This is a genomic window from Roseomonas populi (assembly GCF_024594815.1).
Classification (GTDB): Bacteria; Pseudomonadota; Alphaproteobacteria; order Acetobacterales; family Acetobacteraceae; genus Roseomonas; species Roseomonas populi.
In genome coordinates this window covers 110,484-224,061 of record NZ_JANJOU010000007.1, presented here as the reverse complement: position 1 = coordinate 224,061, position 113,578 = coordinate 110,484, and the positions used below count along the sequence as shown (strand labels likewise).

Here is a 113,578-nt window from a genome sequence, read left to right as displayed (position 1 = left end):
AAGGACTTCCCGGCGAACAACCTGGCGGAGCTGGTGAAGGTGCTGAAGGAGCGCGGGCATGGCGTGAACCTCGCCAATGCCGGCGTCGGCGCCGCTTCCCACATCTGCGGCCTGCTGTTCCAGTCCGCGATCCAGACGCAGCTCACCACCGTGCCCTATCGCGGCACGGCCCCGGCCATGACGGACCTGATGGGCGGCACGGTGGACGTGATGTGTGACCAGACCACCAACACCACCCAGGCGATCCAGGCGGGCTCGGTGAAGGCATTCGCCGTCACCACCTCCACCCGCAACGCCGCCCTGCCGAGCCTGCCCACGGCCGCCGAGGCCGGGCTGCCGGGCTTCGAGGTCTCCGTCTGGCACGGGCTCTACGCGCCGAAGGGCACGGACGCCGCGATCACCAGCCGGCTCTCCAAGGCTCTGCAGGTGGCGCTCGCCGATGACCGGCTCAAGACCCGCTTCGCGGAGCTGGGCACCGCCCCCGTTTCCGCCGATCAGGCGACTCCGGAGTTTCATCGTCGCTACTGGCAGGCGGACATCGCCAAGTGGCGCCCGATCATCCAGGCGGCCGGCCAGTACGCCGACTGAGGCGCGCGCCCACAACCAGGGCGTGCTACGTGCCGTAATAAAAATCCGCCACCCTTGACAGGGTGGCGGGGCGGCGTCACCCCGGCATGATCGGGGACTGTGCCGCGCGCCGCGCGGGCGAGTGGGAGAGTTCGCATGGCAAGCCTGGCCGGGCGGCGCGTTCTGGTGGTCGAGGACGAAACCCTCGTGGCGATGCTGGTCGAGGACACACTCGCCGATGCCGGCGCCGTGGTGCTGGGCCCCGTTGCGACGGTGACGGAGGCCCTCACCCTCCTCGCCTCGGAGCGGCCTGACGTCGCCGTGCTGGACCTCAACCTGGCCGGCGAGACTTCCGAGCCGGTGGCCGACCGCCTGGCCGCCATGTCCGTTCCCTTCGTCGTCGCGTCCGGCTACGGCGCGGCCGGGCTGCCGCAGCGCCTGTCCGGCGTGCCCGTGCTGGCCAAGCCCTACGCGCCCGAGGACCTGACCGCCGCCCTGGCGAAGCTGCCGGCCGCCTGATCCGCAGCGGTGGCCGGCCGGTAGGCACAGGGCGGGCAAGCACGGGCGTTCTGCCCCGGCCCGGCGCTTGCTAACCTACCCCGCATGACCGCTGGCTCCATTGCCTTCACGCTGAACGGCACCCCCCGCACCCTGCCCCCGGGCACCTCGCCCACCCTGACGCTGCTGGACTGGCTGCGCGGCCCCGCCGGCCTGACCGGGACGAAGGAGGGCTGCGCCGAGGGCGATTGCGGCGCCTGCACCGTGGTGATCGAGGAGGCCGACGGCGCCCGCGTGCCCGTCAATTCCTGTCTCGCCCTGCTCGGTCAGGTGCATGGCCGCAGCATCCGCACCGTGGAGGGGCTGCGCGGCGACGGGGGCGCCCCCCACCCCGTGCAGCGGGCCCTGGCCGAGGCCGACGCCACGCAGTGCGGCTTCTGCACCCCGGGCATCGTGATGACCGCCTGGGCCCATGCCCGGGAGGGGGGCGACGTGCACGAGGCGCTGGCGGGGAATCTCTGCCGCTGCACAGGCTACCGTCCAATCGTCGAGGCATTCGGGGCGCTTCACGACGATCCCGCTTGCCCCGCTCCCCCGCCGCCCTCCCCGGCCACGCGGCTGGAGGCGCCGGGACAGGTCTTCCACCGCCCCGCCACGCTGGACGCCCTGCTCGCCCTTCGGACGGCCCTTCCCGGTGCCTGGCTGCTGGCCGGCGGCACCGATCTCGGCCTGCGCGTCTCGGAGCGGCGCGAGGCACCGGCGGAGGTGATCTGCATCTCCGACGTGCCGGAACTGCGGGGATTGGAGGCAGGACCGGCGGGCATCCGCATCGGCGCGGCCGAGAGCTACCGGCTCCTACTGGCAGCATGTGCGGCCGATCCCGCCTTCCTGCCCCTGGCGGGCCTGCTGCGGCGCCTCGGCTCCCGCCAGATCCGGGGGATGGGGACGCTCGGGGGCAATCTCGGCACGGCCTCGCCGATCGGGGACGCGCTGCCGCCGCTGATCGCGCTCAACGCCACGGTCCGGGTCGCCGGGCCGGATGGTGAGCGGGAGATGGCGGTGGAGGACTTCCTCACGGGATACCGGACGAACGCGCTCCTGCCCGGAGAGGTGATCCGGGACGTGCTCATCCCCCGCCCGCCGGAGGGTGCCATCTTCGCCGCCGAGAAGCTCTCGAAGCGGCCGGACCAGGACATCAGCACCGTCGGCCTCTCCGCCCTGATCGCGCTGGAAGGCGGGCGCGTGGCCTGGGCCCGCATCGCGCTCGGCGGCACCGGCCCGCGCGCCGCCCGCTGCGCCCGCGCCGAGGAAGCCCTGGCCGGCCGCCCCTGGAACCGCGAGACGGTGGATGCTGCCGCCGCAGCGCTGGAGGAGGCCATCGCGCCGCTCTCGGACTGGCGGGGCACCGCGGAGTACCGGCGCATCGCCACAGGGAACCTGCTGCGAAGGCTTTGGCACCGTCAGGCGGAGGCGGCGTGATGGACGCGCTCACCCGCCACACCGGCCCTGGCGCCTCGCTGCGGCAGGACAGTGCCCTGAAGCACGCGACCGGCGAGGCCCGCTTCGCCGACGACCTGCCCATGCCGCCCGCCCTTCTGCACGCGGCCCTCGTTCTCTCCCCCGTCGCCCACGGGCGCCTGGCCCCGATCGACCTCTCCCCTGCCCTCGCCGTTCCCGGCGTCGTGGCGGCGATTGGTCCGGGTGACATTCCCGGGCGCAACGACATCGCCCAGCCGAAGCGCGCCCAGGAGCACATGCTGGCCGAGGGGCTGGTGGAGTACTGGGGCCAGCCACTCGCCATCGTGGTAGCCGAGACACGCGACGCCGCCCTGGCCGCTGCCGCCGCCGTGCGGCCGCAGATCGAGCCTCTGCGGCCCGTGCTGTCCGTGGAGGAGGCGCTGGACGCCGGCTCCTTCCTCTTCCCGCCCATGGTCATGGCGCGCGGCGACGCGGCCTCCGCCCTTGCCGCCGCCCCGCGCCGCCTCTCCGGCACCTTCCACGCGGGCGGGCAGGAGCACTTCTACCTGGAGGGCCAGATCGCCCTGGCCGTGCCGGGCGAGGACGGGGATCTCACGATCCACTCCTCCACCCAGAACCCGACCGAGGTGCAGGTGATGGTCGCCCGCGTGCTGGGCTGCGACCACAACCGCGTCTCCGTGCAGGTGCGGCGCATGGGCGGGGGCTTCGGAGGTAAGGAGAGCAACGCGTCCTGGGTGGCGGCCTGCGCCGCACTGGCGGCGCGCTGCACCGGGCGGCCGGTGAAGCTGCGCCTGGGCCGCAAGCAAGACATCGCCGCCACCGGCAAGCGCCACCCCTTCCTCTACCGCTGGCAGGCCGGATTCGACGAGACCGGGCGCATCCTGGCGCTAGAGGCCACCATGGCCGCCGATGGCGGGCACAGCGTGGATCTCTCGGGCGGCGTGGTGTTCCGCAGCGTGACCCACGCGCCGAACGTGCTGGACGTGCCGGATGTCTCCATCACCGGCGTGGCCTGCAAGACGAACACCGTCTCCAACACCGCCTTTCGCGGCTTTGGCGGGCCGCAGGGCGTGCTGCTGATGGAGGACGTGACCCATCACGTCGCCCGCTCGCTCGGCACCACGCAGGAGGCGGTGCGCGAGCGCAACCTGGCGGGCGGCCAGAACGATGCCGTCACGCCCTATGGCCAGGCTCTGGAAGGCGATCTGCTGCGCCAGGTCTGGGCGGAGTGCCGGGACGGTGCCGAGTGGGAGCGCAGGCGCGCGGAGGTGGACGCCTTCAACGCCGGGCATGAGGTGGTGAAGCGCGGCCTGGGCAGCTTCCTCCTGGCCTTCGGCATTTCCTTCGGCATCATGTCCATGAACCAGGCCGGCGCGCTGGTGCATGTGTACGAGGACGGCTCCATCCGCCTGAACCACGGCGGCACGGAGATGGGCCAGGGCCTGTTCATCAAGGTCGCGCAGATCGTGGCCGGCGTCTTCGGCGTGCCGGTGGAGCGGGTGCGGATCACCGCGACCTCCACGGCGGAGGTGCCGAACACCGCCCCCACCGCCGCCAGCACGGGCACGGACCTGAACGGCTGGGCGGCACAGATCGCGGCCACCACCATCCGCACCCGCATGGCGGAGCAGGCCGCGGCAGACTGGGGCGTGGCGCCGGACGAGGTACGGTTCGAGGAGGACGAGGTCTTCGCGGGCAACCACCGCATGGGCTTCGGGGAGCTGGCGCATCGCTGCGTGCAGAACCGCGTCTCGCTCTCCTCCACCGGGTTCTACAAGACGCCGGGTATTCACTGGGACCCGGGCGCCATGAAGGGTGAGCCCTTCTTCTACTTCTCGTATGGCGCCGCTATCGCGGAGGTGGAGTTGGACCTGCTGACGGGCGAGCACCGGCTGCTGCGCGCGGACATGGTGCAGGATTGCGGCAGGTCCCTGAACCCGGCCGTCGATCGCGGCCAGATCGAGGGCGCCTTCGTCCAGGGCCTGGGGTGGCTGACCTGCGAGGAGCTGTGGTGGGATGCGGAGGGGCGGCTGCGGACCCTTGGCCCCTCCACCTACAAGATCCCCGGTTCCCGCGACGTGCCGCCCATATTCAACGTGCGCCTGCTGGAGGGCGCGCCGGCGCGGGCGGACACGATCTTCCGATCCAAGGCCGTGGGCGAGCCGCCGCTGATGCTGGCGACCGCCGTGTGGAACGCGCTGCGCAACGCGGCGGGGGCGGATCGGCTGGACCTGCCGGCCACGCCGGAGCGGCTGCTGATGGCGGCGCGCCGGGCCAGGGCCTAGCGCAAGGGCTTGGCTCCCCGGCGCTTGCGCCGCCCACCCCGCCCCCATACCGTTCCCCAGAGCCCGCCATGACGAGCGGGCCCGGGGAACGGCCAGGGGCAGCGCATGAGCAACAGCTTTCGCGGACTCGATTTCGGCCTCGGCGAGACGGCCGATGCGCTGCGGGAGCAGGTGGCCGCCTTCGCCGCCGACGAGATCGCCCCGCGCGCGGCCGAGATCGACCGCAGCAACGACTTTCCCATGGACCTCTGGCGCAAGTTCGGCGACCTCGGACTGCTCGGGATCACCGCGCCGGAGGAGTATGGCGGCGCGGCCATGGGCTACCTGGAGCACGTGGTGGCGATGGAGGAGTTGAGCCGCGCGAGCGCCAGCGTTGCCCTCTCCTACGGCGCCCACTCCAACCTCTGCGTGAACCAGATCACCCGCAACGGGAACGAGGAGCAGCGGCGGCGCTACCTGCCGAAGCTCATCTCCGGCGAGCATGTCGGCGCGCTGGCAATGAGCGAACCGGGTGCCGGATCGGACGTGGTGTCGATGCGCACGCGTGCGGAGCGCAAGGGCGACCGCTACGTGCTGAACGGCAGCAAGATGTGGATCACCAACGGGCCGGACGCGGACGTGCTGGTGGTCTACGCCAAGACGGATCCGCAGGCCGGGCCGCGCGGAATGACGGCCTTCCTGATCGAGAAGGGCTTCAAGGGCTTCTCCACAGCGCAGAAGCTGGACAAGCTGGGCATGCGCGGCTCCAACACCGGAGAACTCGTCTTCGAGGACTGCGAGGTGCCTGCCGAGAACGTGCTGGGCGCCGAGGGCCGCGGCGTGAACGTGCTGATGTCCGGCCTGGACTACGAGCGCGCGGTGCTGGCGGGCGGCCCCACCGGCATCATGCAGGCCTGCATGGACGTGGTGATCCCCTATGTCCACGAGCGCCAACAGTTCGGCCAGCCAATCGGCACCTTCCAGCTGATGCAGGGCAAGCTGGCGGACATGTACACGGTGATGAACGCGGCGAAGTCCTACGTCTATGCCGTAGCGAAGGCCTGCGACCGCGGGCAGACCACGCGCAAGGACGCAGCGGGCGCCATCCTCTACGCGGCGGAAAAGGCCACCTGGATGGCGCTGGAGGCCATTCAGTGCCTCGGCGGGAATGGCTACATTAACGACTACCCCACCGGCCGCCTGCTGCGCGACGCGAAGCTCTACGAGATCGGCGCCGGAACCAGCGAGATCCGCCGGATGCTGATCGGGCGCGAGCTCTTCGCCGAGACGGCCTGAGATCCGGACACCCCGGGAGCATGGGCCGCCCATCGTGAGGGCGGCTCAGCCCCGTGGTAGCATCGGCCCGGCTCCCGCGCCCTGACGCCGGCTGTCAGGCGCCCGTCTTGTGGCCCGGCCTGCCGCTCGCCGCCTTCTCGGAACCGCTGCCGCCGATGTCCCGCTGGTTGTCGTGCTTCGCGCCCTGCGACGGCGCGGTGCCGGCACCGGCGGAAGGGCCCGCCTCATTGCTCGTCCCGCCCTGGCCGGAGCCCTGCTTCTCCGCCCGCTCGTTAGCCTTCTTCTCGGTGGTCACCGGCGATCTCCTCTCGATTGGCGCGGGGTTGCGCCCCTCGCGCCGGGTTTCGGTCCAGCCCTGGCGCGGGAACGCGGGTCAGCGCGCGGAGCGGGCGGCCGGACGCCCGCCGCGCACCAGGGATTCGCACCGGTTGTCCTCGCCCGTCCCGAACTGGATCGTCGGCAGCAGGCCCGCCACCGGCGCCACCAGCGCGGCCAGCCCGCCAATGATCCCGCCGCGCGCCGCCAGTTCCGTCATGTCCGGCCCGATGTCGGGGTTTCGGAAGCTCCCGTCGATGAGGATGGAGGTGGGAACGGCGCCGATGGTGAAGGATTTGGAGTCGCTGCGCAGGCGAACGTTGAGGGCCTCACGCGCGATGTTCACGTTGCCCGTGGCGTTCACGATCACGTCCTCCGTATCGACGATGACCGTCCGCAGGTTCGCGTTGCCCCGCTGCAGCACGACGTTGCCGACGAAGCACTGCACGGTGGTGCGCCCGGGCACGCCGAGAGCGGAGAGGACGGCATTGCCGATCCGCAGGCCGGAGAGGTCCACGAGAAGGGCGGAGAGATTGCCGCCCGACATGCCCAGCGTGATCTCGCCGTTGCCGGTGCCGAGGATGTCGGCGAAGGACTTGCCCGTGCCGTCGATCCGCGCGCGCCCGTTGATGCGGCCCGCGCCCTCGAAGGTATTGGTGGCCTGCATGAGGCGGGAGACGTCCAGCCGCTGGAACTGCACGTCGGCGCGGGCGTGCAGCCGGTTCCCCTCCTGCGGGGTGAGCGCGATGTTGCCGGAGATCTGCCCGGTCCCCACCCCGACTGCCAGCGGCTGCAGGGTGATCGCGCCGTCCTTCACCTCCATCGCCGCGCGCATGTTGTCGAACGGGATGTTGCGGCCGACGATGTCGTCCGCCCGGTAGTTCAGGCGCACGTTGGCGGCGTCGATCTTGGGGAAGTTGATGGGGTCGTCCGGCAGCACGCGGCCGCGGGACTCGTTCCGCGCCACCTCGCGCCGCTGCTGCGGGCTCTGGCCGCGGGTGGAGGCGCGGCCCGGCTCCTCGCCGATGAAGCCGCCAAGATCGGCGAAGTCCACGCGGCGGGAGCGCAGGTCCGCCTCCACGAAGGGCTTCTCGTCGCCGGTAGTGACGGAGATGGTGCCGGACAGGTCGCTGTTGCCCATGCGGCCGTTGAAGTCACGGAAGCGCACGCGGCCGTCCACGTAGTCCAGCTGCCCGGCGATCTGGTAATTCGGCGTCTTCGGGATGGGCACGCCCGTCAGCGGCTGTAGCAGGCCCATGTCCGGTCCGCGCAGGTCCAGGCCGATGTTGGCGCCTTGCAGCTCCAGCGGGTTCTGGAGCGTGCCGTTCAGGCTCACCCGCGTCGGCCCGTTGGCGATCTGCATTTCGATCGGCCAGGGCTTGCCCGTTTCCTGCAGCGCCAGCACGGCGCCGCCCAGGGCCGTGCCCGTGATGGGCTGGCCGGCATAGGTGCCCTTGGCTTCCACGGCGATTCGGGGCTGCTCGGTCTCCTCGTCCCGCGTGGCGATCGCCATCTGGAAGTCGGCCTTGAGCTTCGGGATCGCCACATGGGCCTGCCCCTCCACGATCCGCAGCAGCCCGATCCGGGGCGCGGCGGAGGGGTTGGACGGCGGCGGCGCGGGCTGGCTCTCGCCGGCCGGCTTGCCTGTGTTGAAGTCGTAGTTGGTGCGGCCATCCTCCAGCGCGCGGGCTTCGACGACGGGGCGGGTCACCTCGATGGCGGGGATGACGATGGCGCGCTCATGCCAATAGGCCATCACGTCGAGCTTGGCGGAGAGCCGCTCAGCGCGGGCAAAGGGCGGGTCGTCCGGGAAGCCTTCAGGGTTCGCCACGCGCACGCCGTCGGCCGAGACCTCGGTGACCCGGCCCAGGCGGACGTGCAGGTGCTCGATGGTCACCTTCCGCCCGAGGGCCGCGGAAGCGCGGGATTCAGCGAGCGGGATGAACCAGTCCCAGGACCAGAACACCACCAGCAGCGCGACCAGGACTGCGGGAACCCCGGTCCAGATCATCCAACGCGGTATGCGTCGCGTCGCCATAAGGCCTCCCCGCTCCACCCGGCCCGTAGCCTCCCGATATAGCGCGCGAGACGGCCCAGGGTTGACCGGGAGGTGGCCGGGGAGCGGCGGAACCCCTCAGATAACCCCTGCCCGCAGCAGATCGTGCAGGTGGATGATGCCGACGGGCCGGCCGTCCTCCATGACGAACAGGCTCGTGATCTTCCAGTCCTGGAGCTTGGCCAGGGCTTCCTCCGCCATCGCGTCGCGCCCGATGACGCGGGGGGAGCGGCCCATCATGTCGATCACCCGCTCATCCTCAAAGCCCCGGGCGAAGGCGCGGCGCAGATCGCCATCCGTCACCACGCCAACGAGGATGCCGTCCCGGTCCACCACGGCCGTGACGCCGAAGTGCTTGCGCGTCATCTCCATGATCGCCTCGGATAGGGTGGCGCTGTCCGGCACCACCGGCACGGCCTCCCCGGAATGCATGAGGTCCTGCACCTTCCGCAGGCGCGACCCGAGCTTCCCGCCGGGGTGGAATTGCCGGAAATCGCTGGCCGTGAAGCCGCGCATGGAGAGCAGGGCCACCGCCAGCGCGTCCCCGATCGCCACCTGCATGGTCGTGGAGGTGGTGGGCGCGAGCCCGTTGGGGCAGGCCTCCGGCATCACCGGCAGCACCAGCGGCAGGTCGGCCGCGGCCCCCAGCGTGCCCTCGGCGCGGGAGGTGATGGCGATCAGCAGCACCCCGAAGCGGCGGGTATAGGCGACGATATCCGAGAGTTCCGGCGCCTCCCCGGACCAGGAGAGGGCGAGCACCGCGTCCTCCGGCCGGATCATACCGAGGTCGCCGTGGCTGGCCTCGCCGGGATGGACGAAGTAGGCGGAGGTTCCGGTGGAGGCGAGGGTGGCGGCGATCTTGCGGCCGACATGGCCGGACTTGCCCATCCCCGTGACCATCACCCGGCCGCCCGCATCCTGCACACGCCGGATGCCGGCCGCGGCCCGCTCGAACTGCGCGCCCAGCGGGCCGTCCAGCGCCTCCCGCAGGGCGGCGAGCCCGTTCGCCTCCAGCTCCACCGTGCAGCGGGCCGTGGCGACGATATCGCCCAGCTCGCCGCGGAGATCGGTCCGTCCGTCCATGCTCAGCCTCCTCCTCCGGCACCGCCCCGCGGGGGCGTCAGGTGCCGGCGGGCGATGGCCCGGCGAGGAGACGCCGGGCGTGTTCCAGATCCTCGGGGGTGTCCACGCCGAGCGGCACCTCCCCCACCTCCATCGCGTCGATCCGCATGCCCGCTTCCAGGGCCCGAAGCTGCTCCAGCTTCTCGCGGAGTTCCAGGGCGGAAGGCGGCAGGGCCACGAAGCGCTCCAGCGCCGCCCGGCGCCAGGCGTAGAGGCCGATGTGGTGGTAAAGCGGCCCCTCCCCCCAGGGAGCGGTGGCGCGGGTGAAGTAGAGCGCGCGGAAGCGCCCCTCCCCCAGCGGCGTGCCGACCATCTTCACCACGCTCGGCGCGCTGCGTTCCTCCTCCCGCCGGATCGGCGCGACGGCGGTGCCGATCGCCACCTCCGCATCGGCGAGCGGCAGGGCGGTGGCGCGGACGGTCTCCGGCCGGACCGTCGGCAGGTCGCCCTGGAGGTTGATGACCACGTCGCTGCGCCGGTCCGGGTCGATCCGCCCTAGCGCCTCGTGGATCCGGTCGGAGCCGGAGGGGTGGTCCTCCCCGGTCATCACCGCCTGCCCGCCGGCCGCGCGCACGGCCTCCGCGATGGCCGGCGTGTCCGTGGCGACCCAGACTGGGCCCACATCCGCCTCCATCGCGCGGCGCCACACGGCGACGATCATCGGCTCCCCGCCGAGATCGGCGAGCGGCTTGCGCGGAAGCCGGGTGGAGGCGAGGCGCGAGGGAATGAGGACGAGCGGCCTCACGCCGCGCTCGCCCGCTGCGACTTCGCGAGGCGGTCCAGAGCCACGAGGTCGCGCATCAGCCCCTCGAACTGCGACAGCGGGACCATGTTCGGCCCGTCGGAAGGCGCGTGGTCCGGATCCTCGTGCGTCTCGATGAAGAGCCCGGCGACGCCGACTGCCACTGCCGCCCGCGCCAGAACCGGCACGAACTCCCGCTGCCCACCGGAGCTGCCGCCGAGCCCGCCCGGCTGCTGCACGGAATGGGTGGCGTCGAACACCACCGGCGCGCCCATCCCCGCCATGATCGGCAGGCCGCGGAAGTCGGAGACGAGGGTGTTGTAGCCGAAGCTCGTGCCCCGGTCCGTCAGTAGCACGTTGGGGTTGCCGGCCTTGGTCAGCTTGGCCAGCACGTTCTTCATGTCCCAGGGCGCGAGGAACTGGCCCTTCTTCACGTTCACCGCCCGGCCCGTGGCGGCGGCGGCGAGCAGAAGGTCCGTCTGGCGGCAGAGGAAAGCCGGGATCTGCAGCACATCCACCGCCTCGGCCACCGGGGCGCACTGCGCGGCGTCGTGCACGTCCGTCAGCACCGCCAAGCCCAGGCTGTCCCGGATCTCGGCCAGGATGGGCAGGGACTTCTCCATCCCCAGGCCGCGCGCGGCATCGGCGCTGGTGCGGTTCGCCTTGTCGAAGGAGGTCTTGTAGACGAGGCCGAATCCCACCCGCGCCGCGATCTCCTTCAGCGCGGCGGCGGTTTCCAGCGCGTGGGCGCGGCTCTCAAGCTGGCACGGCCCGGCGATGACGGAGACCGGGAGATCGTTGCCGAAACGGGCCGAGCGGGTCTCCACGATCGGGGCGGCTTCTGACATGCGGGGGCCCTCTCGGCGGTCTGGCGGCGGGCGCGGTTTGTAGCCCAGCCCGGAACCCCCGCACAATCGAACCGCCCCGCGCGGCGGGAGGGCCTCCCCCGCGCGCCGGGCGGGCCCTGCTGGAGCCGGGTTCAGGCCCGGATCAGGCCCGGATCAGGCCAGAATAGGGCCGGACCGCCGACGTGTCCGGGAAGACCCGCGTGATCGCGGCGGGCGGGAGCTGAAGGTGCTCTACCATCACCCCTGCCAGGACGGCGCGCAGGTCGGTGGTGGGGCGCAGGTCCCGTCCCTCGTTCAGCTGCTCCGGCGCCAGGCCCGGCCAGTCAGCCAGCACGCGGCCGCCCTTCAGCCGCCCGCCCAGCAGCAGCGCGGCGGTGGCCATGCCGTGGTCCGTGCCGCCCGTGCCGTTCAGCCGGGCCGTGCGGCCGAATTCCGTCACCACGGCCACGATCGTATCGGCCCAGACTGGGCCGAGGCCCGTTCGCAGCGCGCCCAGCGCGTCGTCCAGCGCGCCCAGCCGGTTCGCCAGGCCGCCGCGGGCAGTGCCCTGGGCCGCGTGCGTGTCCCAGCCGTTCAATCCCAGGGCGGCCACGCGCGGGCCATCCGGCTGGGCCATGATCCGGGCGGCCGCCGCAGCCTCGGTCACGAAGTCCGGGCGGCCGGGCACCCGCACCGTGCCGGGCTGGCCGGGCGGTGTCTCCTGCATCATGTTGTCCAGCATGGCGCCGGAGCGCAGGGCCTCTGCCAGCCGCGGGTCGCGGGCCTCGTAGAGGTCCAGCAGCCGCGCCACGAGGTCCTCGTTGGCGTAGCGGAACTGCTGCAGCTGCCAGGTCTCGACCGGCGCCGGGCCCTGCATGATCACCGGCACGACCGGCGCCACGGCCAGCCCCTTGGGCGGCGCCACCCGCCCACCGCGCGGCAGAGCGACCAGGGCGCGGTTGAGCCACCCCGTGCGCTCCCCCGTCGTCACGCGCGGCAGGCCGCTCTCAAGCACGTCCTGGCCGTCGAAGTGGGAGCGGCCGCGATAGGGGGTGTGGGCGGCGTGCAGGGCCAGCGCCTCGCTCTCCCGGAACATGGCCAGGAGCTTCGGCATGTTGGCGTGGAGCGCGAACATGTTGTCCAGCCGCACGGACTCGCCGGCATCCGCCCCGCGCAGGGCGGCGAAGGCCGGATCGCCCACGGGCTGCAGCATGGAAATGCCGTCCAGCCCCCCGCGCAGGATCACCACCAGCAGGCGCGGGTCCCGGCCAGCCGCATGGGCCAGGCGCGGCACGTAGGGCCAGGCGAAGAGGGAGCCGAGGCCGCCGAGGACGGCGCGGCGCATCACGGGGTGGCTCATGGCCTCGGAACCTCCGGGGATGGCGGCGCGGCGCCGGGCCACCCGCCTGGGGCACCGGAGCAGCGCATGAGTAGATGCGGCCCGCCCCCGGCCGGTTGCAAGCACTGCCCGCCGCCGGATGCAGTTTGCAATCCCGATCCGGGCCTGGAGGGCGGCTTGGCGTCGTCTATCTGGCGTCGTCTAGATGAATTGGCCGCGCAGGAAGCCGAGGGCCGGTAGCGGCCGCCAGCTGCGCGGCAGGTCCGCACGGCGGATCGCCGAGACGCTGTAGTTGGGCAGCGGCATCCCCGAGCCACGCAGGAAGGAGGCATAGGCCCTCACCTGCTGCTCCCGCCAGCTGCGATCGGCGTCGGCGGCGGCGCGGCTGGCGTGGATCTCGGCGATCCGGGTCTTGCGGCCGATGGCGGCCACCACGGCCCAAAGCCTGTCCTCGCGCGCGCGGCTGAGGCTGAGGACGGGCGCGGGAGGCGCCCCTTCGGCCGCCCCGCTCATGCGCCCCCACTCATGCGCCCGGCCCTTTCCGTGAAGCGCCGGCCCAGCGGCGCCCGGTTCTCGCGTGCATCCCGGAAATCTGTGCTTCCGGTGGGCCCGGTGCAAGGGCCGGATGCGGCCCGTTCAGCCCGGCGTGACGGGCGGGGGCATGGCCGCAGGGTCCAGGATGGCACCTTGCGCCGCCAGGACCTGCCGCACGGCCGCCGCCTCCATCGTGCCCTGCGCCGCCCGCATCGCGGCCGCAACGCCGGCCGCCTGCCCGGTGGCGAAAGCCGTGCCCATCACGCGCAGGGATGCCCCGGCCTCGCGGTCTGCGTCCGCGGTGCGGCCAGCGGCGAAGAGGTTCGGCGTGTCCGCGCTGATTAGGCAGCGCAGCGGGATGTCGTAGGTGCCGCCTCCCTCCCGCTCCCGCCCCGGGGGGTAGATGAAGCTGCTCTCGTAGGTGGTGCGGTCGTGCCACTCCACGCCCCAGGCGCCGAGCGCGACGGAGTCCTCGAAGCGGCGGCCGGCGGTGATGTCCTGCCATGACAGCCCCGCCACGCTGTTGATGTGTCGGCTCTCCCGCGTGCCGAAATCGGGCCCGGTCGAGGCGAGATAGGCGCGCCCCCATCCCGGCAGGGCGCGCAGCGCTTCCAGATAGGCCCAGGCCTGGGCGCGGCCGCCCATCTCGGCGCGGCTGGCGCTGCGGGCATCGCGCGCGTCGTAGTCCTCGCTCGCCAGGTAGCAGACCACGTCGCCGGAGATGGGCAGGCGGGTGACGACGCTGCGCGTCTTCGTCAGCGGCCCGATTCCGCGCGCCCGCGCCGTCTCCACGGCGCGCATCACGGCTTCGGCCGAGACCTCGGCATCGGGCGCGATCCCGCCGAAGCGCGTGCCGAGCGTGCCGAGGTTCACCGCGCCGTTGTTGCCGTAGCGGGTGGAGGCGCCGGCGAAATGGGCCAGGTCGCAGTCCCCGCTGGCATCGACGAAGGCCTCGGCCTCCAGGCTATGCAGGCCGGAGTGATCCGCCACCTCGACCGAGCGGACGAGCCCATCCTCGCGTCGCGCCGCGGCGACGAAGGAATGCAGCAGCACCTCCACCCCGGCCTCCCGGCACAGATCGTCCAGGGCCCGCTTCACACCCTCCGGATCGAAGACGACGAAGACGCCCCGGTGACGCTGCGGCGGCGTCACGGCGCCCCAGCGCCGCAGCTTGGAGAGCACCTCCTCGGCCACGCCGGCCACCGCCTGCTGCGGCCGCTCGCCCAGCGTGTAGAGGCCGCAATAAGTGAGCACGTTCCGCATCGTCGCCGCGCCGCCGAGACAGCCGGCGGATTCGACCAGCCCTACGCGGGCGCCCTGCCGCGCCGCGCCCAGCGCCGCGCCCACTCCGGCGGAGCCGCCGCCCACCACCAGTACATCGTAGCGTTCCGCCGCGCCCATCGTTTTCTCCCCTATCTTGCCGCCGGGCTACTGCCGCAGGGCGGAACCGTCCACCGCCCCTCCGATTGCCGGGGGATCGCCAATCCTGCTAATGAGAGCCACTCGCAAGCCTGTAACCTCTCCTGAAGGCAAGACCTGCAATGCCGATCATCGAAGCAAGCCGCCACCACCCCGTCCTCTCCCGGCGCCACGTCTTCGCGCTGCTGGGCGCGGCCGGGATTGCCGCGCGGGTCGGCCCCGCGAAGGCTGCGCCGGCCGTCGAGAAGAGCGTGAAGCTGGCGCCGGGCCTCTACGAGCTCGTCGTCAGCACCACGACGAACCTCGTCCATGTGGCCAGCGCCGGTGCCCGTGGCGCCAACAACGCAAAGATCATCGGCCTGGACCCGCGCACGCTGGAGACGCGCTCGACGATCGAGCTCGGCGCGGACGGCGCCTTCGGCCTGGCGGTAAACGACACCACCGGCACGCTCTTCGGCACGGAGACGCGTGGCGGGAAGCTGGTGGCCATCGACCTGCGCAGCGGCGCCGTGAAGGCGCGCATCGCCGAGGGCGAGGGTGCCCATCCCCGGCAGGTGGTGGTGGACGAGGCGCGGAACCGCGCCTTCGTCTCCATCTTTGGCTTCCGCGACAAGCCGAGCGCGATCTGGGTGGTGGACACCGCCACCAACACGGTCTCCGCCTCCATCACCGAGGGGCTCGAGGGCGGGATCACCGGCCTTGCTTATGACCCCGCCGGCGACCGCCTCTTCGCGACGGCGCTGGAGCCCAACCAGGTCGTCGAGGTGAGCCTGTCCCGCCGCGCCGCCGTTCGCCGCTTCGCTTCGGGCGGCGAGGGCGCGGTGAACGTCGCCGTGGACGCCGCGGGTGGCCGGCTCTTCGTCACCAACCAGAAGAGCGGGCAGCTCGCCGTGCTCAACGCCGCCTCCGGCCAGCCCATCAAGGTGCTGGAGACGGGCGCGGGCGCGCTCGGCGTCACCCTCTCGGCCGATGGCGCGCTGGCCTATGTGACCAATCGCGGCGCTGGCACGGTGAGCGTGGTGGATGCGCGCACCCTGGCCGTCATGGCGAATCTGGAGACGGGCACGCACCCCAATACGGTGGCGCTGGATAAGCGCTCCGGTCTTGCCTACGTCAGCAACAAGGCCCGGATGGCGCCGCGCGGCCAGCCGCAGCCGGCGGCGGAAGACCCGAACGGGGACACGGTCAGCCTTATCCGCGTCTGACGCCGGACAGGCTGCACTACAAAGCTTGCCTTCGCATCGTTAATTGAGCGAAATGACGGCCCATGCCCTCTCCGGCGTGGGCCGTTTCCCGTTATGCGTGCTTTCAGAGATGTGACGCGATCATGATTGCAACCACAAGATGCAATCGTTAATCGAGCACACGCTCTGAAAGGGCTGCCGAACGAAGCAAGGCGAGGAGAACATCCATCATGCGGCAGCGGGACGCCTCCTCTCACGCCAGTGCCGCGACGCCTGAGGTGGCCCGTGACGTTGTCCCTCCGCCGCGCACGGCTCCTTCCTCACCGGATGCTACCGCGGGGCTTGCCGGCGATGCGATGAATGGCAGCTCCCTTCCCGGCACGGCGGACCGGACCGGGCAGGACGAGGCCGGGCTGACTGTGCGGCTCCTGGACGGGGCCGGGCAGCCCTTGGCGGCGCTGACCGTCCGCAGCGGCGCACCCTACAGCTTCACAGGGCTGCCGGCCGGCCAGTACCAACTGGAGTGCGCTTCCGCCGGCGCCGATCCGGGAGATAGGAGCGCGGGCTTCCGCAGCGCCGTCTTCACGCTCGCCTCGGGCGGTACCGTGACCCACCGCGCGGCGACCATCGATTGCCCGGGGACGGTGATCGGTTCGGCCCACCCTGACGCCGAGGACTCCGGCGAGGGGGCCGGTGCCCCTGGCGCCACCATCCGCCTGCTGAGCGCGGCGGGCGCGACCGTCGCCACCACCACCACGGGGGCGGGCGGAAGCTACGCGTTCCAGGGCATCGCGCCCGGCACCTACCAGATCGGGTTCCCCGCCGGCGATAGCAGGGACGGTGCGGCCCCCCTCCGTTCCGCTTCCTTCGCCGTTCCCCCGGCCGGGTCCGAGGCGCGCCAACCCCGGGCAGGGCGGATGGCCCGCGCGGCCGACAAATCTCAGCCCATCAGGCGCCGTAGCGCCGGGGCAATCAGGCGTGTCGCCTCAGCCCCGACCATCTCCCCGTGAAGGCAGGGTAGGTCCACCACCTCCACCCCTGCCGCATAGGGCGCCCACATCGCGGGTGACAGGGCGCGGCCGGCGTGGTCGCGGGCGGCGCGGAAGTGGGTAAGGACGCCGTCGAGGCGCCGGTGATGGTGGCCGCGGACGAGGCGGTTGTTGCCCTCCACCACGCGCACCACCCCATCCAGCACGGCCTCCGGCAGGCGTCCAAGGGGCGTTCCGCCGCGGCGCAGGAAGTCGATCACTGCGCCGCGCTCCATCGGCAGATCCGGGTGCTGGGAGGGGTCGTGGCCGGCGATGGCGATCAGGGCCCGCAGCATGGCGCCCGCATCCGGCTCCGGCTCGGCGCGCCAGGCATCGGCCGGGTAGGCGTCCAGCAGCGCCAGCGCGCCCACCTCCCGGCCCATCTCGCGCAGCCGCACCGCCACGGCGTGGGCGATGATGCCGCCGACGGACCAGCCCGCGAGGTGGACCGGGCCGGGACGGCCAGCTGCCACGACGCGCGCGGCGTAGTCGGTGGCCAGCGTGTCCAGGCTCGTGGGCGGCAGCACCTCAGCATCGAGGGAGGGTGCCTGGAGGCCGAGCACGCTCCGCTCCGGCGCCAGGGCGCGGGCGAGGTTGCCGTAGCACCAAGCGATGCCGCCCGCGGGATGAACGACGAAGAGCGGCGGGCGCGATTCGTCCCCCTGCCCCAGCCGGATGAGCGGGCGCAGCCCGTTGTCGCCCGGCGGGAGGGAGGCGGCGTCGATCACTGCGGCCAGACGCGCCACCGTGGGGTGCTCGAAGAGGGCGCCGAGGCCCGGGTCTCGGCCGAAGCTCTCTTGCACGCGTAGCATCAGCTCCACCGCCAGCAGGGAGTGGCCGCCGAGGGCGAAGAAGTCCTCCTCGGCGCCCACCTCCGGCAGGTCCAGCACCTCGGCGAAGAGGGCGGCGAGGCGGTGCTCGGTTTCCGTCTCCGGCGGGCGGCCCCTTCCCTCTCCCTTGGCCTGTCCCATCTCGGGTGTCGGGAGGGCGGCGCGGTCCAGCTTGCCGCTGGTGTTCACGGGCAGGGCGTCCAGCGCCACGAAGGCCGAGGGCACCATGTAGTCCGGCACGCGCGATGCGACATGGGCGCGCAGCGCGGCCCCATCGTAGCCCGGCGCCGGGACGAGGTAGGCGACGAGGCGCTTGTCGCCCGGCCGGTCCTCCCGCGCGATGACGCGCACCTGCTGCACGGTGGGCGAGGAGGCGACGGCCGCCTCGACCTCGCCCAGCTCAATGCGGAAGCCCCGCAGCTTCACCTGCCCGTCGGAGCGACCGAGGTAGAGGATGGCGCCATCGGCCCGGAAGCGCGCCAGGTCGCCCGTGCGGTACATGCGCTCGCCGGGATGGAAGGGATCGGGGATGAAGGCCCGCTCCGTCAGGTCCGGGCGGGCGAGGTACTCGCGGGCGAGCTGCACGCCGGCGATGAAGAGGTGGCCGGTGACGCCGGGCGGCACCGGGCGCAGGGCGTCGTCCAGCACGTAGAGGCGGGTGTTCCAGACGGGCCGGCCGATCGGGATGGGACGGCTGCGGTCGCCGGCCGAGGCGTCCCAGAAGCTCACATCCACCGCGGCCTCGGTCGGGCCGTAGAGGTTGTGCAGCTCCGACCGCATCGTGGCGTGGAAGCGGTCGCGGATATCGGCCGTCAGCTCCTCGCCGGAGCAGAAGACGCGCGCCATCTCCAGCCCGCGCGAGGCCGGGTGGGCGAGGAAGGCGGCGAGCATCGAAGGGACGAAATGCGCGGTGGTGATCCCCTCCTCCCGGATCAGCCGGGCGATGGCGGCGGGATCGCGGTGGGCGCCGGGCGGCGCGAGGACGAGGGTGGCGCCCGCGATCAGGGGCAGGAAGAACTCCCACACCGAGACGTCGAAGGTGGCGGGCGTCTTCTGCAGGATGCGGTCGTCGGCGGTGAAGCCGTAGTGCTGCCGCATCCATTCCAGGCGGTTCACGATGGCGCGGTGGCCGATGACCGCGCCCTTGGGCTCGCCGGTGGAGCCGGAGGTGTAGATGATGTAGGCGGCGTCGTCCGGTGCTGGCCCCTTGGGCGCCGTGCCCTCCTGAGGCCAGTCGGGGGGCGGCAGCAGGGCCACATCGCCTGGCAGGGCGGCGGGCGCCAACGCCAGGCGCGGCTTCGCGGAGCCGAGGATGCGGGCCAGCCGGTCCGCCGGATGGGCGGGATCCAGCGGCAGGTAAGCGGCGCCGGCGCGCATGGTGCCGAGCAGCGCGATGACGAGTTCCGGCGAGCGCTCCAGCGACACGGCGACGACGTCGCCCGGGCCGATACCGCGCGCGACGAGGGCAGCCGCAAGGGCGGCGCTGCGCCGGTCCAGGTCGCGGTAGCTGATGGACTGCCCTTCGAAGCGCAGGGCAGTCGCTTCGGGGCGGGCCCGGATCGCTGAATCGATCAGCGCGACGAGGGTGGTGTTGGGCACGGCATGCGCCGTCTCGTTCACCTCGTGGACGAGGCGACGGGCTTCCTCGGGCGTGGCGGTCGGCACCTCGGCGAGGCACCCGGCGGCAAGCGCGGCGGTGACGAACCGGGCCGCGCGCATGGCGTGGGCCTTCGCGTCTTCCGCCGAGTAGAGGTTCGGGTTCGCCTCCACGTCCAGGCGCAGGGTCGCCGCCCCGGGGTCGGTGCGGAGGTCGAAGGTGATGTCGTCTACCGGGCCCGTGCCGAGCAGGCGCAGCCCGGCCGTCAGGCCGGGAAAGGCGGGGATCTCGTGGAAGGGCTGGATATTGACGATGGCGCCGTGCAGCCGGCGGCCCGCGCCCAGGCGGCCGAGGTCGCGCCGGAGCTGCTCTCCACGGTAGCGGCCGTGCCGGCGCATGCGCGCCAGCTGCGTAACTGCGTCCTTCACCGCCTCGTGCAGCGGCAACGCCTCGTCCGGCCGGATGCGGAGCGGGAGGACGTTCATCTGGGTTGAGGGCGCGCGCGCCGCGGCGCTGCCGAAGCGGTTCATGAAGGTGACGCCGATCATGGACTCCGCCTCGCCGGTCAGGCGGCGGCAATAGGCGCCGAGCAGGGCGGTCAGCAGGTCCGGCCAGGCCATGTCGTGCGCGGCGGCGATGCGGCGCAGCGCCTCGCCGGCCTCGGGGCCGATCGCGGCCTCGGCGCGGTGGGCGGAGCGCGCGGTCATCGCCGCGCCTTCCGCGATGCCTGTCACGTCAGGGGCGCCGTCCATCGCCTTGCGCCAGTAGGCCGCGTCCGCCTCCCGCTTCGGCGAGGCGCGGTAGGTCAAGTCCTCCTGCACCGTTGCTGCGAAGGGTGCGAGGGGTTGGCCGGGATCAGCGCCCGTCAGCCGCGCGGCGTAGAGGCCGGCGACGCGGCGCACCAGCAGCTCCGTGCCGAAGCCATCCAGCACGAGGTGGTGCGCGCGCTGGTACCAGAGGTGATGTTCCGGTGAGAGGCGGTAGAGACGTTCCGCCGCCATGCGGCCGCGCGCCGGGTCCACCGCGCGGGCCATGTCGCGCGCCATCGCTTCCCGCGCCGCGCTGGGCGGGTCCGCTTCCGCGGAGACGTCCACCACCTCCAGCCAGGGGCGGAGCGCCTGGTCCAGGCGCTGCACGGCCCCGCCCGGCGCATCGTGGATGCGGAGAGCGAGGGAGTCCGCCTCCGCCACCATGCCGTCCACCGCCGCGCGGAAGGCGGGAAGGTCCAGCGGGCCGCGCAGGTCCAGGTACTGGCCAGTGTTGAAGACAGGGTTCCCGGGATCCAGCCGCTGCGCGAACCACAGGCCCTCCTGGGCCTCGGTCAGCGGCAGGTCGGGGGTGGAGGTGCCGGAGCCGTCAGCCATTCGCCTGCTTCGCGATGGCGCGTTCCGCCACGGTCCACCAGGCGTCGAGGGTCAGCTTCTCCGCCAGCTCGCCGAAATCCAGCTGCAGCCCGCCCTCGGTCCAGCGCAGCACCATGTTCATGGCGCGCATGGAGTCCAGGCCCAGGTCGTTCAGGTCGTCGTCGCCGCCGACCTCCTCGGGATCCATGCGGAGGGCGCGCGCGATGTCGGCGCGCATGCGCTCCCGCGTCATCGGCGGCTTCGTCTCGTCAGCCATTTCCGGTTCTCCTAGCCAGCGCCTTCCTCGGCCAGCAGCCGCGCGCGCAGCCGTGCGCGCAGCTCCTTCCGGCTGATCTTGCCGGCCGCCGTCGTCTCGAAACCGTCGACCAGCACTACCTGGTCTGGCACCTTGAAGTCAGCGATGCCACGCGTGCGCATCCATGCCTTCAGCGCAACCGCGCGTGGACGATCTCCTTGCGGGATGACGAAGGCGCAGATGCGCTCGCCCAGGAACTCATCGGGGATCGACACCACCGCGGCGTCGAACACGTTGGGGTGCGCGAGAAGGTGGTCCTCCACCTCCTCCGCCGAGATCTTCTCGCCCGCGCGATTGATATGATCGCCGGCACGGCCCTGCACGACGAGGTTGCCCCCCGGCGTCCGGCGCACAATGTCGCCGGTGCGGTAGAAGCCGTCCGGCGTGAAGGAGCGCGCGTTCGCCGCCTCGTCGTTGTGGTAGCCGCGGATGGTGTAGGGGCCGCGCGCGAGCAGGTAGCCCGGTTCGCCCTCCGGCACGGGCTCGCCCATGTCGTCCACGATCAGCACCTCGTCGTCCGGGCTGATGGGGCGGCCCTGGGTTTCGAGGATGACCTCCTCCGGGTCGTTCAGGCGCGTGTAGTTCACAAGCCCCTCGGCCATGCCGAAGACCTGCTGCAGGGTGCAGGGCAGCGCGGCCACGACGCGGCGCGCAGCCTCCGGCGTCAGCTTCGCGCCGCCGACCAGCAGGACCTTCAGGCTGGAGATGTCGTGCTTCGCCGTGGCCGCCGCCTGCGCCCAGAGAAGCGCGAGCGGCGGGACGAGGCCGGAGATCGTGACCCGCTCGCGCTCGATCAGCGGGAAGGCCGCGTCAGGGCTGGGAACGGGGCTGAGGACGACGCGGGCACCGGCGTAGAGCGCGCCCATGTGGCCCGGGGAACTCATGGGGAAGTTGTGCGCGGCCGGCAAGGCGCAGAGGAAGACGCTGTCCCCGGTGACGCCGCAGATCTCGTTGCTCGCGCGGAAGCTGTAGATGTAGTCGTCATGCGTGCGCGGGATGAGCTTCGACAGGCCGGTGGTGCCGCCGGATATCTGCAGGAAGGCGACGCTGGCCGGGTCCGGATCCCCGGGAAGCGCCGCGCGGCAGCCGTCCAGCGCATCGAAACCGGTGAACTCCGCGGCGTCGCCGACGATGATGACATGGCGCAGGCCGGGCGAGGCCGCGCGCAGGCCACGCGCCAGGGTGCGGTAGTCGAAGCCGTCCGTGCCGCGCTCGGCGGCCAGGTAGGCGGCCGCCTCCGACTTGGCGACGAAATGGGCGATCTCGGTCAGGCGATGGGCCGGCAGGGCATAGACGGGCACCAGCCCCGCCCGGAAAAGGCCGAAGACGGCGGAGAAGAACTCCGGGATGTTCCCGAGTTGCACCACCACGCGGTCGCCCGGGCGCAGGCCGAGGGCGAGGAAGCCGGCTGCCGCCCGCTCCGCCCGCTCATGCAGCTCCGCATAGGTCCAGCGCCGGTCGCCGCCTACGACGGCCACGGCGCCGGGCCGCTCCGCCGCGCGCTGGCGCAGGAAGGCCGGGAAGGTCTCGCCGCGCCAGTAGCCGGCCGCGCGGTAGCGTGCCGCGAACTCGGGGGGCCATTCCTGTCGGAGGGGAATCACGTCAAAGGGTCCTGGCGCTGCTGGGCCGGGCGGCATGGGACCTGACGGCCGCGATGCCCAGCACTTCTTGATAAGCATTCTCAATAGGGTCGGCGCCGCCGGTGGGCAAGGCCGGACGTTCCGGACTCACCCGGCCGCGATCTCCTCCGGCGAACGCCCGAGGGCGAGTTTCAGCGCGTTCGAGATCGAGGGAGCCATCATGGTGCCGTGGTTCTCCTCCGGCATGTCGCGGAAGCCCACGCGCAGCCCGGGAATGGCGGCCAGGGCCGCCGCGGTGTCGCGCCCGTTGGGTGGCCCCATTCGCGCCACGCTCTCCGCCCGGCCCGGCTTCCCGGAGATGGAAACCAGCACCCGGACCGGGCGGGCGGCCCGCCCGCCGGCGAGCCGCATCCCCGCCAGGAAGGCGGCCTGCTCGTCCAGGATGGACCGCCGGTTCCACCAGATGGATGGGTCGGCCAGCGCGTAGGCCTCGAACATCTCAGGCCGGGTGAAGAGGACGTGCAACCCGAACAGGCCACCCAGCGAGTGCCCGAACAGCGTCATCCGCCCGGGGTCCAGTGGCAGGCGGCGTTGCAGCTCCGGCCGCAGGACCGTGTCGAGGAAGGCGAGGAAGGCACCGCGGCCGCCCGTCTCCGGCGGGTCCTCCCTGCGCCGCTCGCCGAAGGTCTCCGGCACCGTCGGTGGGGTCAGCTCCAGGAAGCGGCGGGCATTGTCGGGGCGGCCCTCACCGGGATGGCCGATGCCGACCAGTGCCACGCCCCCTGCCCCGGCCCCGGCCTGCTGGCGGGCACGCCAGGCCATGGGGAAGGTCGCGTTCCCGTCCAGCAGCCAGAGGCAGGGATAGCCGCCGGCCGGCGGGGGTCCTTCCGGCCGGGCCAGGGTGATCCGCCACTCATGCCCCGCCCCGCTTCCCAGGTCGAAGGTCTCGATGCCCGGGCCGCTAACGGCCTCGGGCGGGGGCCCGGGCTGGGCCGTGGCGCTGCGGGCAGCGGAGAGCGCGGGCAGTGCGGCCAGCAGCGCCCGGCGGTGGACGGTCGGGCTCAATCGACCTTCACTCCGGCAGCCTTTAGCAAGGGCGACCAGCGCGCGCGCTCCTCTGCCAGGAATTTGCCGAATTCGGTGGGGCCCAGCAAGGCCGGCTCCGCCGCCTGCTCGGAGAAGCGCGCGGCCAGGGCGGGCTCGGCCATGGCCTCGGCCGCGGCGGCGTGGATGCGAGCCACGATCTCCGGCGGCGTGCCCGCGGGGGCAGCGAGGCCGAACCAATTGTCCATCTCGTAGCCCGGGACCGTCTCGGCGATGGTGGGAAGGTCGGGCACAAGGCGGGAGCGGTCCTTCGTGGCCACGCCGAGCAGGTGGATGCGCCCGGCGCGGCCGAGCGGCAGGAAGACCGGCCCGGTGCCGATGGAGGCGTCCAACTTGCCCGAGAGGAAATCCCCCATCATCGGCCCGCCGCCGCGATAGGGGACGTGCAGGAGCTGCACCTTCGCCAGGTGCTCCAGCAGGATAATCCCGAGATGGCTGCCGGAGCCGATGCCGGAGGAGGAGAAGACCACTTCGCCCGGCTTCCCCCGTGCGGCGGCCAGCAGCTCGGCAGCGGAGCGCCAGGGGCGGTCCCCCGGCACCGCGAGGATGTCCAGGATGCTGCCCAGCCGCGCGACGGGGGCGAAGCCCTTCTCCGCGTCGAAGGACAGCTTCTCATAGATGGCGGGGTTCACCGTCAGCGGGCCGGGGGTGGCGAGCAGCAGCACGTGCCCGTCCGGCGCCGCGTTTGCCACGGCTTCGGCGGCGATGTTGGAGCCGGCGCCAGCGCGGTTCTCCACCACCACGGGCTGGCCGAGGCGGGCGGAGAGCGCCGGCGCGATCAATCGCGCCACGATGTCCACCGCTCCGCCCGGCGCGAAGCCGACCAGGAGCCGGATCGGGCGGTTCGGGAAGGCGCCCTGGGCCCGCGTGGCGATGGCGGGCAGGGCCAATGCGCCGGCCGTGCCGAGAAGAGTCCTGCGCCGCATCATGCCTCCCGCTCCCCTGCCCCGGCACTCCCCAGGGCGTGGTGGACGAGGCTCACCCAGTAGGCGGCGCCGACGGGGATCAGCGCGTCGTTGAAGTCGTATTTCGGCGTGTGGACGTGGTGGAAGCTGCCATCCTCCGCCACGCCGTTGCCCACCAGCATGAAGGCGCCCGGGCACTCCTGCAGCATGTAGGCGAAGTCCTCGCCCGCCGTGATGGGCGGGAAATCCGTGTCCACCATCTCCGCGCCGGAGAGCGCCCCGGCGGCTTGCGTGGCGAGCTGGACGTGCTCCGCCGTGTTCACCAGGGCTGGATAGTCGTGGCGGTACTCCACCTCCGCCGTGCAGCCATGGGCGGCAGCCAGGGCCTGGGCGAGTTCGCGCAAGCGGCGCCCCATGATCTCCCGCACCTCCGGCTTGAAGGACCGGCCGGTGCCGGAGACCCGTGCCTCGGAAGGGATCACGTTCGGCGCGCGCGCATCGCCGGCGGCGACGTGGCCGACGCTGAGCACGCCCGTCTCCCGCGCCGGCAGGTTGCGGCCGATCACGCCCTGCAGGGCGGCGATGAAGGCGGCCAGGGGCTGCGTGGGGTCCGTCGCGCGGTGCGGCACGGCGCCGTGGCCGCCGGTGCCGCGGAAGGTCACGGACCAGGTGTCCACGTTCGCCAGCATCGGGCCGGGGCGGATTCCGAAGCGACCGAGGGCGAGGCCGGGCTCATTGTGCAAGCCGAACACCGCCTCCACGGGGAAGCGGCGGAACAGGCCCTCCTCCACCATGCGGCGGCCACCGCCCAGGCCCTCCTCGGCGGGTTGGAAGATGAAGTGGACGGTGCCCGCGAAGTCTGGGTTCTCGGCCAGCTGGCGGGCGGCGCCGAGGAGCATGGTGGTGTGCCCGTCATGCCCGCAGGCGTGCATCACGCCGGGGTTGGCGGAGGCGTAGGGCAGGTCCGTCGCCTCCTGGATCGGCAGGGCGTCCATGTCGGCCCGAAGGGCGATGGCGCGCTGGCCGGGGCGGCGCCCCTTCAGCGTGCCGACCACGCCCGTTCCCGCGATCCCTTCCTCGACCGCGATGCCCCATTCCCGCAGCTTGCCCGCGACGAGGGCGGCGGTGCGGCTCTCCTCGAAGCCCATCTCGGGATGGCGGTGCAGATCGTGGCGAATGACGGCCAGGTCCCCCTGCCGCTCCGCGAGGCGATGGATCAGGTCCTGCAAGCCGAGGGGCTCCTTCGGGCCGGGTTGGAAGGTCATTCCGGGAAGCCGGGCGCCGTCTCGGCGCGCGCGGCGCGCATCCAGACGGAGAGCGAGATCCCCAGCAGCATGAGGCCGACCAGCACGTAGGGCAGCGCCGGGGCCAGCATGTAGAGAAGGCTTCCTGCCACCGGCCCGACGACCATCCCTAGGCCCTGCGCCGCCCCGGCTGCACCGGCCGCCCCGCCTTGCTCCGCCGGGCCGACAGAGTTCGCCGCCATGGCGGTGAAGCCGGGGAAGACCCACCCCATCCCGGCTGCGGCGACAAAGTAGCAGGCGCCGAGCATCCAGGCCTGGTCGGCGAAGGCGACGGAACCGAAGCCGACCGCCGCGACGAGCGTGCCCACCCCGATCATCCGCTCCGGCGCCAGCCGGAGGCGCGAGGCGATGGACTGGGAGATCACGAGCGCGACGCCCACCAGCATCAGCGCGGTGCTGGCGGCGCGGGCGGCGGCCTCGGGCGGCAGGCCCAGGCGGTCCAGCGCGTAGAAGCCGATGCTCACCTGCGCGATGGCCACGCTGAACATGGCCGTGAAGCTCACGGCCAGCGGATGCCGCAGGCGGGTATCGAGGAGGGAGATGGCCTTGCGCGCGGGCCGCAGCTGCGGGGGCTCGGCGGGCAGGCGCCACCAGAGGAAGAGAAGGGCGAGGAAGGGCAGGAGAGCGGTGGCGATCAGCGGCGCGCTCAGCCCATAGGGCACCAGCAGCGCCGCGATGGCCGGGCCGAGGACGAGCCCCGCCCCGCTTCCCGTGCCCAGCAGGGCCATGGCGCTCGCCCGGCGATCCGGCGGGACCCGGTCCGCGACCAGCGCGCCACCGGCGGCGGGGATGGCGGCATAGGCGCCACCGACGAGCGCCCGCCCGATCACCAGCCCGATGAAGGCGGCCAGGGGCGGCACGGCGCCCTGCAGGACGGCGTGGATGAACAGGCACAGCGCCGAGTAGGTCACCGTGAAGCCGATTGCCCCGGTGAGGAGCACGGCCCGGCGGCCATGCCGGTCGCTGGCCAGGCCCCAGGGCCGGGCGCCGAGCATCCACATGATCCCGGAGGCCGTGACGGCGAGCCCGGCCTGCCAGGGCTGCAGCCCCGCGACGCGCGCGATGGGGCCGATGAGCGCCACGAAGGCCATCATCGCCAGGCTGCCCGAGAAGGTGGTGACCATGAGCGGGAGGAGGACCTTGTCGCTCCTCAGGAGAGGCGCGCCGCCTGTTCCGCCGCCGTCGCGCGCCATCGCCACACCCCCTCGTCTGCCGGGCAGCCGGCTGCCCCGGGCCGTATTGAAGCCATTGCGTGTGAATCGCAATAAGGCGGGGGAAGTCCGGCGACGCCCCTCGGGGGCGCCGCCGGCGCCGGATTATTCCGGCAGGAAGTCCGGCACGGAGAGGTAGCGCTCACCCGTGTCGTAGTTGAAGCCGAGCACCCGGGCGCCCGCGGGCAGTTCCTTCAGCTTCTGCGCGATGGCGGCCAGCGTGGCGCCGGAGGAAATGCCGACCAGCAGCCCCTCCTCCGTCGCGGAGCGGCGAGCATAGGCCTTGGCGTCGTCGGCCGAGACCTGGATCACGCCGTCCAGCAGCGACTTGTCCAGGTTGTCCGGCACGAAGCCGGCGCCGATGCCCTGGATGGGGTGCGGAGAGGGCTCCCCGCCGGAGATCACGGGCGAGGCGGCGGGCTCCACGACAAAGACCTTGAGGCCGGGCCACTCCTTCTTCAGCACCTGCGCGCAGCCCGTGATGTGGCCGCCCGTGCCGACGCCGGTGATCAGCGCGTCGATCCCTTCCGGGAAATCCGCGAGAATTTCCCGCGCGGTCGTGCGGACGTGGATGTCCACGTTGGCGGGGTTGTCGAACTGGCCGGGGATCCAGGCGCCGGGGGTGGATTCCTTCAGCTCGACCGCGCGGGCGATGGCGCCCTTCATGCCCTTCTCGCGCGGAGTCAGGTCGAAGGTCGCGCCATAGGCCAGCATCAGGCGGCGGCGCTCCACCGACATGCTCTCGGGCATGACGAGGACGAGCTTGTAGCCCTTCACCGCCGCTGCCATGGCCAGGCCGATGCCGGTGTTGCCTGAGGTCGGCTCGATGATCGTGCCGCCAGGCTTCAGCAGCCCGTCGCGCTCCGCCGCCTCGATCATGGCGATGCCGATGCGGTCCTTGATGGAGCCACCGGGATTCGCGCGCTCGGACTTCACCCAGACCTCGGCCTCCGGGAAAAGCCGGCGCAGCCGGATGTGCGGCGTGCCGCCGATCGTCTCGAGAACGCTGTCAGCGCGCATGCCACCCTCCGGCCGGTTCCTTGTCGCGCGGTGGTTTGCAGCACGGGCGGCGGCGCGGCGCAACGAGGGTAGGCTTTTGCACCGCCCCGGCGCCCGCTGCTCTGCCCGCGGCGGATCAGGGCTGTGCGGCAGGCCGGTCCGCGGAGGGGACGATGATTCCCGGCCCTGCGGCGGCGGCCAGTTCGGCCAGGAGTTGGCCTTCCATTCCGGCGTAGCGCGGCGAGAAGTGGAAGGGCTCCACCCGCCGAACCCCGGCCGCCCGCGCGATCTCCCCGGCGGCCCGTGTTGTCAGGTGGCAGCGGTCCAGCGCGATGGCGGCGTCCTCCGCCGCGAAAGTGGCCTCGATGAAAAGTGTATCGGCACCGCGGGCCAGGGCGATGGCTGCCGCACGATTCGACGGCCGGTCCGCGAGGTCGGTCAGGTAGGCCAGGCGCTGCCCGGGCGTGATGGAGACGAGGTCGCGCAGCGTGCCCAAGGGAAGCGAGGTTGCATCCATCGCTTCGGAGGGCCGGGCGAAGACCGGGATGGGGTGATCGTCGGGACGCCCTTCCATCACGGCCGCCTTCAACCCGGCCAGCCAAGGCCCGGCCGGCAGGCCGCGCTCGTCCAGCCGGTTCCGCCATACGTTCAGGTGCGCCTCCTCCTCCAGCACGAAGCCGAGGCAGGGCGTGCCGTGATCCAGCAGGGCGGCGCGCAGGCGAAGGGGGCCGCTGCGGAGCACCGTGCCGTCCGGCGCGGCCGGGATCGGGGCCAGCGGCTCTGGCTGGAAACCGCCGTGGAGGCGCAGGCGCGTCCGGGGCCAGGCCGGGCCTTCCACGATTTCCGTCACCTCGAAGACCAGATCGGCCGGGATCCGGTGCGCCAGGTTCCAGGTATATCCCTGAAGGCGGTGGAAGACCCGCTGCGCGAAGCCGGCCGGGCCGACCAAGGTCAGCCTCTTCTCCCGCCCGATCAGCGGGCGCAGCAGCGTGTCGAACCCGGCCCAGTGGTCCATGTGGGCGTGGGAGACCGCCACGATCTCCACCCGCAGCAGGTGGCGCGGCGAGAGGGCGGAGAGGTCGCCGCAGTCGATCAGCACCAGCCCGGTCCGGTGCATCGCCTCGACTAGGATGCCGGGGTCTCCGCTGCGCCCATTCAGCAGGCGCGGGTGCAGGGTGGGCCTCATCCCGCGCTCAGAGCCCGAACGGGTAGGTCTCCTCCGGACCTTCCTTCACGCGCGTGGGAAGGGGCGTCACGGCGGTGGTCTCGTCGAACCAGACATAGGCGTCGAACTGCCCGGGCAAGGTGCATTCGGTGTAGTGGCTCCAGCGCTCCGTCTCCGGCCGGTAGATCACGCCGATGAAGCGCTCCAGCCGCTCCTCCATCAGAGCATCGCGCATCGGCGGATGCACGCCCTCCCGCAGGTCCAGCAGGAAGCGCCGCACGCCGCTCTCGTGTGCGAGCCTTTCGTAGCTGTCGGGGCGCGAGGCGTTCACGCGCTTCACCTCCATCGGCTCGTCCCAGTCGGTCGCGCAGGCGACCGTTCCGGCGTGGGTGCCGAAGCCGATCAGCGCCGCGCCGGCCCCGAAGCGCTCGCGGCAGAGCTGGCCGATGTTCAGCTCCCCCCTCTCCCGGCCCATCTCCGTCATCGCGGCGTTACCGATATGGGAGTTGTGGGCCCAGACGACGGCCTTCGCGCCAGGCCCTTTCGCCTCCAGAAGAGCACAGAGGGTTTCGAACATGTGTGTGTCGCGCAGATTCCAGCTCTTTGCGCCGCCGTAGTACATGGCGCGGTAATAGGCCTCGGCGTTCTTCACCAGGCGGGCGCTGGCCGCAGCGTCCAGGAAGTCCTCGCCGCCGGCCCGTGCGTAGTCCATACTCCGATCTAGTATGTCGCGAAGCGTCCGGACAGCCGCCTCCTCGCAGGGGGCGTAACCGCGCGAGAGAGACATGCGGCCGTAGTCCTGCGGCTCCTCCATCCAGGGCATGAGGCAGCCGTAGCGCTCCCGCGCCACCTTCGCCGCCTCCGGGTCCACGCGGTCCAGGTAGCCGAGCACGGCCTCGATCGATCCCGAGAGGTTGTACAGATCGAGCCCGTAGAACCCGGCCTGGGCGCCATCCGCATGCCCGGCGTTCCAACCGCGGAGCCAGTCCAGGAAGGCGGCGACATCCGTGTTGCGCCACATCCAAGTCGGGAAGCGGCGGAAGGGCGGCTCCGCACCTTCCCGCGGCGGCCGTCCCCTCACCTGCCGGTCCAGCACGGCCGCGTCGGGCCAGTCCGCCTCCACCGCCACAATGGTGAAGCCGTGCCGTTCCACCAGGCGGCGCGTGATGGCGGCGCGTGCCCGGTAGAACTCCGACGTGCCGTGGCTGGCCTCGCCCAGCAGCACCACCCTCGCGCCCGCGAAGCGATCGAAGGGCTCGGCAAAGCCCGGTGCGCCAGGGTCCGGCAGCGGTTCGGCCGCGGCCCGGATCAGGGCGGGGATGCTGTCCGTTGTCATGCTGCCGCCTACTTCTCCCGATGCCGAACAACGCCCGGAACTGCCCGGGGTCGCAGCGGAACCGGCCGGGTTAGCCTTTGATGCCCGCGCGTGAAGCTTCGGCCAGCCGGGGAAACAGGCGCGGCCACCCGGCGTTCACCGGCCACCGGCCTTCCCAAGGAGCCGGCAACTGGGTTCCGCGCGGAAGGGTTCGGCATGGCGAAGACGGTTGGCGACCAGCTCTGGGAAAAGCTCAGCGCCTGGGGCGTGAAGCGGGTCTTCGGCTACCCCGGCGACGGCATCAACGGGCTGCTCGGCGGGCTGAACCGCCACAACAAGGACGAGGCGAAGCAGATCGCCTTCGTGCAGGCGCGGCACGAGGAGATGGCCGCCTTCATGGCCACGGCGCACGCCAAATTCACCGGAGAGCTGGGTGTCTGCATCGCCACCTCCGGCCCGGGCGCCATCCACCTGCTCAATGGCCTCTACGACGCGCGGGCCGACCATCAGCCCGTGCTGGCCATCGTCGGGCAGCAGGCGCGGGCCGCGCTGGGCGGGCACTACCAGCAGGAGGTGGACCTTGTCTCGCTCTTCAAAGACGTGTCACGCAGCTTCGTCCAGATGGCCACTGTGCCCGCCCAGGTGCCGCACCTGATCGACCGCGCCGCTCGCATCGCGATCGCGGAACGCACCATCACCACCGTGATCTTCCCCAACGACCTGCAGGAGCTGGAGGCGGTGGACGAGATGCCGCGCCAGCACGGCTACATTCCCTCAGGCCCGGGCTACGCCTTCCCGCGCGTCGTGCCGGCCGATGCCGACCTGCGGCGCGCGGCGGAGGTGCTGAATGCAGGGAAGAAGGTGGCCCTGCTCGTCGGCGCCGGTGCGCTGCAGGCGACGGACGAGGTGATCGCGGTGGCTGACAGGCTGCAGGCCGGGGCGGCGAAGGCGCTGCTCGGCAAGGCTGTGCTGCCGGACGACCTGCCCTGGGTCACGGGCTCCATCGGGCTGCTGGGCACGGAGCCGAGCTGGAAGCTGATGAACGGCTGCGACACGTTCCTGATGATCGGCTCCTCCTTTCCCTACTCCGAGTTCCTGCCGAAGGAGGGAAGTGCGCGCGGTGTCCAGATCGATCTTCAGGCGCGCAATCTCTCGATCCGCTACCCCATGGAGGTGAACCTGGAGGGCGATGCGGTTGAGACCTTGCGCGCGCTGCTGCAGCTGCTGGAACAGAAGACCGACACGAGCTGGCGCGAGGAGCTGCAGGACGACATCAAGGGCTGGTGGAAGACGCTGGAGGACCGGGCCATGCAGCCGGCGGACCCCATCAATCCCCAGCGCGCGTTCTGGGAACTCTCCTCCCGCCTGCCGGAGCGCTGCATCATCGCCGGCGACAGCGGTTCCCATACCAACTGGTACGCGCGGGACGTGAAGCTTCGGCGGGGGATGATGGCCTCGCTCTCCGGTGGCCTGGCCACCATGGGGTCCGGCATGCCCTACGCGATCGGGGCGAAGTTCGCGCATCCCGATCGCCCGGTCCTCGCCATCTGCGGCGACGGCGCCATGCAGATGAACGGGATGGCGGAGCTGATCACAGTCGCCAAGTACTGGAAGGGTTGGTCCAACCCCTCTTTCGTCTGCATGGTCCTGAATAACCGCGACCTGAACCAGGTGACCTGGGAGCAGCGGGTGATGGAGGGCGACCCGAAGTTCGAGGCCACCCAGGAGCTGCCGGACTTCCCCTATGCCCGCTATGCCGAGCTCATCGGGCTGAAGGGCATCGAGGTGCATGACCCCGAGCGCCTCGGCCCGGCCTGGGAGGAGGCCTTCGCGGCGAACCGGCCGGTGGTGCTGGAGGTGCGCGCCGATCCCAACGTGCCGCCGCTGCCGCCGCATATCACGATGAAGCAGGCGCTGGCTTTCGCGAAGTCCATGGCGGGCGAGCCCGAGCTGGGCGGCGTGCTGAAGAACACGGTCCGGCAGGTGGCGAGCGCGATCCTGCCCGGCAGTTCATGATGCGCCGCCGCCCCGCGACTTACGGCGGGGTGGCGAGTGCCGCCGCGCCGCCGCCGGCGAGGCGGCCGAGCGCCACCGCCGTGAGCAGGCCGTTGCCCGAGAGGTAGCCCGAGGCGTGCGGCCCCGAGACGCCGCAGGCCGCCCCGCCCGCGGCGAAGAGGTTGGGGAAGGCTCTCCCGTCGGACCGCGTGACCCGCGCGCCGGAGTCGACGGCGAGCCCGCCCTGCGTGTGGAAGAGCGCGCCCGTGACGCGCACCGCGCGGTAGGGAGGCGAGATCGGCGGGACGCCCGCGAAGGAGCGGCCGAAGGCATCCGTGCCGCCCGTCGCCTTGAGGTGCTCGACCTGGCCGAGCGTCTCCCTCAACGCTGCCTCCGGCAGCCGCGTCGCGGCGGCCAGGGCGGGGATGCTGTCGGCGGCGAGGATCGCGCCCGCGGCCTCCGCCTGGCGAAAATCCTCGAACTGGCGGGCAATGCCGGCGATGCGCGCGTCGAAGACCGTCCAGGCAATGCCTTCCGGCTGCTCCAGCACCTTCGCGGCCTGCTCGGAGTAGCCGTGGCCCTCGTCGGAGAAGCGGCGGCCCTCCAGGTTCACCTGCACGCCACCCTCGGTGATCGTGGCCCAGGTGATGAGGATGCCGGCGGGATGCGCAACCGATCCATGGCCCTGGTGGCCGGAAAGGTGGCGCGTGGCCGCACTCAGTGCCGCACCCCACAGGATCGCGTCCCCCTGGTTGCCGGGGTGGCCGAAGTAGAGGGCGTCCGACAGCGCCGGGACGTGCTGCCGCACGAGGTCCTTGTTGCCGCCGTAGCCGTTGCAGGCGAGAACGAGCGCGCCGCAGCCCAGCATGTCCTCCGTGCCGTCCGGGCGGCGGAGCGTCAGGCCCGTGACGCGCCCGTCCGGCGCCGCGTGCAGGGCGACGGCCTGCGCGTCGCAGAGAATGTCGATCCCCGCCCGTTCCGCAGCCTCGCGCAGCCGGTCCACCAGCTCCTCGCCGGAGCGACTGGGCAGGCCGTGCATGCGATTGGCGGAGTGGCCGGGGTAGCGGAAATCCGTGATGACCGAGAAGTCCAACCCGTGCGCGTCCGCCAGCCACTCCAGCGCGGGGCCGGCGGCGCGGGTAACGGTCTCCACCTCCGCCGGGTCCGGCTCTCCCCCGGCCTTCGCCATGATGTCGGCGGCGAAGCGGTCCGGGCTGTCCTCGATCCCCGCCGCGCGCTGCCAGCGCGTGCCGGCGGCGGGCACCAGCCCGGCGGAGAGCGCGGTGGAGCCGCGCGGCACCGGGTCGCGCTCCAGCACCAGTACCTCCGCCCCGGCTTCCTTCGCGGCCAGTGCCGCGCAGAGGCCGGCGGCGCCGGCGCCCACGACGACCACGGGGATGGAGACGTCGTAGGCCTCCAGCGCCGGCAGGATCACGCGGAGATCTCCGCCATCATCTCCGCGACCGTGGCGATGCGCGCGACGGGGCGTAGCGCGGCGATGGCGGTCTCGTGCGCCTCCCTCCCGAAGGCCGCGCAGCCGTCCGAGAGGACGGTGACCTCGATGTCCCGCACATGCGCGTCCCGCACCGTGGTGGAGACGCCCCCGTTGGTGACGATGCCGCCGACGATCAGGTGCTCGATCCCGCACTTGCGGATCATCCATTCCAGCCGGGTCATGTAGAAGGCTGAGTAGGCGACCTTCTCGATGGGGATGTCGCTCGGCCCCAGTTCCTCCAGCAGTGCCTGGCCCCAGCTTCCCGGGGCGAAGTCGCCGCGCCGCAGGAAGGGGCGCAGCCGCTTCAGATGCGGCGCGATGATCGGTTCGCCGCCGCGGCCCGGCCACAGCGTGAAATGCGTTGAGGCGATCCAGCCGCCGGCCTTGCGGACGGCATCCGCCAGGGGTGCCAACTTCGCCGGCAGGGCGGCAATGGAAGGGTCCCCCTGCCCTCCCCGCGCATAGGCGCCGTCCGGATGGACGAAGTCGTTCTGCAGGTCGAAGAGGAGCAGCGCGGTGTTGGCGGCGGGGGGATTACTCATGCGGACGCCTCGACAATGACGTTGCCCAGCTTGTCCACGCGCGCGGTCAGGCCGGGATCGACAACCGTGGTCGCGTCGGGCTGCTCCAGGATCGCGGGGCCTGTGATCACCGCGCCGGCCGGCAGGTCCAGGCGCGCGAACACCGCGGCCTCGTGCCATCCCCCGCTGAACCACACCTGCCGCGAACCGCGCCGCGCGCCCTCCAGCGTGGCGCCCGGCTCGGGCGCGAGTGCGGAGAGATCGAAGCGGGGGCGGCGGCCGATTGCGGCGGTGCGGAGGTTGACGATCCGCGCCGGCACGCCTGTGAGAAGCCGGCTGAAGCTCGCCTGGTAGGCGGCCTCGAAGGCCGCGCGGATGGTGTCCTCGGTGATCCCTGTTGTGCCGTTCGCCACCTCGACGGGAAGGGTCACGGCCACCGTGTGGGTCTGCCCGACATAGTGCATGTCCAGCGCGAAGACCGTGTCGATGCGCTCCACCGGCAGTCCGGCATCGGCCACCACCTCGCGCACCGCGGCGGCTTCCTCCACCATCAGCCTGTCCAGCGCCGCCGCGTCGATTCCCTCCAGGGAGAGGTTCACGGTGCGGACCTGGTCATGCCGGATGTCCGCGATCACGCAGCCCAGCGCGGAGTTGATGCCGGGGAAGCGCGGCACCAGCGCCGCCTTCAGCCCCACCTCCCGGATCAGCGCGCCCGCGTGCAGCGCGCCGCCGCCGCCGAAGGGCACGGCGGCGAAGCGCGCGGGGTCGTGCCCGCGCTCAATGGAGACAAGGCGGATGGCCTTCGCCATGTGGCCGTTCGCCACGCGCAGGATCGCCTCAGCCGCCTGCATGGCGCCGAGGCCCAGCGGCCTGCCGACATGCTCCAGGATCGCCGCCTTTGCCGCCTCAACGTCCAGCCGCTTCAGGCTGCCGCCGATCGGCCGCTCCGCGTTGATGCGGCCGAGCACGACATTGGCGTCCGTCAGCGTCGGGCGCGTGTTGCCGCCGGCGTAGCAGACCGGGCCCGGGCGTGAGCCCGCGCTCTCCGGCCCCACTTGCAGCAGGCCTCCCGCGTCGACGCGCGCGATGGAGCCGCCGCCGGCGCCGATGGTGGTGATCTCGATCATCGGCGTGCGGATGACCAGGCCGAAATCGATGGTAGTCTGCGCCGCAAGCGCCGTTTCCCCGCCGACGACGAGCGAGACGTCGAAGGAGGTGCCGCCGAGGTCACCCGTCACCACGTCCGGGAAGCCAGCCTCCCGCGCGATGGCGGCTGCCGCGATCACCCCAGCCGCCGGGCCGGACAGCGCGGTGCGGACCGGCAACCGGCGGGCGGATTCCGTGGACATGACGCCGCCATTGGACTGCACGATATGGAAGCGGCCCGTGAAGCCATCGCTCTTCAGCGCATCGTCCAGCTTGCCAAGGTAGGAGCCGACCACGGGCTGCAGGTAGGCGTTGAGCGCGGTGGTGGAGGTACGCTCGAACTCCCGGATCTCCGGCAGAATCTGGGTGGAGCAGCCGATCGCCTCGCCTTCCCAGACGGAGGCGGCGGCGGCCAGGGCCGCCCTCTCGTTCGCCGGGTTCGCGTAGGCATTGATGAAGACGATTGCCAGCGCCTCCGCCCCCTGGGCGATGAGCTGGCGAACGGCGGCGCGCACCTCCTCGGCGTCCACGGCGTCGCGGACCGTGCCGTCCGCCAGGGTGCGCTCCGTCACCTCCAGCCGCATGTCGCGGTCCACCACCGGGACGAAGTCGCCCCAGAGACCCCAGGTGCGCAGGCGGTCGCGGCGGCGCATCTCGATCACGTCACGGAAGCCACGCGTGGTGATAAGGCCGACCTTCGCGCCCTTGCGCTCCAGCAGCGCGTTGGTGCCGACGGTGGTGCCGTGCACGACCGAGGTCAGCTCGTCCACTGCCCCGAACTGCCGCAGCCCGTTCAGGAAGCCCACCGCTTCGTCGCCGCGGTTGGATGGCACCTTGGCGGTGCGGAAGCTCTTCGCCGTCTCGTCGAAGAGGAAGAGGTCCGTGAAGGTTCCGCCGACATCCACGCCGACGATCTTGGCTGCCCCGCTCATTCCGCCGCCCCGTCCGTCACGTAGCCCATCCGACGATCCCGTTCCGCTGCCGCCGGATCGCGCGAGGCGGGATCGCCCCAGCCGCCGCCGCCCGGCGTTTCCAGGCGCACGCGCTGGCCCGCCGCGATGCGGATGTCCGTCACCTTCGAGACCATGGGCGGGGAACGCATCCCGTCCTCCGTTTCCCAGTGGAAGCGGTTCGGCGCGGCCGCGCCACCGCCGCCGACGCCGAAGGGTGCCACCTTGCCGCGCTCGCCCAGCAGGGAGACGCTGGCGGGCACCAGCGCCTCGATCTCGTACACCGCGCCCAGGCCGCCGCGATGCTGCCCGGCGCCCGCGGAGTCCGGCCGCAGCGCCCATTGCTTGAACATCACGGGGTACGCGGCCTCCAGGATCTCCACCGGCGGGATGGTGGCGGTGGAGATCGGGTTGTTCGCGTGGTTCAGCCCATCACTCTCCGGATTGCCGCCCAGCCCGCCGCCGAAGAAGGAGAACATCACCCAGCGCGAGCCATCCTTGCGGTGCCCGGCCATGGAGAGCGCGTTGATCGTGCCAAAGGGTGCCGCCGTGGCGCGGGAGGGATCGGCCTTCGCCAGCGCACCGAAGATCACGCCGATCAGCCGGAGCACCGTTTCCGTATAGCCCGCCACCGGGTGCGGCGGGCCGGCACCGAGCAGCGTGGTCTCCGGCACCACGAAGCGGATCGGGCGCAGGCAACCGGCATTGGCCGGGACCTCGGTGAAAACGTGCTTCAGCGCCACGTAGCAGCCGGCGATGGTCGTGGCGCGGCTGATGCTCACCGGCCCCTGCGCGGGCGGGGATGAGCGTGAGAAGTCCAGCACCATCTCCTCGCCCTGGATCGTGAGATCCAGCGCGATGGTCAACACCTCGTCGGTGATGCCGTCATTGTCCAGCACATCCTCGAAGGCGTAGGTGCCGTCCGGCAGGCCGGCGATAGAGGAACGCATCAGCGCCTCGGCGCGTGCGGAGAAGGCGGTGAAGGCGCCCTGCACCACCTCCTCCCCGTGCTCGTCGATCAGCGCGCCAAGCCGGCGCTCCCCGAGGTCCAGCGCGTTGATCTGGCCGTTCAGGTCGCCCCAGTTGGAGGCGGGAACGCGGGAATTGGCGGCCAGGATGTCCACGATGTCCTGGTTCACGGCACCGTCGCGCATCAGGCGGACGGGCGGCAGGCGGAAGCCCTCCTGGAAGCTCTCCACCGCCTTCGGGTTGTAGCCGCCGGGCACGTTGCCGCCGACGTCGAGCCAGTGGCCGACGGATGCGATCCAGCAGAACAGCTCGCCTTGGCGGAACACAGGGCGCACCAGGCGGAAGTCGTTGAGGTGCGTTCCACCGTCATACGGATCGTTGAACAGGAAGGTGTCGCCGGGGCGCAGATCGCCCTCCCGCGCCGTCTTGTCGATCACGACCTTCACGGCGAAGGCCATGGCGCCGACGAAGATCGGCAGCCCGCTCGTGCCCTGCACCAGGGTTTCGCCGGTGGCGGCGTGGTACAGGCCGTGGCAGGCGTCCTTCGCCTCCGCGATGATGGGGTTGAAGGCGGAGCGGAAGAGGGTCGCGTCCATCTCGTCCGCGATGCCCTCCAGCCGGCCCTTCAGGATGGCCAGGGTCACGGGATCGGGTGTGGCGGGATCAGGTGTCATTCGGCGGCGTCCCGGGCGTCGTAGCGCGCGCCGAGCTCAAGCATCTCGGGCGTGCCGATCAGGGCATTCAGCCCCTTGAAGTCCAGCATGCGGTCCGCGAAGGGCTGGTTGGAGCCGTGCGCCGCGAGGGAGCGGTAATAGGCCTGCGCGGTCAGCGCGAGAGCGCGCACGATGCCGCCCGGGAAGATGACGAGGCGGAAGCCCAGGCGCCCTAGCTCCTCGCCGGTGGAGATGGGCGTGTCTCCGCCCTCCACCATGTTCGCCATCAGCGGCCGCAGCCCACCCAGGCGCGCGACCACCGCCGCCATCTGCGTGGCGTCGCGCGGTGCCTCCACGAAGAGCACGTCCGCACCCGCCTCGGCATAGAGCGCGGCGCGGTCCAGCGCGGCCTCGATCCCCTCCACCGCAACGGCGTCAGTGCGGGCAATGATCAGCGTCTCATCGCTCGCCCGCGCATCCACCGCGGCGCGGATCTTCCCGACCATCTCGGACGCGGAGACGATCGACTTGCCCTGCAGGTGGCCGCAGCGCTTGGGCAGCGTCTGGTCCTCGAGCTGCAGGGCGTTCGCCCCGGCGCGCTCGTACATGCGCACCGTGCGCTGCACGTTCAGCGCGTTACCGTGGCCATTGTCGGCGTCGACGACTAGCGGGATGGAGACGCGGTCGCGGATCAGCGAGACCGTCTCCGCGACCTCCGCCATGGAGACGAGGCCGATATCGGGCCGCCCCAGCCGCGTGTAGGCGATGGCGGCGCCAGAGACGTAGGCGGCCTCGAAACCCGCCTCCTCGGCCAGGTGGCCCGTTAGCGCGTCGTAGACGCCGGGGGCGGTCACGGGCCTCGGCCCGGCCAGGCGCCGCTTGAGGGAATTGGTGGTCATGGGTTCCTCACAGGCCGAGATAGACGCGGCGCAGCTCCGGGTCGTCGCGCAGGGCGGCGGCGGGTCCGCTCATGGCGAAGGTGCCGTTTTCCAGGATGAAGCCGCGCGAGGCGATCTCCAGCGATTGCACGACGTTCTGCTCCACGAGCAGGATGGGTAGCCCACCCGCGTTCAGGCGGAGGATCAGCGCGAACATCTCCTCCACCAGCAGCGGGGAGAGGCCCAGGGAGGGCTCGTCCAGGATCAGGAGGCGCGGCTCGGCCATCATCCCGCGGCCGATGGCGAGCATCTGCTGCTCGCCGCCGGACAGGGTGCCGGCCGCCTGCCGCGCCCGCTCGCGCAGGCGGGGGAAGGTCTCGAAGACGCGCTCCAGATTGGACGCCCGCCGGCGGCGCGCGCGGCGGTAGGAGCCGAACTCCAGGTTCTCCCGCACGTTCATGTTCGGGAAGATGCGCCGCCCTTCCGGCACGTGGATCAGTCCGGCCTCCACGATGGCGGCGGGGTCCATGCCGTCCAGCCGCGCGCCGTCGAAGCGAATCTCGCCGGCCCGCGCCGGGACCACGCCGGAGAGCACCTTGTTCAGCGTCGTCTTGCCCACGCCGTTGGCGCCGAGCACCGCCACGATCTCTCCGGCGGAGACCGCCATGTCGAGGCCGCGCAGCACCTCCACCGGCCCGTAGCCGGCGCGCAGGCCTTTCACCTCAAGCATGGGCACCGCCTTCCGCGCCCTGGGCCGCGATGCGCGCTGCGGCGCCATGGCCGAGATAGGCCTCGATCACCCGCGGATCGGCCGTCACCTCGCGCGGCGGGCCGGAAGCGATCATGCGCCCGCTCGCCAGCACGTGGACGTGGTCGCACAGGTTCATCACCGCCTGCATCACGTGCTCGATCATCAGGATCGAGACGCCGCGGTCTCGGATAGCGCGGATGACAGGGATGATGTCCCGCACCTCCGAAGGGTTGAGCCCGGCGAGGACCTCGTCCAGCAAGAGTAACTTCGGTTCCGTCGCCAGCGCTCGCGCCAGTTCCAGCCGCTTGCGCCCGGCCACCGTCAGCGCGGAGGCCTGCTGGTCCAGCATCGGCCCCAGCCCCACCTCGGTCGCCACGGCCTCGGCGACGCGCACGGCCTCCTCCCGCCCGGGATGGCGGAGATAGGCGCCGACGAGGATGTTCTCCCGCACGCTCAGCCCCGCGAAGGGCTGCACGATCTGGAAGGTACGAGCCATGCCAAGTGCCGCGCGCCGGTGCGGCGGCTCGCGCGTCACGTCCTCGCCGAGGAAGTGCACGCGCCCGCCACTGGGGGCCAGGAAGCCGGAGACCAGCGCGAAGAGGGTTGTCTTCCCCGCCCCGTTCGGACCGATGAGGCCAATCAGGCCGCCCTCCGGCACCTCCAGGGAGGCCCCGTCCACGGCGAGGAGCCCGCCGAAGCGGCGCGAGAGGCTTTCCGCCCGCAGCAGGCTCATCGCGGAAACCTCTGTACCAGCCGCCGCAGCCCGCCCATCACGCCGCGCGGCAGGAAGGCGATGCCGACCACCAGCAGGGCGCCGAAGACCACGAGGTCCACCCCCGGCACCGGGCCCGCGACCTGGCCCAGGACGATCTTCGCGACCTCCCCCACGCCGTGCAGCGCCAGCGCGCCGAGGACGGGCCCCAGCACGGTTCCGGCACCGCCCAGCACGCAGGCGATCAGCACTTCCACCGAGATCCAGGTCCCGTAGGCGATGCTGGCATCCAGGTAGAGGAAGTTCTGCGCGTAAAGGCACCCGGCCGCCGCCGTGACAGCACCGGAGAGCGCGATGGCGCGCAGCTTCACCGCCAGCACGTCCACGCCGAGGGCACGGGCGGCGTCCTCGTTCTCCCGCACCGCGACCAGCCGCGCGCCGAAGCGCCCGCGGGCGATCCAGGCGGTGAGCAGCAGCACCGCCGCGACGGTGCCGGCCACGAGCCAGAGGAAGACGGCGCGCGAGGGGAACTGCAGGTTCTCCACCCCCGGGGAGAGGCGGATCAGCAGCCCCGCGGCGCCGCCCGTGAAGTCCGCCGCATTCGCGAGGATCCGCAGCACCTCGGCGAAGGCCAGGGTGACGAGGGCGAAGTAGGAGCCGCGCAGCCGCGCGCGGAAGGAGAGCGCGCCGATCACCCACCCCACCACGGCGCCGAGCGCGATGCCGGCCGCCAGCCCCGCCCAGGCATTCACCCCGTAGCGGATCTGCAGGATGGCGGTGGCGTAGGCGCCCATGCCGAAGAAAGCCGCGTGGCCGAAAGAGAGCTGCCCGGCATAGCCGCCGAGGATGTTCCATCCCTGCGCCGCCAGCGCGACGATCAGCGCGGAGAGCAGGAAATTGAGGACGGTGTTGGATGCCACGAAGGGCATCAGGGCGATGAGGGCCAGCAGCGCCAGCCCCGGCCAGAGGTCGCGCGCGCTCATGCCCGCGCCCCGAAGAGGCCGGTGGGCCGCAGCAGCAGCACGAGGATGAAGATCACGAAGATGCCGAGCTGCCCGAGACTCTCCCCCAGCAGCAGCCCGCCCAGGCTCTCCACCACGCCCACGAAGAGGCCGCCTACGAGGGCGCCGGGGATGGAGCCCATGCCGCCGAGCACGACGATGGTGAAGGCCACCAGCACGAAGGCATTGCCGACGCGCGGATTCACATAGAAGGTTGGGAGGAGCAGGCAGGCCGCGACGGCCAGGCAGGCGCAGCCCAGCCCGAAGGTCACGGCATATACGTGGCGCGGGTCGATCCCGCAGAGCTGTGCGCCGAGCTTCTCCTTCGCCACGGCGCGGATCGCCTTGCCCGTGTCGGTGGCCGAGAGCACCGCCCAGAGCAGCGCGGCGGCGAGGAGCGAGACGCCGAAGCCGATCAGGCGCGGGCGGGAGAGCAGCATCGGCCCCAGCTCCACCACGTCGAAGCCGGAATCGGCGCCGAGCGTGCGAGTGTCGGACCGGAACAGGGCCAGCAGCGCGTTCTCGATCACGATGGAGAGGCCGAGGGTGACGAGAAGCGTGTTCCCGTCATCCCCGTGGCTGGCGGGGCCGATCACCCATCGCTGCAACCCGTATCCCAGCGCCATGAAGCCCGCGGCCATGGGCAGGATCGCCAGGTAGGGATCCAGCCCGAATGCGGCGTGCAGCCCCCAGGCCGCGAACATCGCCAGGGTCAGCAGCGCGCCGTGCGCGAAGTTCACGATGTGCAGCACGCCGTAGACGAGGGTGAGGCCCAGCGCCACCAACGCGTAGGCCGCCCCCGCCAGCAGGCCGTTCGCAACGGCCTCCGCCATCAGCTCGATCGGCACGTTCAGCCCTGGATCGGGAAGACGGGCCGGGAGTCCGCGACCTCGTTAGGGAAGATCACCTTGATGTCGCCGTCCTGCACCTGCGTGTTCACCGGGCGCGCGCCCCCGTTCTGGCCGTTGACGAAGCGCGTGGGGCCGTAGGGCATGATGTGGCCGGAGTAGTCGGAGGCGGCGAGCGCCTGCAGCACCTTCGCCCGGTCCGCGGCGCCGGCGCGGTTCACCGCATCCGCCACCAGCTTCACGCAGGAGTAGTTCAGGGGGATGTTGTAGCCCCAGAACTTGCCGGAGGCGTCCACCTGGCGCTTCAGCGCGATCGCCTCCGCGTTCTTCGGGTCGTGCCAGTGGTTGCAGTCCATCACGCCCAGCGCCGCGTCCGGGAACTCCTTCACGAAGCGGTAGTTGGATGCGGCGCCGTTCAGCACGGCATAGACCCCCTTCGGGCGGATGCGCTGCTGCCGCATGGTGCGGGAGAGCAGCACGAACTCGCTGTAGTAGGAGGACGGGATCAGCAGGTCCGGCCGCAGCGAACGCAGGCGCAGCGCGATGTTGTTCATGTCGCGCGCGGGGGTGGGATGGGCAATTGTCTCCAGCACCTCGAAGCCGTGCTTCGGCAGCTCCGCCTGCATCAGCTTCGCGAGGCCGGAGCCGAACAGGCCGTCCTCGTGCACCAGCACCACCGTCTTACACGGCTTCCCGGCGGCGTCGTTCAGCCGGATCAGGTTCTCAACCGCTGCCGAGGTCACGTTGCCGAAGCCCGGCGCCAGGCGGAAGGTGTTGGACAGGCCGCGGGAGACGATCTGGTCTGCCACGCCGACATCGACCACATAGGGCAGATCATAGCGGGCCACGGCCTGGCTGGCGGCAAGGCAGATCGGGCTGGCGAAGCCGCCCACGATCGCCACCACGCCCTCGCCCTGCAGCTTCTCCACCTCCTGCACCCCGGCCTCGGGGTTCGAGCGCGCATCGGCCACGACCAGCTCGATTTTCGCCCCGCCGAGCGCGGGCAGGCCGCCATCGCCGTTGATCTTCGCCACGGCGGCCTCCGCCCCGATGCGGCCGAGGTCGCCATCCTGCGCCAGCGCGCCCGTCAGCGGCTGCAACAGGCCGATCTTCACGGGCGCGGGTTGCGCCCGCAGCAGCCCGGGCATCGCGAGCAGCGCCGTGCCCGCGGCGGCGGTGCCGAGCAGCGCGCGGCGGGTGGTCGTGGGATGCGTGGTCATGAACCTGTTCTCTCCTCGTCCCGCGGGCTCGGCTCCCGCCCTGTGCCATTCGCGTTGGCCGGTTCCGCGCCCGCCGGCACCATCGGGCTCCAGCGCCGCTCGCCCTCGGCGCCCGTGCGCTGCATCTGCATCTCGAAGGAGAAGCGGTCCGGCCGGTACAGGGCGTGCAGGTGCTCCACCGGCCGCCCCGCCTCGTCCTGCACCAGCCGTGTCAGCGCGATCAGCGGGGCGCCGATCCCCACCTCCAGCACCTCCGCCACGTCCGGCCCCGCCAGGGTGGCGCCGATGCTCTGCCGCGCACGGCCGATCCGCAGGCCGGATCGCTCCAGCAACGCCAGCAGGGGCTGGCTGGCCAGTTCGGCCTCCGAGTAGGTCTGCCCGATCCGCGCGGGCACATGGGTGGTGAGGTACGAGAAGGGCCCGTCGGCGGTGCGGCGGACGCGCACGGCGCGCTGCGCCGCCTCGCCCGGCAGGAGCTCCAGGGCCTGGGCCACCGGGGGCGGCGGCACGGCGTAGCCAAAGGAGAGCAGGCGCACCTCGGTGCGCCGCCCCATCTCCTTCAGGTGCGTGAAGACATCGGCGAAATCGGCGGTGGCCGGTGGCAGGGCCGTGCCGCCGAGGACGAAGGTGCCCACGCCAGGGCGGCGCTCCACCAGCCCGTCCTGCGCCAGTTGGTCCAGGGCGCGGCGGACCGTGACCCGTGCCACACCGTGCTCGGCGGCCAGGTCGGGCTCTCCGGGCAGGCGCGCGCCCGCCGGCAGGGCGCCGCCCGCGATGCGGTCCCGCAGCACCAGATAGACCCGACGCGACTTGAAGGGTTCCACCGCCGCGCTCAACGCCAGCCCCCTCTCTTTCGTCCTGCTGCTGTCCTATGACCGGGACAGCATCCTGTCTAGGGCCAAGGACAGGGCCATTGCATTCGGCCCCGCCAAGATCCTATCTCTCGGGAAGCAAGAGGGAGACCGGGCATGGCGGGGAATGGGCCGCGCACGCTCTTCGATAAGGTCTGGGACGCGCACGTCATCCTGACGCGGGAGGACGGGCAGGCGCTGTTGCAGATCGACCGGCACTTCTTCCACGAGGGCTCCCACCACGCCTTCAACCAGCTCCGTGCTCGCGGAGCGCGGGTCGCCCGCCCCTCGCAGAACATCGGCGTGGCCGACCATTACGTGCCCACGCGCGGCCGCGGCGCTCCGATCGCGGACGACACGATCCGCCGCATGGTGCAGCAGCTCTCGGACAATGCCGTGCAGCACGGGCTCCGCCTCTTCGGGCTGGACAGCCCGGCGCAGGGCATCGTCCACGTCGTCGGTCCGGAGCAGGGGCTCACCCTCCCCGGCCTGACGGTGGTGTGCGGCGACAGCCATACTTCCACGCATGGCGCCCTTGGGGCGCTGGCTTTCGGCATCGGCGCCTCGGAGGTCGCGCACGTCCTGATGACGCAGACGCTGTGGCAGCGCCGCCCGCGCCGGATGCGGATCGCGGTGGAGGGGAGCACCGGCCCCGGTATCGCCGCGAAGGACATTGCTCTCTCCATCATCGCCCGCATCGGGACGGATGGCGCGCAGGGCCACGCGGTGGAGTATGCGGGTTCCGCCATCCGCGCGCTTTCGGTCGAGGGGCGCCTCACCCTCTGCAACCTCTCCATCGAGTCCGGCGCGCGCTGCGGCATGGTGGCGCCGGACGGGACGACGCTGGATTTCCTGCGCGGCCGTCCTTTCGCCCCGAAGGGAGACGCCTTCGACCGGGCCGCCGAGGCCTGGCTCGCCCTTCCGGGCGATACCGGGGCGGAGTTCGATCGCGAGGTGGTGCTCGACGGCTCGGAAATCGCCCCTGTCGTCACCTGGGGCGTGAGCCCCGAGGATGCGCTGCCCGTCACCGCGACGCTGCCGGACCCGGAGCGCGCCGCCGATCCCGCCCGCGCCGCGCAGATCCGGGACGGGCTGGACTACATGGGCCTGCGCGCGGGGCAGAGGCTGTCGGACATCGTCGTGGACCGCGTCTTCATCGGCTCCTGTACGAATAGCCGGATCGAGGACCTGCGCGCCGCCGCGGCGGTCCTCGCCGGCCGCCGCGCCCGCATCCCCGGCCTTGTCTCGCCGGGCTCCACCCTGGTGAAGCGGCAGGCAGAGGAGGAGGGGCTGGACCGCATCTTCACCGAGGCGGGGTTGGAATGGGCGGAATCCGGCTGCTCCATGTGCGTCGGCATGAATGGCGACCTCGTCGGCGCCGGGGAGCGCTGCGCCTCCACCACCAACCGCAACTTCAAGGGCCGGCAGGGCAAGGGCGCGCGCACGCACCTCATGTCCCCGGCCATGGCCGCCGCCGCGGCCGTGACGGGCCACCTGACGGATGTGCGCCCCCTGCTGGAGGGCCGCGCGTGATGGAACCTCTCCGCGTCGTCACCGCCACCGCCTGCCCCCTGCCGATGAGCAACGTGGACACGGACCAGCTTATTCCTGCCCGCTTCATGAGCCGCCCGCGCAGCGCCGGTTACGGCGACGTTCTGCTCTATGACCTGCGCTTCGGGCCTGACGGCACGCCCCGCCCGGACTTCCCGCTGAACCGGCCGGATCGCGCGGGCAGCGCCGTGCTCGTCGCCCGCCGCAACTTCGGCAGCGGCTCCTCGCGTGAGGCGGCGGCCTATGCGCTGCTGGACCACGGAATTCGCTGCGTGCTGGCGCCAAGCTTCGGCGACATCTTCAGCAGCAACGCCGTGAACAACGGCCTGCTTCCCGCGCGAATGGAGGAGGAGGCGGTGGAAGCCCTTCTGGCCTGGCTGGAGGCGGGCAACACAGAGGTCACGGTCGATCTCGAGGCCCGCAGCGTCGCCGCCGGCGGGGCGCGCTGGGATTTCGCCATCGATCCGGTCTGGCGCACGAAGCTGCTGAACGGCTGGACCGACCTAGACCTCACCCTCAGCCACGCCCCGGCGATCGAGGCCTTCATGGAGGCGGACCATGCCCGCTGCCCCTGGGCCTGGCTCGACGGGCCGGCGGATCCCACCGGCCCGCGCTGAGCCCCTTCGGCGGCGCGGCCCCGGCCTCGACAGCCGCACGGCGCGGCTTTAATCCAGACCTCACGAGGAACGCGCGCGCCGCCACTCAGCCCGGCAAGGGGTGGGGCGCGGCGTACCGCTGACGGCGCGGCACACCGGAACCACGCGAGATCGGCCCCGCGCCGGGGCGGCTGAGGGACAGGGCATGGTGCAATCGGTGATCGTGCTGGGCGCGGGGATGGTGGGCGTTTCCACCGCCCTACACCTGCGGCAGCGCGGGTGGGACGTGGTGCTGGTGGACCGGCGCGCCCCGGGCGAGGGCGCCTCCTTCGGCAATGCCGGGCTGATCCAGCGCGAGGCGGTGTTCCCCCATCCGTTCCCGCGCAGCGTGTCCGAGATCGCGCGCATCGCGAAGAACCGCTCCGTTGACGCGGTGTACCACGCGAACGCCCTGCCGAGCCTCGCCTTTCCCCTGCTCCGCTATTGGTGGAACTCGGCGCCGGAGCGCTACGAGGCGATGGCGCGGGCCTATGCGCAGCTCATCGTCACCTGCCTGGACGAGCACATGGCCGTGGCGCGCGAGGCCGGTTCCACTGACCTGCTCCGCCCGATCGGCTGGATGCGCCTGTTCAGCACGGAGGCGCAGCTGGAGGCGGCCCGGCGGGAGGCGGAGGCGGCCCATCGCGACCACAATGTGGGCTATCGCATCCTGGACGGGCAGGCGCTGGCGGAGGCGGAGCCGCATCTCCTCGTGCGCCGCGCCGGGGCGGTCCACTGGACCGATCCCTATTCCGTCAGCGACCCCCACGCGCTCACCACCTCTTACGCCCGGCTGTTCCAGACGAAAGGCGGCCGGATGGCGACGGGCGACGCGGCCACGCTGGCCCGGGCCGGCGCGGGCTGGCGGGTGCAGACGGCGGAAGGCCCCGTGGAGGCCGGACAGGCGGTGATCGCGCTCGGCGCCGCGGCGGGGGACGTAACGCGGCGCTTCGGCTATGCCCCTCCCCTGTTCGGGAAGCGCGGCTACCACCTGCACTACGGCATGAAGGGCAATGCGGTGCTGAACCACCCCTTCATCGACGAGGCCAGCGGCTTCTGCCTTGTGCCCATGCGCGCGGGAATCCGCCTCACCACGGGCGCGGAGTTTGCCCGCCCGGACGCGCCGGAGACCCCGATCCAGATCGAGCGCGCCGAGCCGGTGGCCCGCACCCTCCTGCCGTTGGACGAGAAGGTGGAAGGGCGGCCCTGGATGGGCACCCGCCCCTGCACCCCGGACATGCTGCCCGTGATCGGCCGTATTCCCGGGCAGGAGGGGCTCTGGGGCGCCTTCGGTCACGCCCACCAGGGGCTGACGCTCGGGCCGACAACCGGGCGCCTGCTTGCGGAGATGATGGGCGGCGAAGCCCCCTTCATCGACCCGGTGGCGTACCGGCCGGAGCGCTTCGCCTGACGCGCTGCCCTACACCCGCGCAGCGCCCTCGCGCACCACGTAGGTGTGCAGCCTGACCTCGCGCTCGCCCTTCGCCTCCCGGTACACGCCCTGGATTTCGCTCTCGAAGCCCGGGAAGCGGTTGGCGGCGCGCTCGAACACCTTCAGGTAGTCGATCATCGGCCGCGCCCGCTCGCCCAGCCGCTCACCCGGTATGATGGTGGCGATGCCTGGCGGATAGACCACCCAGAGGGTTGTCGCGATGCGGTCGTGCAGCTCGTCCAGCGGCAGGTAGTCCACCCTGTTGCGGACCAGCTCCTTCACCGCGCGGTGCGGCAGCATCGCCATCTCCGGGATGTGGCCCGCCTGGAACTGCGCCGTCTGCAGCGTGCTCACCGCTGCATCGCGGTAGAAGGCGTGCATCTCCGCGCAGAGGTCGCGGAGCCGCATCCTTGCGTAGCGCCAGCGGCGGCGCGCGACGAAGTCGGGGATCACCTCCTCTAGCGGCGCGTTGGCGTCGTGCAGCTTCTTGAAGGTGACGAGGTGGGATAGCAGCGTGCCGGCCTTGCTGCTCTCCACCCCGGGCGTCAGCAGGAAGAGAAGGCTGTTGAGGTCGTTCTTCTCCGGCACGATCCGGTTCTGGCGCAGGTACTCCGCCACCACCGGCGCAGGGATGCCGTGGTCCGCATATTCGCCGGTGGTGCGGTCGAAGCCCGGCGTCAGCAGCATCAGCTTGTTCGGGTCCGTCATCGCCCAACCCTCCGGCACGTCCGGAAAGCCGTGCCAGCGCGCCCCGCGCGCAAGGCTCCAGAGGCGCGCGTCCGAGGCCAGGCGGTCGGTCGGCACATCCTCCCACGGGATGGGGGCGCCATTCGCTTCGTCCAGCGTCACGACATCGGGCACGAAGGGATCGAAGAACCAGCGCCGGGCCGGGTCGGCCTCCTTTTCCTCGAACTCGCGGCGGCTGAGGCGCAGCTTCTTGCGGGTCTCGATGCCCAGTCGGACGGTGTCGTCCCACAGCACCTCGCCGGAGCGGCCCTTCATCATCTGCGCGCCCACGTCCAGCGAGGCAAAGAGCGGGTAGAAGGGGCTGGTGGAGGCGTGGACGAGGAACATCTCGTTCAGCCGCTTGTGCTCCACGCGCCGTTCCTGGCCGCGGATATGAGCGTCCTTCACATGGATCTGAGAAGCCTGGGAGAAGCTGGCGAGCTGCTTGTGCGTGCTCTGCGTCACCATGATGCCCGGCGAGTCCGGCCCCAACCCCTGCAGCCCCATGCCGAAGCGGCCGGCGAAAAGGGGGTGGAACTTCATGAAGCCCGCCCAGGCCTCGTCGAAGAGGATGTAGTCGCAGAGATGGCCGATCTTCGCGATGATCATCTCGGCCGAGTGGATAGTGCCGTCATAGGTGCACTGTTCGATGACCGCCGCGCGGAAGGGGCGCGGCCGTTGCCAGGCATCCGGATCCTTGACCAGGGGGTTGGTGCGGATGCTCTCGCGCAGCCTCGCCTCGTCCAGCGCGTCCGGCAGGACCGGCCCGATCATGCCGTGCGCGTTGCGCGCCGTTTCGACGAAGATCGGTGTCGCCTCGCCCAGGATCAGCGCGCCGTGATGCGCGGCTTTGTGGTTGTTGCGGTCGAACAGCACGAGGTCACCCTCCGCCAACAGGGCAGTGAGGACCACCTTGTTCGAGGTGGAGGTGCCGTTGAGGACGAAGTAGGTCTTCTCCGCCCCGAATATCGCCGCGGCCTCCTTCTGGGCGCGGAGGGCGGGCCCCTCATGCGTCAGCAGGTCGCCGAGCTGGAGGACGGAGTTGTCCAGGTCGTCCCGGAACACGGCGTGGCCGAGATGCTCGACGAAAATGCGCCCGATCGGCGAGCGGCTGTAGAACTGGCCGCCATTGTGGCCCGGGCAGGTCCAGAGCTGGTTCCCTTGCTCCGCATAGTCCACCAGGGCGCCGAAGAAGGGGGTCTTCAGCGTGTCCGCGTACTGGCGCAGGCGCGAGATGAGGTTGCGGGCAATGAAGTCCGGCGTCTCCTCGGCCAGGAAGACGAAGCCGTCCACGTCGTCCAGCACCTCGACCGGGATGTCCTCCAGCCGGTGGCGGCGGACCAGCACGATGATCGGCACATCCAGCCCGCGCTTGCGGACCAGCGAGATCAGGGCGGCGGAACGGCCCTGCAGGCCCTTCTTGCCCCAGTCCACGATCACGCAGCCGATCGCCGCGTCGGTCCGGACCACCAGCTCGGCATCGTCGTCGCGCCGGGCGCGGAGGGCGGAGTAGCCGGCCCGCTCGATCCGGGCCACGATCTCCTGCAGGCGCGCGCCCTCGAGGTCGGTTTCGTCGAAATTCGGCGCACAGACCAGGAACTTGAAGCGGCGCGCGTATTCCATGGCAGCGTATCCCTTCCCGGCCCACTGGGGCGAGCCGCCTTGCCGAAGGTGCCGAAAGGCGTCAATCGCGCCTCCATGACGATTCGATAGCCGAGTCGAGCGGACCCCGGCCGGTGCCGCCATCCCGCGCAGCCTCCCCGCCCGTGGCAGGTTGCTTCTCGCCAAGGCGGATGGGCCGCCCTACACACGCGGAACGTTCCCGGGTGCCAGAGCGGCCGCAGGCGGGAAGAGATCGAAGGAGGAGCCATCCATGACCACGATCACCGGCGAGATGCTGATCGGCGGGGCTGCGGTGCGCGGCACCGACAAGCCGGTTCGTGCAATCGAGGCGGCCAGCGGGCAGCCGATGGAGCCCGCCTATGGCGGCGGCACCTCGGCGGATGTGGAGCGCGCCTGCGCGCTCGCCTGGGCGGCCTTCGACACCTACCGTGAGACCACGCCCGAGGCGCGCGCCGCCTTCCTGGAAACCTGTGCCCAGAACATCCTGGATATCGGCGACGAGCTGATCACCCGCGCCATGGCCGAGAGCGGCCTGCCGCGCGGGCGGCTGGAGGGCGAGCGCGGCCGCACCGTCGGCCAGCTCCGCCTCTTCGCCTCCGAGGTGCGGGACGGCACCTACCTCACCGCACGGATCGACCCGGCCCTCCCGGAGCGCGCCCCCCTGCCCCGCCCGGATCTTCGGCTGCGCATGATCCCGCTCGGGCCCGTGGCGGTGTTCGGGGCGTCCAACTTCCCGCTCGCCTTCTCGGTGGGCGGCGGCGACACCGCCTCGGCGCTCGCCGCCGGCTGCCCGGTGGTGGTGAAGGCCCATTCCGCCCATCCCGGCACCTCCGAGCTGGTCGGGCGGGCGATCCAGGCGGCGGTGCGCGCCTGCGGCCTGCCGGAGGGCGTCTTCTCCGTGCTCTTCGGCTCCGGCCAGGTGGTCGGCCAGGGGCTGGTGGCCGATGCGCGCATCAAGGCCGTGGGCTTCACCGGCTCACGCGCCGGCGGCACCGCGCTGATGAAGACCGCGGCCGCCCGCCCCGAGCCCATCCCGGTCTACGCGGAGATGAGCAGCATCAACCCAGTCTTCCTGCTGCCCCAGGCCATGGCGAAGCGGGCGGCGGCGATCGGCAAGGGCTTCGTGGGCTCGCTCACCCTCGGCGCCGGCCAGTTCTGCACCAACCCCGGCCTCGTCCTGGCCCTTGAGGGCCCGGAGCTCGACACCTTCCTCTCCTCCGCCACGGAGGCGCTGGGCGGCGCGCCGGCCCAGACCATGCTGACACCCGGCATCCTCTCGGCCTACCAGACCGGTGTGTCTCACCTCGCGGGCAACAATCGGGTGCGCAAGGTGGCTTCCGGCCAGCTCGCCACCGCCTCCACCCAGGGCGAGGCGGCGCTGTTCGAGACCACGGCTGCCCACTTCATGGAGGATCCGGCGCTGGCCGAAGAGGTCTTCGGCGCAGCCTCCCTGGTCATCCGCTGCCCGGACACGGAGACGATGCTGCGCCTGGCCGAGGGACTGGAAGGGCAGCTGACCGCGACCATCCAGATGGAGGAGGGCGACGTGGAGATGGCAAGGCTGCTGCTGCCGGTGCTGGAGCGGCGTGTGGGGCGCATCCTCGTCAACGGCTACCCCACGGGCGTGGAGGTGAGCCACGCCATGGTGCATGGCGGGCCCTACCCCTCCACCGCCGATGGCCGCTCCACCTCCGTCGGCACGCTCGCCATCACCCGGTTCCTGCGGCCCGTCTGCTATCAGGACATGCCGGACGCCCTGCTGCCGCCCGCGCTGCGCGATGGCAACCCGATGGGCCTGTTCCGCCGCGTGGACGGGGTGCTCGGCCAGGCCTGAACGGTCCGGAGAGGGGTGCCGCGCCTGACCCGGGCACGGCGCCTCCCCAGCCCAGGCGGGGATATGGCGGGACCGTCTGCACCGCCGGGAACCGTGCCCCGGCGGTGCGGCATTCGCGCGCCGGCTAATCCGCCTGGATGCTGTGGTCCCGGATGAGCTTCGTGTAGGTCTCGGTGGAACTCGCCAGCCAGGCCGCAAGCTGCTGCGGGCCGTCCGTGCGCTGGGTGGCGCCGAGCTCACGCAGCTTCGCCGCGACGGGCGGCGCACGCAGAGCCTCGCGCGCGCTCTCGTGCAGCTTCGCGATTAGGGCCGGCGGGGAGTTGGCCTGGACCATCATGCCCTGCCAGGTGCCGGCCTCCGCCGCGGGCCAGTTCAGCTCCTTAAAGGTGGGTACGTCCGGCAGGCTCGCCATGCGCTCCGGCCCGGTGACGGCGACGGCCCGCATCTGGCCGCTCAGCGCGAAGGTCTGGGACTGGGTGGCGCCCTGCGCGGTGATGCTGGCCTCTCCGGTGCTGACCGCCAGCAGGGCCGGCGCACCGCCGCGATAGGGCACGTGCGTCATCGGCGTGCCGAAGGCATCTTCCAGCTGCACGAGGGTCAGGTGGGTGGAGGTGCCGGTGCCGGCATTCGCCGCGTTCAGCTTGCCCGGGTTCGCCTTGGCGTAGGCGGCCAGTTCCTGCGCCGTGCGGATGTTCAGGTTGTTGGCGACGCCCAGGATGTAGGGCGCGTAGATCAGCATGCTGACCGGCGCCAGCTCCGTGTTCTTGAAGCCCAGACGCGGGAAAAGCGCGGGGTTGGTCGCCAGCGTCGTCAGGTCCATCAGCAGGACGGTGTGGGCATCCGGCGGGCTCTTCGCGACCAGCTCGGCCCCGATGTTGCCGCCGGCGCCGGCGCGGTTCTCCACGACCACGTTCTGACCCAGCGCCTTCGTCATCTCCGGCGCCATCAGGCGGGCCAGGATGTCGCTGGTACCGCCCGGGGCGTTCGGGATGATCAAGCGGATCACGTGATCAAATCCGGCGCCGCTGCCCTGGGCGCGAACGGCGGGCGCGGCCAGGGGCGAAAGGGCGGCGCCGCCGAGCGCGGCCTGGAGAAGGGTTCGACGTTGCATCCTCGGTGTCCTCACTCTCGTTCTTGTCAGGGCAGGGCGTCGGGCCGCCGGCCCGTTCCCCGCCTTCCGCCAGCCTACGCTGCAAACGGGCTAGAAGTGTATCGACCTCGCGCGGGTGATCGCGCGTCAGCCAAAGGTTGGGCTGGCGCCCGGCGGCGCGGCGGCTGCTTGCGGGCCGCCACGCCCCAGAAGCCCTGGTCCTCGTGGTTCAGCAGCGGCAGAGATGTGCCGAGGACGTACCGCGCCGCGTGCAGGCGATAGACGTGGGAGAGCACCTTCGGGTGTGAGGAGCCGGCCATGCGGCCGTCCGCGCAAGGGTCCAGCTCCGGCAGTGGGCAGAGCGAGTTGCTTTCGGTGTGGATAGCGACGCGCCTATCCTGACCGGCCCGCATGTGGGGAGGATTTGGCCGGACGCGGGATATCTTCATGCTCTAACGCCCAGATTCGAGGGCGGCGCTCGGTCGGTGGGAGGATGGAGGACATGATCACCCGCGCGGAGAAGGGGAAGTTCGGCAGCACCATGGGCACCGTTGCCGGTGCGGTCGGGCACTGCGCGTCGCGTTTGTTCAGGCAGGCCGCCTGGCGCGACGTGCCTTTTCGACTCCACGATCACTTCGCCCTCCTAGCCCTGGCTCTTCGGCCAACCTGTCCAATCGAGGTTCCATATTTCTCCTTCGCAGGACAGATTTGACAACTTCTATAAGTTCGGCACACCATCCCTGGATCGAGCTTCGCAATGTCCTCCCAGCGATGAAGCGTACGACCACCTCTTGGACCTGCTGGGCTCGGGAAGATCCCCGCGCGACTTAGGAAGCAGATGATTTCCGGCAATTACCTGGCGCGCGACCTTGCGTGGCGGGTGAAGGGCGATCGACTGCCGGAGATCGCGCAGGAGTACGCCCGCATCGCGGACCCTATCGCGGAGGCAGATGAGGGAGCCGCACGACAGTCGGTGGCAGGCCACTTGCCGGCGGCGTCCGGCGCCTGAGCAACGCGTTCCTCACCGTGGCGCGGCGACCATCCCTCTTGCCTTCGGGGGTGATCACCCGCCATGTTAACGACAAGAAATAAGCTGAGGGAGCGTTCGGGTGGGCGAGCACGCGCCGATCCTGCAGGCGGATTCCGTGTCCCTGCGCTTCGGCGGCATCAGGGCGTTGACGGACGTGTCCTTCGCCGTTCGGCAGGGCGAGGTCTTCTCCGTGATCGGCCCGAACGGCGCGGGCAAAACGTCTATGCTGAATCTCGTCTCCGGCCGCTATCGCCCGACGGAAGGTCGCATCCTGTTCGACGGGCACGACATCACGCGGATGCGCCCCAACCGCCGCGCCGCGATCGGCATCGGCCGCACCTTCCAGAATCTCGCGCTGTTCGGGCACATGAGCGTGCTGGACAACATCATGGTCGGCCGGCACCACCTGCTGCGCTCCGGGTTCCTCTCGGGCATGGCCTACTGGTTCGGCGGAGCGCAGAAGGAGGAGTTGGCGCACCGGCGTGAGGTCGAGGAGATCATCGACTTCCTGGGCATCCAGCACATCCGCAAGGCGCAGGCCGGCACGCTTTCCTACGGGCTTCGGAAGCAGGTGGAGCTGGCCCGGGCCGTCGCGTTGCGGCCCAAGCTGCTCCTCCTCGACGAGCCGATGGCGGGCATGAACCTCGAGGAGAAGGAGGACATGGCCCGCACCATCCTCGACCTCAACGAGGAGTGGGGCATGACCGTGATGATGATCGAGCACGACATGGACGTGGTGATGGACATCTCGCACCGTGTCATGGTGCTCGATTTCGGCCGCAAGCTGACGGAAGGGCGGCCGGAAGACGTGCTGGCCCATCCGGAGGTGCGCCGCGCCTATCTCGGCGAGGACGACGCGATGCCGGAGCCGGTGGCCGCATGAGCGCCCCTGCCCGGGCGCCCGAGGACACGCTGCCACGCCTTCTCCGCCGCAACGCGCGCGACCATGGCGGCGAGGTGGCGCTGCGCGAGAAGGCATTCGGCATTTGGCGCTGCTTCACCTGGGCCGAGTACGAGGCACGCACCCGCGCCATCGCGCTCGGCCTGCGCAGGATGGGCATCGGGGATGAGGCGGTGATCGCCCTGATCGGCGACAACCGGCCGGACTGGGTAATGGGTGAGATCGCCGCCCACGCGCTCGGCGCCCGCTCCCTCGGCCTCTACCGCGACGGGCTGGAGGACGAGGTCGCCGACCTTCTCTCCCGCGCCGGCGCGACGGTGGTGATCGCGGAGGACGAGGAGCAGGTGGACAAGCTCCTCAACGTCGCGGATTCCGTGCCTGGGCTGCGGCACATCATCTATTCCGACCCGCGTGGGATGCGGAAGTACGGGGATGCCCGCCTCCTGCCGATGGCGGATCTGGTTGCCTCCGGCGAGGCGGCGCACGCAGCGGATCCGGCGGCGTGGGACCGACTGGTGGACGCAACCGACGGCGAGCGCTGCGCGATCCTCTGCACAACCTCCGGCACCACCTCGCGCCCGAAGCTCGCGATGCTCTGCGGGCGCGCGCTGGTGCGGCACGCAGAGACCTATCTGACGGCCGATCCGAAGGGCCCGGCGGACGAGTACGTCTCCGTCCTGCCGCTGCCCTGGATCATGGAGCAGATGTACGTCCTCGGCTTCGGGCTGGTCGCGCGGATGCGCGTCTCCTTCGTGGAGGAGCCGGAGACGACGATGGCCGACCTGCGGGAGATCGGGCCGAGCTTCGTGCTGCTGGCGCCCCGCGTGTGGGAGACGATCGCGGCCGAGGTGCGGGCGAAGGTGATGGACGCCTCCCCGCTCAAGCGCCGCGCCTTCGAGCTGGGGCTGAAGCTCGGGCTGGCCGCACAGGCGAAGGGGCGGCGATCCCGGCTGGCGAACCTGCTGCTGTTCCGCGCGCTGCGGGACAGGCTGGGCTTCACCCGCCTGACCTCCGCGGCCACCGGCGGCGCGGCCATGGGGCCGGACACCTTCCGCTTCTTCCAGGCCATGGGCGTGCCGCTGCGCCAGCTCTACGGCCAGACCGAGCTGCTCGGCGCCTATACGCTGCACCGACCGGAGGCGGTGAGCCTGGACACGGTGGGCGTTGCCTTTGAGGGCGTGGAGCTGCGGGTGCTGGATCCCGACGCCAACGGCGTGGGCGAGATCGTGACCCGCCACGGCAACATGTTCAGCGGCTATCACGGCGTGGTGGAGAATTCTGACGTCCGGGACGGCTGGCTGCACACCGGGGATGCCGGATACTTCGACAAGGACGGGCAGCTTGTCGTCATCGACCGCGTGAAGGACATCGCCACCACGCAGCGCGGCGAGAGATTCAGCCCGCAGTTCATCGAGAACAAGCTGAAGTTCAGCCCCTATGTCGCGGAGGCCGTGGTGCTGGGCGATGGGCGGCCGCATCTGGCGGCCCTGATCTGCATCCGCTTCCCGATCGTTTCCAAGTGGGCGGAGCGCAGCCGGATCTCCTTCACCACCTACTCCGACCTCTCCGCACGCCCGCAGGTGCTGGATCTGCTGCGGGCCGAGGTGGAGAAGGTGAACGCCACCCTGCCGCCTGCGCAGCGAATCCGCGAGTTCGTGCTGCTCTACAAGGAGCTGGACGCCGATGACGAGGAGCTGACCCGCACGCGCAAGGTTCGGCGCGGCGTGATCAACCGGAACTACGGCGCGATTATCGATGCGATCTACGCCGGCGAGGAGCAGATCCCCGTGGACACCACCATCACCTTCCAGGACGGCACGAAGCAGCGCGTGCGGACCACCCTTCGCGTCGCCTCGATGGACCGCGCGATGGAGGCGGCCTGAGCATGGGCGGGTCCTTCCTTCTCCAGCTCCTCATCAACGGGCTGATCGTCGGCGCGCTATACGGCGTCGTCGCCATGTCCTTCGTGCTGATCTACAAGGCATCGCAGGTGGTGAACTTCGCCCAGGGGGAGTTCCTCCTCGTCGGCGCCTGGGTTTGCTGGTGGTTCCTGACCGAGTGGCAGCTACCCTTCGCCGTGGGGTTCGTCTTCACCCTGGTCTTCATGACGCTGTTCGGCATCATCCTGCAGGCGGTGGTGCTGCGGCCGCTGATCGGGGAGCCCGTGATCAGCGTGATCATGGCCACGATCGGGCTGGGCATCTTCTTCCAGGCGCTGATGAAGTGGATCTTCGGTGTCTTCGCGAAGCCCTTCCCGGCTGTGTTCGGGGCTGAGCGCGTCTCGGTGCTGGGGCTGGAGGTGCAGTCGGCCTATCTGCTCTCGCTTGGCATCTCGCTCGCCATCATGGCGGGGTTCGGGTGGTTCTTCCGCTACTCCCGCCACGGGCTGGCCATGCGCGCCACGGCTTTCGACCAGCAGGTGGCGCAGTCGCTCGGCATCTCCGTCCCGCGCGTCTTCGCCATGGCCTGGGCGATCTCTGCGGCCGTTTCGGCGGTGGCGGGGGTCACGGTGGGCATGGTGAACGGTGTCTCGGCCGCGCTCTCGGTTTACGGGATCAAGGTTTTCCCGGCCGTCATCCTCGGCGGGCTGGATTCTGTGGTTGGCGCGGTCCTGGGTGGGCTGATCGTCGGCGTGCTGGAGAACCTGGCGCAGTACGTGGACAGCGAGTGGCTGAACATCGGCAACATGTATCAAGTGGCGCCCTTCTACGCCCTGCTGGTGATCCTGCTGATCAAGCCTTACGGCTTGTTCGGCACGAAGAACATCGAGCGGATCTGACGCCATGTCCGTGCTGACGCCGACCGGCGACTTCCGCACCAGCTACCGGGCCGACATCACCATCTTCCCGACCTTGGGCAGCCGCATCGGCCTCTGGGCGGGGCTGGCCCTGCTGTGCTGCGCCCCCCTCGTGCTGGACCGCTACTTCCTCGGCCTGCTGATCAACGTCGGCACGCTCGGCATCGCGGCGCTGGGGCTGAACATTCTCGTCGGGTTCAGCGGGCAGATCAGCATCGGACACGCGGCCTTCTTCGGCTTCGGCGCCTTCGCCTCCGCCTGGCTGCACGAGCGCTTCGGGATCCCCGTCCTGCTCTGCATCCCGATCGCGGGAGTGATGACTGCGGTGGTGGGGCTGGTCTTCGGCGCGCCGGCCGCGCGGTTGAAGGGCCTCTATCTCGCGATCGCGACGCTGGCCGCGCAATTCATCCTGGAGGACTTCTTCGCCCGCGCGCAGTGGTTCACCGGCGGCGTCTCCGGCCGGATCACGGAATCCCCGGCTATCGGCGGCTTCGCCTTCGACCGGGAGGAGAGCTACTTCTACCTCGTCCTCGCCTTCGTCATCGTGATGTTCATCGGCGCCGCGAACCTCATGCGGACCCGGGACGGGCGCGCCCTGGTCGCGGTGCGGGACCACTATCTTTCCGCCGAGATCATGGGCATCAACCTCGCCTACTACCGTACGCTCTCCTTCGGGATCGCCAGCTTCTACGCGGGGGTCGGCGGCGCACTCTACGCGCACCACCTTCTTTTCGTCAGCGTGGAGGCGTTCAACATCCTCTTCTCCATCCAGTTCCTGGGGATGGTGATCATCGGCGGGCTGGGCTCCATCATGGGCAGCCTCATGGGCGCGGCCTTCATGGTGGCGCTGCCGGAGGTTGTGCAAACAGGGGCGGACCTCGTCGCGGGCGGCGCGCTGGACCGCACACTGAAGATCGGCGGCAACATCTCCTTCCTGCGGGAGATGGCGATCGGCGCGGCGATCATCCTCTTCCTCATCTTCGAGCCGGATGGGCTGGCCCATCGCTGGAAGCTGATCAAGGCCTACTGGAAGCTCTACCCCTACTCGCACTGAGCCCACACGCATTGGCACGAGCCGCGGAAAGCGGCCGGCAACAACAGAGGGAAACGGACGCATGAAGGCACTCCTCGCCCTGGCGGCGACGATCGCGGTGGCGGCGCCGGCAATCGCGCAGCAGCGCATCCCCGTCGGGCACCTGATGGACAATTCCGGCGCCACCTCGGATGTCGGCGTACCCTATGGCCAGGGAGTGGCGGACACGCTGGCCTGGGTGAACCAGACCCGGCAGGGCATCGCCGGCCGGCAGTTGAACGTGCTGGGCTTCGACTACGGCTACCAGGCACCCCGCGCCGTCTCCCAGTACCAGGCCTGGACGGGCCGGGAGCGGGTGGTGGCCATCCAGGGTTGGGGCACGGCGGACACGGAGGCGCTGGTGCGCTTCGTCAATCGCGACAAGATCCCCTTCATCTCCGGCTCCTACTCCGCCGCGCTGACCGATGCGGGCGGCAAGTCGGGCCGCGCGGGCGTGGAGGCCTCGCCCTACAACTTCTTCTTCGGCCCCTCCTACTCCGACGCGCTGCGGGGAATGCTGCGCTGGGCGGCCGATGACTGGAAGGCGAAGGGCAGCCAGGGCCGGCCGAAATACGTCCATATGGGCGGCAACCATCCCTACCCGAACTCGCCGAAGGAGGCGGGGGAGGCCATGGCGCGGGAGCTGGGCTTCGACGTGGTGCCGGCCATCCAGTTCGCCCTCGCCCCCGGCGACTACACGGCGCAGTGCCTGACGCTGAAGCAGCAGGGCGTGAACTACGCCTATCTCGGCAATACGGCGGGCTCCAACATCTCCGTGCTGCGGGCCTGCCAGGCGGCGGGGGTGCAGGTGCAGTTCATGGGCAATGTCTGGGGCATGGACGAGAACGCGATGAAGGCCGCGGGCACCGCCGCCAACGGCGTGGTCTTCCCGGTTCGCACGCAGGTCGTCACGGGCCAGGACGCGCCGGGGATGGAGGCGATCCGCGCGATCAGCCGCATCTCCGACCCGGCCGGCAACACCTACCGGCCCGTGCACTACCTGGCCGGCGCCTGCGCGGCGATGCTGATGGTGGAGGCGATGGACACCGCCGCCGCCAATGGTGGCCAGGTGACGGGCGAGCGCATCCAGAAGGGCTTCTACGAGCGCGCCAACTGGGTGCCGAAAGGGTTCGAGGGCGTCTGCACTCCTTCAACCTTCACCGCCGACGACCATCGCGGCACGATGCGCGTGGCTATCTACCGCGCCGTCGTCACGGGCGATACCGCCCAGGGGAGCGTCGGTGACCTGATCCGAGCCGGCACGATGCGGCTGGAGCCGGTCACCACCGTGGAGCTCGAGCGCAAGCGCGAGCTGCTGGGCTGGTGATGTTGGACGCCGCGCAGCAACCCGCGTCTTCCCCTGCCGCGGCGGTCGCGCCACCGCTGCTGGAGGTGGCGAACGTCGAGGTCGTGTACAACGACGTCATCCTGGTGCTGCGCGGCCTCTCGCTCGCGGTGCCGCAGGGGAAGATCGTGGCTCTCCTCGGGGCCAACGGCGCCGGCAAGTCCACCACGTTGAAGGCCATCAGCGGCCTGCTGAAGACGGAGGAGGGCGAGGTCACGCGCGGCGAGGTTCGCTTCGCGGGCGAACGGATCGACGGGATCGACCCGCACGAGATCGTCCGGCGCGGCATCTTCCAGGTCATGGAGGGGCGCCGGATCATTTCCGACATGACCTGCCTGGAGAACCTCCGTCTCGGCGCCTTTACGCGGCGGGACGCCGAGGTGCGACGCGACATCGAGATGGTCTACGAGTTCTTCCCACGCCTGAAGGAGCGCACGGGGCTGGCTGGCTATCTTTCGGGCGGGGAACAGCAGATGCTGGCGATCGGCCGCGCGCTGATGGCACGGCCCAGGCTTATCCTCATGGACGAGCCCTCGATGGGCCTCTCGCCGCTTCTGGTGAAGGAGGTTTTCAGCATCGTTCGACGCATCAACGCGGAGTTGGGCGTGACGATCCTGCTGGTGGAGCAGAACGCCCGCATGGCGCTCTCCGTCGCGGACTACGGCTACGTCATGGAGGGAGGCAAGGTGGTGCTGGACGGCACGGCGGCGGACCTCGCCTCGAATGAGGACGTGAAGGAATTCTACCTCGGCGGGCACGGGACGGACCGGCGATCCTTCCGCGGGCTTAAATCCTACAAGCGGCGGAAGCGCTGGCTGTGACCGGACACTTCGACGACCTGGAGACCCGCTCGCCGGAAAGGCGCGAGGCGGAGTTGATGGAGAGCCTTCCGTTCCTGCTGGCTCGTGCGGCCGCGGGATCGGCCCATGCCGCGCGCAGTCTCTCAGGCACGGCGCCGGAGGACGTGGTGTCGCGGGAGGCGCTGGCGAGGCTGCCCGTAACCCGCAAGTCGGACCTCATCGCGGCGCAGACGGCGGACCCGCCCTTCGCGGGGCTGAACGGCGTTCCGGTGGGCTCGCTCGCTCGCATCTTCGTCTCGCCCGGGCCGATCCATGAGCCGCAGGGGCGCGGGGCGGACACCTTCCGCTTCGCCCGCGCCCTGCATGCCACGGGGCTGCGGGCTGGCAACGTGGTGCAGAACTGCTTCGCCTACCACTTCACCCCTGCCGGCTTCATGCTGGAGGGCGGCGCGATAGCGCTGGGCTGCCCCGTCATTCCCGCCGGCACCGGAAACACGGATGCGCAGGCTGGGGCGATGGCCCGCCTGCGACCGCGCGCCTGGTGCGGCACGCCGGATTTCCTGCGGATCATCCTGGAGCGGGCGGACGCGCTGGGGCTGGACACGTCCTCCCTGCGCTTCGGCCATGTTTCCGGCGGCGCCTACCTGCCCGCCCTGCGGCAGTGGTACGGGGACCGCGGACTGACGGTGCTGCAGTCCTACGCCACCGCGGAGTGCGGCATGATCGCCTATGAGAGTGAGGCGCGCGAGGGCCTGATCCTGGACGAGGAGGTGATCGTCGAGATCGTCCGGCCGGGAACTGGTGATCCCCTGCCGGATGGCGAGGTGGGCGAGGTGGTGGTGACCGTCCTGGGCGAAGCCTACCCGCTTATCCGCTTCGCCACGGGCGATCTCTCGGCGATCATGCCGGGGACCAGCCCTTGCGGCCGGACCAATACCCGCATCCGCGGCTGGATGGGCCGCGCCGATCAGGCGGCGAAGGTTCGCGGCCTGTTCGTGCGCCCGGAGATGGTGGCGGCGCTGGCGCGGCAGTTTCCCACAATCGGTCGCCTGCGCCTCGTCGTCTCGGCGGATGAGGCCGGGGATCGGCTGGAGTTGCGCGCGGAGGCGCGGGAGGACGCCGCGTTGCGGGAGATGCTGGCCGACGCGGTCCGCAGCGTCACCGGGTTGCGCGGGGAGGTGGTGCTGGTCGCGCCGGGATCCCTGCCGAATGACGGGCGCATGGTGGACGACACGCGCCCGGTCCCGGCTTGAAGGACACCCACGAAGGGGACCGGGCAGCGGCGGCGCGCCGAGGGGGTGGGGGCTCTCAATAGTCTTGAGCCCTTAGGCCCGGCCCTCCCCCGCCCGCGTCCACGTGATCGCATTCCAGTCGAGCTTAGGGATCAGCCGTGTGCCGGCGTGGGCCACCTCCACCCCGCTGCCGCCGAACTCCCAGACATAAAGGAGGAAGGTCTGCTGCACGACGCGATTGTGCAGCCCCATCCCCATGTGCGGGTTGGTCTTCAGGAAGGTTTCACACGCCTTCGTCGCTTCTTTCCCTCCCGGTTTCAGATCTGGTCAGGCTTGGCTATCGCCTCGACGGCGCCTGCCACGAGCCGAGGCTCAAGGTGATGGAGCATGTGCCCCGCGCCTTTCACGACCCGCAGATTGCTCCCCTTGATGCTGCGGTGAAGCCGCTCCGCAGACCGCTTGAACACCACCTTATCGCCATCGCCGGCGATAATCGTGACCGGCATCGAGAGCATCGGGTAGCGATGCCGAAGATCCAGGACGCTGGGGATCATCAGGGCGCCGTCGGCCGCCGTCGCGCGGATCTGGGATGGCCGCAGCGCCATGGCGGGCGAGAACTCTCCCGCGAATCTCCTGGTGATCCTTGCGGGCGAGAACAGCGCCCGCTTCACCAGCGGCATGGTGAGCCAGCCGAAGATGGGCGAGACGGTGTAGCGCAGGATATCCCCGAGAACCGGAACCGCGCCGAGGCTGACCATCCATACGTCCGGTCGAAGGGTCCAGAAGTAGTACCCGGACAGCAGCACGAGGCCGGCGGTATCGGCCGGGTGGCGATCGGCAAGGGCGAGGGCGACGATGGCCCCCCAGGAATGGCCGACCACGATGGGCCGCTCGATGCCGAGCTGGCGGAGGGCCCCGTGGAGCAACTCGGCCTGCTCGGCTGCCGCCCACACGCGCCCGCGGGGGCGTTCGCTGTACCCGAAGCCCGGGCGGTCGAAGATGATGACACGATGGGATTTGAGCAGGAGCTCGGCGAGGCCGCTGGTGTTGTAGTCATCCCCGGTCACCATGTTGCCGTGGATCAAGACGACAGGGGTCCCCGTGCCCCGGTCGCTGTAGTGCAGGCGTACGCCATCCACCTCAATGAAGGTGCCTCCCGGTGGGTGCCGACGCTCCGCCCTGCGCGCGAAGAGGTGATTGACGAGAGCAAGGGCGCCCAGGGCACCGGCGGCCCAGGCCAGGGATCGGCCTGCCAGGGCTGGCCGGGATGAACGACGGAGGAGGTTCATTGCTGTCCCCTGTTTGGCGTATCACCAACGACCGGAACGACCGCCCGGCCTTCCAGGGGCCAACGCATCAGGCGAGGCATCTGCTGCAGCGCAACCCGGCCAGCCCGTCGGACGGCAGCGGGCCTGGTGCAGGGCCTGGGGTCCTTCGGCCGAGGACGGGGCATGAAAGGGCGAGGGCCGCCCGCCACCTCTTCAGGCCCCCCGCCCTACCCTCCTCCGGACCGCGCCCATCCCGCCGCCCGCGAGGAGCCGTCGCCGGGTGATGCTCCGGATCAGGCCCACAGCCCCTTCGCCACGAGCCAGTCCTGGACGAGGGCCGCGACCTGATCGCTGTTGCGGTCCATCATGATCATGTGGCTGTTCCCGCGGATGCCGCGCTCCGGCAGGTTCACCACATCCACGCTGCCGCCGGCGGCGCGGATCGCCTCGGCAAAGCGCACCCCGTTGGCGCGGATGGTCGGCCAGCGCGCGTCGCCGTCGATGTAGTCGCCGTAGAGGACGAGCATCGGTACGTCCTTCAGCGCGGCGGCCTTCGCCATGTCGCCGGTCGCCGCCGGTTCCACCAGCACGAGGGCGCGGACCTTGTCCGGCCTCTCCTGTGCCGCGCGCCAGCCGAAGAAGCCACCTTGGCTGTGCACCAGCACCACGCTCGGGCCCACGCGGTCCAGCAGGGCGCCGTAGGATTCCAGGGTCAGCTCGTCGGTCGTGGTGAAGCGCGGCACGTTCTGGCGCATGAAGTTGCGGTAGCTGTCCTTATCTGCCGGGAACTGGTTACCCGGCAGGGTGGTGCCCCGCGCGAGCGAGCCGGGGCCGTCACCGATGCGGAAGCGCTCCCAGGGGTTGTTCTCGGTTAGGAAGACAGGCTGGCCGCCAGTCGCCTCCGGGATCATCGTCCAGCCCGAGCGTCCGCGTTCCGTCGCGTCGGACACGTAGACGGGCCAGCCGCGGCGCAGGAAGAAGTGCTGCCAGCCCTCGCGCCCGTCGGGCGTCGTCTCCCAGGTGACGCCCGTCAGGCCGCCGCCGTGCCACATCAGCAGTGGGAAGCGGCCGCGCTGTGGCGAGGGGATCATGTAGCCGGCGTACATGCCGCCGATCACGTAGGTGCCGTTGGGATCGACGCGCGCGGGCTGGCCGCCGGGGGAGAAAAGGACTTCCCGCGCCGGCTGGCCAGAGATGACGAAGTCGCGCCCGCCGACGTGGAAGGAGCCGAAATCGGAGAGAGTGATGGGCGCCTTCCCCGGGGCCGGGCCGGCCATGGGCGCGCCGGCCGGCGCCGCGGTGCCCTGGGCCGGAGCAGCGTCCGGCAGCGCCGCCACCGCCGCGGTCAGCGCGGCGCCGCGCAGGAAGGTCCTTCTCATCCCTGTTTCCTCCGTTCTCATCCGTTCCGCAGCGCCTCGCCCTGCTTCCGGCCGGGTCGTTGCGCGATCCGCACGCCGTCCGCCGCTTGCAGGGCGGCGATGCGGGGGCTTCCCGGATCTTGGCCCGTCTCCCGTGCCCGGGCCAAGCGGCCTGTTCTACAGGCGGAAGGCTTCGAGGGAGGCGGGGTGGAACAGCTCTTCCGGCCGCAGACGGCGGGAGGAGAGGCCCTGGGCGTGGTGCGCCTCCAGGAAGACGTCCAGCCCGTGGCGGTTCGGCTCCAGCCCGTAGGACCAGAAATCGTCGCCCATCAGCGAGCGGGCGTGCTGCAGGCGCTCTTCCACGAAGGGCAGCGTGACCTTCGTGGCGGCAGTGTTGGTCAGCTTGGCGAGGGCGACGGACTTCGCCTCCTCGAACGCCTTCACCAGGGCGCCGGGGAGGTAGCGGTGGCTTTCCGCGATGTCCTTGCGGATCCCGAGGACGTGCATGATGGGGAAGATCCGGTGCTTCCCGTACCACTCGGAGGCGGCGGCGACGGGGTCGGACCAGAGGCGGCCGACATTCGGTGCGCCACGCTCGAAGCAGGAGGGGGCACGGGGCCCGATCACCGCGTCGATGGTGCCATCGGCGAGCGCGGAGGAGATGGTGGCGCCAGGGGGAAGGCTTTCCAGGCGAACATCGGCGGGGAGCTGAAGGGCGATCTTCTCCTCGCGGCCGGGGTGCTCGTAGCCGCCGCGGACCCAGGTGATGTCGGCGGGGCGGACGCCGTACTCCTCGAGGATGACGCGCACCCAGACATTCGCGGTGAGCTGGTATTCGGGCAAGCCGACCCGGCAGCCCCTCAGGTCCTCCGGCTTCGTGATGCCACGATCCGTGCGGATGTAGACGGAGGTGTGCCGGAACGCGCGGGAGGGAAAGACGGGAACGGCGATGTAGGGGCTTTCGCCCTTCGCGGTCTTCACCGTGTACGAGGACAGGGAGAGCTCGCAGATGTCGAAATCGGCGTACTTGAAGGCGCGGAAGAAGATCTCCTCCGGGTCGAGGATGGACATGACGGGATCCACCCCGTCGATGCGCACGGTGCCGTCGGCGATCGGGCGGATTCGATCGTAGTCACCGATGGCGAGGGAGAGGCGGAGGGGGTTCAAGACGTTCTCCTAGCGTGCGCTGCTGGCGGCGGCGGCGAGGATGGCCACCAGGTCGGTTTCCGCGGCGGTTGCGGAGGCGTAGCGCGGCTGCGTGGTGACGAAGGGCGCGGGTGCGTCGTGCGGGTTGTAGATTTCCAGGAAGTACAGGCCGGTGCGCTCGTCGCGCACGGGTTCGATGCGGATCAGGGCCATGGTGGCCTCCCTCACTCCGGGGTGATGCCGGCGGCCTTGATGATGGCCGCGCCGCGCGCCTGCTCGGCGGCCAGGAGCTTCGTGAAATCCGCCGTGCTCTCCTCGATGGGCGCGCAGCCGATGGCGGCGAGGCGGGCGATGATCTCCGCGTCCTTCAGGGCACCGAGGGCGGCGGCGTGCACGGCCGTGACACGCTCCTCCGGCAGGCCGCGCGGGCCCCAGATGCCGCACCAGCCCTCGAACAGCATGTCGGGCTGGCCGACCTCCGGCATGGCGGGGGTGTCGGGCATGGAGGAGAGGCGCTTCGGAGCGGTGACCGCGTAGGCGCGAAGCTGGCCGCCCTGGATCATCGGCAGTACGGCGCCGACAGGGGCGAACATCAGGGGCACGGCGCCGGAGATGACGTCGTTCACCGCGGGCCCGGTGCCGCGATAGATGACGGTGGTGGCCTCGATGCCGAGCTTCTGGCCGAGCGCCGCGGCACCGAGGTGGCCGACGGAGCCGAGGGAGGAGCAGGCGAAGGTGTAGCGCGCGGGCGCGCGCTTCACGTCCTCGATCAGGGCGCGCGGGTCCGTCGGCCGGTCGGAGCGGGCGCCGCCGACGAGGACGTAGGGGATGCTGACGGTGCGGATGACGGGGGTGAAGTCCGCCAGCGCGTCGAAGGGCACGCCGCGCTGCACCAGCTTCAGGATGGGATGGACCTCGTTGGAGTAGAGCAGCGTGAGGCCGTCCGGGGTGGAGCGGGAGACCTCCTGCGCGCCGATGGCGCCGCTGGCGCCGGAGCGGTTCTCGATGACGCAGGTGCTGCCGAGTCCTTCGCCCAGCCTGGCGGAGAGGAGGCGGGCGGTGACGTCGTTGGTGCCGCCGGGCGCGTAGGGCACGACGAGGCGGACGGGGCCGCGGCCAGGCTGGGCACGCGCCAGGGTGGGAACCGCGGCGCCGAGGAGGGCGAGGCGGAGCGCGTCCCGGCGCTTCCAGGGCTGCTTGGTCATCGCTTCTCTCCCGTGGCGCGTCATGCGGCGCCTTGATGGTGCAGTTGAACTTCCCGGCCGTTGCGAGCGGATTCGAGCAAGGCGAGGCAGATCTCGGCGGTGGCGGTTCCCCAACTGCCGGAGTGCAGCGGGGGCACGCCGTGGCGCAGGGCAGCTTCCAGCTCGTCGATCACTTCGGCGCGGGGCACATCGGGCGGTGGCAGGGGCTCGAAGCGGCGCTCGTCATCGGCATAGATCGCCACGCCGCGCGGGGTGGGGCGAAGGTCGGCGCGCTCGCACGAGGCGAGAACGAGGCCGAAGTGGTTGTAGGCAGGCGGAGGCGGGGCGGCGCGTGCCTCCGTGGCGCCCGGGCCTCGGCCGTAGGCGCGGCGCTCCTTCAGCGCGGCCTCCTCCTCGCGCGTGGTGACGTGCCGGAGCGCGGCGCGGGCGGTGCCGTAGACTGCAGGTTCGCGCGGGGTGCCCATCTCGCCGGTCCAGTCCTGGAACTCGTCCGTGTCGAAGTGAGCGTGGCCGTTATAGGTGAGCGTGGCGGAGAGGCCGTCGCCGAAGTCGATCAGGGCGTTGTAGGCGCCCTCTGTGCCGCGGGCGCGGTCCCAGACGGAGGCGGTGGCGCGGATGCTGCGGGCGGGCCGGCCGGCGAGGAGGCGGACCACCTCGATCTGGTGCGGCGCCTGGGAGAAGATGGCGCCGCCGCCCTGCGAGGTATCCAGTTCCTCGGGGCGGCGGGGGCGGTAGAGATAGTCGGTGAAGTTCACGGCGGTGATCATGCGGACCGCGCCGTGCTCGCCGCCCTGGATCATCGCGCGGGCACGGAGATAGGGGGCGTCGAAGGAGTGGCTGTGGCCGACGATAAGGTGGATGCCGGCTTCCCGCGCGGCATCGACCATGGCCTGGCAGTCCGCGAGAGCGAGGGCCATGGGCTTCTCGACGAGGACGTGCTTCCCAGCGGCGGCGGCGGCCCGGACGTTGGCGACGTGGAACTGGTGAGGGGTGGCGATGTAGATCGCCTCGATCGACGGGTCGGCGCAGAGGGCTTCCACCGTCTCGTGCGCGCGGGCGTCGGGGAAATCCAAGGTGAAGCGGGTGCGGGCCTCCGCGCGCGGGTCGGCGCAGGCGAGGACGGCCAGGCGCGGGTCGCGTGCCAGCGTCGGCAGCATCAGCATGAAGGCGCGGCCGAGGCCGGCAACACCAAGCCGGATGGGGTCGCCCGCCACCGCTAGAGGTCCAGCACCAGCGTGCCCTTGGCGCGGGAGACGCAGATCATCACGGCGTCGCGGCGCTCGGCATCCGTGAGGACCATGTCGCGATGGTCCACCTCGCCGGAGAGATAGCGGGTCCGGCACGTGCCGCAGGTGCCGCTCTCGCAGGAGGAGGGCTGCGGGCGGCCGTGGGCGCGCAGGACCTCGAGGATCGTGCTGCCTACCGGGACTTCGAGTGGGGCGCCGCTTGGACCGACCTGCACGGTGAAGGGCTGGTCGTCCTCGCGCGGGCGGACAAGATCGGAGCCGAAATCCTCGAAGTGGACGGCGTTCTCCGGCCAGTGGCCGGTCATGTCGCGCACGGCGTCCATCAGGGGGCGCGGGCCGCAGCAGTAGATCTGCGCCTTGCTGGGCTCCTCGAAGACGGGCCAGAGGTCGTAGGCATCGTCCGGCACCCCCTCGTCATGGTGGATCGTGACGTGGTCGCCCAGCGCCGCGATCTGGTCCCGGAAGGCCGTGCCAGCGGCGCTGCGGGTAAGGTAGAAGAGGCGGAAGGGCTTCCCCGCGGCCTGCACGGCGTGGATCATCGCCAGGATCGGCGTGATGCCGATGCCGCCGGCAACGAAGATGTATTCCGGCGCGCGCGTGTCCAGTTCGAACAAGTTGCGCGGGGTGGAGACCTGCAGCGTGTCGCCCTGCTGGGTGGCGTCGATGAGGCCGACGCTGCCGCCGCGCCCCTTCTCCTCCCGCTTCACGGCGATGACGTAGCGGTCGCGCTCGTGCGGATCGTTGCATAGGGAGTAGTTCCGCATCGCGCCCGAGGGGACGCGCACGGCAAGGTGGGAGCCGGGGGTGAAAGGCGGGAGCGGGGCGCCGTTGGGGTCGCGCAGCTCGAAGAGCTGGATGCCGTCCGCCGCGGGTTCGGCACGGGCGACGCGCAGCGTCATCAGCTCCGCATCGGGGGCGGGCGTGTCCAGCATCGTTCTTGGCCTGTCCTCCCGGTGGTCCCACTCGGGGTTTCACCGTCGGGAATATGGTTAGGCTTCTAAGTTTACGTTGGCAAGGCCCGGGATGATGAAGGCCCTGCAATCCTAGATGTTGCGAGAACTCGCAACCAAGCGCTGCCTTGTAGGATTTCACTTGACGGCACGCTTGCCCGAGATAAGGTTAGAAGCCTAAGCAGTTTTCATCCGGACCAATGCTTGCCCGGGTGCCGGGAGGAATCGCCCCATGCTCACCGCCCAGGAAAACGAGACGCTTTGCCGCGTGGAGGGCGAGGCGCCGATGGGCCGCCTGATGCGCCGCCACTGGATCCCTGCCCTGCTCTCCGAGCAAGTGGCGGAGCCGGACGGGAAGCCCGTGCGCGTCACCATCCTCGGCGAGAAGCTCGTCGCCTATCGCGACACGGAAGGGCGCGTGGGCGTGCTGGGAGAGATGTGCCCGCACCGCAAGGCGTCGCTCGCCTTCGGGCGCAACGAGAATTGCGGGCTGCGCTGCCTCTATCACGGCTGGAAAATGGACGTGGAGGGCAATGTCGTCGACATGCCCTCCGAGCCGAAGGAGAGCGGCTTCGCGGAGCGGGTGAAGCACAAGGCCTATCCGGCACGGGAGGCCGGCGGCTTCGTGTGGATCTACATGGGCGAGCCGGCGCTGATGCCCGCCTTCGAGCCGCCGCCCTGGGCGCCGACGCCGGAGGCGCATGCCGCAATCGTGCGGATCGAGCTGCCCTGCAACTGGGCGCAGATCATGGAGGGGCAGATCGACAGCGCCCACTCCTCCTCCCTGCACTCCTCCGACATGCGGCCGGCGCGCGGCGAGGCCGCGGCGAAGGACACCCACTGGGTGCGGCCCTCCACGGACAAGAACCCGCGCATCCAGGTGCAGGTGACGAACTACGGCATGCGCTACGCCGCGATCCGCCGCCCGATCATGAACGCGGCAACGCAGGACTACGTTCGGATCACCACGCTCGTCGCGCCCTTCATCGCGCTGATCCCGCCCAACGCCACCTACAACGTGGCGAGCGTGATCACCCCGAGGGACGACACGAGCAGCTACTTCCATTTCATCGCCTGGCATCCGGAGCGCGAGGCGATCACCACCGAGGCCTGGCGCAAGTTCTGCGTGGCCGAGGTGGGCGTGGACGTGGACGCGGAGTTCCGGCCGATGAAGCGGCACGCCTGGAACGACTACCTGCAGGACCGGGAGTGGATGAAGTCGGGCGACAGCTTCACCGGCATACCCGGCATCCCCAACCAGGACATTGCCATGTGGGAGAGCATGGGGCCGATCGCCGACCGCACGAGTGAGCGGCTGGGGGCGAGCGACATCGCCGTGATCCAGTTCCGCCGGATCATGCTGGACGCCGTGGCGCGGCACGAGGCGGGGGCTGAGCCGATCGGGCTGGCTGAGCCGCATCTGCCGATGGCGAAGCTGCGCTCCTACCAGGGCGTGGTGCCGAAGACGGAGAACTGGCGGATCCTCGGGGCATCCGAGGAGGAAGCGGCCGCCCTCGGTGGGATCGAGGAGGAGGAGGACGAGCGCGCCATGTCGCAGGCGGCGGTGGCCTGAGGCACGGATTCCGGCCTCGGCCGATCCCGTCTAGGCTCACGCCATGACGACGCAAGCCGAGGCCCGTGCCGACCCACTTCCCTTCGACCGGAGCATCGGTTTCCTCGTCCGGGACCTGAACCGGGCCATCCAGCGGCATCTGCAGGCGCGGCTCCAGGCCTTCGGCGTGGCGCCGGGCGCTTGGTACTTCCTGCGCGTGCTCTGGGAGGAGGACGGCATCACGCAGAGCGACCTGGCGAGGCGCGTGGGCATGATGGAGCCCACCGCCGTGATCGCCCTGCGCGGGATCGAGGCCCAGGGCTGGCTTCGTCGCGAGCGCTCCGGCACCGACCGCCGCAAGGTCCACATCTTCCTGACCGATGAGGGCCGCGCACTCCGGCAGACTCTACTCCCCGAAGCCCACGCGGTGAACGAGATCGCCACGCAGGACATGTCGGAGGCGGAGGTGGCCATGTTCCGGGCGCTCCTGAACCGCGCGCGGGCGAGCTTCCCGGCATCGGAGTGAGATCACCGCCGGTTGCCGGGCCGGATCGTCACTCGATCTGTACCTTCGCCTTGCGGACCACTTCCCCCCATTTCGTGACCTCTTGCCTGATGTAGGCTTCGAAAGCATCGGGCGAGTTGCCGACTGGCTCGGCCCCCTGCTCCACAAGCTTGGCCTGGAACGCTGGCTGGCGCACCGCGTCCTGCAGCGCGGCGGAAATGGCCTCGATCGCCGGGCGCGGCGTGCGCCCGGGGGCCACCGTACCGAACCAGGCGACGGCCTGCACGTCGGGGAAGCCCGCCTCGGCCGTGGTCGGCACATCGGGCAGGGATGCATTGCGGCTCGTGTCCGTCACCGCCAGGGCGCGGACGCGTCCGTCCTTGATCTGCGGCAGGGCGGAGGGAAGATTGTCCACGAGGATTTCGACGCGCCCGGCCGCCGCTTCCATCAGCATCTGCGAGGCGCCCCGGAAGGGCACGTGGGTCATGTCCAGCCCGTTGCCGCTCTTCAGCATCTCGCCCGTCAGGTGCAGGCTGCTGCCGACGCCGGAAGAGCCGAAATTGAAGGTTCCGGGAGCCTTGCGCGCCAGCTCGACGAGCTCCGCCAGGGTTCGCGCGGGAATGCGGTTCGCCACCATGATCACGTTCGGCACAGTGCAGATGTTCGACACCGCGGCAATGTCGGACGGGCGATAGCCCAGGCTGCGGTAGATGGCGTAGTTGATGGCGCCGGTGCCCACGGTGGCCAGCCCTATCGTATGGCCGTCCGGGTCGGCCTTGGCCAGCACATCCGTTCCGATGGTGCCGCCTGCCCCGGCCCGGTTCTCGACGATGACGGGCTGCCCGAGGCGGGCGGAGATGGCCTCCGCCATCATGCGGGAGAGGATGTCGGCCGTTCCGGCCGGCGCGAAGGGCACGATGTAGCGCATGGGGCGCGTCGGCCGCCATTCCTGCGCTTGCGCGAGGGCCGGCGCCGCGAGCGCCGCCCCTGCCAGGCCGAGCGTGGCGCCGAGCGCCTCCCGCCGAGAGAGTGTCGTCATTGTTCCGCTTCCTCCGTCGCGCCGGCATTTTCGCCTTGGCGCCAATGCTGTTCGCCGCGGGGCGGCGGGGCTAGGGCATGGCGACCCCAAGCTTCCCGGCCCAGGGCCGCAGCGCGTCGAGGATGCCCTCGCGCAGCGCCACGCCATTCCCTTCCGCATCCCGGTAGCGGCGCAGCCCGGCCTCGCCGGGCAGGCGCACGGGGCCGAGGCCAGGGCGCGGCGGGCTGGCGCGGCAGCCATCGGCGATCGCGCCGGTCTGCCGCGTGAAGGCGTCCAGGCCCGCGAAGGCGGCAGGATCGATCACCTGCAGGAAGACGGCGTTCACCATGCCCTTCGGCCCGTCCGCCCTGCCCTGCCCGGACAGCCCCTGGCTCAGCGCCTCCGCGGTCAGCGCCCAGCCATAGCCCTTCTGCCCGTGGTCCTGCCCGCCCGCGGGCAGCACCGTTCCGCCGCGCTGGAGCACGGCCGGATCGTCGCTGGCTTCGCCCTCGGCGCTCATCAGCCACGGCCTTTCGTAGCGCCGCCCCTCGCGGGAGAGCCGCATCGCCATGTTGTTCGTGGTGATGGAGGCGCTGACGTCGATCATCACCGGGTCGCTGCCGGTGGGAAAGCCGATGGAGAAGGGCGCGGGCGAGAGGGCGGCGCGCAGCCCGCCGAAAGGTGCGACCGTCGCGATCCCGGGCGCCGAGGAGTGAATGGACAGCACCAGGCCGCGCTCCGCCGCACGGCGCAGATAGGCGGCGAGGCAGCCGATGTGGTGGCCATTGCCGATGGCGACGCTCACGGTGCCGTACTGCTCCACGCGCTCGAAGGCGATCTCCATCGCGCGCGTCATCAGCCACGGGCCGGGCAGGCGCCGGCCGTTCCAGGCCAGGCATGCCCCGCGGTCGGACAGCACCTCCGGATCGCCGGAGGTCGTCATGCCACCGGCCTCGATGTCGCCGAGGTAGCGCACGGCAAGCTCCAGCCCGTGCGTGTCATGGCCGAGCATGTCAGCCTCGACCAGGATGTCCGCGACCGCTTCAGCTTTGGGCCCATCAAGGCCGGCCCCGGCGAAGAGCTCGGCGGCGAAGTGGCGCAACGCACCGGCATCGTAGCGGGCGGCGGCCGCCCGGCTTTCCACCGCGCTCACGCCGTGATCCCGATCGGCCAGGGCACGAACTCATTGGTGCCGACGCCCGCCAGCTCGCTCTTCGTCCTCTCGCCGGAGGCGTGCCGCAGCAACTGCTCGAAGATGCGCCGTCCGACCTGCTCCAGCGTTTCCTCCCCGTCGATGATCGTGCCGCAGTTCACGTCCATGTCCGCCTCCATCCGCTCGTACATCGGCGTGTTCGAGGCCAGCTTCATGGTCGGCGCCGGCAGCGAGCCGAAGCAGGAGCCGCGGCCGGTCGTGAAGATCACCATGTTCGCGCCGCCGGCGATCTGGCCGGTGGCAGCAACGGGATCATAGCCCGGCGTGTCCATGAAAACGAAGCCACGCGCCGTCACCGGCTCGGCGTACTCGTACACCGCCATCAGCCCGGTGCTGCCGCCCTTCTTCGAGCCGCCGAGCGACTTCTCCAGGATGTTGGCAAGGCCGCCCGCGTTGTTGCCGGGCGCGACCTTGCCGTTGATCTGGCTGTCCCGGCCCTCGCTGTGGCGCAGCCACCAGTCCATCCGCTCCACCAGCTTCTGCCCGACCTCCGGCGTCACCGCCCGCGCCGTCAACGTGTGCTCCACGCCGAAAATCTCGGTGGTCTCGGAAAGGATGGCGGTGCCGCCATTGCGGATCAGGATGTCCATCGCCATCCCGAGGGCGGGGTTCGCCGAGAGGCCGGAGAAGCCGTCCGAGCCGCCGCACTGCATGCCGATCGTCAGGTGCTCCGCCGAGACGGCCTCCCGCGTCACAGCATTCGCCACTGGCAGCATCTCGCGCACGAGCGCGATGCCGGCCTCCACCGTGCGGCGCAGCCCGCCCTCCTCGCCGATCACCAGCGTTCGCAGCGCCGGCCCGCGCTCCAGCCCCTGCCCTGCCAGGAAGCCATCGAGGTCATTCGCCTCCGCGGCCGAGGCGATGACGAGGGCGGCGGCGGTGTTCGGGTTCCGCAGCGTGCCGCCGATCGTACGCCGTAGTAGCGCCATGGGCTCGCCGCCGCGCTCCATCCCGTCCCCGCCCTCATGCGCGAACGGGGCCACGCCGTCCACCAACGGGAAAGCCGCGAGGCGGTCGGGCGTGAAATGGGCGGCGATCCGGCGCGCGGCCGTGGCGCCCGCGGAGCCGAGGGCGAAGACGCCGACATAGTTGCGCGTGCCCACCCGGCCATCTTCGCGGCGGATGCCCTGGAAGGTGGCGCGCCGGGCCTCCGGAACGAGTTCCGTGGGGCGGTAGTCGCGGGAGTAGGCGTAGTCCTTCTCGACATCATCGAAGAGGATGTTGTGGCTGTGCATCCAGGTGCCCGGCGCCAGGTCCTCCGACGCGTAGCCGATCACCGTGTCGTACTTCCGCACAGCCTCGCCCTTCGCGATGAAGCGCGTGGCGATCTTGTGGCCCGCGGGTACGTCCTGCAGCGTGACGACGCCCTCTGCCGGCACGGCCGTGCCGGCCGCCACGGCAAGGCGCGCGACCACCACGTTGTCCCGGGGATCCAGGCGGATGAACGGGTTGTAGTTGGGGCGGATGATGTCGCCATCCATGATGAATCCCTCCCTCTCGTTCAGGAGCAGACGCCGATGGGCCAAGGCGCGAAGCCGCTCTCGCCCATGCCCTCGATCTCGCCCTTGGTCTTCTCGCCGGATGCGTGGCGCAGGATGGCCTGAAAGATCCGCTCCCCGGCGGCTTCCACCGTCTCCGTGCCGTCCAGAACCGGGCCGGCATCGAGGTCGATCGCCTCCGACATGCGCCGGTAGGTCTCGCTGTTGGAAGCGATCTTCACTGTCGGCGCGGGCAGCGAGCCGAAATCGGTGCCCAGGCCCGTCGTCATCGCGATCAGCGTCGCGCCGGCCGCCGCCTGCCCGGTGACGGAGACGGGGTCGTGGTCCGGGCTGTCCATGAAGACGAGGCCAGGCCCCCTCACCCGCTCGGCGTAGCGGTGCACTGCGGCGATCGGCGTGCTGCCCGCCTTGCCCAGCCCATCGAGCGCCCTCTCCAGCCCGCTCGCAAAGCCGCCGCGTTCACCGCCCCGGTCGAGGTTGCCATCCAGCCGGGACTCGCGCCCGCTGCCGTACTCCTGCCACCAGCCCAGCCGTTCCCGCAGGGCCGCAGCGACCTCGGGGCTTGCCACGCGTCCAGCGAAGGCATCGCCGGAGAGAAGGATGTCCGGCGTCTCCGACAGGATGGCCGTCCCGCCCTGGGCTACGAGCATGTCCACCGCCACGCCGAGCGCGGGGTTGGCGGAAAGGCCGCAGAGCCCATCGGCGGCGCCCGTCTGCAAGCCCAGCACCAGCCGCGATGCCAGGACCGTCGTCCGGCGCGCCGCGTTCGCCGCCGGCAGCATGGCCTGCACGCCCGCCTTCGCCGCTTCCACCGCCGCCCTGGTGCCGCCCACCTCCTGCAAGGTCACCGTCCGCAAGCGGTCGCCAACCTCCAGCCCTTCCTTCTCCAGGAAGACCTTCAGGTTGTTGCGCTCGCAGCCCAGGGCGACGATGACGGCGCCCGCCATGTTGGGGTTGCGGATCACCCCCGAGAGAGTGCGGCGGAGCAGGTCCATCGGCTCCCCCGTCATCTCCATGCCGCACCCCATGGCATGGATCAGGGGAACCACCCCGTCCACGTTGGGGAAATCCGCCAGGCGCTCCTCGTCGAACCAGTCGGCGGCCTGCCGCGCCGCCGTCGCGCCGCAGTTGCTGGCGATGACCACGCCGATGAAGTTGCGGGTGCCCACGCGCCCGTCCTGCCGCAGGAAGCCCTGGAAGGTCGCAGCCGCCGTCGCGCGGGCCGGGCCTGCCACGGGAAGCGGCGCGGCCGTCGCCGGCGCCAGAAGGCCGCCGTGCACGCGCGCCCCGGCCGGGATGTCCACCGCCGCTACGCCGATGGGAATGCCCGCCTTCAGCACCGCCTCGCCGCGCCCGATGTCGCGCAGGGCGAGCTTGTGCCCGGGCGGCACATCCTCGCGCGCGGTAACGCCGGCATCCAGAACGGCACCGGCCCGCAACGGGCGCAGGGCAGTGGCGGTGTTGTCCCGCAGGTCAGCGCGGATGGTGGTCGGCCGCGACAGCGGGGCGGCAAGGCCCATGGACATCCTATCCTCCCGGCCGGCGCCCGATCGGGATCCGGCTCTCGTTTCCCGGGCATTCTATTTTCGGCTTGATGCTTGTCCAACACCGATACAGCATCGCGGTGATACCGAACTCATATCACCAAACCGGACGTTTCATGGATCTCGGCCATCTCCGCTCCTTCGTTTGCGTGGCCGAGGAGTTGCATTTCGGCCGCGCCGCGCGGCGGCTCGGCATGACGCAGCCGCCGCTGAGCCGGCAGATCCAGCTGCTAGAAGCGAGGCTGGGGACCGTGCTGCTGGACAGGTCGCGCCACGGCGTCGCGCTCACGGCTGCAGGCCAGGCCTTCCTGGCGGAGGCGCGCGCCGTGCTGGCGGCCAGCGAGCGCGCGATCCAGGCCGCGCAGCGCGCGAGGGAGCACCGCACCGGCGGCGTACTGAAGCTGGGCTTCTTCAGCGCGAGCACCTACGCCTTCCTCCCCAGGCTCATCGCCCGTGCGCGCGCGGAGCTGCCCGGCACGGAGATCGTGCTGCTGGAGATGAGCGGAGCGGCCCAGCTGGAGGCCCTCAGGGTAGGGCGCCTGGACATCGGCCTGGCCCGCCCCTCCCAGGACATGCTGACCCTCTCCTCCCGATGCGTGTCGAAGGAGGAGCTGGTCCTGGCGTTGCCGCTGGACCACCCGCTCGGCGCGCGCCGCCGCCTCGTGCTCCGCGACCTCCAGGACCAGGACTTCATCGGGTACTCGGAGGAGGGCCCCTACATGCGCGCCCTCGTCGCGCAGGCCCTGAGCGTGGCGGGCGTGACGCCGCGCATCGTGCAATCCGTCGCGCAGGCGCAGACGATCCTCTCCCTGGTGAGCGTCGGGATGGGGGTGGCGCTGGTTCCATCGGATGCGCGCAGGATGGCCTTCCCGAACGTAACGACCCGGCCGATCACCGTCCCTCCCGGGCTGACGGTGGAACTCTACGGCGTCTGGAGGGCGGATAACGGGAATCCGGCCCTGCAGGCGCTTCAGGGCCTGCTGCAGCGCCTCTAGCCGGGCGCGCCGTCCGGGGTTGGATCGGGCGGGATGCCGCGCCTCGCGGGATCCGGGCCGCGGCGGAGCAAGCCGGTTCCGCCGCGCGGACCACCCCTCACCGCAGGGTCAGGGCCTCCACCAGCGCCCGCTCGGACGGCACCGCGAGGGCCAGGGCCGCGTGCTCGGCCACATGGGCGGAGGCACGACGGGCCGGGCCGCCGAACTGCTCCGGCGACAGGGAGACCAGGGCGGCGAGGGCCTTCTGCAGCCGCACGGGCACTTGCACGATCCCGGCGCCCTCGCGCGCCAGCGGATGGAAGAAGTCCTCGATCAGGTCGCCGGAGGACAGCGCGGGCACGCGGATCCGCGGGTACTCGGGCTCGGGCGCCACCTGGCCCGGCTCGGGCACCCAGTTCGACAGCACGCGCAGCCCGGCACCGATCACCGCGATAGCGGTGCCGTAATCCGCCGCCGTCGGAGGGAGCGACCTGGACCCGATCTCGGCGAGGACCGAGAGGCCGAAGCGAGGATCCTGCTCCCAGGACCGGTCGTGCTCCACCAGGAAGGCGTCCCGCACCCTGTCCAAGCAGGCGGCGTCCATGTCCAGTCCGACCCAGGCCAGCGGCGTGGCTGGGTGGACGAAGGCTCCGGGCAGGACCGCCACGTCCAGCACCGTGTCACCCTCGCCCAGCACCCGTGCGAGGGCGGACACGTCCACGTGCTGGACGTAGCCGATCCGGTCCGGGAAGACCGGCCTGGGCTGGCGGCCGGCCGGGGCGGGCGGCGCGCCCCCGAGATGCGGCCGGTCGCGCCGGGCGCGCAGCGCACTGGCCGCCGCCTTCTCGACCAGCCGGATCGTCTCGCCGACCCGGCCGAAGCGGGTGAGCTGCTGCATCCACCTCAGCAGGGTGACGACGATGAGGCCGATGACCACCACCGTCGCGCCGAGCAGGACCAGGCGCCCGCCAGGGCCGTAGATCCGGGTGGACAGGGCGATGATGCCCACGATCGAGAACATGAAGGCGCCCAGGAATGTGGCGAGCGCGTTGTGCGCCCGCCGGTCCTCGCTCCAGAGCGTGGTGGCGCGGGGCGTTACGCCCGAGGAGGCTGAGCCCAGCGCGTTGACGAGCACGGTGAGCGAGAAGGTCGTCACCGTCAGCATCGAGGAGGCGAGGATCCCCAGCACGTTGCCGACCGCGTCCGCGCCAACGCGAAGGGCGAAGTCCTCGGGCACCAGGAACTGAAAGCGCCAGGCGAGCAGCGCCGCAAGCACGCCGCCGGTGCAGTAGAGCGCCGCCCGCACCCAGGCCTGGCGCATGGTGCGCGAGAGGATCAGCCGCCAGCGCGGCAGCAGTTCGGTCCGGCTCAATTCGGCTCCTACGCTGGGGTTTCCGTGCAGTCCGGCGGGACGGATTCCTCCTCCAACGCCCGAGAGGCCGGACGGGTGCGGTTCAGCCTCCCGCCGCATCCCGCCAGAGCAGCACCAGCACCGCCATGACGGCGGGCCCGACGAAGAGGCCGAGCAGCCCGAACGCCTCGACCCCGCCGAGGATGCCGAGCAGCACCCAGAGGAAGGGCAGCCGCGTGGCACCCCCGATCAGGGCGGGCCGGACCGCGTGATCCGCCACGAAGAGCACGACCGTGCCGAAGGCGAGGACCCCGACGGCCGCGCCGGGGCTGCCCTCCGCCACCAGCAGCAGCGCCGCCGCTCCGAAGACGAGCGGCGCCGCGAAGGGCACCATGGCCGCCACGGCGGTCAGCGCGCCGAACATCAGGGGATGCGGCACTCTCGCCACGGCGTAGGCGATGCCGAGCAGCACCCCCTCCCCCAACCCGACCAGCACCAGGCCGCTGACGGTGCCGCGCACGGACGCGATCGCCTGCCGCCCTACCCGCTCCATCCCCGGGCCGAAGAGGCGTTCCGCCACGCGGAGAACCTGCGCCGCCAGTGCCTCCCCGTCCCGGAAGAGGAAGAACAGGGCGAGCAGGGTGAAGCCGAACAGCACGGCCCGGTGCGCCACCGCTCCGCCGAAGCTGCGGCCCAGCCCAATCAGCTCCCCCTCGCTGAGCCGGTGCAGGAAGCCTGCGCCCAGTTGCGGTGCGGCCAGGGTCTGCGCCCACCAAGCCGAGGCCTGCGGGCCGAGCAGAGGCAGGCCAGCTACCCAGCCCGGTACCGGCGCGCCCTGGAGGTGAGCTTCCTGCGCCCAGTGCAGCGCTTGTCGGGCTTCCTCACCCAGTTCCAGCGCCGCGGCCCCGAGCGGCAAGAGGAAGACGAGCGCCATTCCCACGGTGGCCAGCAGAGGCAGGACGAGCCGGGAAGCGGCCGGACGGGCGGCCCGGGCGCGACAGTAGAGCGGCCAGGTCGCGACGGCGAGGATGACGGCCCATCCCAACGCCGGCAGGAAGCCCCGGATCATCCAGGCGCCGAGCACGAACAGAAGGAGCCCGGCGAACAGCCCCGCCAAGCGCTGCGCTCGGCCGGGCAGCAACGGATCGGGAGGGTCCATGCGGCCACGATGCCGCGCCGGCTCCGCCAGGACCATGGGGATCGTCACGCCACGCACAGGCGCCGCCCTGCCGGCATGGCGGGGTTCCAGGAGGCAAATGCCCGCACCGCCTGCGCGGGCAGCCGGCGCGCGCTAGCCCTGCTGCGAGTCCCGCCCGACGAGTTCCGCCGTTCGCACGAGGTCGGCGAGCGTCCGCACGTCCATCTTCCGCATGACATTCGCGCGGTGGAGCTTCACGGTGATCTCGCTCAGCCCCAGCTCGCCCGCGATCTGCTTGTTCATAAGGCCGGAGACGACGAGCGCCATCACCTGCGCCTCGCGCGGGGTGAGCGTGGCGTAGCGCGACCGCACCGCGACGGAGGTCTCCTGGGCGCGCCGCCGCGCGCGGTCCTTCTCCAAGGCGGCGTCAACCGCGTCCAGCATGTCCTGGTCTCGGAAGGGCTTGACGAGGAAGTCAGCAGCCCCGGCCTTCATCGCGCGGACGCTCATCGGGACGTCGCCGTAGCCGGTGACGAAGATGATCGGTGGGTGCTCCCCGCGCTCGGCCAGGCGCGCCTGGAACTCCAGCCCGCTCATGCGGGGAATGCGGACGTCCATGATGATGCAGCCCACGTCGTCAGGCAGCGGACCATCGAGGATCTCGTGCGCGACCTCATAGAGGCGCGTGCTGTGACCGACCGAGCGGAGCAGGCCGTCGATGGCGTGGCGGACCCTGGCATCGTCGTCCACCACAAGCACGAGGGGCCGGGGCTCCTGTTGATCGTCCAGGTCCCTCTCCTGCCCCATTGAACCTCCTGGCGGAAGCGCCTCGGGCCTTGATAGCGGCGCCCCTTCCCCACGGCAATGTGAATGCCGCGTGGCGCGCCGGGCCCGCCGGAGGACCGGCGAGGGGCAGGGTTGCTCCTGGCCAGCCGCCTCCTCTCAGCCCCGGCCGGGGCTGACGGTCAGGAAGTGCCGCACCACCGGCGCCTCCGGCCCCGTGTGGAAGCGGCGCACCGCCTCCTGCACGTCCGCGTCGGCGCGGGACACGCGGTGGTGCTGGCGCAGGTGCTCGGCCCAGGATTCGACCATGAACCACTCCACCAGCCCTTCCGGGTCGGCCGCGTCTTCGGTGATGCCCCAGCCATAGGCGCCGTCGCGCCGACGCTCGACGGAGAGGCCCTGGATGGCGTGCATGAAGGCCGCGCGATCGGCCTTCCTGACCCGGTACTCGATGAGGATCAGCACGGGGCCACGGTCATGCGGGACCGGATCGGCCGTCAGCGGCTCCGGCCAGTGCTTGGAGGGAACAAGGTCCGCCTCTCCCGCTGGCAGCTTCACCCGGTGCAGCATGAAGCCGACGAGCACAAGGCCGGCGGCCCCGGCCAGCAACGCGGCCGGCACCCCGACCGCCTCCGCCACCAGGCCCCAGCCGAGGCTGCCCAGCGCCATCGCCCCGTTAAACACGGTGAGATAGACGGCCAGCGCCCGGCCGCGCACCCAGTTCGGCAGGATGGCCTGCGCCGCGCCGTTCAGCGTGGTGAGCGCGATGATCCAGGCGGTGCCGAGCAACAGTAGGACTAGCAGCGCCAGCCAGCGCGGCGGTGCCAGGGCGAGGACAGCCATGACGGCAGCCGCCGTGATGCTGGCGGCCAGCATCAGCCCGTCTGCATCCAGCACCGCGCGCAGGCGCGGCAGCAGCAGCGCCCCGCCGATCGCACCCAGCCCCACGGCGCCGAGCAGGATCCCGTAGAAGCCCGCATCGCCGCCCAGCAGGTTGCGCGCGACCAGCGGCAGCAGCGCCCATACCGCGCTGGCGAAGGCGAAGAAGATCGCGGCCCGGAGCAGCACCACGTGCAGCTCCCGACTGGCGCGCGCGTAGCGCAGCCCGGCACGGAAGGCGCCGCCGAAATTCTCGGCGAGGGCATCCTCGGACCGCGCGGGCCGCTTCCACCAGAGCAGGGCGAGAATCACCAGCGCGTAGCTCGCCACGTCGGCACCGTAGGTGACGGCGGCGCCCGCCGCCGAGAGCAGCAGCCCCCCCGCGGCCGGCCCGATGGAGCGGGCGATGTTGATGCCGAGGGAGTTGAGCGCAACCGCGCCCTTCAGCTCCTTCCCCGGCACCAGTTCCGGTACGATCGCCTGCCAGGTGGGCGCCATCAGGGCCGCGCCGATGCCGCCGACGAAGGTGAGCGCGACAAGCGCCGTGACCGTCATCAGCCCGAGCCAGGAGAGCACCATCAGCCCCGCGCTGACCGCCGCCAGCAGCAGCTGCACGGCGATGAGGAAGCGGCGGCGGTCCAGGATGTCGGAGAGCACGCCGGCCGGGATCGCCAGCAGGAAGATCGGCAGGGTTCCCGCCGCTTGGATGAGGGAGACGGCGGCGGGACCGGCGCCAAGATCCGTCACCAGCCAGGAGCTGGCGACATCGCGCATGAAACTGCCGGTGTTGCCTAGGACGGTGGCCGCCCAGATCACCGCGAAGGTGGTCTGGCGCAGCGGCGCGAAGGGGCCGGGCGCGGCGCTCATGCCACCCTCCGGTCATGCAGCGCGACCAGGAGGAAGGCGCCGGCGAGGCCAAGGTGCTCGTAGAAGGAGTTCGCCATCATGAAGCGTTCCATCCCGCCCGGCAGTTCCCAGTAGCGGTTCGCGATGAGGGTGGCGGCGAGGGTGAAAGCCATAAGCCCCAGCGCGCCCAACCTGCGGAACCATCCCGACAGGATCATCGCGCTGGCGCCAAGCTCCAGGGCGATGGTGAGGGCGGCCACCACGGGCGGCAGCGGCAGCCCGAAATGGGCCGCCTCCGCCACCGCCCCCGGATAGTCGACCAGCTTGTTCAATCCGCCCTGAAGATAGGCCGCGCAGAGGCCGAGCAGGCCGATGAGGGTCAGCGCACGCCTCGCGGTGGGGCTCATGCTCAGAAGGCCCAGCATGAGCACCCGAGGGCACCCCAGAAGCCCTTGTCGGCGCCGGCGGGGGTGGGAGCCGCCCAGGCGCGGGCATGATCGTGCCCGTGCACGCCGCAGGCGGCATCGCAGCAGCCGCCCACGGCGCGGGCGAAGGCACCCGCCGCGCCGGGCTTCTCCGCCCGGCGGTCCTGGTAGCCGCCGAAGCGCCGCACGGGGGACCAGTCCGGCATGGCGGGCGGCAGCGGCGGCGCGAGGGAGGCGTAGTCCCCTGCCCCGTGCACCACCTTGCCACCGACGACGGTCAGGATCGAGGTGATGTCCTGCACCTCGTCGCCGGGCACCTTGAAGTAGTCGCGGTCGAGTACGGCGAGGTCGGCGAGCTGGCCCTCCGCGATCAGCCCCTTCTTGCCCTCCTCGTTGGAGAACCAGGTGACCTTCTCGGTCATCATCCGCAGCGCCGTCTCGCGGTCCAGCGTGTTGCGCTCCGGCGTGATGCGGAGGCCGCCCACGGTCTTGCCGGTGGTGAGCCAGTAGAGCGCGACCCAGGGATTGTAGGAGGCGACGCGGGTAGCATCCGTGCCGGCCGAGACCTTCACGCCCATCTCCAGCATCTTCGCGACCGGCGGCGTCGCCTCCGCCGCGCGGTTTCCGTAGCGCTCCACGAAGTACTCGCCCTGGTAGGCCATGCGGTGCTGTACGGCCACGCCGCCGCCGAGGCGGGCGATACGCTCCAGGTTGCGCTCCGTCACCGTCTCCGCATGATCGAAGATCCAGTGCAGGTCACCGATCGGCATCTCGGAGTTCACCTTCTCGAACACGTCGAGGGCGCGGCCGATGGTCTGGTCGTAGGTGGCATGCAGCCGCCAGGGCCAGCGGTTCTGGACGAGGATGCGGACCACGGCCTCCAGCTCAGGCTCCATCTCCGGCGGCATCTCCGGGCGCTCCACCCGGAAGTCCTCGAAGTCGGCGGCGGAGAAGACCAGCATCTCGCCGGCACCGTTCAGGCGGAAGTAGTCGTCGCCCTGCTGGTACTTCGCGCTGCCTGTCCAGCGGAGGAAATCCTCCTTCTCCTGCTTCGGCTTCTGGGTGAAGAGGTTGTAGGCGATGCGCACCGTCAGCTCGCCATCATCGGCCAGCTTCTGGATCACCTTGTAGTCGTCCGGGTAGTTCTGGTACCCGCCGCCCGCGTCGATCGCGCCCGTGACGCCGAGGCGGTTCAGGTCGCGCAGGAAGTGCCGGGTGGAGTTGAGCTGGTAGTCGAAGGGCAGCGTAGGACCCTTGGCCAGCGTGGCGTAGAGGATCGTGGCGTTCGGCTTGGCCAGCAGCAGGCCGGTCGGCGTGCCGTCCGGCGCGCGCTGGATCTCGCCGCCCGGCGGGTTCGGCGTGTCCTTCGTATAGCCCGCCGCCCGCAGCGCGGCGCCGTTCAGCAGCGCGCGGTCGTAGAGGTGGAGGATGAAGACCGGCGTGTCGGGCGCGACGGCGTTGATCTCGTCCAGCGTCGGGAGGCGCTTCTCCTGGAACTGGTGCTCGGTGAAGCCGCCGACGATCCGGACCCATTGCGGCGGGGGCGTAATCGCCACCTGGTTCCGCAGCATCTCCATCGCGGTGGCGAGGCTGCGTACGCCGTCCCAGCGCAGCTCCATGTTGAAGTTCAGCCCGCCGCGGATCACGTGCAGGTGGTTGTCGATCAGCCCGGGGATGAGGCGGCGGCCCTTGAGGTCGATCACCCGCGTCTCCGGCCCGGCCGTGGGCAGGATGGCGGAGGCGTCGCCGACGGCGGAGAAGCGGCCGCCGGTCACCGCCACCGCCTGCGGCGCCGGGTTGCCCCGGTCCAGCGTGGTGATCTCGCCATTGTGCAGGATCATGTCGGGCGCGGATGCGGCCATGGCGGGGCTCCGGTCGAGGATGGAGAGGCCGAGGGCGGTAAACCCACCGGCGATGCTGCGGCGTGAGAGGTTCGGCATCACACATGGTCCCTTGCTGTGGCGCCATGGCCGGGCAGCCGGCCGAAGAGGTGCTGCGCGGAGCCGGGATGCCATATCGCCGAAATGGGCGAGTGACCGTCCAGCATCCGCTTGATCACGGGCACGACCTGCTCGCCCAGCAGGATGCCGAGCAGTCCCATAAGCGCGATCACCGGCGGCGCCGGCGACCGGACCCCGATCAGGCCGTACACCACGCCGACGAGAAGGCCGGCGCAGAGGGAGAGCAGGTAGGGCTTCATCGCGTCCTCCGATGGGCGCGCCGGGCGCCGTGGCCCGGCGCGCGTTTGCGGGCTCAGCCCTCGTGGGCGTTGAACATCGTCTTGGCGTAGTTGATGCCGATGCCGTAGGCGCCGCCGTACTTCTTTGCGATGCCGGTGGTCATCTCGTAGGTCCCGCTGCGGGCCCAGTCGCGCTGCAGCTCCAGCAGGTACTGCAGCGCGGTCATCGGCCGCGCGCCGGCCTGGATCATGCGCTCCACCGCGCGCTCATGCGCCTCGGTCGAGACGTCGCCGCAGGCGTCGGCGATGAAGTACACCTCGAAGCCCTGGTCCAGCGCGGACAGCGCCGGGCCGACGATGCAGACGCCCGTCCAGAGCCCGGCGAGGACGATGCGCGGCTTCCCGATGCGGTTCACCTCCTCGATCACCGCCGCGTCCTCCCAGGTGTTCATGGAGGTGCGGTCCAGCAGCTTCTGGCCAGGGAAGGGCGCCGTCACCTCCTCGAACATCGGGCCGGAGAAGGACTTCTCCGCAACCGTGGTGAGGATGGTGGAGACGCCGAAACCGGCGGCGGCGGCAGAGACGAGGGCGGCGTTGTTGCGCAGCGCCACGGGGTCGATTGACTTCGTCGCGAAGGCCATCTGCGACTGGAAGTCGATCATGATGAGCGTGTGGTCGGAGGCGTTGAGCAGCAGCTTGCCAGGGGTCGGGGTCGCGGTCGGCATGATGGCCATTCCTGTTGTGGCTGGTGTGGCGGGATGATTACGGCGAGCGCGACGCAAGGCCATGGCGGGAACTACAAGGCCGAGATTGCACCAACGCAATCGAGCATTGAGAGGGGGGGTACCCGCTGAGGGGCACCCGTCCCGATCAGGACCTGGCGAAGGCGAGCAGGTCGGCGTTCAGCTCGTCGCGCGCCGTGTCGGGCAGCGCGTGGGCGACGCCCGGATAGACCTTCAGCGTCGCCCGCGGAGCGAGCTTCGCGGAACGCATGCCGGTGGCCGCGATCGGCACCACCTGGTCGTCATCGCCGTGCAGCACCAGCACGGGGATGTTCAGCTTCTCCAGGTCCTCCGTCAGGTCCGTCTCGGAGAAGGCCTTGATGCAGTCGTACTGATTCTTCAGCCCGCCGGTCATGCCCTGCAGCCAGAAGCTGTCGCGCATGCCTTGCGTCACCTGCGCGCCGGGGCGGTTCGCGCCGAAGAAGACGGTGGTGAAGTCCTGGAACAGCTGGGAGCGGTCCTTCAGCATGCTCGCGCGCAGCCCGTCCAGCACCTCCAACGGCACGCCGTCCGGGCTGGCCTCGTTCTTCACCAACAAGGGCGCGACCGCGCTGACCAGCACCAGCTTCGCGATGCGCGTGGTGCCGTGCCGCCCGGCCACGTGCAGCACCTCGCCGCCGCCGGTGGAATGGCCGACCATCATCGCGCCGCGCAGGTCCAGGTGCTCCATCAGCGCGTAGAGGTCGTCCGCGTAGGTGTCCATGTCGTTGCCCGCGAAGGGCTGCGAGGAGCGCCCATGGCCCCGGCGGTCATGCGCGATGCAGCGGAAGCCGTTGGAGGAGAGGTGCATCATCTGCGCTTCCCACGCGTCGCTGCTCAGCGGCCAGCCGTGGCTGAACACGACGGGCGCGCCGCTGCCCCAGTCCTTGTAGTAGATCGAGGTGCCGTCCCGCGTGGTGAAGGTGGCCATGCTGCGATGTTCCGGATGCCGTTGGGGTTGATGATCCGGCGCGCGCTGCGCGCCGGCGGGGGTGGCCGGAAGGGCCGCGGTGCCGATGCCCCCAGGACAAGGTCGCGGCGGGATGCCGCTCCGGCGGGTGGGCGCTCGGTCATGCCGGTTCTCCTGCCGCGTCCAGGCACTGCGCCGCGCGGGGCTCTCGCTCGGACAGGATCGAGGTTAGGCGCCGGGCCGGCCGGCCTCTTGTCGGGCGCCGACGAATTTGGACGATCCCGACATCACGGCCGTCTCTTCCTGCGGCGACGGCCGTTGGCCCCAACGGGGTGCCCCGCCCTGGGGCTCTGACCTTTCGTATAGTGTCGCCGTGAGGCGCGGCGCGGTATAGCTGTGGTGGGCCGCCGAGCCCGTTGAGGGTCCAAGGGAGGTCGGTTCGCTTGCGAGATCACCTGATCGCTATCGTGGACGATGACGACAGCGTCAGGGTGGCACTGACGAGCCTCGCGCGCTCCGCCGGGCTCAGGGCCAGGGCCTACGCCTCCGCGAACGCATTCCTGGCGGAGGACCTCTCGCCCTTTGACTGCGTCGTTTCCGACATCCAGATGCCCGAGTTGTCCGGCTTCGACCTGCTTCGCGCCGTGCGGTCGCGCCGCGCCGAGCTGCCGGTGATCCTGATCACCGCCTTTCCCGACGAGCGCGTCCGGCAACGCGCGATGGGCGGAGGAGCGCGCTTCTTCCTCGAGAAGCCCTGCGACCCCAACGTCCTCATCACGCGCCTGACGGATGCGATGGAGGAGGAGAGCGGTCCTTGAGCATGGACCTGCTGCCCACCGCAACGGAAGCATCGCCGGACGAGCAGTGGCTGGCCGCACTGGTGATGGAGCCGGTCGTGGCGGATGGATGGGTGGAGACGTTCCGCGCGCTCTCCCCCGCCAGCGACGGGACATGGCTGGTCTCGCGGGCCGCGATGCCGGAGGAGCCGGGCGCCTCGGCCCGGCTGCGCCGGGGCTTCGCGATGCGCGATGCGCTCTCCGCGGACTGGGCCGTGCTGCCGCTGCACCTCGTCCCGACCCTCGATGGACCGGTGCTGATCTCGCGCGACGACGGTGGCGGGCCGTTGCCGGACGCCGGGAGGCGCGACATCGCCGGCTTTCTCCGCTTCGCGGCCGGCGCCGCCTGGGCCCTGGGCCGGGCGCACGCCCTGGGGATGCTTCATCGCGACATCACGCCGGCCAGCCTGTTCGAAGGCGCGGACGGCACGGTCCGGCTGGCGGGCTTCGGGCTCGCGATGCGCGGGAGCGAGGCGATCGCTGCGGAGGATGGCGGCCTCGGCGATCCTGCCTTCACTCCACCCGAGCGCGCGCGGCGGACCCATCCCGTGAGCGACACCCGGGGTGACCTCTACGCCCTCGGCATGGCGCTCTACCGGGTTCTAGCCGGTCGCCTGCCCTTCGAGGCGGCGGACGCGCTCGGCTGGATTCACGCCCACGCCGCCCGCCGGCCGCCGCCGCCGAGCCGCTTCCGTGCGGAGGTGCCGGCGATGCTGGACGCCATCCTGCTGAAGCTCATCGAGAAGGAGCCCGCGCAGCGCTACCGCTCGGCCGCAGCGCTTGAGCGCGATCTGCTGCGCTGCCTGTCAGCATGGGAGCGCGGGCGATGCATCCCGCCCTTCGATCTGGATGGGGCAGCGGGCGAAGGCCCCGTCCCGGGCGCGCCCGGCGCAATGGCCGAGCCGATGGCCCTGTTGCCCGAGGAGGCCACCGTTCGGCCTCGAGCGGAGCGCCTGATCCTGGAGGGCCGTTTCCCCGAGGCCGCCGCGGAGATCGCGCGCCTCCGGCGGGAGGCTGCGGACCTGGCCGGGAGCCTGGCGGCGCTCCGGCTCGACATCCGGCTGCGAAGCCTGCGCTCGGACTTCGCCGGCGCGATCCAGGTGGGGGCGGAGGCGCTGCCGCTCCTGGGCATCAAGTTGCCGGCCTCTCCCGGCACGGCCGAGACGGAGGACGCCTATCGCCGCCTGCGGGCCGCGATGGGCACGCACGGCCCCGCCGCGCTGCCCGGGCTGGAACCCATGGCCGACCCGCTCCTGCGGGAGGGGATGGAGCTGCTCGCCAGCCTCGTGGCCCCCGCCAACTTCGTCGATGACGCGCTGATGTTCGTGCTGCTCTGCGAACAGGTGCGGCTCACCGTCCTGCACGGGATCGCACCGGCTTCGGCGCTGGGCGTGGCCTGGTTCGGCGTTGCCCTCGCCCATCGCTTCGGCGAGTACGGACGCGGGCTGGAGTTCTCCGAGGCGGGCGTTCGCATCGCCGAGGCCCATGGCAGCGCGGAGACGCGAAGCGCCTCCCTCGTCGCGCTGGATCAGGTGAGCGCGTGGAGCCGCCCCTTCGACTTCGCCCTGGGATGCGCCCGCGCCGCGCTGGCCGAGAGCCAGGGCGCCGGCGACGTGGCCATGGCCTGCTACGCCTGCAACCACATCGTCTCCGACCTGATCGTCATGGGCGTCCCTCTCCCTCGGGTGGAGGAGGAGATCAATCGCGGGCTCGCCTTCGCGCGCGGCGCGCATTTCGAGGACGTCGAGGGCATTCTCGGTGTTCAGCAGGCTTTCTTGCACGCGCTCCGGGATACAGGCGCCCTCCCCGCGCAGCCGCCCCGCACGGCGATGACGCCGCTGCTCTGCTGGTACTGGATGTTCCGCGGCATCGTCGCCTACACGGAGGACGACGCGGATGAGGCGGAGAGGTGCCTCGGCCAAGCCAGCGCGCTCGCCTGGTCCACGCCGGCGCATGTCCACGTCATGTGCATCCACCTTTTCTCCGGCCTGCTGCGCGCGGCACGGGGGGATCGGGCGGGCCTCGCACCGCATCTTGCCCTGCTGCGTGGATGGGCAGGGCTGAATGCCGGGAACTTCCGGGACAAGGCGCTCCTGCTGGAGGCGGAGGCGGCACGCCTGGACGGGCATACGCTGCGGGCCCTCTCCCTCTACGAGGAGGCCATCGCGGCTGCCACGGCCGGGGACCGCCCGCAGGTGCGCGCGATCGCGCATGAGCGGGCCGCCGCCTGCTACGCCGCCCACAGTCTGGAGGGCGCGGCACGGCACCACCTGCGCGGCGCGCACGCCCAGTACGAGGCCTGGGGCGCCACGCGGCGGGCCGCGAAGCTCTCGGCACGCCACTCCTTCCTGCCCACGGCCAAGCGGGCGGCCGCCGCCCGGCGCGAGGGCCCGTTCCTCCCCCAAAGCCATGACGGGCTCGACCTCGGCGCGGCCCTGGCGGCCGTGCAGAGCCTGTCGGGCGAGATCGACACCGACCTCCTCGTCCAGCGGCTGCTCGGCCAGGCCATGACCGTGGCTGGCGCGAGCCGCGCCGCGCTGATCCTGACAGGCGGGGGGCGCACCGTCCTGGAGGCGCTCGGCACCCTTGAGGATGGCCCGCAGGCGGGCGGCCCGCCGGGTGCGGGCCGGATCGCCGTGCATTTCGCCCGCGCCGCGCCTTCCCCGCGGGACCTGCCGCTCTCGGTTCTCTACGAGGTCATCCAGCGCCGCCTGCCTGCCTCGATCCCCGATCTGCGGGAGCCGCACGAGCATGGGTTCGACGGCTACTTCGCCATCCGGCCCGCCCGCTCCCTCCTCACCTTGCCGCTGATCAAGCAGGGCACGCTCATCGGCGTGCTGCACCTGGAGAACGAGGTCGCCGCCCATGCGTTCGACAGCTCCCGGCAGGTGCTGCTCGAGATCATCGCCAGCCAGGCGGCAATCTCGCTGGAGAATGCACGCCTCTACTCCGCGCTGCGGGCGAGCGAGGCCTCCCTCGCCCTCGGCCAGCGCATCAGCCGTTCCGGCAGCTATCGCTGGAACCGGGTGACGGACGAGCAGGCCTGGTCGGAGGGGCTGTACCCGATCTGGGGCGCCGACCCGGCGGGCGGCCCGCTGCCGGTCGCGGCCATGCGGGCGCGGACCCATCCCGAGGACCGGCCACGCATCGATGCCCTGCTCGCGCATCGCTGGGGCGGGGAGGTGTCCGGTCCGCACGCCTTCCGCATCCTCGATCCGGCTGGACCGGAAGGCGCGGTTCGGCACGTCGAGCTGCTGCTCGGGCCGGCCGAGCCGGAGGTGTTCGTCGGCGTCCTCACGGACGTGACGGAGCGCCGCGTGACGGAAGCGGCGCTCCGCCGGGCGCGGACGGAGCTGGCCCAGGCGGCGCAGGCGGCCACCATGGGGGAGCTCGCCGCGTCGATCGCGCACGAGATCAACCAGCCTCTCTCGACCATCGTCGCGCAGGCGGGTGCCGCCGGGCGGTGGCTCAATCGGCCCGTTCCCGAAATTGGGGAGGCCCTGGCCGGTCTGGCCGACATCGTACGGGACGGGCAGCGGGCCAGCGACATCGTCCGGTCCCTCCGTGCCCTGGCGCGCCAGACGCCGCCCGAGCGACGCGAGGTCCCTCTCGATGCGATGGTGCGGAAGGTGGCTGGCCTCGTCTCGGCCGAAGTCGAGCTCAAGGGCGCGGTGGTCGAGCAGGTCCTGGCCGCGCCAAACGCCGCCGTTCTCGCCGACCCTGTCCAGCTGGAACAGGTCTTCCTCAACCTCATCTTCAATGCTTCCGAGTCGATGGAGGCGGTCCCGGGCCGTCGGCGCCAGGTCGTCATCGCGTCCAGCCACGATGTGGCGGCGGGGATGGTCGAGGTCACGGTGGAGGATAGCGGGCCCGGAATCAAAGCGGCGAACCTCGCCAGGATCTTCGACCCCTTCTTCACGACGAAGCCCACCGGCCTCGGCATGGGGCTCTCCATATGCCGCTCCATCATGGAAGCGCATGGTGGGTGGCTGGAATGCATCGCCACCGGGCCGCAGGGAAGCCGCTTTGTCGTCAGGCTGCCCGCCCGGCCGGGCGTTGCCGGCGCCTAGCGCAACGATCGGGGTTCGCGGGGATCGAGGGACCGGCAGGCCGGCGCGGAGCCGCCTCGATCTGGCGGACCAGGCGCGCGGCCGCCGCACGATCGTTCCATTCCGGTCGCGCCGGGACAAGATCGGGGCGCTCCCTTGCCCCAATCTGCCAATCCCCGGCCGGCGAAGGCCAGCCACGAGGATTGACGCCATGACCGAAAGCCCACTGCAGACCCGGCGCCTGGCCGCGCTGCTCACGCCCACAGGTCTCTCGGCAGAGGCGGTCCGCGACATCCCGGCCGGTTTGACGGCGCTGCTGGCGGATGTGCTCGCGCTGTACCTGAAGACGAAGAACTTCCACTGGCACGCATCCGGCCCGCATTTCCGCGACTATCACCTCATGTTCGACGAGCAGGCGGGCGAGCTGCTGGCGATGGTGGACCCGATCGCCGAGCGCGCGCGGAAGCTGGGCGGCGCCACCATCCGCTCTATCGGCCATGTCGCGCGGGTGCAGCGCGTGCTGGACAATGATGCGGATTTCGTAGCCCCGCAGGACATGCTGGCCGAACTGCGCGAGGACAACGGCGCCCTGGTGGCCCGTATGCGCGCGCTGCGGTCGATGTGCGACGAGCACGGCGACGTCGCCACGGCCAGCCTTCTCGAGAACTGGATCGACGAGGCCGAGGGTCGCGTCTGGTTCCTGTTCGAAACCGGTCGGCGTGGGAACGGCTGAGCAGGACAGGTCCCGCGGGAAGCTGCCCGGCCGGGGCCCGCACCGGAGTCGCCGCCCTATCTAGGTCTGTTGGCCCTATACTGAAGTATGGCTTCCGCGGCCCCAAGAGCTTACCGGGGTGGACAAGTGCCAGGTGGAGATCGTCACGGCGCTCATCCACTGTCCCGTCAGCGAACATGACGGACAGCGGAGCAGGGCGATGATCTCCAGCCATATTGCCACTCGGGCCAGTGGTCATGAGGAGGTCTGCCGCAGCGGAAACGTGGGCCCGGTCCATCGGCTGCTGCAGGACGCGCTCGACCTGCTCGACCGCGACCGCGGGGCCGCCGTCGTCACCCTGGCCCGTGCCTCCCGCCTGCTGGATACGAGAGGGACAGACCGGCCCGTGATCCCGGGCGGGCTGGCGCACTGGCAGGTTATCCGCGTGTCGCGCTACGTCGAAGCCAATCTCGGCTCCCAGCTCCTGCAGAAGCACCTTGCCGCCGAGGTGCGGTTGAGCTGCGGCCACTTCGCGCGTTCCTTCAAGCAGAGCTTCGGCCAGTCTCCGCATAGCTTCGTGATGGAGCGCCGCATCGAGCGGGCGAAGGTCCTGATGCTAGAAACCCGGGCGTCCCTCTGCGACATCGCCCTGTCCTGTGGCCTGGCCGACCAGGCCCATTTCTCCCGCGTGTTCCGCCGCCTCACGGGCAGCACGCCTCTTGCTTGGCGCCGGCAGCACCAGGGCGCGCCCTCCCGCCAGTAGCCGCCGAAGTAGAACGGGAACACGATCATGGCGACCGGCATCCAGGATGCTCTGCCCCAAGCCTCCGCCGGGATGCTGACACGGGGAGTGACCTTCGCCATGGCCGCCGCGGCGGGCATCGCGGTCGCGAACATCTACTACAACCAGCCGATGCTCGGGATCATCGAGGCTGATTTCGCCGGCTCTGCCAGCACCGCCCTCATCCCCACGGCCACGCAGCTCGGCTACGCAGCAAGCCTCTTCCTGCTGCTCCCCCTCGGCGACCTGCTGGACCAGAAGCGCCTGATCATCGCGCAGTTCGGCGTGCTCGCGGCCGCGCTGGCGCTGGCGGCGCTGGCGCCGAGCGCGCCGGTCTTGGTGCTCGCCTCCCTTGCCGTGGGCCTCTGCGCAACAGTGGCGCAGCAGATCGTCCCCTTCGCCGCCCATCTCGCCGCGCCGGAACGCCGCGGCGCGACCGTGGGGGTGATCACCGGCGGCGTGCTGACGGGGATCCTGCTCAGCCGGACCCTGGGCGGCTTCGTCTCGGCCCATGCTGGTTGGCGCGCCATGTTCTGGCTCGCCGTACCCATGGCTCTGGCGGCGGCGGCGCTGATGGCGGCTACCCTTCCGCGCCGCCCTGCCGCTGCAACGATCGGGTATGGCGCGGCGCTGCGCTCGCTGCTCGGCCTCTGGCGCACACATCGCGCGCTGCGGAGGGCGACCCTGATGCAGGCGGCACTTTTCGCGTCCTTCTCGACCTTCTGGACGATCCTGGCACTCCGGCTGGAGCAGCCCTCGTTCCAGCTGGGGGCGGAGGTGGCGGGCCTTTTCGGCATCGTCGGCGCGGTCGGTGTCGCGGCCGCCCCGCTGGCGGGGAAGCTGGCCGACCATCGCGGCCCGCGGCTTGTCATCGGCCTCGGGGCCGTCCTCACCTTGGCGGCCTGGGCCATATTTGCCGCCTGGCCGGGGATCGCCGGGCTGGTGCTGGGGGTGGTGATCCTCGACTTCGGCGTCCAGGGCTCCCTCGTCTCCAACCAGCACGTCATCTACGCGCTGCAGCCCGACGCGCGGAGCCGCATCAACACGGTCTTCATGACCGGCATGTTCCTGGGCGGCGCAGCGGGATCCGCGGGCGCGATGGCGGCGTGGCGGGTCGGCGGATGGGGCGCGGTCTGCGCCTTCGGTGCGCTCCTGGCGGCGCTTGCCATTGTGCTCGAGCTCACGGCCGACCGCGCACGGACGAGAGTTCCTTGACGCCCTCGGCGGTGCCCATGGCCAGAAGCTGCCGCCTCGGGGCCGATCCCGGCTAGCGCCCGCGCCGAAGGTGATCGCCCGGACGGCGCCTTGTGGCCCCCCTCCCCGGCTGGCACTTTCCCCGCGCACAGGGGATGGCGATGCAAGGGCAGGACATTGGCTGGGGCGAACGGCGATGACGAAAGTCTTCTCGCTCTGGCCAGCCCCATCGGTGCAAGAGCCGCCGCCAGGACATGCCGGCCCCCTGCCGCGCTGGGCGCACCGGGCGCGTCGCGCGGGATGGCCGAGTTCCCTGCCCTCTCATGTCGCGCTGGCGGTGATCCCGATCCTGCTCGCCCTGCTCGCGGGCGCGGCGGCCGCGATCGCAGTCGTGCACGGCGGTGTCTGGGCGGGCCTGGTCGCGGCGCTTCTCGGCGGTGGCACCCTCCTGGCAGGTGTCAAGCTCTGCGCGCGGTTGCAGGAGGCCAGGACGGGCTACGAGGCGCTGTTCGAGCGCAGCGGCGTGTCCCTCTGGCGCGAGGACTGGTTCCCCGTGGCGGAGGCGATCCTGGCCCTGCGGCGGGCCGGCATTCACGACATGCAGGCCTACTTCACAACCCATCCGGACCGCGCGCGACAGCTTCGCCGGCAGGTACGGATCAAGGACGTGAACCGCTTCACCGTGACGATGATGGGCGCGCCGGGGAAGGAAGCCTTCATCGGCCCGCTCGACCGCATCCTCCCGAACACGGACCAGACCTTCCTGCAGTGGCTGGTCGCCATCTCCGCCGGGGAGAGGCTCTACCGCTCGGAGGCACACATCACCCGCCCTGACGGTAGCGAGCTTGAATGTCTCTTCGCAGCGGACCTGCCGGACACGCTGGAGGGCTTCCGGGACATCGTCGTCACCGCCGTGGATATCACGGCCTACAAGGCGGTGCAGTCCCGCCTGCTCCAGGCCGAAGCCGAGATCGCGCGCGCCGCCCGCGTCACGACCGCCGGCACGCTCACCGCGACGATTGCGCATGAGGTGAACTCGCCTCTCGCGGCCATCGTCGGCCACGCCGAGGCATGCCGGCGTTGGCTGGCGCGAGCCGAGCCGGACCTTGCCGAGGCGCGGCACGCCCTGGAGCATGTCGTACGCGATTCCATCCGGGCGCGGGATGTGGTGACGCGCCTTCGCTCCTTCATCGGGAACGCCGCCCGGCGAAGCGAGGCCGTCGATCTCGTCCAGGTCACGCGCGAGGCCATCCTTCTGATCGAGCGGGAGCTCCGGGCCAGCGGCGCCTCCGTCCACTTCGATGCCGGAGGTGGCCTGCCGCTCGTGACCGCCGATCCCGTGCAAATCCAGCAGGTCGTCGTGAACCTGATGCTGAACGGCGCCCAGGCCATGATCGGGCAGCCCGGACCGCACGACCTGACGGTGCGGCTTTCCCGGAGTGACGAGGGCGTGCAGGTGGAGGTGCGGGATGGCGGCCCGGGCATCGACGCGAGCCACCTTCCCCGCGTTTTCGAGCCGTTCTACTCGACCAAGCCCGACGGAATGGGGATGGGCCTCGCGATCTGCCGGAATTGCGTGGAGGCACATGGCGGGCGCCTCTGGGCGGAGAACGCCTCGCCCAGGGGGGCAGTGTTCCGCTTCGTCCTGCCGACCGTGGAGCAGCAATGACGGTGGCATGCCGGCCTTCTCGTACCTGACCGCGAGCACGATCCTGCCCTGGGTATGCATCGTGGCACCCGGGCCCCTCGATGGCTTCGCGACGGCTTGTCGCTTGGCGGATTGCAGCCGGTGCGGGCCGCGGCGCCCGGATGCCGGCCACCGAGCGAGCGCGACAGGTCGGCCGCCACGGCGAGCAGCATCGGGCCGTCCCGTTCCGCAGCCTCAAGGGTAAGCCTGGTTACCGGCCCGCCAGGAAGCCGATGATCCTGTTGCCCGGCCTCGCACCCTCCCCGTTCAGGGCCGATGGATCCTCGGCGAAAGCCATCCCGACCGGGACGAGGCCGCAGAGGGAGATGAGCAGGGACAGGATCGTCAGGTCGTTGATGCCGGGCATTCGCGTCCGCTCCGTGTCTGGTTGCCGTCTCCGGCGACGGGGCGGTGTTTCGCGCGTCCAGCCTGAACCTTCCCTGAGCAGGCTGTTCAGGTGACGTTCAGCTTGGCGTGCTAACCCACGGGGACCATGACGCGCCGGCTCCTCCTTCAGACCATCGCAGCCGCCCTCGCCCTGCCCGCCCTGGCCGGAACGGCGCTGGCCCGCGACGACGACGACGATGATGACGACCACGACCGTGCCCGCGCCGCGCTGGCGGCCGGCGAGATCCGCCCCCTCACGGAGATCCTGGCCGGGGTGGAGCGGCGCTATGTCGGCCGGGTGATCGAGACCGACCTCGACCGCGACGACGGCAGGTGGATCTACGAGTTCAAGCTGCTGCCCCCCACCGGCCGGATGTTCGAGCTGAGGGTGGACGCGGCGAACGGCAACGTGCTGCGGACCAAAGGCCCCGTCCAGGAGCGCCGCTGATGCGCGTGCTGGTGGTGGAGGACAGCGAGGCCCTGGCCGGCCAGCTCCGCGCCGCGCTGGCCGAGGCGGGCTTCGCCGTAGACCATGCGCCCGACGGGGAGGAAGCCCTCTTCCTCGGCGGGAGCGAGCCCTACGACGCCGTGGTGCTGGACCTTGGCCTGCCGCGCCTGGACGGGTTGACGGTGCTGCGCCGCTGGCGCGCCGCCGGGCGCACGATGCCCGTCCTGGTGCTGACCGCGCGCGACGCCTGGACGGAGAAGGTGGAAGGGCTGAACGCCGGTGCGGACGACTACCTGGCCAAGCCCTTCATCATGGCGGAGCTGGTGGCACGGCTGGGCGCGCTGATCCGCCGCGCCCACGGCCTGGCGCGCCCGGAGATCCGGCTCGGCGACCTGCGGATCGACACCACGGCCAGGACCGTGACCTGGAAGGGCGCGCCGGTTCGGCTGACCGCGCTGGAATACGGCCTGCTCGCCTATCTCGCCCACCACCCCGGCCGCCCCGTCTCCAAGACGGAGCTGACGGAGCACCTCTACGCACAGGACTTCGACCGGGACAGCAACACGCTGGAGGTGATGGTCGGCCGCCTGCGTCGCAAGCTGGCCGAAGGCGTGATCGAGACGGTGCGCGGCCAGGGCTACCGCATGGCGGCGGGCAGCGGCTGAGTGCGCTCCCTCACCCTTCGGCTCGCGCTGCTCACCGCCCTCTGGGTGGCCGCCGGGCTCGCCGTCACCGGCTGGTTCGTCTCCGACATCGCCATGCGGCAGATCGAGGCCGCGGCGGATGCCCGCATCTCCGACCTGCTGGACGCGGTGGTGGCCGCGGCGGCCACCGACGACGCCGGCCGGCCGCGGCTGGAGCGCTTCCGGGCAAGCGCCGAGTTCGACCGCCCGCTTTCCGGCCAGTACTGGCGCATCACCGGCCCGGGCGGCACCGCCTCCTCCCGCTCGCTCTGGGATGCCGATCTGCCGCCGCCCGGCCCGCCGGACCTCTCGGCCACCCGCGCCCTCGACGTGCCCGGCCCGCGGGGCGAGCACATGCGGCTGCTGGAGCGGAGCGTGGAGCTGCCCGGCTCGCCCGGCCCGCTGACGGTGCAGGTCGCGGTGGCGCGGGACGCGACCGACGCCGATTTGGCGCGGCTGCATCGCGGCATCGGTCTCGCCTTCGCCGTGCTCGGCCTCGGGCTGGTCGCCGGCGTCGTGGCGCAGGTGGTCTGGCAGCTGGCCCCGCTGCGCGCCGTGCGCCGCGCCCTGGCCGAGGTGCGGGCCGGCACGCGCGACCGGCTCGCCGTCCCGGCCCCGGCAGAGGTGGCGCCGCTGGTGGAGGAGGTGGACGCCCTCATCGCGCAGAACCAGGAGACGCTCGAGCGAGCGCGCGCCCATGTCGGCAACCTTGCCCACGCGCTGAAGACGCCTGTCGCCGTGATCCTCAACGCGCTCGACCGGCCGGCCCCGAACCCGGAGGCCGCGCTGGCACAGGCCCGTGCGCTGGAAGGCATCGTGCAGCACCATCTGGCCCGCGCACGCTCCGCCGCGCTCTCCGGCGCGCAGAGCCTGGCCGCCCACGCCGCGCCGCTCGCCGTGGCAAAGGAGGTGGCGGGGGCGCTGCGGCGGCTGCAGGCCGATCGCGGCCTGAGCATCGCCGTCTCCGGCGATGCCGGGCTCCGCGTGGGGGCTGACCGCCAGGACCTAATCGAGATCATCGGCAACGTGATGGAGAACGCCTGCAAGTGGGCGCAGGCCCGGATCTCGGTGGAGATCCGGGCGGCCGGGCGCGACGCTGCCATCCTGGTCGAGGATGACGGGCCCGGCCTGCCCGCGGATGGCGTGGCCGAGGCGATCGCGCGCGGCGTCCGCCTGGACGAGACGGCCCCGGGCTCGGGGCTCGGCCTCGCCATCGTGGCCGACCTGGCCGGGCTGCATGGCGGCCGTCTGATCCTCGGCCGCAGCGAGCGATTCGGCGGAACGCTGGCCCGCCTTGAACTGCCCCTGGCACCGGGCAGGGGCAGTCCAGGCGGGCGCTGAAGCGCGGCGTTGACGGCGGTGCGGGTCCAGCTGCGCCGGGCCTGGGGTGCCGACGCGGCACCGGGCCGCGCGGCCCGCGTCATCCGGCACGGTTCTCCCGAGCGGCACGACCCGCGCTCCGGATCCTTGCACCTGCAGGAAGGTTTGTGACAGCGAAGAACGGATCCCGCCATGAAGGCGGGCGTCGCCCCAGCTGCGACGACCGGCGCGGCGGCGCGAGCCGCCCCGCCGGCCCGATGCCTAGTTCGTCACCAGCGAGCAGCCGCCCTCAGCCAGGGGCCGGAAGGCCTGCTCCGCCGGCGTGGTGCCGACGAGCTTGAGAAGATCCCAGGGCCCCGTGCTCTCGGACGGCTTCTTCGCCTCGAAGAGATACATGGGGTGGATCTTGCGCCCGTCCGCGCGCACGCTCCCTCGCCCGAAGCAGTCGTCATCCGTCGGCATGGCCTTCATGGCGGCGACCACAGCGCGTCCGTCCGCCTTGGCGCGCGCCACGCCCAGGTCCGACACCGCCTTCAGGTAGTGCAGCGTCGAGGAGTAGGCGGCGGCATGGTCCATGTTGGGCATGCCGCCATTCGTCAGGCGCGGCTTCAGCCGCTCCGTGAAGGCGCGGGTCCGGTCGTTCAGGTCCCAGTAGAAGCTCTCGCTGATCGTCAGCCCCTGCGCCACGTCCAGGCCCAGCGCCTTGATGTCCTGAATGAAGGCGACGAGCGCCGCCGGGCGAATGCCGGCGCGCGTCAGCCCGAACTCGGCCGCCTGCTTCACACAGTTCAGCGTGTCCGCACCCGCATTGGCGAAAGCGACGACGTTCGCCCGCCGTGCGCGTGCCTGGACGAGGTAGGAGGAGAAGTCGGTGGTGCCCGGGAAGGGATGGACCGCCGAGCCCACCACCTGCCCGCCGCCGGCTTCCACGATGCGCGTGGCATCCGCCTGCATGGCCTTGCCGAAGGCGTAGTCGGCCGTGACGAAGAACCAGCGGTTGCCGCCGGTGCTCAGCAGCGATCGCGCGGCGGAGTTGGCGTTGGACCAGGTGTCGTAGGGCCAGTGGATCGTGTTGGCGTTGCAGGACCTGCCCGTGAGGTCCGAGGAGGCGGCGCCGGTGTTGAGCGGGACCTTGTTCCGCTCCGTCACGAGGCCGCCCGCGGCGAGCCCGATCGCGGAGTTGCCGACGTCCAGGATCATGTCCACGTCGCCGCGGTCGAACCACTCCCGGATGATGCCGATGCCGACATCCGGGCGGTGCTGGTGGTCGGCGAGCAGCACCTCGACCCGCATGCCCTTCTCGGCCGCGCCGAAGTCGGCGATCGCCTGGCGCGCGCAGATGGCGCCCGTCTCCCCCGTGATGTCCTTGTAGGGGCCGGACAGGTCGGTGAGGAATCCGATGCGGATGGTCGGCTGCTGCGACTGGGCGCGCGCGCGCCGGGCCCAGCCCGCACCGGCCAGCAGCGATCCCGTACCGAGTCCAGCGCCCAGGACAGCGCGCCGGCCAGGGCCATGACTCCCGTGTGTCATTCTTGGTGTCCTCCAATCGCAGTTCTTGTTGTTCCCGGCCGCATCGCAGGGGCACCGGGGCGGAGGGAGGCACCGGGCCCCTCTCCCTCCACGATGCCCGCTGTCCCGGGCGGCCCGGTTCCGGGCCGACGCAGCGTGTCGGAGGATCAGCGATTGGTGTAGCCCCCGTCTACCACGGGGGCGCGAAGGCGGGGTTTTCCCCGTCAGCGGCGGCGCACTCCGGGCCGGCCGGCCGGCACGCAGAGCGCGGTTCCATCGGAGCCACGCCGTGCTGCCTCGGAGTGTCCGCCGGTGCCGGCCCGGCGGACACCGGACTGTTCAGAACGGCGTCATGCCGCCTGTTGCGCTGATGCACTCGCCCGTCATGTAGCTGGCCTCCTGCGAGGCGAGCAGGACGTAGGCCGCCGCCAGCTCGGCCGGCTGGCCGGGGCGGCCGAAAACGGTCTCGCCGCCAAACTTCTCGACCTTTTCCTGCGGTTGCCCGCCGGAGGGCTGCAGCGGCGTCCAGAACGGGCCCGGCGCAACAGCGTTCACGCGGATGCCCTTCTCCATCACCTGCTTTGCCAGCGCCTTGGTGAAGTTCAGGATCGCGGCCTTGGTGGGTGCATAGTCCAGCAGCGCGGGAGAGGGCTGCATGGCCTGGATGGAACTGGTGTTGATGATGGCCGAGCCCGGCTTCATGTGCGGCAGCGCAGCTTTGGTGATCCAGAACATCGCGTAGACGTTCGTCTTGAAGGTCGCGTCGAACTGCTCGGTCGTCAGCTCCGCGATGGAGTCCACGGCCGTTTGCTTGCCCGCGTTGTTCACGAGGATATCGAGCCCGCCGAGCTGGGCCACGGCGTCCGACACCAGCTTCCCGCAGAAGGCTTCGTCAGAGACGTCGCCGGGCAGCAGCACGGCCTTGCGGCCCGCCGCCTCGATCAGCTTCGCCACGGCGCGCGCATCTGTCTCCTCGGCCGGCAGATAGGCGATGGCGACATCCGCGCCCTCCCGTGCGAAGGCGATGGCGGCCGCGCGGCCGATGCCGGAATCACCGCCCGTCACCAGCGCTTTGCGGCCGGGAAGGCGCCCAGCGCCTCGATAGCTCTCCTCGCCGTGGTCGGCGGGCGGGTCCATCCGCCGCTCCTCGCCCGGGGCGTTCTGCGGCTGCCGGGGAAAGGGCGGGCGGGGGTGCTGGGAACGCGGGTCGCGCATGGCGTGGGGGTTGCCGCCTTCGCTGCTCATCCGGTGATGCTCCTGTACCTGGGCCGGGGCGGGGCCGCGCGCGCCCGGGCCGCCCCCGGCCGGAAGGAACGGCCCGGGCGACCGGGCGTTGCCCTGGACATCCGGACGTCATGGCTCCCCATCCCACTTCGCCCGGAGGCAGAACCGGACCGGGCCCCAGGTCGCCACCCCCATCCCGGGCTGGTAGAGGTTCCGGCGATGGTTGCAGACCTCTTACGCCGCCGCGGGTTGGTCACCACCGCGCTGGGGATCACGCAGACCCTGGCATGGGGGTCCACCTACTACCTCCCAGCCGTCTTCGCGGATCCGGTCTGCGAGGCGTTGGGCATGCCGCGAACCCTGTTCTTCGGGATCTTCTCCGGAGCGCTGCTGCTCTCCGGGCTGGTTGGCCCGGCCGCCGGGCGGCTGATCGATGCCTATGGCGGCCGGGACGTGCTCGCGGCCTCCAACCTCGTCTTCGCGGCCGGTCTGGCGCTGCTGTCGCTGGCGACCGGGCCGGTTACTCTGGCCCTGGGCTGGGCGGCACTCGGCATCGGCATGGGGTTCGGGCTCTACGAGGCCGCCTTCGCCACCGTCACCGGCCTCTACGGGCGTGAGGCGCGCAACGCCATCACCGGCATCACCCTCTTCGCCGGCTTCGCCAGCACCGTGGGATGGCCAGCCAGCGCCTTCATGATCGAGGCCCTGGGCTGGCGCGGCGCCCTGCTTGCCTGGGCCGCCCTGCACCTGGTGCTGGCCCTGCCGATGAACCGCCTTCTCGTGCCCAAAGCCCCGCCACCCGCGCCTGCGGCGGCCCCGGCCGGCACCGCGCCCGGCGGCGTGCCCTGGACCATGGTGGTCCTCGCCGCCGTCTTCGCCGCGACCGCCTTCGTCTCCACCGCCATGGCCGCGCACATGCCGCGCATCATCGAGGCCCTCGGGGCGACCCCGGCCGCCGCCGTCCTCGCCGCCTCGCTGATCGGCCCGGCGCAGGTGGCGGCCCGCGTGGCGGAGTTCGCGCTGCTGCGGCGGGCATCGCCCCTCGTCACGGCCGGGCTCGCTGCCGGCTTGCACCCGGTCGGCGCGGCGCTGCTGGCGGTCCTCGGCCCGGTCGCGGCACTGCCCTTCGCGCTGCTGCACGGCGCGGGCAACGGGCTGCTGACCATCGCGCGGGGGACGCTGCCGCTCGCCCTCTTCGGGCCAGTGGGCTACGGCCTGCGGACGGGGCTGCTGGCGGCCCCCACGCGCCTGCTGCAGGGCGGGGCGCCGCTGCTTTTCGCGCTGGTGCTGGACACGACCGGGCCGCGCGCCGCGCTCCTGCTCTCCGGCACCCTCACGGCGCTGTCCTTCCTCGCGTTGCTGCTCCTGTCACGCCGGAGGAGCAGCCCGGGCGCGTCCTGACCGCGCCCGCACGATGGATCCCGGCGCTTCGGAGCGGCGCCAGAAGAACGCCACGCACGTCAGCCGGTGCAACCGGGGTGCGGACATCCCCGTCCAGGCCATCAGCATTCGGTTTACCGAATCGGTCGAAGATCGCCGCATTCCCCTGCTCGCGGCGGCTCCATGGAAATCAGCTACGATCCGGATGGTCGATCCTATGTCTCGCGGTACGAGGTGGGCGATCTCGTTCGCCTCCGCACCTCAGAACGGGGCGAGATGGCCATGGGCCGGGTCGGGGACTGGGGCATGGTCGTCTCCGTCCAGCCCGGGTTGAGCGAGAGCTTCGACGTGCTTCTCGCCGGCTACTCGGAGAGCCGCACCTCCAGCCTCAAGCGGCTGACGGGCCTAACCCGCCGTGTCGTCGTGCCCTGCGACCGCACCGGCGTGCCGATCCCCTTGCCGGAGCGCAGCGGCCTGCGCGCGTTGGATGCCGGCATGACGCGGAAGGTGGGCCGCGCGCGTTAGCCCCCCCCCGCCCGCCCTGGCATCGTTTCTGCTACATCCCGGCCCGGCAACCGGAGACCGCGCATGGATATCGCCCTCTTCAACCTCATGTCCCAGAACCGTCCGGACGAGACGCCGGGCGAGATCCTCGGCATGACGGTGGAGAAGGTGCGGCTGGCGGAGGCGCTGGGATTCGACGGCGCCTGGTTCGCCGAGCACCACTTCACCAGCCACTCCGTCTGCCCCTCCCCGCTGATGATGGTGGCCCACGCGGCCGCCGTGACCACACGCCTGCGCCTGGGCCCGGCCGTGGTCGTGCTGCCCCTCCACCATCCCCTGCGCGTCGTGCAGGAGGTCGGGATGCTCCAGGCCCTCACCGGCAACCGGCTGATGCTCGGCCTCGGCACCGGCCACCAGCCGCACGAGTTCCGCACCTACGGAATCCCCATGGCCGAGCGCACGGCCATGCTGGAGGAGGGCTGGGACATCATCGCCGGGGGCCTCACCACGGGGCGCGTCGGCTACCAGGGCCGGCACTTCTCCGTACCGGACGCGCCGATCGCCGCCTTTCCCGGTGCCGTGCCGCCCCTCTTCCTCGCGGGCGGGGAACCGCGGCTTCTCCAGCGCGCGGCCCGCTCCGGCGGCTCGCTCTTCATCAGCCAGGGCCATCGCCGGGCCGCCGCCGCCCTGCCGATGCGCGAGAAGCTGCTCGCCGCCCTCCGCGCCGGGGGGCTGCCCGAATCCGCCCTGAAGCTCGCCATCCAGCGCTACGTCTTCGTGACCGACGATCCCGCCGAGCGGCGCCAGGCCGCGGAGGGCATGCTGCGCTTCGTCCGCACCACCCTCTCCCTGCGGGAGGAGGCGCCGCAGCGCGACGGGGCCTTCATGCGCTCCATCCCGTTCGAGGGCGAGCCGAGCATCGAGTGGCTGCTGGAGAACGCGCCGATCGGCCCGGCGGACCGCGTGGCGGAGTTGCTGACGGAGGACTTCCACGCCCTCTCGCCGAGCCACTGGAGCCTCTACATGGGCTTCACCGGCCTGCCCGCGCCGCGCGTCCTCGCCGCGCTGGAGGCCTTCGGGACGAAGGTGCTGCCGGAACTGCGGCGGCTGAGCCCGGAGCCGGTGCGGATGGCCTCCTGAAGGGGGCTCCGGCCTACCCCGCCCGCGCGCCGCGGATCGCGGAGAGGAACCGCCGGGTCCCGTCCACCTGCTGGCGCCACCAGCCGCCCTGCACGAGGCTCGGCGGCGCCTCCGGGTCGCCCGTCCGCGGGAAGATGTCGCGCCGGAAATCGCCCGTGCGGAAGATCATGTCCCAGACCGGGAAGAGCACCGCGAAGTTCCGCCCCTCCTCCCCGGCCGAGAGGATGCCGTGGTGGAAGCGATGGAAGCGCGGGGAAACCAGCAGCCGCTCCCCCACCGCCCCGAAGGAGAGGCGGACATTCGCGTGGGACAGGCTCTCCGCCACGCGCATGATGAGGACGATCAGCGGGAACTGCCCGGGCGGCACGCCGATCAGCAGCGCGATGCCGCCAACCCAGAGAGCCGCGATCATGTCGTCGATCAGGTGGTTCCGGTCATCCGTCCAGAAGGTCATCTTCTCCTGGGCGTGATGGATGGAATGCAGCGCCCACCACCAGGGGATGGTGTGCTGCAGCCGGTGCCGCCAGTACTCGCCAAAGTCGATGATGAGGATATAGAGGGCGAAGGCCAGCAGCGGCCGCGTGTCCAGGCCGGGGATCAGCGTCTCCAGCGTTGGCGGCACCCAGCCCATGTCGGTCAGCCAGCCATCGAATTGTGCCTGAACACCCGCCAGCAGCACGAAGGCGATCAGCGGCAGCACGCCGAGGCGGGCCAGCAGCGTGTAGGTCACGTCCGTCCAGACCACGCGCCGGTCGTCCCACCGCTCCACCGGGCGCCAGGCCTCCAGCGGGCGGCAGATGGCAACGACGACGAGCACCTGGATCACGCCGAGGACGAAGAAGTCCATCCAGGCGAAGGCGTCCTCCTCCCACTCCATCATCCCGAAGGCGTAGAGCAGGGGTTGCACCCCGTTCTGGAACAGGAAACTGGTGAAGGCGTCGTAGCCGCGGGAGATCGCGTCCAGCATCAGCGCCGCCCCTCCGCGGGAAGGGTCTCGAAGCAGAAGCCTCGCGCCTGCAAGCCGGCGATCAGCGGCTCCAGGATGCCGGCGAAGGGCTCGCGCCGGCTGCGGACGCCCCAGTGCATGATCAGCACCTCGCCGTCGCGGATATTGGCGAGGTTGCGGTTCAGCAGCGCGGAATTGGGGTGGGCGGCGGCGTCCAGCTCGTCGCCCAGGAAACCGTTGGCGGTCCAGCCCTGGTGCGTCAGCCCGCAGTTGCGGGCCATAGCCACCGCGTTCGGCGTGGTGCGGCCGCCCGGCGCGCGCCAGAGCGGCAGGATCCTGGCCTCCGGCACCATGGCCTTCAGCGCCTGGACCGGCCGCTCGAGCTCGGCACACAGCGCCGCCCCGTCCAGCACTTCCGCCCCCTCCCCCGCGCGGCGGGAGGCGTAGCGGACGCGCCCGGCCCCGGGATCGCCCGAGAAGTACCAGTGCCGCCATGTGTGGCTGGCGAAGACGTGCCCCTCGGCCGCCCGCGCCCGCCAGAACTCCGCCCAGGCAGGGGAGAGCGTCCGGTCGCCCCGGAAGCTCGGCTCGTCCGCGACGAAGAGGGTGGCGCGCACGTTGCGGCGCCGCAGGACCGCGGCGATCTCCTCGGCTTCCCGGGACCAACCCGTGTCGATGGTCAGGTAGAGCGTGCCCCGGCAGGCCGGGCCCTGCGCCAGGGCGGGGGTGGCGGCCAGCGCCGTCAGCCCGCCCAGGAAGGCCCGCCGCAGCCCCGAACGCCAGCCCGCGGCCACGGCTACTGCGCCACCGGCGTGGCCGGCGCCTCGTTTCGGGCCTGCACGAGGTCCTTGGCTCGGAAGAAGATGCCGTGCGGCGAGCGGCCCACGGGCGAGGTGGTCAGCTGCCCCGTCTCCGGGTCCAGCAGGCCGAGCTGCCGGTTCCATCTCAGCGTGGTCCACAGCCGCCCGTGCTCGTCGAAGGAGATGCAGTCCGGCCCACCCGGCACGTCGTAGGTCCGCATCACGTCCAGCGTCACCGGGTCCAGCGCCGTAATGCGGCTGTCCACGCGGCTGGTCGCGTAGATCGGCCCGCCGCCCGGCGAGGGGAACAGCGCGTGCGCCCCGCGGCCGACCTTGATCTGCCGCTCCACCTTCCGCGCCTCGGGGTCCACCACGGCCACGTAGTCCGCGCCCATGACGCCGACCAGCAGCTTGCCGTTGTGCCAGATGATCCCGGCCGGTTCCCGCCCCACCTGCAAGGTCCAGACAACCTGCCGGGTTTCCAGGTCGATGGCCGCGATGGCGCGGCTGCCCTGGACGGTGACGTAGGTCATCTTGCTGTCGGGCCGGTAGGCGATGTGGCTGGGCATGTCGCCGGGCTTCACGCGGCCGAGCAACGTCAGGCCCATCGTCGGCCCGTCCCAGGCGTAGATGTCCACCTGGTCCCGACGCAGCCCGGTGACGACGAGGGTCTTCCCGTCCGGGCTGAACTCCAGGTTGTAGGGGTTTGCGATCCGCTCCCGCTTCTTCACCTCTCCGGTGACGGGGTCGAGGAAGAGGATCTCGTTCCCCCCGGAATCGCCGACCAGCAGAACGTCCTTCGCCGGGGAGATGGTGAGGTGGTGCGGCTCCCGCAGCACGGGGATGCGGCGGATCTCCTCCCGCGTCTCGGAATTCACCACCTGGATGTCGGGGTCCATGGAGTTCACCACGAACACCACCTCCGCCCTGGCGGCCCCGGGAAGGAAGCTTGCCGCGACGAGGGGCAGCGCGAGGGCGAGGCGACGCATGCGGGCGGCTCCGGTCGTGGGTCGGGCGGCGCGGCCGTCGCGCCCGCGGAAGGTGGAACGATGAGGCGGGCGGGTTAACGGGTCCGACATCCCGGCGCCATCCCTTCCGCGCCATTCTCGCCACATGGCTGCCCACCCCAAATGCGCTGGATCAATGTCGGGCCGGGAATCGGCGGCGGTCCGGCTGGCGGGCCCTGTAGCACGGACCCGCCCCGCGTGGATGTCATCTAACCACGGCGACAGCGTGGTGGAAGGCCGGCGTCACTCCAGCGCGATGCCATCCTCGTCCGTCGGATGGAAGTCCAGCGCCACGCCATTCATGCAGTAGCGCAGCCCGGTCGGTCGCGGCCCATCGGGGAAGACGTGGCCGAGATGCCCGCCGCAGGCGGCGCAGCGCACCTCCGTCCGGACCATGCCGTGGGAGCGGTCCGAAATGGTGGACACGGCCCCCTCGATCGGCCGCCAGAAGGACGGCCAGCCCGAGCCGCTCTCGTACTTCGTATCGCTGGTGAACAGCGGGGACTGGCAGCCGGCGCAGTGATACACGCCGTCCCGCTTCTCCACGTTCAGCGGGCTGGTGCCCGGCCGCTCCGTCCCGTGGCAGCGCAGCACGCGGAAGGCCTCCGGGGAGAGGTCCTCCTTCCACTGCTCCTCGCTGCGCTGGATGATCTCCTCGCTCATGCCGCGCGCTCCTTCAGGCGATGGGCGAAGCCCTTGCGGAACTTGGCCACCTTCGGCGCCACCACGGCGCGGCAGTAGCCGGACCAGGGGTTGCGGGCGAAGTAGTCCTGATGCTCCGGCTCCGCGGGGTAGAAGACCGGGGCGGGCAGCAGGTCCGTCACGATGCGGCCGCTGTACAGCCCCTCGCGCTCCACCTCGGCCATCACCTCCTTCGCCGCAGCCTCCTGCTCCGTGCTCTCGAAGAAGATCACGCTGCGGTACTGCGGGCCCACATCCGCGCCCTGCCGGTCGCGCGTGGTCGGGTCGTGGATGGTGAAGAACACCCGGAGGATGTCGGAGTAGGAGATCACGGCCGGGTCGAAGGCCACTCGCACCACCTCGATGTGGCCGGTGGTCTTTGAGCAGACCTGCTCATAGGTCGGGTTCGGCATCTGGCCGCCGGCATAGCCGGAGACCACTTCGGAGACGCCGGCCAGGTTGCGGTACACGGCGTCCAGGCACCAGAAGCAACCGCCGCCGAGCAGGGCGACCTCAGTGCCGGGAGGAGATGGCTGGGGGGTCTGGGTCATGGCCGGAGATGTGGTGATTCCCCCGTGCAACACCAAGCCGCTGCGGCGGTTTCCACCCCCTTTGCCAGGGCGCCGCGAGGGTCCACCCTGCCCGGCGATGAGCTTCCCACCCCCCTTCCCCGCCCACTTCCCGCAAGCCGCGCCCGAGGCGCTGCGCTTCGACCCCGCCCGGCTGGCGGCGGCGGTCGCCTTCGCCGCGGCGCATGAAAGCCCCTTCCCCCGCGACCTGCTGGCCCATCTCGAGGCCGGGCACTTCGAGCCCGCCCCTGACAACGAGGTCCTCGGCCCCGTGGTGCCGCGCGGCGCCCCGAACGGGCTGGTGCTGCGCGACGGCGTGCTGGCCGCCCGCTGGGGCGACACCCGCCGCGCGGACATGACCTTCTCCGTCGCCAAGTCCTGCCTCTCCATCCTCGCCGGCATCGCGGTCCTGGATGGGCTGATTACCGACCTGGACGCCCCCGTCTCGGCCAGCGTGGACGACCCTGCCTTCGCCGGCCCGCGCAACGGCGCGATCACCTGGCGGATGCTGCTGCAGCAGACGAGCGAGTGGGAGGGCACCCTCTTCGGCAAGGCGGACCAGATCGACCGCGGCCGCGACCTGGCGAGCGAGGGGAAGAAGCCGAAGGGTTGGCCGCGCCCCCTCGCCGCGCCCGGCGAGCACTGGGAGTACAACGACGTCCGCGTGAACGTCCTCTCCCTCGCCCTGCTGCACCGCTTCGGCCGCGCGCTGCCGGAGGTTTGGAAGGAGCGGGTTGCGGACCCGATCGGATCCTCCCCGGACTGGCGGTGGGAGGGCTACCACAACGCCGCGGTGGAGATTGGCGGCCGGTCGGTTGTCTCGGTCCCCGGGGGCGGTCACTGGGGCGGCGGTATCGTGACGGATGCCGAGGACCAGGCCCGGCTCGGCCTTCTGATGCTGAACGACGGCACCTGGGAGGGCCGCCGCATCCTGCCGGAGGGCTGGGTTGCGGAGTCCGGCCAGCCCGTCGCGCTGCACCCGGATTACGGCCTGCTCTGGTGGCTGAACCGCAGCGGCCGCTTCCCCGATGCGGACCGGGGCAGTCTTTTCGCCGTGGGCGCCGGCGGCAACACGATCTGGATCGAGCCGTCGAGCCGGATCGTCGCCGTGTTCCGCTGGCTGGACCCGCAGGCCCTGCCAGGGATGATCTCGCAGATCGCCGCCGCCCGTACGAAGTAAGATCCATGCACGCCGAGATTCACGCCGAGACCCTCACCCTCGACACCCATGTGGACATTCCCTGGCCGGACCACGTCGATCCGCGCGGGGTGACCCAGCGCTGCGTGGACTATGCCCGGATGAAGGCCGGGGGGCTGAAGGCGGTGGTCTTCATCGCCTATACGCCGCAGGGCCCGCGCACGCCGCAGGACCATGCCGAAGCGGGCGCCCGGGCGGAGGCCATGTTGCGCGCCATCCGGGACACCTTCCACGGCGAGGGCCGCCGCCTGGCCACCCGCGTGGCGGAGCTGGAGGCCGCCCATGCCGCCCGCGCCACCGCCGCGCTGATGGCCGTGGAGAACGGGAACGCCATGGGGCACGACCTGTCCCGCCTCGCTCTCTGGCGGGGGCTGGGGGCGATCTACCTCACCCTGACCCATGATGGGCACAACGACCTGGCGGACGCCGCCCGGCCCCGCCACGGGAGGCCGGAGCCCGCGACCCTGCATGGCGGCCTCTCCGCCCTGGGGCGCCGTGCGATCGAGGAGATGAACCGGCTGGGTATGCTGGTGGACGTCTCACACGCCTCCCGCGATTCCATGATGCAGGCGGTGGAGGCCTCCCGCGCGCCGATCGTCGCCACCCACGCGTGCTGCGCCGCATTGCGGCCGCACCCCCGCAACCTGGACGACGCACAGCTGGACGCGCTGCGGGATTCCAACGGGCTGGTTCAGATCACCGCCGTTCCCGCCTTCCTGCGGGAGCCGGGGCCGGATGGCCGCTACGCCGCGACGGTGGAGGACATCGCGGACCACGTGGACCACGCCGTTCGCCGCATCGGCCTCGCCCATGTCGGTCTTTCCTCCGATTTCGACGGCGGCGGTGGCGTGACGGGCTGGATGCACGCGGGCGAGACCGGCGGGCTGACGGAAGCGCTGCACCGCCGTGGCTACGACCGGGAGGCGATCGGGCTCCTCTGGGCCGGCAACTTCCTCCGCGTCTGGCGCCGGGCCGAGGAAGTGGCGTCCGAGGGCTTTTGAGCCGCCCTTCCCGGCCGCTGCCTAAGCGGAGGCCGGGGTGGACGGAAGGCGGCCCGCGCAGGACCGCTCCAGCTCTGCCAGCAGCGCCTCCCGCGTGACGGGCTTCGCCAGGTAGCCCGTCATCCCGGCCTCCCGGCAGGCGGCGTTGTCGCGGTCGAAGACGCCAGCCGTGAGCGCGACGACCGGCACGGAACGCGCGGCCTCCTCCGGCAGGGCGCGCAGGCGGCGGGTCGCCTCCAGGCCGTCCATCCCGGGCATGGCCAGATCCATCAGCACGATGTCGAAAGGCCGGTCCTCCCGGGCGGCGGCGGCCACAACCTCCACGGCCTCCGCGCCGCCCGAGGCCATCTCCGCCTCGTGGCCGGCGCGCTCCAGCAAGGCGCGGGCGACCAGCCGGTTGGTCGGAACGTCGTCCACCACCAGCACCCGAAGCCGGGTCGCCCCGCTGGCCACGGAGGTCGATGCGGCGGGACTGGGCGCCGCCGGCAGCTCCGCCCGCTCGAGCGGGAGCTCGACCCAGAACCGCGCGCCCGTCTTGCCCTCGGCCGTCGCCTCCGGGTTGTCATCCACCCCGATACGCCCGCCCATCGCCTCCACGATGCCGGTGGAGATGGCGAGGCCCAGGCCGAAGCCGTCCGCTACGGGGATGTCAGGGCCGGTGCGCTCCAGCCGCACGAAGTCGCGGAAGATGTTGCCGCGCTGGTCCGGGGGGATGCCCGGGCCTGTGTCCAGTACCTCCAGCCGCAGCTTTTCGCCCGCTCCCTCGCCCTTCGTGAAGGAGAGCAGGGTCACCCGCCCGCCGGGAGGGGTGAACTTCACGGCATTGGAGAGAAGATTGAGCACGAGCTGCCGCACTCGCATGGAATCCAGCATCATGCCTGGGGGCAGCGCCGGGTCGTGCCGTGCCGAGACGGTGATGTCCCGCGCGGCGGCCGCCGGGCGGATCAGGTCCACGCAGGTGTCGAACAGCGGCGTCGGCGCCGCCGGCGCGCGCCGCAGCGGCATGCGCCCGGCCTCCACATGCGCCAGGTCCAGCACGTCGTTCGCCACGCCCAGTAGGTGCCGCCCCGCAGCCTCCAGCATCGCCGCCCTGCCCCGCTGCTCCGGCGTGAGGTTCGGGTCGCTCGCCAGGACCTGAGCCATGCCGAGCACGCCGTTCAGCGGGGTCCTCAGCTCGTGGCTCATCCGCGCCAGGAAGCGGCCCTTGGCGGCACCGGCCGCTGCGGCCTGGTCCCGCGCCTCGGCGAGGTCGGCGGCGGCGCGCTTTTGCTGGGTGATGTCCGTGCGGATGCCGACGGAGCCACCGCCGGGCACGCGGCGTTCCGTCACCAGGATCCAGCGGCCGTCCGGCAGCAGGCGCTCCACGGGCGCCGTGTTCCAGGGATGGCGGTAATGCGACATCGCCTCGGCGACGAAAGTCTCCTTGTCGGGTCCGGCCTGGGGATACTGCCCGTGCTCCGCGCCGTACCGCATGATCTCCGTCAGCGTCGCGCCCGGGCGGATGGCGGGCGCGCTCTCGCGGTAGAACTCCCGGTAGCGATCGTTGCAGACGATCAGCCGGTCCTCCTCGTCCCACATGACGAAGCCGTCCGACATTGCCGCGATGGAGGATTCCAGCAGCTGGCGCCCCCGCGCGCGCTCCGCCTCGGCCGTGTCACGCTGCCGCAGCATCGCCCAGAGCAGGGCGGCGATGGCCACCGTCAGTCCGGCGAGCCCGCCCGCCGCGTAGAGGATCCGGTTCTCGTTGTCCTCCCAGTCGCGCAGCGCCGGGCCACTGTCCTGCACCGTCACCACGTGGATGCCGGAGTAGAGCGTGCGCCGCAGCGCCGTGAAGCGCCCGGGATCCACCCCCTCGGACAGCGGGCGCGCGACCGGGCGGCCGATCCGCGCCTCGTCATGCGGGGCGCTCGCCAGCAGAACGCGGTCCTCGCTGCGGATCAGCAGGATCCGCAGCCCGTCCGTCTCGCCGCGGGCGCCATAGCCGGTCAGCCCGGCGGCCACCACGGGCACGGGCACCTCGGCCACGGCGAGAAGCGGCGGGAGTCCCGACAGCCTCACTGGCCGCGCCAGGAACAGCGCCCATTCCCCGGTGGCCGGATTCGGCACCGGGCCCGCGACGGTGACGCCGCCGCGGGAACCCGCGGCGGCTTGGGGTGGTGCGAGCAGCGCCGAGTGCGGCAGCGGCGGAGGGCGCCGCCGCGAGCCGGGAACGGCGGCAGCCACCGGCGTCCCTCCCTCCACCGGCAGCAGGATGAGGTCGCGGAAGCCGAGGCTGCTGTCGCTCAGCCCCATCAGCACGCGCGAGAGGGCGGCCGAGCGGGCCGCCGGCGTCGTATCGGGCGCCATGCTCGTCAGCGCGGGGGCCAGGAGGTTC

At 71.3% G+C, this 113,578-nt stretch carries 99 protein-coding genes (2 of these 99 only partly in view); 38 read left to right on the top strand and 61 right to left on the bottom strand.

The features are described 5' to 3' along the window. From NRP21_RS10245 to NRP21_RS10225, 5 genes are all read left to right on the top strand, one after another. Positions 1–588 carry the 3' portion of a tripartite tricarboxylate transporter substrate binding protein BugD gene (locus tag NRP21_RS10245; RefSeq protein ID WP_308219875.1) on the top strand. The gene continues 408 nt to the left of window position 1, outside the view, so 588 of the gene's 996 nt are visible here — the last part of the coding sequence; its start codon lies off the left edge, out of view; it ends in the stop codon at positions 586–588. 135 nt (positions 589–723) lie between these two features. Next, a complete protein-coding gene (locus tag NRP21_RS10240; protein WP_257716098.1) occupies positions 724–1,086 on the top strand; it encodes a response regulator in 363 nt (120 codons plus the stop codon). An 84-nt stretch (positions 1,087–1,170) separates the two neighbouring features. After that, positions 1,171–2,544, top strand: a complete 1,374-nt coding sequence (locus NRP21_RS10235) for a xanthine dehydrogenase small subunit (RefSeq protein ID WP_257716097.1) — start codon at positions 1,171–1,173, stop codon at positions 2,542–2,544. Further along, positions 2,544–4,829, top strand: coding sequence for a xanthine dehydrogenase molybdopterin binding subunit (xdhB, locus tag NRP21_RS10230; RefSeq protein ID WP_257716096.1), 2,286 nt, complete (start codon positions 2,544–2,546; stop codon positions 4,827–4,829). Before NRP21_RS10235 ends, xdhB begins: the two co-directional genes overlap by 1 nt. Positions 4,830–4,934: 105 nt before the next feature. Further along, on the top strand, positions 4,935–6,104 hold the full coding sequence (locus NRP21_RS10225; RefSeq protein WP_257716095.1) for an isovaleryl-CoA dehydrogenase: 1,170 nt from the start codon (positions 4,935–4,937) through the stop codon (positions 6,102–6,104). A gap of 94 nt (positions 6,105–6,198) precedes the next feature. On the opposite strand, the gene NRP21_RS10220 is transcribed toward NRP21_RS10225, so the two are convergent. From NRP21_RS10220 to NRP21_RS10185, 8 genes are all read right to left on the bottom strand, one after another. Next, a complete protein-coding gene (locus NRP21_RS10220; RefSeq protein ID WP_257716094.1) occupies positions 6,199–6,399 on the bottom strand; it encodes a hypothetical protein in 201 nt (66 codons plus the stop codon). Between the two features lie 78 nt (positions 6,400–6,477). Further along, the gene (locus NRP21_RS10215) at positions 6,478–8,430 is read right to left on the bottom strand and encodes an AsmA family protein (RefSeq protein WP_257716093.1); all 1,953 of its coding nucleotides are present in this window, start codon (positions 8,428–8,430) and stop codon (positions 6,478–6,480) included. A gap of 123 nt (positions 8,431–8,553) precedes the next feature. Beyond that, complete coding sequence (locus tag NRP21_RS10210) at positions 8,554–9,558, bottom strand: KpsF/GutQ family sugar-phosphate isomerase (protein ID WP_257716092.1); 1,005 nt, start codon at positions 9,556–9,558, stop codon at positions 8,554–8,556. A gap of 37 nt (positions 9,559–9,595) precedes the next feature. Continuing rightward, positions 9,596–10,342 carry a 3-deoxy-manno-octulosonate cytidylyltransferase gene (locus NRP21_RS10205; protein WP_257716091.1) on the bottom strand — a complete coding sequence of 249 codons (747 nt, stop codon included), beginning with the start codon at positions 10,340–10,342 and terminating at the stop codon, positions 9,596–9,598. Beyond that, positions 10,339–11,187, bottom strand: a complete 849-nt coding sequence (gene kdsA / locus NRP21_RS10200) for a 3-deoxy-8-phosphooctulonate synthase (protein ID WP_257716090.1) — start codon at positions 11,185–11,187, stop codon at positions 10,339–10,341. The genes NRP21_RS10205 and kdsA overlap by 4 nt, the downstream gene beginning before the upstream one ends. A gap of 142 nt (positions 11,188–11,329) precedes the next feature. Further along, entirely contained in the window at positions 11,330–12,526 is a 1,197-nt protein-coding gene (locus NRP21_RS10195; RefSeq protein ID WP_257716089.1) for a DUF1501 domain-containing protein, read from the bottom strand. A 180-nt stretch (positions 12,527–12,706) separates the two neighbouring features. After that, on the bottom strand, positions 12,707–13,018 hold the full coding sequence (locus tag NRP21_RS10190; protein ID WP_257716088.1) for a hypothetical protein: 312 nt from the start codon (positions 13,016–13,018) through the stop codon (positions 12,707–12,709). A 123-nt stretch (positions 13,019–13,141) separates the two neighbouring features. Further along, positions 13,142–14,440 (bottom strand): FAD-dependent oxidoreductase, encoded by a 1,299-nt coding sequence (locus NRP21_RS10185; RefSeq protein ID WP_257716087.1) that lies wholly within the window; start codon positions 14,438–14,440, stop codon positions 13,142–13,144. A 140-nt stretch (positions 14,441–14,580) separates the two neighbouring features. Here NRP21_RS10185 and NRP21_RS10180 point away from each other — a divergent pair, with 140 nt between their 5' ends. Together NRP21_RS10180 and NRP21_RS10175 are read left to right on the top strand one after the other, a co-directional pair. Continuing rightward, positions 14,581–15,663 carry a YncE family protein gene (locus NRP21_RS10180; RefSeq protein ID WP_257716086.1) on the top strand — a complete coding sequence of 361 codons (1,083 nt, stop codon included), beginning with the start codon at positions 14,581–14,583 and terminating at the stop codon, positions 15,661–15,663. A 335-nt stretch (positions 15,664–15,998) separates the two neighbouring features. Further along, positions 15,999–16,652, top strand: coding sequence for an MSCRAMM family protein (locus NRP21_RS10175; RefSeq protein ID WP_257716085.1), 654 nt, complete (start codon positions 15,999–16,001; stop codon positions 16,650–16,652). On the opposite strand, the gene NRP21_RS10170 is transcribed toward NRP21_RS10175, so the two are convergent. The 10 genes from NRP21_RS10170 to NRP21_RS10125 all read right to left on the bottom strand — a co-directional run bounded on the left by NRP21_RS10170 (position 16,583) and on the right by NRP21_RS10125 (position 30,360). Next, on the bottom strand, positions 16,583–20,461 hold the full coding sequence (locus NRP21_RS10170) for an amino acid adenylation domain-containing protein (RefSeq protein WP_257716084.1): 3,879 nt from the start codon (positions 20,459–20,461) through the stop codon (positions 16,583–16,585). The two genes, NRP21_RS10175 and NRP21_RS10170, sit on opposite strands and share 70 nt — an antisense overlap. Then, positions 20,454–20,717, bottom strand: coding sequence for a phosphopantetheine-binding protein (locus tag NRP21_RS10165; protein WP_257716083.1), 264 nt, complete (start codon positions 20,715–20,717; stop codon positions 20,454–20,456). The genes NRP21_RS10170 and NRP21_RS10165 overlap by 8 nt, the downstream gene beginning before the upstream one ends. Positions 20,718–20,728: 11 nt before the next feature. Beyond that, positions 20,729–22,357, bottom strand: coding sequence for a (2,3-dihydroxybenzoyl)adenylate synthase (locus tag NRP21_RS10160; protein ID WP_257716082.1), 1,629 nt, complete (start codon positions 22,355–22,357; stop codon positions 20,729–20,731). A 126-nt stretch (positions 22,358–22,483) separates the two neighbouring features. Next, positions 22,484–23,401: an alpha/beta hydrolase gene (locus NRP21_RS10155; protein ID WP_257716081.1), complete on the bottom strand. Its 918-nt coding sequence runs from the start codon at positions 23,399–23,401 to the stop codon at positions 22,484–22,486. Further along, a complete protein-coding gene (locus NRP21_RS10150; protein WP_257716080.1) occupies positions 23,398–24,369 on the bottom strand; it encodes a Bug family tripartite tricarboxylate transporter substrate binding protein in 972 nt (323 codons plus the stop codon). Before NRP21_RS10150 ends, NRP21_RS10155 begins: the two co-directional genes overlap by 4 nt. Beyond that, positions 24,366–25,574, bottom strand: a complete 1,209-nt coding sequence (locus NRP21_RS10145; protein WP_257716079.1) for a M20 aminoacylase family protein — start codon at positions 25,572–25,574, stop codon at positions 24,366–24,368. The genes NRP21_RS10150 and NRP21_RS10145 overlap by 4 nt, the downstream gene beginning before the upstream one ends. Positions 25,575–25,606: 32 nt before the next feature. After that, entirely contained in the window at positions 25,607–26,842 is a 1,236-nt protein-coding gene (locus NRP21_RS10140; RefSeq protein ID WP_257716078.1) for an MFS transporter, read from the bottom strand. A gap of 123 nt (positions 26,843–26,965) precedes the next feature. Continuing rightward, a complete protein-coding gene (cysK, locus tag NRP21_RS10135; protein ID WP_257716077.1) occupies positions 26,966–27,880 on the bottom strand; it encodes a cysteine synthase A in 915 nt (304 codons plus the stop codon). 115 nt (positions 27,881–27,995) lie between these two features. Continuing rightward, positions 27,996–29,045, bottom strand: coding sequence for an MBL fold metallo-hydrolase (locus NRP21_RS10130; protein WP_257716076.1), 1,050 nt, complete (start codon positions 29,043–29,045; stop codon positions 27,996–27,998). Between the two features lie 7 nt (positions 29,046–29,052). Continuing rightward, on the bottom strand, positions 29,053–30,360 hold the full coding sequence (locus NRP21_RS10125) for an erythromycin esterase family protein (protein WP_257716075.1): 1,308 nt from the start codon (positions 30,358–30,360) through the stop codon (positions 29,053–29,055). A 195-nt stretch (positions 30,361–30,555) separates the two neighbouring features. Here NRP21_RS10125 and NRP21_RS10120 point away from each other — a divergent pair, with 195 nt between their 5' ends. Further along, positions 30,556–32,355 carry a thiamine pyrophosphate-requiring protein gene (locus tag NRP21_RS10120; protein ID WP_257716074.1) on the top strand — a complete coding sequence of 600 codons (1,800 nt, stop codon included), beginning with the start codon at positions 30,556–30,558 and terminating at the stop codon, positions 32,353–32,355. A 19-nt stretch (positions 32,356–32,374) separates the two neighbouring features. Here the strand turns inward: NRP21_RS10120 and NRP21_RS10115 are convergent, their stop codons facing one another. Genes NRP21_RS10115 through NRP21_RS10065 form a run of 11 tightly spaced genes read right to left on the bottom strand, consistent with a single transcriptional unit; the run spans position 32,375 to position 44,314 of the window. Then, positions 32,375–33,769 (bottom strand): FAD-dependent oxidoreductase, encoded by a 1,395-nt coding sequence (locus tag NRP21_RS10115; protein ID WP_257716073.1) that lies wholly within the window; start codon positions 33,767–33,769, stop codon positions 32,375–32,377. Further along, the gene (locus NRP21_RS10110) at positions 33,766–34,371 is read right to left on the bottom strand and encodes a cysteine hydrolase (protein ID WP_257716072.1); all 606 of its coding nucleotides are present in this window, start codon (positions 34,369–34,371) and stop codon (positions 33,766–33,768) included. Before NRP21_RS10110 ends, NRP21_RS10115 begins: the two co-directional genes overlap by 4 nt. After that, the gene (locus NRP21_RS10105) at positions 34,368–36,428 is read right to left on the bottom strand and encodes a hydantoinase/oxoprolinase family protein (protein ID WP_257716071.1); all 2,061 of its coding nucleotides are present in this window, start codon (positions 36,426–36,428) and stop codon (positions 34,368–34,370) included. The genes NRP21_RS10110 and NRP21_RS10105 overlap by 4 nt, the downstream gene beginning before the upstream one ends. Next, positions 36,425–38,089 carry a hydantoinase B/oxoprolinase family protein gene (locus NRP21_RS10100; protein WP_257716070.1) on the bottom strand — a complete coding sequence of 555 codons (1,665 nt, stop codon included), beginning with the start codon at positions 38,087–38,089 and terminating at the stop codon, positions 36,425–36,427. Before NRP21_RS10100 ends, NRP21_RS10105 begins: the two co-directional genes overlap by 4 nt. Next, a complete protein-coding gene (locus NRP21_RS10095; protein ID WP_257716069.1) occupies positions 38,086–38,967 on the bottom strand; it encodes an isocitrate lyase/PEP mutase family protein in 882 nt (293 codons plus the stop codon). Before NRP21_RS10095 ends, NRP21_RS10100 begins: the two co-directional genes overlap by 4 nt. Positions 38,968–38,974: 7 nt before the next feature. Continuing rightward, positions 38,975–39,676, bottom strand: coding sequence for an ABC transporter ATP-binding protein (locus tag NRP21_RS10090; RefSeq protein ID WP_257716068.1), 702 nt, complete (start codon positions 39,674–39,676; stop codon positions 38,975–38,977). Then, complete coding sequence (locus tag NRP21_RS10085; protein WP_257716067.1) at positions 39,669–40,430, bottom strand: ABC transporter ATP-binding protein; 762 nt, start codon at positions 40,428–40,430, stop codon at positions 39,669–39,671. The genes NRP21_RS10090 and NRP21_RS10085 overlap by 8 nt, the downstream gene beginning before the upstream one ends. Next, a complete protein-coding gene (locus tag NRP21_RS10080; RefSeq protein ID WP_257716066.1) occupies positions 40,427–41,392 on the bottom strand; it encodes a branched-chain amino acid ABC transporter permease in 966 nt (321 codons plus the stop codon). The genes NRP21_RS10085 and NRP21_RS10080 overlap by 4 nt, the downstream gene beginning before the upstream one ends. Continuing rightward, the gene (locus NRP21_RS10075) at positions 41,389–42,258 is read right to left on the bottom strand and encodes a branched-chain amino acid ABC transporter permease (RefSeq protein ID WP_257716065.1); all 870 of its coding nucleotides are present in this window, start codon (positions 42,256–42,258) and stop codon (positions 41,389–41,391) included. Before NRP21_RS10075 ends, NRP21_RS10080 begins: the two co-directional genes overlap by 4 nt. A gap of 2 nt (positions 42,259–42,260) precedes the next feature. After that, positions 42,261–43,478 (bottom strand): ABC transporter substrate-binding protein, encoded by a 1,218-nt coding sequence (locus NRP21_RS10070; RefSeq protein ID WP_257716064.1) that lies wholly within the window; start codon positions 43,476–43,478, stop codon positions 42,261–42,263. Further along, positions 43,475–44,314 carry a GntR family transcriptional regulator gene (locus NRP21_RS10065; protein ID WP_257716063.1) on the bottom strand — a complete coding sequence of 280 codons (840 nt, stop codon included), beginning with the start codon at positions 44,312–44,314 and terminating at the stop codon, positions 43,475–43,477. The genes NRP21_RS10070 and NRP21_RS10065 overlap by 4 nt, the downstream gene beginning before the upstream one ends. A gap of 132 nt (positions 44,315–44,446) precedes the next feature. Between NRP21_RS10065 and leuC the strand changes: the two genes are divergently transcribed. The 3 genes from leuC to NRP21_RS10050 all read left to right on the top strand — a co-directional run bounded on the left by leuC (position 44,447) and on the right by NRP21_RS10050 (position 47,926). After that, positions 44,447–45,862, top strand: coding sequence for a 3-isopropylmalate dehydratase large subunit (leuC, locus tag NRP21_RS10060; RefSeq protein ID WP_257716062.1), 1,416 nt, complete (start codon positions 44,447–44,449; stop codon positions 45,860–45,862). Next, a complete protein-coding gene (gene leuD / locus NRP21_RS10055) occupies positions 45,862–46,497 on the top strand; it encodes a 3-isopropylmalate dehydratase small subunit (RefSeq protein ID WP_257716061.1) in 636 nt (211 codons plus the stop codon). Before leuC ends, leuD begins: the two co-directional genes overlap by 1 nt. Before the next feature lie 184 nt (positions 46,498–46,681). Further along, complete coding sequence (locus NRP21_RS10050; RefSeq protein WP_257716060.1) at positions 46,682–47,926, top strand: NAD(P)/FAD-dependent oxidoreductase; 1,245 nt, start codon at positions 46,682–46,684, stop codon at positions 47,924–47,926. A gap of 9 nt (positions 47,927–47,935) precedes the next feature. On the opposite strand, the gene NRP21_RS10045 is transcribed toward NRP21_RS10050, so the two are convergent. Then, positions 47,936–50,296 (bottom strand): Orn/Lys/Arg family decarboxylase, encoded by a 2,361-nt coding sequence (locus NRP21_RS10045; protein WP_257716059.1) that lies wholly within the window; start codon positions 50,294–50,296, stop codon positions 47,936–47,938. Between the two features lie 250 nt (positions 50,297–50,546). Here NRP21_RS10045 and NRP21_RS10040 point away from each other — a divergent pair, with 250 nt between their 5' ends. After that, positions 50,547–52,130, top strand: a complete 1,584-nt coding sequence (locus NRP21_RS10040) for an aldehyde dehydrogenase (NADP(+)) (RefSeq protein WP_257716058.1) — start codon at positions 50,547–50,549, stop codon at positions 52,128–52,130. A gap of 124 nt (positions 52,131–52,254) precedes the next feature. On the opposite strand, the gene NRP21_RS10035 is transcribed toward NRP21_RS10040, so the two are convergent. Then, positions 52,255–53,241 (bottom strand): Bug family tripartite tricarboxylate transporter substrate binding protein, encoded by a 987-nt coding sequence (locus NRP21_RS10035; RefSeq protein ID WP_257716057.1) that lies wholly within the window; start codon positions 53,239–53,241, stop codon positions 52,255–52,257. Positions 53,242–53,722: 481 nt separating this feature from the next. Between NRP21_RS10035 and NRP21_RS10030 the strand changes: the two genes are divergently transcribed. The 9 genes from NRP21_RS10030 (at position 53,723) to NRP21_RS09990 (ending at position 62,418) form a co-directional block, all read left to right on the top strand. Then, complete coding sequence (locus NRP21_RS10030; protein ID WP_257716056.1) at positions 53,723–53,932, top strand: hypothetical protein; 210 nt, start codon at positions 53,723–53,725, stop codon at positions 53,930–53,932. 126 nt (positions 53,933–54,058) lie between these two features. Next, on the top strand, positions 54,059–54,229 hold the full coding sequence (locus NRP21_RS10025; protein ID WP_257716055.1) for a hypothetical protein: 171 nt from the start codon (positions 54,059–54,061) through the stop codon (positions 54,227–54,229). Between the two features lie 100 nt (positions 54,230–54,329). Further along, entirely contained in the window at positions 54,330–55,133 is an 804-nt protein-coding gene (locus NRP21_RS10020; protein WP_257716054.1) for an ABC transporter ATP-binding protein, read from the top strand. Beyond that, positions 55,130–57,034 (top strand): AMP-binding protein, encoded by a 1,905-nt coding sequence (locus NRP21_RS10015; protein WP_257716053.1) that lies wholly within the window; start codon positions 55,130–55,132, stop codon positions 57,032–57,034. Before NRP21_RS10020 ends, NRP21_RS10015 begins: the two co-directional genes overlap by 4 nt. Positions 57,035–57,036: 2 nt before the next feature. Next, positions 57,037–57,930: a branched-chain amino acid ABC transporter permease gene (locus NRP21_RS10010; RefSeq protein ID WP_257716052.1), complete on the top strand. Its 894-nt coding sequence runs from the start codon at positions 57,037–57,039 to the stop codon at positions 57,928–57,930. 4 nt (positions 57,931–57,934) lie between these two features. Then, the gene (locus tag NRP21_RS10005; RefSeq protein ID WP_257716051.1) at positions 57,935–59,002 is read left to right on the top strand and encodes a branched-chain amino acid ABC transporter permease; all 1,068 of its coding nucleotides are present in this window, start codon (positions 57,935–57,937) and stop codon (positions 59,000–59,002) included. Between the two features lie 61 nt (positions 59,003–59,063). Further along, complete coding sequence (locus NRP21_RS10000) at positions 59,064–60,347, top strand: ABC transporter substrate-binding protein (protein WP_257716050.1); 1,284 nt, start codon at positions 59,064–59,066, stop codon at positions 60,345–60,347. After that, positions 60,347–61,186, top strand: coding sequence for an ABC transporter ATP-binding protein (locus tag NRP21_RS09995; protein WP_257716049.1), 840 nt, complete (start codon positions 60,347–60,349; stop codon positions 61,184–61,186). The genes NRP21_RS10000 and NRP21_RS09995 overlap by 1 nt, the downstream gene beginning before the upstream one ends. Further along, on the top strand, positions 61,183–62,418 hold the full coding sequence (locus NRP21_RS09990; RefSeq protein ID WP_257716048.1) for a phenylacetate--CoA ligase family protein: 1,236 nt from the start codon (positions 61,183–61,185) through the stop codon (positions 62,416–62,418). The genes NRP21_RS09995 and NRP21_RS09990 overlap by 4 nt, the downstream gene beginning before the upstream one ends. A 72-nt stretch (positions 62,419–62,490) precedes the next feature. Here NRP21_RS09990 and NRP21_RS09985 read toward each other — a convergent pair whose 3' ends face one another. The 8 genes from NRP21_RS09985 to NRP21_RS09950 form a co-directional block, all read right to left on the bottom strand. Beyond that, positions 62,491–62,655: a VOC family protein gene (locus tag NRP21_RS09985; protein ID WP_257716047.1), complete on the bottom strand. Its 165-nt coding sequence runs from the start codon at positions 62,653–62,655 to the stop codon at positions 62,491–62,493. A 59-nt stretch (positions 62,656–62,714) separates the two neighbouring features. Further along, complete coding sequence (locus tag NRP21_RS09980) at positions 62,715–63,686, bottom strand: alpha/beta fold hydrolase (RefSeq protein ID WP_257716046.1); 972 nt, start codon at positions 63,684–63,686, stop codon at positions 62,715–62,717. 272 nt (positions 63,687–63,958) lie between these two features. After that, positions 63,959–65,044: an alpha/beta fold hydrolase gene (locus NRP21_RS09975; protein ID WP_257716045.1), complete on the bottom strand. Its 1,086-nt coding sequence runs from the start codon at positions 65,042–65,044 to the stop codon at positions 63,959–63,961. Between the two features lie 156 nt (positions 65,045–65,200). Next, on the bottom strand, positions 65,201–66,190 hold the full coding sequence (locus NRP21_RS09970) for an ABC transporter substrate-binding protein (RefSeq protein ID WP_257716044.1): 990 nt from the start codon (positions 66,188–66,190) through the stop codon (positions 65,201–65,203). A gap of 9 nt (positions 66,191–66,199) precedes the next feature. After that, positions 66,200–66,382, bottom strand: a complete 183-nt coding sequence (locus tag NRP21_RS09965) for a hypothetical protein (RefSeq protein ID WP_257716043.1) — start codon at positions 66,380–66,382, stop codon at positions 66,200–66,202. 11 nt (positions 66,383–66,393) lie between these two features. Beyond that, positions 66,394–67,374 carry a Bug family tripartite tricarboxylate transporter substrate binding protein gene (locus NRP21_RS09960; RefSeq protein ID WP_257716042.1) on the bottom strand — a complete coding sequence of 327 codons (981 nt, stop codon included), beginning with the start codon at positions 67,372–67,374 and terminating at the stop codon, positions 66,394–66,396. 20 nt (positions 67,375–67,394) lie between these two features. Further along, positions 67,395–68,588: a Gfo/Idh/MocA family oxidoreductase gene (locus tag NRP21_RS09955; protein ID WP_257716041.1), complete on the bottom strand. Its 1,194-nt coding sequence runs from the start codon at positions 68,586–68,588 to the stop codon at positions 67,395–67,397. 2 nt (positions 68,589–68,590) lie between these two features. Continuing rightward, entirely contained in the window at positions 68,591–69,553 is a 963-nt protein-coding gene (locus NRP21_RS09950) for a PDR/VanB family oxidoreductase (protein ID WP_257716040.1), read from the bottom strand. 250 nt (positions 69,554–69,803) lie between these two features. On the opposite strand from NRP21_RS09950, the gene NRP21_RS09945 reads away from it, so the two are divergent. Both NRP21_RS09945 and NRP21_RS09940 read left to right on the top strand, forming a co-directional pair. After that, positions 69,804–71,144, top strand: coding sequence for a Rieske 2Fe-2S domain-containing protein (locus NRP21_RS09945; protein WP_257716039.1), 1,341 nt, complete (start codon positions 69,804–69,806; stop codon positions 71,142–71,144). A 43-nt stretch (positions 71,145–71,187) separates the two neighbouring features. Further along, positions 71,188–71,649 (top strand): MarR family winged helix-turn-helix transcriptional regulator, encoded by a 462-nt coding sequence (locus tag NRP21_RS09940; protein WP_257716038.1) that lies wholly within the window; start codon positions 71,188–71,190, stop codon positions 71,647–71,649. A 28-nt stretch (positions 71,650–71,677) separates the two neighbouring features. Here NRP21_RS09940 and NRP21_RS09935 read toward each other — a convergent pair whose 3' ends face one another. From NRP21_RS09935 to NRP21_RS09920, 4 genes are all read right to left on the bottom strand, one after another. Continuing rightward, positions 71,678–72,667, bottom strand: a complete 990-nt coding sequence (locus NRP21_RS09935) for a Bug family tripartite tricarboxylate transporter substrate binding protein (protein ID WP_257716037.1) — start codon at positions 72,665–72,667, stop codon at positions 71,678–71,680. A gap of 70 nt (positions 72,668–72,737) precedes the next feature. Further along, the gene (locus tag NRP21_RS09930; protein WP_257716036.1) at positions 72,738–73,799 is read right to left on the bottom strand and encodes an Ldh family oxidoreductase; all 1,062 of its coding nucleotides are present in this window, start codon (positions 73,797–73,799) and stop codon (positions 72,738–72,740) included. Further along, positions 73,796–75,340 (bottom strand): UxaA family hydrolase, encoded by a 1,545-nt coding sequence (locus NRP21_RS09925; protein ID WP_257716035.1) that lies wholly within the window; start codon positions 75,338–75,340, stop codon positions 73,796–73,798. The genes NRP21_RS09930 and NRP21_RS09925 overlap by 4 nt, the downstream gene beginning before the upstream one ends. 20 nt (positions 75,341–75,360) lie before the next feature. Continuing rightward, positions 75,361–76,878 (bottom strand): UxaA family hydrolase, encoded by a 1,518-nt coding sequence (locus NRP21_RS09920; protein WP_257716034.1) that lies wholly within the window; start codon positions 76,876–76,878, stop codon positions 75,361–75,363. Between the two features lie 140 nt (positions 76,879–77,018). Between NRP21_RS09920 and NRP21_RS09915 the strand changes: the two genes are divergently transcribed. Beyond that, positions 77,019–77,897 carry a LysR family transcriptional regulator gene (locus NRP21_RS09915; RefSeq protein ID WP_257716033.1) on the top strand — a complete coding sequence of 293 codons (879 nt, stop codon included), beginning with the start codon at positions 77,019–77,021 and terminating at the stop codon, positions 77,895–77,897. 97 nt (positions 77,898–77,994) lie between these two features. Here NRP21_RS09915 and NRP21_RS09910 read toward each other — a convergent pair whose 3' ends face one another. From NRP21_RS09910 to NRP21_RS09870, 9 genes are all read right to left on the bottom strand, one after another. Further along, positions 77,995–79,248, bottom strand: coding sequence for a DUF2254 domain-containing protein (locus NRP21_RS09910; protein ID WP_257716032.1), 1,254 nt, complete (start codon positions 79,246–79,248; stop codon positions 77,995–77,997). 82 nt (positions 79,249–79,330) lie between these two features. Next, positions 79,331–80,434 (bottom strand): AI-2E family transporter, encoded by a 1,104-nt coding sequence (locus NRP21_RS09905; RefSeq protein WP_257716031.1) that lies wholly within the window; start codon positions 80,432–80,434, stop codon positions 79,331–79,333. Between the two features lie 84 nt (positions 80,435–80,518). Then, entirely contained in the window at positions 80,519–81,172 is a 654-nt protein-coding gene (locus tag NRP21_RS09900) for a response regulator transcription factor (RefSeq protein ID WP_257716030.1), read from the bottom strand. Positions 81,173–81,307: 135 nt separating this feature from the next. After that, positions 81,308–82,894, bottom strand: coding sequence for an MFS transporter (locus NRP21_RS09895; RefSeq protein ID WP_257716029.1), 1,587 nt, complete (start codon positions 82,892–82,894; stop codon positions 81,308–81,310). Continuing rightward, complete coding sequence (locus NRP21_RS09890; protein ID WP_257716028.1) at positions 82,891–83,280, bottom strand: DoxX family protein; 390 nt, start codon at positions 83,278–83,280, stop codon at positions 82,891–82,893. The genes NRP21_RS09895 and NRP21_RS09890 overlap by 4 nt, the downstream gene beginning before the upstream one ends. A 2-nt stretch (positions 83,281–83,282) precedes the next feature. After that, the gene (locus NRP21_RS09885) at positions 83,283–85,238 is read right to left on the bottom strand and encodes an amidohydrolase (protein WP_257716027.1); all 1,956 of its coding nucleotides are present in this window, start codon (positions 85,236–85,238) and stop codon (positions 83,283–83,285) included. Next, a complete protein-coding gene (locus NRP21_RS09880; RefSeq protein WP_257716026.1) occupies positions 85,238–85,498 on the bottom strand; it encodes a XapX domain-containing protein in 261 nt (86 codons plus the stop codon). Before NRP21_RS09880 ends, NRP21_RS09885 begins: the two co-directional genes overlap by 1 nt. A gap of 53 nt (positions 85,499–85,551) precedes the next feature. Continuing rightward, positions 85,552–86,202 carry a hydrolase gene (locus tag NRP21_RS09875; RefSeq protein WP_257716025.1) on the bottom strand — a complete coding sequence of 217 codons (651 nt, stop codon included), beginning with the start codon at positions 86,200–86,202 and terminating at the stop codon, positions 85,552–85,554. Between the two features lie 145 nt (positions 86,203–86,347). Then, a complete protein-coding gene (locus NRP21_RS09870) occupies positions 86,348–87,169 on the bottom strand; it encodes an alpha/beta fold hydrolase (protein ID WP_257716024.1) in 822 nt (273 codons plus the stop codon). Positions 87,170–87,591: 422 nt separating this feature from the next. On the opposite strand from NRP21_RS09870, the gene NRP21_RS09865 reads away from it, so the two are divergent. The 6 genes from NRP21_RS09865 to NRP21_RS09840 all read left to right on the top strand — a co-directional run bounded on the left by NRP21_RS09865 (position 87,592) and on the right by NRP21_RS09840 (position 96,389). Further along, entirely contained in the window at positions 87,592–87,966 is a 375-nt protein-coding gene (locus tag NRP21_RS09865) for a response regulator transcription factor (protein ID WP_257716023.1), read from the top strand. 2 nt (positions 87,967–87,968) lie between these two features. Then, the gene (locus NRP21_RS09860; RefSeq protein WP_257716204.1) at positions 87,969–92,054 is read left to right on the top strand and encodes an ATP-binding protein; all 4,086 of its coding nucleotides are present in this window, start codon (positions 87,969–87,971) and stop codon (positions 92,052–92,054) included. A gap of 190 nt (positions 92,055–92,244) precedes the next feature. Next, the gene (locus NRP21_RS09855) at positions 92,245–92,766 is read left to right on the top strand and encodes a Dps family protein (RefSeq protein ID WP_257716022.1); all 522 of its coding nucleotides are present in this window, start codon (positions 92,245–92,247) and stop codon (positions 92,764–92,766) included. A gap of 199 nt (positions 92,767–92,965) precedes the next feature. Continuing rightward, the gene (locus tag NRP21_RS09850) at positions 92,966–93,508 is read left to right on the top strand and encodes a helix-turn-helix domain-containing protein (RefSeq protein WP_257716021.1); all 543 of its coding nucleotides are present in this window, start codon (positions 92,966–92,968) and stop codon (positions 93,506–93,508) included. A gap of 27 nt (positions 93,509–93,535) precedes the next feature. Next, on the top strand, positions 93,536–94,741 hold the full coding sequence (locus NRP21_RS09845; RefSeq protein WP_257716020.1) for an MFS transporter: 1,206 nt from the start codon (positions 93,536–93,538) through the stop codon (positions 94,739–94,741). A 175-nt stretch (positions 94,742–94,916) separates the two neighbouring features. Beyond that, on the top strand, positions 94,917–96,389 hold the full coding sequence (locus NRP21_RS09840; protein WP_257716019.1) for a sensor histidine kinase: 1,473 nt from the start codon (positions 94,917–94,919) through the stop codon (positions 96,387–96,389). Positions 96,390–96,618: 229 nt separating this feature from the next. Here NRP21_RS09840 and NRP21_RS09835 read toward each other — a convergent pair whose 3' ends face one another. Then, the gene (locus tag NRP21_RS09835; RefSeq protein WP_257716018.1) at positions 96,619–96,774 is read right to left on the bottom strand and encodes a hypothetical protein; all 156 of its coding nucleotides are present in this window, start codon (positions 96,772–96,774) and stop codon (positions 96,619–96,621) included. A 126-nt stretch (positions 96,775–96,900) separates the two neighbouring features. Between NRP21_RS09835 and NRP21_RS09830 the strand changes: the two genes are divergently transcribed. The 3 genes from NRP21_RS09830 to NRP21_RS09820 are packed head-to-tail and all read left to right on the top strand — an operon-like array spanning position 96,901 to position 99,266. Then, complete coding sequence (locus NRP21_RS09830) at positions 96,901–97,242, top strand: PepSY domain-containing protein (RefSeq protein WP_257716017.1); 342 nt, start codon at positions 96,901–96,903, stop codon at positions 97,240–97,242. Continuing rightward, entirely contained in the window at positions 97,242–97,907 is a 666-nt protein-coding gene (locus NRP21_RS09825) for a response regulator transcription factor (RefSeq protein ID WP_257716016.1), read from the top strand. Before NRP21_RS09830 ends, NRP21_RS09825 begins: the two co-directional genes overlap by 1 nt. Further along, positions 97,908–99,266 carry a sensor histidine kinase gene (locus NRP21_RS09820; RefSeq protein ID WP_257716015.1) on the top strand — a complete coding sequence of 453 codons (1,359 nt, stop codon included), beginning with the start codon at positions 97,908–97,910 and terminating at the stop codon, positions 99,264–99,266. A gap of 240 nt (positions 99,267–99,506) precedes the next feature. Here the strand turns inward: NRP21_RS09820 and NRP21_RS09815 are convergent, their stop codons facing one another. Together NRP21_RS09815 and NRP21_RS09810 are read right to left on the bottom strand one after the other, a co-directional pair. Next, positions 99,507–100,775: an ABC transporter substrate-binding protein gene (locus NRP21_RS09815; RefSeq protein WP_257716014.1), complete on the bottom strand. Its 1,269-nt coding sequence runs from the start codon at positions 100,773–100,775 to the stop codon at positions 99,507–99,509. 318 nt (positions 100,776–101,093) lie between these two features. Then, entirely contained in the window at positions 101,094–101,999 is a 906-nt protein-coding gene (locus NRP21_RS09810; protein ID WP_257716013.1) for an SDR family oxidoreductase, read from the bottom strand. 198 nt (positions 102,000–102,197) lie between these two features. Between NRP21_RS09810 and NRP21_RS09805 the strand changes: the two genes are divergently transcribed. The 3 genes from NRP21_RS09805 (at position 102,198) to NRP21_RS09795 (ending at position 105,002) form a co-directional block, all read left to right on the top strand. Continuing rightward, on the top strand, positions 102,198–103,379 hold the full coding sequence (locus tag NRP21_RS09805; RefSeq protein WP_257716012.1) for an MFS transporter: 1,182 nt from the start codon (positions 102,198–102,200) through the stop codon (positions 103,377–103,379). Positions 103,380–103,541: 162 nt separating this feature from the next. Continuing rightward, positions 103,542–103,883: a hypothetical protein gene (locus NRP21_RS09800; RefSeq protein ID WP_257716011.1), complete on the top strand. Its 342-nt coding sequence runs from the start codon at positions 103,542–103,544 to the stop codon at positions 103,881–103,883. A 63-nt stretch (positions 103,884–103,946) separates the two neighbouring features. After that, positions 103,947–105,002, top strand: a complete 1,056-nt coding sequence (locus tag NRP21_RS09795) for an LLM class flavin-dependent oxidoreductase (RefSeq protein WP_257716010.1) — start codon at positions 103,947–103,949, stop codon at positions 105,000–105,002. A 13-nt stretch (positions 105,003–105,015) separates the two neighbouring features. Here the strand turns inward: NRP21_RS09795 and NRP21_RS09790 are convergent, their stop codons facing one another. The 5 genes from NRP21_RS09790 to msrA all read right to left on the bottom strand — a co-directional run bounded on the left by NRP21_RS09790 (position 105,016) and on the right by msrA (position 108,987). Further along, the gene (locus tag NRP21_RS09790) at positions 105,016–105,969 is read right to left on the bottom strand and encodes a sterol desaturase family protein (RefSeq protein ID WP_257716009.1); all 954 of its coding nucleotides are present in this window, start codon (positions 105,967–105,969) and stop codon (positions 105,016–105,018) included. Continuing rightward, positions 105,969–106,742 (bottom strand): polysaccharide deacetylase family protein, encoded by a 774-nt coding sequence (locus NRP21_RS09785; RefSeq protein WP_257716008.1) that lies wholly within the window; start codon positions 106,740–106,742, stop codon positions 105,969–105,971. Before NRP21_RS09785 ends, NRP21_RS09790 begins: the two co-directional genes overlap by 1 nt. A 2-nt stretch (positions 106,743–106,744) precedes the next feature. Next, positions 106,745–107,737 (bottom strand): YncE family protein, encoded by a 993-nt coding sequence (locus tag NRP21_RS09780; RefSeq protein WP_257716007.1) that lies wholly within the window; start codon positions 107,735–107,737, stop codon positions 106,745–106,747. 261 nt (positions 107,738–107,998) lie between these two features. After that, the gene (msrB, locus tag NRP21_RS09775) at positions 107,999–108,418 is read right to left on the bottom strand and encodes a peptide-methionine (R)-S-oxide reductase MsrB (RefSeq protein ID WP_257716006.1); all 420 of its coding nucleotides are present in this window, start codon (positions 108,416–108,418) and stop codon (positions 107,999–108,001) included. Continuing rightward, positions 108,415–108,987, bottom strand: a complete 573-nt coding sequence (gene msrA, locus NRP21_RS09770) for a peptide-methionine (S)-S-oxide reductase MsrA (protein ID WP_257716005.1) — start codon at positions 108,985–108,987, stop codon at positions 108,415–108,417. Before msrA ends, msrB begins: the two co-directional genes overlap by 4 nt. A 97-nt stretch (positions 108,988–109,084) precedes the next feature. On the opposite strand from msrA, the gene NRP21_RS09765 reads away from it, so the two are divergent. Together NRP21_RS09765 and NRP21_RS09760 are read left to right on the top strand one after the other, a co-directional pair. Then, positions 109,085–110,185, top strand: coding sequence for a serine hydrolase domain-containing protein (locus tag NRP21_RS09765; RefSeq protein ID WP_257716004.1), 1,101 nt, complete (start codon positions 109,085–109,087; stop codon positions 110,183–110,185). A 5-nt stretch (positions 110,186–110,190) separates the two neighbouring features. Beyond that, on the top strand, positions 110,191–111,204 hold the full coding sequence (locus NRP21_RS09760; RefSeq protein WP_257716003.1) for a dipeptidase: 1,014 nt from the start codon (positions 110,191–110,193) through the stop codon (positions 111,202–111,204). Between the two features lie 21 nt (positions 111,205–111,225). Here NRP21_RS09760 and NRP21_RS09755 read toward each other — a convergent pair whose 3' ends face one another. Continuing rightward, positions 111,226–113,578: the 3' portion of a hybrid sensor histidine kinase/response regulator gene (locus NRP21_RS09755; protein ID WP_257716002.1), read on the bottom strand. The gene runs 236 nt beyond the window's last position; only the last 2,353 of its 2,589 coding nucleotides appear in the window; its start codon lies off the right edge, out of view — the gene reads right to left on this strand; the stop codon is at positions 111,226–111,228.

Excerpts from the sequence above, each read along its gene's own strand:
- NRP21_RS09760 (WP_257716003.1), top strand. The coding sequence starts at position 110,191 with ATGCACGCCGAGATTCACGCCGAGACCCTCACCCTCGACACCCATGTG.
- NRP21_RS09895 (WP_257716029.1), bottom strand. The coding sequence starts at position 82,894 with ATGAGCGCCGCGCCCGGCCCCTTCGCGCCGCTGCGCCAGACCACCTTC.
- NRP21_RS10165 (WP_257716083.1), bottom strand. The coding sequence starts at position 20,717 with ATGGCTGACGAGACGAAGCCGCCGATGACGCGGGAGCGCATGCGCGCC.
- NRP21_RS09805 (WP_257716012.1), top strand. The coding sequence starts at position 102,198 with ATGGTTGCAGACCTCTTACGCCGCCGCGGGTTGGTCACCACCGCGCTG.
- NRP21_RS09965 (WP_257716043.1), bottom strand. The coding sequence starts at position 66,382 with ATGGCCCTGATCCGCATCGAACCCGTGCGCGACGAGCGCACCGGCCTG.
- NRP21_RS09855 (WP_257716022.1), top strand. The coding sequence starts at position 92,245 with ATGACCGAAAGCCCACTGCAGACCCGGCGCCTGGCCGCGCTGCTCACG.
- NRP21_RS10210 (WP_257716092.1), bottom strand. The coding sequence starts at position 9,558 with ATGGACGGACGGACCGATCTCCGCGGCGAGCTGGGCGATATCGTCGCC.
- NRP21_RS09835 (WP_257716018.1), bottom strand. The coding sequence starts at position 96,774 with ATGCCCGGCATCAACGACCTGACGATCCTGTCCCTGCTCATCTCCCTC.
- NRP21_RS10225 (WP_257716095.1), top strand. The coding sequence starts at position 4,935 with ATGAGCAACAGCTTTCGCGGACTCGATTTCGGCCTCGGCGAGACGGCC.
- NRP21_RS10195 (WP_257716089.1), bottom strand. The coding sequence starts at position 12,526 with ATGAGCCACCCCGTGATGCGCCGCGCCGTCCTCGGCGGCCTCGGCTCC.
- NRP21_RS09900 (WP_257716030.1), bottom strand. The coding sequence starts at position 81,172 with ATGGGGCAGGAGAGGGACCTGGACGATCAACAGGAGCCCCGGCCCCTC.
- NRP21_RS09890 (WP_257716028.1), bottom strand. The coding sequence starts at position 83,280 with ATGAGCCCCACCGCGAGGCGTGCGCTGACCCTCATCGGCCTGCTCGGC.
- NRP21_RS10050 (WP_257716060.1), top strand. The coding sequence starts at position 46,682 with ATGGTGCAATCGGTGATCGTGCTGGGCGCGGGGATGGTGGGCGTTTCC.
- NRP21_RS09825 (WP_257716016.1), top strand. The coding sequence starts at position 97,242 with ATGCGCGTGCTGGTGGTGGAGGACAGCGAGGCCCTGGCCGGCCAGCTC.
- NRP21_RS09780 (WP_257716007.1), bottom strand. The coding sequence starts at position 107,737 with ATGCGTCGCCTCGCCCTCGCGCTGCCCCTCGTCGCGGCAAGCTTCCTT.
- NRP21_RS10185 (WP_257716087.1), bottom strand. The coding sequence starts at position 14,440 with ATGGGCGCGGCGGAACGCTACGATGTACTGGTGGTGGGCGGCGGCTCC.
- NRP21_RS09875 (WP_257716025.1), bottom strand. The coding sequence starts at position 86,202 with ATGCCGACCGCGACCCCGACCCCTGGCAAGCTGCTGCTCAACGCCTCC.
- NRP21_RS10235 (WP_257716097.1), top strand. The coding sequence starts at position 1,171 with ATGACCGCTGGCTCCATTGCCTTCACGCTGAACGGCACCCCCCGCACC.
- NRP21_RS10030 (WP_257716056.1), top strand. The coding sequence starts at position 53,723 with ATGATCACCCGCGCGGAGAAGGGGAAGTTCGGCAGCACCATGGGCACC.
- NRP21_RS09790 (WP_257716009.1), bottom strand. The coding sequence starts at position 105,969 with ATGCTGGACGCGATCTCCCGCGGCTACGACGCCTTCACCAGTTTCCTG.
- NRP21_RS09765 (WP_257716004.1), top strand. The coding sequence starts at position 109,085 with ATGAGCTTCCCACCCCCCTTCCCCGCCCACTTCCCGCAAGCCGCGCCC.
- NRP21_RS10170 (WP_257716084.1), bottom strand. The coding sequence starts at position 20,461 with ATGGCTGACGGCTCCGGCACCTCCACCCCCGACCTGCCGCTGACCGAG.
- NRP21_RS10120 (WP_257716074.1), top strand. The coding sequence starts at position 30,556 with ATGGCGAAGACGGTTGGCGACCAGCTCTGGGAAAAGCTCAGCGCCTGG.
- NRP21_RS10080 (WP_257716066.1), bottom strand. The coding sequence starts at position 41,392 with ATGAGCGCGCGCGACCTCTGGCCGGGGCTGGCGCTGCTGGCCCTCATC.
- NRP21_RS09920 (WP_257716034.1), bottom strand. The coding sequence starts at position 76,878 with ATGGGCCTTGCCGCCCCGCTGTCGCGGCCGACCACCATCCGCGCTGAC.
- kdsA (WP_257716090.1), bottom strand. The coding sequence starts at position 11,187 with ATGTCAGAAGCCGCCCCGATCGTGGAGACCCGCTCGGCCCGTTTCGGC.
- NRP21_RS09810 (WP_257716013.1), bottom strand. The coding sequence starts at position 101,999 with ATGAGCAGCGAAGGCGGCAACCCCCACGCCATGCGCGACCCGCGTTCC.
- NRP21_RS09935 (WP_257716037.1), bottom strand. The coding sequence starts at position 72,667 with ATGACGACACTCTCTCGGCGGGAGGCGCTCGGCGCCACGCTCGGCCTG.
- NRP21_RS10010 (WP_257716052.1), top strand. The coding sequence starts at position 57,037 with ATGGGCGGGTCCTTCCTTCTCCAGCTCCTCATCAACGGGCTGATCGTC.
- NRP21_RS09800 (WP_257716011.1), top strand. The coding sequence starts at position 103,542 with ATGGAAATCAGCTACGATCCGGATGGTCGATCCTATGTCTCGCGGTAC.
- NRP21_RS09850 (WP_257716021.1), top strand. The coding sequence starts at position 92,966 with ATGATCTCCAGCCATATTGCCACTCGGGCCAGTGGTCATGAGGAGGTC.
- NRP21_RS09960 (WP_257716042.1), bottom strand. The coding sequence starts at position 67,374 with ATGACCAAGCAGCCCTGGAAGCGCCGGGACGCGCTCCGCCTCGCCCTC.
- NRP21_RS09950 (WP_257716040.1), bottom strand. The coding sequence starts at position 69,553 with ATGCTGGACACGCCCGCCCCCGATGCGGAGCTGATGACGCTGCGCGTC.
- leuD (WP_257716061.1), top strand. The coding sequence starts at position 45,862 with ATGGAACCTCTCCGCGTCGTCACCGCCACCGCCTGCCCCCTGCCGATG.
- NRP21_RS09870 (WP_257716024.1), bottom strand. The coding sequence starts at position 87,169 with ATGGCCACCTTCACCACGCGGGACGGCACCTCGATCTACTACAAGGAC.
- NRP21_RS10105 (WP_257716071.1), bottom strand. The coding sequence starts at position 36,428 with ATGAGCGGGGCAGCCAAGATCGTCGGCGTGGATGTCGGCGGAACCTTC.
- NRP21_RS10240 (WP_257716098.1), top strand. The coding sequence starts at position 724 with ATGGCAAGCCTGGCCGGGCGGCGCGTTCTGGTGGTCGAGGACGAAACC.
- NRP21_RS09940 (WP_257716038.1), top strand. The coding sequence starts at position 71,188 with ATGACGACGCAAGCCGAGGCCCGTGCCGACCCACTTCCCTTCGACCGG.
- NRP21_RS09925 (WP_257716035.1), bottom strand. The coding sequence starts at position 75,340 with ATGGATGGCGACATCATCCGCCCCAACTACAACCCGTTCATCCGCCTG.
- NRP21_RS10045 (WP_257716059.1), bottom strand. The coding sequence starts at position 50,296 with ATGGAATACGCGCGCCGCTTCAAGTTCCTGGTCTGTGCGCCGAATTTC.
- NRP21_RS10025 (WP_257716055.1), top strand. The coding sequence starts at position 54,059 with ATGATTTCCGGCAATTACCTGGCGCGCGACCTTGCGTGGCGGGTGAAG.
- NRP21_RS10130 (WP_257716076.1), bottom strand. The coding sequence starts at position 29,045 with ATGAGGCCCACCCTGCACCCGCGCCTGCTGAATGGGCGCAGCGGAGAC.
- NRP21_RS10000 (WP_257716050.1), top strand. The coding sequence starts at position 59,064 with ATGAAGGCACTCCTCGCCCTGGCGGCGACGATCGCGGTGGCGGCGCCG.
- NRP21_RS09885 (WP_257716027.1), bottom strand. The coding sequence starts at position 85,238 with ATGCCGAACCTCTCACGCCGCAGCATCGCCGGTGGGTTTACCGCCCTC.
- NRP21_RS09915 (WP_257716033.1), top strand. The coding sequence starts at position 77,019 with ATGGATCTCGGCCATCTCCGCTCCTTCGTTTGCGTGGCCGAGGAGTTG.
- NRP21_RS09985 (WP_257716047.1), bottom strand. The coding sequence starts at position 62,655 with ATGGGGATGGGGCTGCACAATCGCGTCGTGCAGCAGACCTTCCTCCTT.
- NRP21_RS10215 (WP_257716093.1), bottom strand. The coding sequence starts at position 8,430 with ATGATCTGGACCGGGGTTCCCGCAGTCCTGGTCGCGCTGCTGGTGGTG.
- NRP21_RS10005 (WP_257716051.1), top strand. The coding sequence starts at position 57,935 with ATGTCCGTGCTGACGCCGACCGGCGACTTCCGCACCAGCTACCGGGCC.
- leuC (WP_257716062.1), top strand. The coding sequence starts at position 44,447 with ATGGCGGGGAATGGGCCGCGCACGCTCTTCGATAAGGTCTGGGACGCG.
- NRP21_RS10070 (WP_257716064.1), bottom strand. The coding sequence starts at position 43,478 with ATGACCACGCATCCCACGACCACCCGCCGCGCGCTGCTCGGCACCGCC.
- NRP21_RS10190 (WP_257716088.1), bottom strand. The coding sequence starts at position 13,018 with ATGAGCGGGGCGGCCGAAGGGGCGCCTCCCGCGCCCGTCCTCAGCCTC.
- NRP21_RS09795 (WP_257716010.1), top strand. The coding sequence starts at position 103,947 with ATGGATATCGCCCTCTTCAACCTCATGTCCCAGAACCGTCCGGACGAG.
- NRP21_RS09815 (WP_257716014.1), bottom strand. The coding sequence starts at position 100,775 with ATGACACACGGGAGTCATGGCCCTGGCCGGCGCGCTGTCCTGGGCGCT.
- NRP21_RS09975 (WP_257716045.1), bottom strand. The coding sequence starts at position 65,044 with ATGAGAAGGACCTTCCTGCGCGGCGCCGCGCTGACCGCGGCGGTGGCG.
- NRP21_RS09980 (WP_257716046.1), bottom strand. The coding sequence starts at position 63,686 with ATGAACCTCCTCCGTCGTTCATCCCGGCCAGCCCTGGCAGGCCGATCC.
- NRP21_RS10150 (WP_257716080.1), bottom strand. The coding sequence starts at position 24,369 with ATGATGCGGCGCAGGACTCTTCTCGGCACGGCCGGCGCATTGGCCCTG.
- msrA (WP_257716005.1), bottom strand. The coding sequence starts at position 108,987 with ATGACCCAGACCCCCCAGCCATCTCCTCCCGGCACTGAGGTCGCCCTG.
- NRP21_RS10095 (WP_257716069.1), bottom strand. The coding sequence starts at position 38,967 with ATGACCACCAATTCCCTCAAGCGGCGCCTGGCCGGGCCGAGGCCCGTG.
- NRP21_RS09845 (WP_257716020.1), top strand. The coding sequence starts at position 93,536 with ATGGCGACCGGCATCCAGGATGCTCTGCCCCAAGCCTCCGCCGGGATG.
- NRP21_RS09995 (WP_257716049.1), top strand. The coding sequence starts at position 60,347 with ATGTTGGACGCCGCGCAGCAACCCGCGTCTTCCCCTGCCGCGGCGGTC.
- NRP21_RS10015 (WP_257716053.1), top strand. The coding sequence starts at position 55,130 with ATGAGCGCCCCTGCCCGGGCGCCCGAGGACACGCTGCCACGCCTTCTC.
- NRP21_RS10035 (WP_257716057.1), bottom strand. The coding sequence starts at position 53,241 with ATGCAACGTCGAACCCTTCTCCAGGCCGCGCTCGGCGGCGCCGCCCTT.
- NRP21_RS10125 (WP_257716075.1), bottom strand. The coding sequence starts at position 30,360 with ATGACAACGGACAGCATCCCCGCCCTGATCCGGGCCGCGGCCGAACCG.
- NRP21_RS10140 (WP_257716078.1), bottom strand. The coding sequence starts at position 26,842 with ATGGCGCGCGACGGCGGCGGAACAGGCGGCGCGCCTCTCCTGAGGAGC.
- NRP21_RS09945 (WP_257716039.1), top strand. The coding sequence starts at position 69,804 with ATGCTCACCGCCCAGGAAAACGAGACGCTTTGCCGCGTGGAGGGCGAG.
- NRP21_RS10090 (WP_257716068.1), bottom strand. The coding sequence starts at position 39,676 with ATGCTTGAGGTGAAAGGCCTGCGCGCCGGCTACGGGCCGGTGGAGGTG.
- NRP21_RS09880 (WP_257716026.1), bottom strand. The coding sequence starts at position 85,498 with ATGAAGCCCTACCTGCTCTCCCTCTGCGCCGGCCTTCTCGTCGGCGTG.
- NRP21_RS10040 (WP_257716058.1), top strand. The coding sequence starts at position 50,547 with ATGACCACGATCACCGGCGAGATGCTGATCGGCGGGGCTGCGGTGCGC.
- NRP21_RS09860 (WP_257716204.1), top strand. The coding sequence starts at position 87,969 with ATGGACCTGCTGCCCACCGCAACGGAAGCATCGCCGGACGAGCAGTGG.
- xdhB (WP_257716096.1), top strand. The coding sequence starts at position 2,544 with ATGGACGCGCTCACCCGCCACACCGGCCCTGGCGCCTCGCTGCGGCAG.
- NRP21_RS09830 (WP_257716017.1), top strand. The coding sequence starts at position 96,901 with ATGACGCGCCGGCTCCTCCTTCAGACCATCGCAGCCGCCCTCGCCCTG.
- NRP21_RS10175 (WP_257716085.1), top strand. The coding sequence starts at position 15,999 with ATGAATGGCAGCTCCCTTCCCGGCACGGCGGACCGGACCGGGCAGGAC.
- NRP21_RS10085 (WP_257716067.1), bottom strand. The coding sequence starts at position 40,430 with ATGAGCCTGCTGCGGGCGGAAAGCCTCTCGCGCCGCTTCGGCGGGCTC.
- NRP21_RS10100 (WP_257716070.1), bottom strand. The coding sequence starts at position 38,089 with ATGACACCTGATCCCGCCACACCCGATCCCGTGACCCTGGCCATCCTG.
- cysK (WP_257716077.1), bottom strand. The coding sequence starts at position 27,880 with ATGCGCGCTGACAGCGTTCTCGAGACGATCGGCGGCACGCCGCACATC.
- NRP21_RS10110 (WP_257716072.1), bottom strand. The coding sequence starts at position 34,371 with ATGAGTAATCCCCCCGCCGCCAACACCGCGCTGCTCCTCTTCGACCTG.
- NRP21_RS10180 (WP_257716086.1), top strand. The coding sequence starts at position 14,581 with ATGCCGATCATCGAAGCAAGCCGCCACCACCCCGTCCTCTCCCGGCGC.
- msrB (WP_257716006.1), bottom strand. The coding sequence starts at position 108,418 with ATGAGCGAGGAGATCATCCAGCGCAGCGAGGAGCAGTGGAAGGAGGAC.
- NRP21_RS09840 (WP_257716019.1), top strand. The coding sequence starts at position 94,917 with ATGACGAAAGTCTTCTCGCTCTGGCCAGCCCCATCGGTGCAAGAGCCG.